Source organism: Pauljensenia sp. 20925_1_25 (assembly GCF_041433955.1).
Classification (GTDB): domain Bacteria; phylum Actinomycetota; class Actinomycetes; order Actinomycetales; family Actinomycetaceae; genus Pauljensenia.
The window spans coordinates 1-115,343 of record NZ_JAPWCL010000003.1; the positions used below are offsets into that span (position 1 = coordinate 1).

Below are 115,343 nucleotides of genomic sequence, written 5' to 3' on the forward strand. Positions count from 1 at the left end.
TGCCGCCGGAGGGGCAGCACATGGGGTTCGCGAAGGTCGTCATGGCTCTAGTCTGTCGGACGGATTCCTTCCGAGCAACATCAAGTCCACACCGTGAGATTGTGTAACAACGATGTCTGCGCGTGGATGCACACGTTCCTCCATGGCGGTGTCGCCGACGTACAGCACGTGGGATCAGCGGATACGGACGTGGGCGGGACCATTCGGTCCCGCCCACGTCCTAGTGCCTCGAGGACTTTTCAGGCCTCCAGGCCGCGCTGGGCACGCACTTGTCGAGTAGCGGAGACAAGGTTGTCCAGCGACGCCTTCGTTTCCTCGTAGCCGCGGGTCTTCAGTCCGCAGTCGGGGTTCACCCACAGTCGCGAGACCGGCACGGCGTCAGCGGCCAGGCCGATGAGCTCGACGAGTTCCTCGGTGCTGGGAACGCGGGGGGCATGGATGTCCCACACGCCGGGACCAATGCCGTGGTCAAAGCCAGCCTCGGCCAGTTCGGGGACGACCTCCATCTTGGAGCGCGCTGCCTCGATGGACGTCACATCGGCGTCCAGGCCCTTGATGGCGTCGATGATCTGGCCGAACTCGGAATAGCACAGGTGCGTGTGGATCTGAGTGTCCGGGCGCACCGAGGAGGTGGCCAGGCGGAAGGATCCCACGGACCAGTTCAGGTAGTCAGCGTGGCGGTCGGCGTCCAGGGGCAGAAGCTCGCGCAGGGCGGGTTCGTCGACCTGGATGGCGGCGATGCCGGCAGCCTCGAGGTCGGACACCTCGTCGCGCAGGGCCAGACCGATCTGGTCGGCAATCTCGCTCAGGGCCAGGTCGTTGCGCGGGAAGGACCACGCGATGATCGTGACGGGGCCGGTCAGCATGCCCTTGACGGGCTTGTCGGTCAGCGACTGGGCGTAGGTGGTCCATCCCACGGTCATGGGCGCGGGGCGCGAGACGTCGCCCCACAGGATCGACGGGCGCGTGCAGCGCGAGCCGTAGGACTGTACCCAGCCGTTGCGCGTGGCTGCGAAGCCGTCGAGCAGCTCGGCGAAGTACTGGACCATGTCGTTACGCTCGGCTTCGCCGTGGACGAGGACGTCCAGGCCAAGCTCCTCCTGCAGGGTGATGACGGATGCGATCTCCTCACGCATGCGCGCCTGGTAGTCCGCGTCGGAGAGTTCACCGCGCGCGTTAGCGGCGCGGGCCTTGCGGATCTCGGTGGTCTGCGGGAACGAACCGATGGTCGTCGTGGGCAGCGGGGGCAGGTGCAGGCGCTCGGTCTGAGCAGCCTCGCGCTCCAGGTAAGGCTCGCGGGTGCGGTCTGCATCTGTCAGGGCGGCCGTGCGGGCGCGGACCTCGGGGCGCACGACGCCGGGGGCGGCGGCGCGCTGCTCGAGGACGCGGGTCGCTTCAGCGACCTCGGCGTCGATGGCATCCCAGCCCTCGTCCAGGCCTCGGGCCAGGGTGACGACCTCGAGAACCTTCTGGTCGGCGAAGGCAAGCCAGGCGTGCAGGTTCTCGTTGAGGGTCGCGTCGTCCCAGGTCTCCAGGGCAGTGTCGTGGGGCACGTGCTGGAGCGAGTTGGAGGTGGCGACGGTGACGCGTGCAGCGCCCAGGGCCTGTGCGGCCTTCAGGGTCTCGCGCAGCTGGGCCAGGTCGGCGCGCCAGATGTAGCGGCCGTCGACGCCGCCGACGACGAGGGTGACGCCGGACAGGTCCGCGCCCTCGGGGAGGGAACCGCGCAGCGTGTCGACGTGGAGAGCCTCAACGCCCGTCTTGGCCAGGGCAGCCACAGCGTGGGAGGCGTCGCCGTAGGGGGTGGTGAGCAGGATCTGGGGACGCTCGGTGGCAGAAGCCAGGCGCTCGTAGACGCGGGCTGCCAGCTCGCCCAGCTCGGCGCGGGTTCGCGAGAGGTTGTCGGAGGTAAGGGCAGGCTCGTCAAGCTGGACCCACGGAGCACCCGCGGCATGCAGAGCAGCCAGCGCATCCGCGTACGCGGCCACGGCCTCGTCGATGCGGGTGAGCGGATCGAAATCGGGGGTGGCCGGATCGGCCTTGGCCAGGGCCAGGTAGGTGACTGGACCGACCAGGACGGGACGGGTCACGTAGCCCCACTCGCGGGCGTCGGCGAAGCGACGCACGACCGTGTCGTCGGCGAAGTGCAACGGCGTGTCGGGGCCGATCTCGGGGACGAGGTAGTGGTAGTTCGTGTCGAACCACTTCGTCATCTCTTCGGGGCCGACCTTGTCGTCGCCGCGGGCCAGCGCGAAGTAGAGGTCGAGGCCCTGCCGGCCGACGAAGCGCGGCGGGATAGCACCCAAGAGAATCGTGGCGTCCAGGACGTGGTCGTAGAGCGAGGGCGCGTCGGCCAGAGAGGCGTCCGAGGGATTCAGACCGAGCTCAACGAGGCGCGCCAGGTTCTCCTTACGCAGGTCGTCAGCAGCGTTCAGTAGCTCGGCCTCGGTGATGCGGCCAGCCCAACGGGCTTCGAGGGCGCGCTTGAGCTCGCGGCCGCGGCCGATACGCGGATAGGCCAGAATCGTGGCGGTAGGGAACTGCGCGGGGGCAGCGGACATAGTGATCTCCTTGGGTGTGCTACTCGTGCGGCGCACGCGGGCGAGGCCCGCACCCGGCCGCGGGGTGGATTGACGGGATGCGCTCAGTGATGCGTGAAGGGGTGCGAGGCCGGGGACCACTGCGGGTCCGGCGTCACTCCCATGAGCGCGAGAATGTCGAGGACGGGCTTGGCCTTGTTGAAGGTGTAGAGGTGGACGCCCGGAGCACCCGCGTCCAAGACAGAGTGAATGAGGCGGGATCCGAAGGCCGCGCCGAACTCGTCGCGGCGCTCCTGCTCCTCGAAACCGGCCAGTGTCGTCAGAAGCTGTTCGGGGACCTCGATACCGGTGAGGTCCTGGACGCGGCGCAGGCGCGCCGGATCCGTGGCCGGCAGCAGGCCGGGAACAATCGGGATAGTGACGCCGGCGCGACGGGCGCGCTCGACGAAGGACGCGTAGACCTCGGCGTCCCAGAACAGCTGTGTAATCGCGAAGGACGCGCCCGCCGCCTGCTTGACGAGGAGGCGCTCGACCTCCTGCTGGGGCGTCGTGCCCGCCGCCGGGTTACCCGCTGGGAACGCGGCGACCGCGATGGTCAGGGGCTTGAAGGCGGAGCGCAGGGCCTCGCCCGGGTGAGCGTTGCAGCGGCGTCTTTCGACCGTGCGGATGAGATGAATGAGTTCCGTCGCGCTCGCGACACCGCCCGGGCCGGGTTCCCAGTCCTCTTGCCCGACCGGCGGGTCTCCGCGCAGGGCCAGGAAGGTTCGCACGCCCGACTCCAGGTAGTCGTGCACGGTGGAGACGACCTCAGCCGTGGAATTGCCGACGCAGGTCAGGTGCGCGATCGGCTGGATCGGGGTGTCTCGTACGAGGCGCTGGACCGTCGAGCGGGCATTGTTACGATCCTTACCTCCGGCACCGTAGGTCACGGACATGAAGTCCGGGCGAACCTGGAGGAGGCGATCAACCGTGTCCCAGAAGGGGGCTTCCAACGAGGGCTTGCGCGGGGGCATCACCTCGAAGGAGAGGAGCGTGGGCTCATGGTCGTGGGTACAGGGACAGGCGTAGTCGTCGTCGGAGAAGGGCACGGTGAAACTCTCGGGTAGCGGCATCGTCCCGCCTGAGTGCACGTGCGTGCAGCTGGTGTTGTGGCGGCGGGTCGTGGCCTAGGGAATGGCGGACGTCGGCGTCAGCTGCACATTCGGGCACGAATCGACCCGTACATGCGACGGGTGACAATCGTTCGTGCGTTCATGCCACCCAGTATGGTCGCCACCGAGAGGTGCCCGCAGAAGGGGTCCGCGGAACGGGAGTTTGTGACAGCACTGTCTCACGCGACGCGACATGAGGGTGGGCGGTGCGACGATGGTGGTGCCTCCACGGCATCGCCCCCGGGCCAGCAGCACTCCTGCCGGGAGTTGATACCGATGAGAGGAGGTGACTGGGTTGGCACAAGGCCGACGTTCGCGTCAACGGAGGCGGACTGGTCTGGATGGGAAGCAGAAAGCCCAGATCGCTGTAGCAGTGGTAACGACACTGCCACAGCTGATCTGGGCGATTGCATTCCTGCTGAGCACCCTCATGGGTAGCTAAGACCATCCCGGAAACCGGGGAGTCGGACAGCAGCAACTGTTCGACTCCCCTTATTATGACACACTGGTCGCGCAGCGCAGAGCACGAACCCCTGCGCCCCGTAGGATGAACCTCCGTCGGCCCATGGACTGCGCGACAGAGTCGCTCGGGACGCAGATGAGCATGCCCGCGTCGATACTCCCATCATGGGCGACACCGATGTCTCCACACCCGAGACGATCCACACTCCCCCGCCCGCGCCTGGTTCGCGAGTATCATGTGGAGGTGGCGACGTAGCAGTCCACGCCGCTGCGCGAGCGCCGCACGTGCCCCAAGGCGGGGGCCACGGCCTCGTTCAACTGAGCTGTCGTCTCACCTCTTAGAACTGTTCCGGCATGGACGCCGGTCACCCGATGAGGAGCATTCATATGTCCGACATCCGCACGGCACCATCCGTGGCACCGCAAGACTGCTTGAATTTTGCTGACGCCGCCCTGTATCTCGCGGGGCACACGGTCTCAGATCCTTATCTGCGCGAGCTTCACGCCAAGGCAGCGAGCGGCGAGATCACCGTCGAGGAAGCGGGGCATCTCGGTGAGGAGTACCTCTACGCGAAGTTTGGTGTGAACCATGAGTGATCCATCATGGGATGCCTATTTCATCCCAGGGACCCACGCGATGCGTAACAAGTTCACTCGCGGTGGGCGTTTCCCCGACGGTATACCGTCGATGGTGGCGGTCGGTGCGTTGGAGGAGCACTGGGCGCGGCTGCGCCTCATTGAGCTCGTACGTTCCCCTCTCCTGGGCCGCTTCGACTACGACCACATGAAGGCAATTCATCGTCACATCTTCCAGGACACTTTTGCGTGGGCAGGCCAGGAGCGCAGTGCACCAATGGGCGGACCAATGATCAAGTTCGGCCCCGACGTGTCAGCGTTCCCCGACTTTGACCCGCGCGACTATTCGGTCCCGCACGAATATGCGCCGGCAGGGCGGCAGCTGACCGAGGCCGCGACGCACGAGTACGCGCTCCTTCAGGAGGCCGATTATCTACGCGGACTGGCGCTGAGTGAGTTCGTCGACAACCTGGCACTGCGCTGGGTGTCTATCAACGTCGTGCATTCCTTCCGCGAGGGAAACACGCGCTCGCAGCTCGTGTTTTTCTCCGAACTCGCCCACCACGCGGGCTACCACCTGGATGCGAGAGCATTCCTGCCTCCGAGCCGCGAGGATCGACTGGCGGGCGTCACGAATCCTGTTCGTGAGCGTTTCGTCGCGGCGCGCTATTACTTTCAGGACTACCACGATCACACTCCGATGGCCGACACTCTCGCCGAGGTGATCGCTCCGTTGACTGAGGACCAGCGACGCGCCCGGCACATCGTTCCCATTGAGGAGCGTTGAGGGCACATAGAGCCGGGGATCCGGACGACGACGGCTGATCGGCTCCCCGCTCGGCGTCGGCGCGTCTCACGCGGGAGTGAGCACAGTAACGCTCGTCCGGTGCGGATCGGTGGCGCCTCCGACAGGACTCGAACCTGCAACCTCGGGATTAGAAGGCCCTCGCTCTATCCATTGAGCTACGGAGGCATGGCGCATGTGCGCCGCCTGTAAGACTAGCGGAGGTTAGCCGCGCTTTCCAACGGCGCGGCCCAGCAGGAAGGCCAGAAGCGGGAAGAGCAGGACCGATAGGGCACCGGCGACGACCAGCAGGGAGGCCAGCCAGGTTGGGATGATGCCCGTTGAGGATGCCAGGCCGGTAACGGCGACGATAATCGGCAAGCCGGTCGCGCCGTACAGGCCGATGCGCGTCGCGTCCGACCAGCCGACCCGCTCGATGGTCCCATGGAAGCGCTCGAGAGCGACGATGGGCACGCCACGCACGAGGAGGATCGCGCCGACCAAGCTCACGAGCAGGAACGGGTGAGCGGCGACGGCGCTCAGCGAGATGGCCATTCCGGACGTGACGAAGAACAGGGGGATCAGGAAAGAGAAGCCGAGCGTGCGCAGTTCCCCTTCGATCATGGTGAAGTTACCGGGTGCGAGGGCGCGCACGATGATGCCGGCGGCGAAAGCGCCGAGCACCATGTCCAGGTCCAGGACCGCTGACAGGGCCATGAGGCCCGTCAGGATGACCATGACGACACGCATGAGGGTCTTTTGCGAGGTCTGGGCACCGTGCAGGATCGTCCGCCCGATCTCGGGGTGGCGCAGCACGAATCGCGTGGGGATTGCGACGGCGACGATGGTGGCGAGTACGAAGAACATGAGGACGCCGAAGGAGAGCCAGGGGCTGCGTGCGGAGAGCAGCAGCGACATGGCGACGATGGGCGCGAGTTCGCCGATGGCACCGTGCACCAGAACGGCTTTGCCGATGGTGGTGCCCATGACACCGGCCTCCATGAGGATAGGCAGAAGGGTGCCCAGCGCGGTCGAGGTCAGCGCGATAGCGAGCGCGATGTAGGTCGAGTACCCCACGCCGGTGGTCCCGGAGGCAGCGACGGCCACCCATGACACCGCCAGGCCGATCCCGAAGCAGGCCAGCCACGTGGCCAGGGAGCGCTTACCGGCGCTCCCGTGCACTTCTTGCACGTCAATTTCGGTGCCCGCGATGAGGAAGAGCATGCCCATGCCGACCTCACGGAACACGGAGATTGGTTCGGTCAGCGAGGCGAAGCCCAGCGCGTTCGGCCCGACGGCGACGCCCAGGATCAGCAGCCACACGACGTCGGGCACGCGCTTGTGCGTCAGAGAAGCGAGGAGAGGTGCGACGGTGGCTGCGGCTGCGATGATGAAGAGGGAGACGATAGATCCCTCAGTGTCGGTCGCTGTGGAGGAGGCGACGAGGCCGTGGCTCGTTGCATCGGTCGCGGCGAGGATGGTGATCGGCATGTTCATGTGCGCTCCTGACGGGGCAAAAGGATCGATGGTGCGGTGCCGCGTAACACGCGGGCGCGTCGCGTCGAATTGCGGGCATGACAAAGGCCCGGGACGACTAGTCCCGGGCCCGTGCGTGGATGCGAGGTCAGCCCTCGACGTCCAGGAGGCCGTTCTTGTATGCCTTGGCCAGGCGGCGGGGCACACGGATCTCACGGCCGGCGACCTTGACGGTGTTCAGCTCGGTAAGATCAGCCTTCCAGGTAGACCGGCGGGTGCGGGTGTTCGCACGGGACATCTTACGCTTGGGAACTGCCATGTCTTACCGCTCCTCTTCTTTCTCGACGACTATTCTGGTTCGGTGCGCCACGCGGGCGCACGGCGACAACCCGACTAGACTACCACGGACCTTGCGCGTGTGGCATATCGCGCGGGCGGGTGCGCCTGCGATTCTGGTTACAGACTGGGAGCTGGGAACTCTCCCCTAGACTGGCCTCATGTCCGTTCTTCGCACGCTCGCCTCTGGCACGCTTCTCACCCACGAGATTGAGATCAAGCGTTCCCGCTTTATTACGACGCTCGCCAGGACGGACACTCCGCAGGAAGCTCGTGCACTCATCGACGCGGTCAAGTCCGAGCACCCGCAGGCGCGTCACAACTGCTCCGCATACCTGATCGATCCGCCGGATGCCGCTCCCTTGCAGCATTCCTCGGACGACGGGGAGCCGTCGGGCACGGCGGGTACTCCGATGCTGGAGGCCCTGCGCGCCTCTGACACGTGGAACGCGACGGCTGTCGTGACGCGTTACTTCGGGGGGATCCTACTTGGCGGAGGCGGCCTCGTGCGCGCGTATTCGACGTCGGTGTCCGAGGCTGTCGCCCGCGCTCCCATCGCCTACCTGGTCGGACGCGACATCCTTGAAACGCAGCTCAGCCCCGGGGATGCGGGGCGTATCGAGGCGGAGCTACGAGGCCGCGGAGCCACGGTCGTGGACACGATCTGGGGCACGAACGTGACGTTGCGCATCGCGATCAATCCGAGCGACCGGGAGCCGATTGACGCATGTCTGGCCCAGGCCTCGTCCGGTGTTGCAAAGTTTCGCTACGTGGAAACCCGTCGGGTTGAACTAGACGAGGCTCCGACAGCTGGTTGAGAATTCTGGGGTACACCGCTTATGGAAGGACCCCTCATGGCTCGCATCGCCTCCACTGTCGCCGATCTGATCGGCGGCACTCCCCTCGTTCGCATCAACCATGTCGCCGGCGACGGCGTGGACGTCGTCGCAAAGGTTGAATCCTTCAACCCCGCCTCCTCCGTCAAGGACCGTATCGCCCGCTCGATCATCGACGCGGCTGAGGCCTCGGGCGCGCTGGCCCCCGGCGGCACGATTGTCGAGGCCACCTCGGGTAACACGGGTATCGCCCTGTCAATGGTGGGCGCGGCTCGCGGCTACAAAGTCGTCATCGTCATGCCCGCCTCGATGTCCGTTGAGCGACGTGCGATTGTGCGCGCCTTCGGTGCCGAACTGGTTCTCACTGACCCCAAGGGCGGCGTCTCCGCCGCAGTCGCCGAGGCCGAGCGCATCGCCTCCGAGCGTCCGGACGCGATTATCGCCTCCCAGTTTACGAACCCCGCCAACCCCGCCGCGCACATCGCCCACACGGGCGAGGAGATCTGGGCGGACACCGAGGGTCAGGTCGACGTGTTCGTCGCCGGCGTGGGCACGGGCGGCACCATCTCAGGCGTCGCGCGGGTCTTGAAGGATAAGAACCCGAACGTGCGCATCGTCGCCGTCCAGCCCGCCGAGTCACCGCTGCTCACCGGCGGTGCCCCCGGCCCGCACGGCATCCAGGGCCTCATGCCCAACTTCGTGCCCGACACCTTCGACGCCGATCTCATCGACGAGGTTGTGTCCGTGGAGACCGCTACCGCACTCGAGTTTGCTCGCCGCGCGGCCGCCGAGGAGGGCCTGCTCGTGGGTATCTCGTCGGGCGCAGCCCTGGCCGGAACTGCGGTCGTGGCAGCCCGCCCCGAGCTGGCCGGCAAAAAGTTTGTCACACTCCTGCCCGACACGGGTGAGCGTTACCTCTCGACTGCTCTTTTCGCCGGTCTTGAGGACTGAACAACCTGCTATGACGCGCTAGAGTGGCCCCGGAGAGAATGTCCGGGGCCACCTGTGCATTCACCCATCCATCCACCGTAGGAGGACTCCCGTGAAGCTCACCGTTCGCACCCTGTCGCGCACCCTGTCTCGGGCACTGCCAACCAAGGCGCTCGGTCTGTTTCGCGAAGATCTGGTGACGGCGCAGCGCCGCGACCCAGCGGCCACCTCCGCTCTGGAGATCGCCCTGACGTACCCGGGCGTGCACGCCCTGTGGACCCACCGCGTCTCCCATGCCCTGTGGACCCACGGTGCCCGCACTCCCGCGCGCGTCCTGTCGTCAGCGGCCCGCGCCCTCACCGGCGTCGACATCCACCCTGAGGCACGTATCGGACGCCGCGTCTTCATCGACCACGCGACCGGCGTTGTCATCGGCCAGACCGCCGAGGTCGGCAACGACGTCGTCATCTTCCACGGAGTTACCCTGGGCGGCGTCGCCATGACACCAGGCAAGCGCCACCCCACGGTCGGCGATCACGTGATGATCGGCGCGGGTGCGAAGGTGCTGGGCCCCATCACCGTGGGCACGGGTGTCAAGATCGGCGCGAACGCTGTCGTCGTCAAGGACGTGCCCTGCGGAAACGTCGCGATTGGCGTGCCCGCGCGTCTGTTGCCCAAGCCCGAAAAGGATACGCGCGACCGCGATTTGATCGTCGATCCCGCGTACTTCTTCCAGGAGCCGGCGCTCTACATCTGAGTCCCCAACGCCGCTGGTCGGGCCGCAATGGAGCAATTTGATTGCGGCCCGCGACAAAGTGAGCACCCTCACCTATAGTTGGTTTATGGAAGCTCGAACTCTACATGCCCCACTGGACGCGTTGTCAGCGGCGAATCGCCCCCAGGGTATTGAGATCGCCACGCTCACAACATTCGACATTCCCGCTCTTGCGGTGCTCACCCTCGAGGCGTACGACGATGCTGTCACGCCCGAGGCGCTCCTTGAAACATCCGAGGAACTCCGTCTTACCTTTGAAGGTGCCTTCGGTGATACCACCGAGGATTCCTTCGTGGGAGCCTGGGACGGCGGCACCCTCGTCGGCGCGATCCTCGTGGTACGTGAATCCCCCTGGGATGACGCGCCGAATGGTCCCTTCGTCGTGGACCTCATCGTCGCGCCGGACTACCGCAGGCGAGGCATCGCAACCGCCCTCGTCTCGGAGGTGGCCTCCAGGTGCACCCACTGGGGTTTCGACTCCCTCGCCCTGCGCCTGGATGCGCGCCACGGCGGTGCTCGCGAGCTGTACTCGATGCTCGGCTTCGAGGAGATCGCCTGACAAGTGGCGAGGAGTGCGGACCTCTCGGCCCGCACTCCCCTGACGATTTTTCACACGCTCAGCGCTGGCAGGATGGACACCAGAACAGGCGCCGGTTCTGCATGAGCGCCTCGCGGATCGGCGTCCCGCAGCGCAGGCACGGACGGCCCGTGCGGTGGTACGCGTACCACCGCGAGGCTTCCTCGTCACCCTCAATCGGCGGGTTCGGGGCCTCGTCCGGATCCATCGTATCCAGGCGACCGGCAGCCAGACCGCGGTTCATGAGGTCGCAGATGAGGACCCACAGCTCGCGCAGGCGCTTGAGCGAAATGTTCGCGCCCTTGCGGTGCGGCGAGATGCCCGCGAGGAAGAGGGCGTCGGCGCGGTAGATGTTGCCCACGCCCGCGATGATCGACTGGTCCATGACGATCTCGCCGATGGCCCGCTTCTTCGAGTGGGCGACCTGGGCGAAACGCTCCATGGCCTCGGCGTCGGAGCGTGCCCCGGCATCCAGGGGATCCGGCCCCAGCTTCGACTCCGCTGTGATGCGCTCCTCATCGGTAATGAGGTCGCAGCGGTTGGGTCCGATCAGGTCAGCGACCGCATGGTCGTTATACACGCGCAGGCGCACGGCGCCGACCGGTTCCGGAGGCTCCCATTCCCCCGCCTTGGCCTCGCCGAAGCCCTCGCCCCAGCGGGTCTCGGTGTGGCCGTTCCACTCCCCCTTCTGGACGTTCGGGATGCGGTGAGCAACACCGTGCCCCTCGTCGACGACGGTCTCATCGCCGTTGAATCGCCACCAGCCGTACAGCCCCAGGTGGATGTGCACCCAGCGGTCTGGCCAGGGGGCGTCCTCACCGAGGATCGGCTCCCCACTGCCGGCCGCAGCCCCCTCGAGGAGGGCCACCCCGGCCTCGTACGTCTCGCCCGGGGCGGGCGGCACGAAACCGATGAACATGTGTTTACCGTGCACGCGCACCCGCTGCATGACCCACCCGTCCAGGAGGGCTGCTGAGGACGCGAAACGTCCCTGCGGGGACGACGCCGAGACGATACCCCCGACGAAAAGCTCGTCGAGGGTACCGGCTAGGCGACGGACTGCATCGCCTTCAGGCATGCGACCTCACTTCTTGACGACGACGTTGACCAGCTTCGGCGCGCGGGCGATGACCTTGAGCGGCTCGGAGCCACCGAGGGCCTTGACGATCGGGGCCTCGGCCAGGGCAGCCGCGATCAGGTCCTCCTCGGAAATCGAGGGGGCAACCTCGATGCGGGCCTTCACCTTTCCGTTGACCTGGACGACGGCCGTGACCGTGTCCTCGACCAGCAGCGAAGCATCCTCGACGACCGGGAAGGGCTCACGAGCCAGGGAATCCTCGTGGCCCAGACGACTCCACAGCTCCTCACACAGGTGCGGAGCAACCGGGGCGAGCATGAGAACCAGCGGCTCGATAGCGTCGCGCGGGGCGGTATCCAGGCTGGTCAGATGGTTGTTGAGAACGATGAGCTTCGAGATCGCGGTGTTGATGCGCAGGTTCTCGTACTCTTCGGTGACCTCGGCGATCGTGCGGGCCACGAGGCGGCGCGTCTTCTCATCCGCAGGCTCGTCAGTGACCGTGAGCTCGCCGGTCTCCTCGTCGATAGCGTTACGCCACAGGCGCTGCAAGAAGCGCTGGGAGCCGATGACCGCGCGGGTCTCCCACGGGCGCGACAGGTCGAGGGGACCCATGCTCATCTCGTACACGCGGAAGACGTCGGCACCGTAAGCGTCGTACATCTCGTCGGGCGTGACAATGTTCTTCAGGGACTTGCCCATCTTGCCGTACTCGCGGCCCACGGGCTGGCCCTGGTAGGTGAAGCCCTCCGTCTCGTCGCCCTCAACCTCGTCGGCGGGCACGTACTGGCCGCGCGCGTCAGTGTAGGCGTAGGCCTGCACGTAGCCCTGGTTGAAGAGCGTGTGGTAGGGCTCGGAGTCCGGCACGTGGCCCAGGTCGAAAAGAACCTTCTGCCAGAAGCGCGCGTAGAGCAGGTGCAGGACCGCGTGCTCAACGCCGCCGACGTACATGTCGGTGCCGCCGCTGACCTTACCCTCGCGCGGACCCATCCAGTAGTCGAGGTTTTCCGGGTCTGCGAAGCGCTCCGAGTTCGTCGGGTCGGTGTAGCGCATCTCGTACCAGCACGATCCCGCCCACTGGGGCATGGTGTTGGTCTCGCGGCGGTAGCGCTTGGGACCGTCACCCAGGTCGAGGGTAACGTTCACCCAGTCCTCGGCGCGGCCCAGCGGAGCCTCGGGCGAGGAGTCGGCGTCGTCCGGATCGAAGGTGCGCGGGCTGTAGTCGCTGACCTCGGGCAGCTCGACGGGGAGCATCTCCTCGGGCAGGGCGTGTGCGACGCCGTCCTCGTCCCAGACAATCGGGAAGGGTTCGCCCCAGTAGCGCTGGCGGCTGAAGAGCCAGTCGCGCAGGCGATAGGTGACGGTGCGCTTGCCCAGGCCCTTCTCGGTGAGCCAGGCGGTCATCGCGGCCTTGGCTTCATCCTTGCCGAGGCCGTTGAGGTCGATCTCGTCGTTCGCGGAGTCGACGGCGACACCATCACCCGTGTACGCGCCGACCTCGAGGTCGGGGCCGTAGGGATCGTCGGCGGGTCCGATGGTGCGCACGACGTCAAGATCGTAGGCGCGGGCGAAGGCCCAGTCGCGGTCGTCGTGGGCGGGCACGGCCATGATGGCACCCGTGCCGTAACCCCACAGGACGTAGTCGGCGACGAAGATCGGGACCTCGCGACCGTTGACGGGGTCGATGCCGAACAGGCCGGTAAATACGCCGGTCTTGGTGCGCTCTTCGTCGGCGCGCTCGGCTTCGGACTTGGCCGAGGCCTGGGCGCGGTATGCGCTCACGGCCGCCGCGGGGTTGGCGGCACCGCCCGTCCACGCGTCCTTCGTGCCCTCAGGCCAGGAGGCCGGCAGGGTGAGGGCGGCTTCGTCGCCCGCGTCGCCGCCGACGGTGCCACCGAGGATCGGGTGCTCGGGGGCCACGACCATGAAGGTCGCGCCGAAGAGCGTGTCGGGGCGTGTCGTGTAGACGTCCAGGGAGTCGAGGCAGGCCCCCGCCTCGCGCGCGCCGGGCACGCCGAAGCGGACGGTGGCACCCTCCGAGCGACCGATCCAGTTGCGCTGCATGGTGCGCACCTTCTCGGGCCAGTTGATGGTGTCGAGGTCGTCGGCCAGGCGCTTGCCGTAGGCGGTAATGCGCATCATCCACTGACGCAGGTTGCGCTTGAAGACCGGGTAGTTGCCGCGCTCGGAGCGTCCGTCCGCGGTGACTTCCTCGTTGGCCAGGACCGTGCCGAGGCCGGGGCACCAGTTGACGGGTGCCTCGGAGACGTACGCGAGGCGGTAGGAGTCGACGACCTTCGCCTGGGCGGCGCGGTCGAGCGAGTTGTAATCGGAGCCGTCCTCGGGGAGGACCTCACCGGACTTGAGCTTGGCGATCAGCTCGCTGATCGGGCGGGCGGCACCCTTCGAGCCGTCGGGTGCCGTGGCCTGCGGGTCAAACCACGAGTTGAAGACCTGCAGGAAGATCCACTGTGTCCAGTGCACGTACTCGATGTCGGTGGTCGCAAACGAGCGGCGCGAGTCGTGAGACAGGCCCATGCGGCGCAGCTGGCGGCGCATGTTCGCGATGTTCTGGTTCGTGGTGATGGCCGGGTGCTGGCCGGTCTGGACGGCGTACTGCTCGGCGGGCAGGCCGAAAGCGTCGTAGCCCATCGTGTACAGGACGTTGTCGCCCTTCATGCGGCGGTAGCGCGCCAGTGTATCGGTCGCGATGTAGCCGAGCGGGTGCCCCACGTGCAGGCCCTTACCCGAGGGGTAGGGGAACATGTCGAGGATGAAGTAGGGGGTGCGTGACGCCAGCGGGCCAGCCAGGGCACCGGTCGGGTTGTCCGCGTAGAACGTGCCCAGCTCCTCCCAACGGTCCTGCCACTTCGTCTCGATCTGACCGGCCAGCTGCGCGGTGTAGCGCTGGGCCGGGGCACTCTGCGGATTTTCGCTCATCTGTGCGTTCCTCGCTTAACGATGGGTCGCGTAACAATACTCCTCACCAGGGTAGTTCACGCCCGCCCACGTCGCCGGATGCGCCCGCCCACCGAAGCGAGCACAAATAGGTGACAATAGTCGCATGAGCACTGTTTTTGAAAACATCATCTCGGGCGTCTGGCCCGGACGCTTCGTGTGGGCCGACGACCTGTGCGTCGCGTTCGCCACGATTGAACCCACCTCACCCGGGCATGTCCTGGTCGTCCCGCGCTGCCCCTATGAGGCGTGGACCGATGCCCCCTCGGATGTCGCAGCGCACCTCATGAAGGTGGCGCGCGCGATTGGTCTCGCCCAGAAGGCGGCATTCGGCGTTCCGCGCGCGGGCCTGGCCATCGCTGGCTTCGAGGTGCCCCACACCCACCTGCACGTCATCCCCCTGCGCGACGAGACCGACATTCTCCTGTCGAAGGCTACCCCGGCCTCAGACAAGGATCTCGACGCCACCATGGCCGCACTGCGCGAAGCGCTCCTCGCCGCGGGCCACAAGGCCCACGTGCCCGCGACCATGAGTTCCCCGGCACTCGCCTGACGCTTACCCATCACCCTCTCACTCAGCTAGGCCGTGGCCTCGCCCCACTCCCGCCCACGCAGCGCGGATCAGCGGGCGCGGCCACGGCCTCGTCACTGGCAACGTTGAGCGAGAGGCGAACGCGCACTCAGCCGCGCACAATGATGCCCGAGGCCTGGGTGTCCTCGATGCGCACCATCTGCCCGTCCTCGAGGGAGACCACAATCCCACCAGCCTCACTGGCACGGACGACGACGTGGGCACCGGGTACGAGTCCCGCTTCCTCCCACGCGCGCAGCGCCTGCGGGTCACGGTCGGGCAGACGCTCGACCTCTCCCCCATTCCCAACCAGGAGGGTGTCCAGAGGCGCTCCTGGGATCTCGTCGCTCGAACCATCCGCACGCGGGATCGGGTCGCCGTGCGGATCGCGCGTGGGATAACCGAGCACCTTGTCGAGGCGGTTGAGGAGCCGCTCGGAGACGGCATGCTCAAGAATCTCCGCCTCCTCGTGCACTTCATCCCAGGAAAAGCCGAGGGCCTCATGCAGGTAGGTCTCCAGGAGCCGATGGCGGCGCACCATCCCCAGGGCGACCGCGCGCCCCTGCTCCGTCAGGCGCACGCGCCCGTACGGTTCGTGCGTGACCAGTCCCTGTCGTACGAGGCGCTGCACGTTCTCCGTCGTCGTCGAGGGAACCACTCCCATGTGCTCGCCGATATCCTTCGGTTTCACGCCGTCACGGCCAGCTTCCTCGGCGCTCCACACGAGCTTCAGGATGTCCTCAACGACCGTTGAGTAGTCGCTCGACGCCTCCGACATGCTCTCCTCCCCTTTCATCCGGGCTCCCATTGTAGGCAAGAACGCCCTCCCCAACCGCCCAGGATGCGACATAGGACACTGATGGGCGCATTAACTTGTACGCAGCCACCAATCTGTGTATATTTATCTCTCGGTTGCAAAACCCCCGCGTCATTAGCTCAATTGGCAGAGCAGCTGACTCTTAATCAGCGGGTTGAGGGTTCAAGTCCCCCATGACGCACAGCTTTCCCGGCTACCGCCGGTGAAAGTTCCCGCGTCATTAGCTCAATTGGCAGAGCAGCTGACTCTTAATCAGCGGGTTGAGGGTTCAAGTCCCCCATGACGCACAGCTTTCCCGGCTCCGGCCGGTGAGAGTTCCCGCGTCATTAGCTCAATTGGCAGAGCAGCTGACTCTTAATCAGCGGGTTGAGGGTTCAAGTCCCCCATGACGCACAGAAGACCGGTGATCCTCGGATCACCGGTCTTTCGTATCTGGGTGCCCACTCCCCTTCAGCCCCCGGTCCATGCGGACCGCCGGCAGGCACCTCAAGGCCCCCAGACACTCGCACGCAATTCGACTACCCGAACGTGGGTTAAAGGACAAAACGTGTTGGTTTTGTCGCGACTTTTCGGCTTGTTGGTGCGGGAAAGTCGGTGTTGTAGGTGGTGGGAGTCAACTTGAAGGGTGGACATATCGTGTTGCTGGGGCGGTGACTTTGCGGCCGTGTTGCGCGGGAAAGTCACGGTTGTGGGTGGTCGCGTTTGCCTCGTTCCTGTCACTATTGCATCGAACCCCGCGTATGGCTGCCCAATAATCCGCCACGGTCAGACGTCTACAGGTCGTTCGCGTTGGCGGTGTCAACCCCCGCTATATCACGACGCTGAACGGCATCAACTCCGCGGCGAGGCATTGTGATGAGTTCGTGGAGTGGCTGCCCAGCCGTCGTCGTCGGGGGGATGTATGCCTGGTGGGACTCGGCTCAGGCGTCGGTGGCCAGGTTGGGGCGAGGGGAGGATGGGAAACGAACAGGCGGTTAGAGCACCGGATGAAGCCCACGACGTGAGCTAGCTGGAACTGCTGGCAGGATCCTGCGCAGACCCGTGGGTGGAGGGTGCCGAAGGGGGCGTCGCGTTCCCGGATTCGCCCAAATCGCAGACCACCTCACCCATAACAGCCCATTTTTGCCATTTTTCGGCGAGGTGGTCTGCACTTTGGGCGGAGCGGCCTCGTCAGCCGCGGAATCTGCGCACAGCGACTGCGCTGACACCGAGGAGGGCGAGGAAGGCAACCACGCTCGTCAGTCCCGACGCATCGGCACCCGTGTGCGCCAGTCGCGGGGTAGGTGAGGACGCCGCGGGAGTCGGAGTCATGGGCGTCGAAGGAGCAGGAGTCGTGGACTCAGCGGGGGTCGGAGTCTCAGGCGCCCTGGGAGTTGGGGCAGGAGTCTCCCCCGGTACGGGTGCCACGGGGTTCGACGGTGACGGTTCCGGCGTTGGGTCAGCAGCCACCTTGCGCACCTGAATGTCCGTGTTCACGCCGACAGCGCGCGCGTGAGCAGGATTGTTGGGATCGACTGTCCCGGCGGCCGCATCGTAGCCAAAGACGGCCTGGCCGGGGACAATCTCATATCCCTCGGGAAGTGCGGGCAGGGGCGTCGCAGCAGCGCGCGAGGGATTGTACGGATCATTGCCGTAGCGCTGCGCCGCCAGCAAGGTTCCATCGGCGTCCACGAGGCGCACGCTCCCCAGGGCGGAATAGAAGACTTCGCACACGAAATGGACATCGGGTTGGTCGGGATCGAAGTTGAGCGCCGGTGCGCTGATTTCCAGTGTGTACTGGCCGGGAACGACCGGGCTGGGATGCACGGGAATCTCACCGGCCCCGTCATTTGGCACATATTGACGTCGCGGCTCGAGGATGTTGTCATTCTCATCCGCGAGGTAGCACGTGGCTGGTCCCGCAACATCCGCCGCGAGCGCGGGCCGCGCCAGGAGACTGGGAGCGAGTGCAGCGCAGAGCGTGGCGGCGACAGCCACGGCGCGCTTGAACAATGGGGCACGCATAGAGGTTTCCTTGTGTTGATAGGTTACGTTACAGACATGAGATTACTCTGTATCCATTTACTTGTCTGCTGATTTACGTACCGATATCGGCATTTCTGAATCCCTCACTCTCGCTCGTATTCGCTGCACGCACGCTGACCTGCGCCGACACACGAAGCGACACTCTCCCACCGTGACGACCATCTTCCACATACGGGTCACTCCTGACACGACGAGGCCGGGGAACCCCGTGGGGGACCCCGGCCTCGTGACCACGAAGAAGGAGATCAGTGTCCCGGCCAGCTGCGAATCGTGGTGAGCGCGGCCACCGCGTAGCGGTCCCAGACGCGCCCACCAACGCGCACGGCACCCTCCAGGATGAGGACGGACCACGGCAGAGCAACCGCGTAGGCAACCCACGTCGGAATAAGGCCGAAGGACGCCAAGGCGATGAGCACATAGGAGGGCAGCTGCAGAACCGCGACCCCCGCGAAGCCGATGAGCTGCAGGAGCATCGTCATCAGGAACGACCCGGTGCCCTTCGTCGCCATCGGTGAGACGCCCGGAGGCTGAACCGGATACACCCAGCGCGCATTCACGACGAGGGTCGTGGCGGCCGCGCCCGAAAAGAGGACGACACCCATCACCTGATGGAACACAAAGTCCGCGGCACTCACTCCTGCGACGACATCATGAATGAGGTATCCGATGACCTGGGGAACAAGGACGATGAGGGAACCCACGAGACGACCGCGGCGCTCCTCACGCCCGCTCATGCCGGATGAGACGACGATCCACGCACCCGTCGAATCGTATTGCATGAGTGCGCCGACGGCCATGCCCGACGTGATGGGCACCAGGTAGAGAAAAATGCCTGTGTACAGGAGCTGACTCATGTGATCCTCAGTACCCATGCGCCCCATGAGGACTCCGATGATCGGGAAGATCACGGCAAACACCAGGTTCATGTTGAGGCGGGGATCTACGACCCAGTAGCGCAGCGTACGCGCAGCCAGCGAAGCGCTGCGCACCCCGAGGCCCAGCCGCGTGAACGTATCGACGCTGCGCAGGCCAGCCGCTCGGGATTGGGCGGTGCGCTGTCCTCGCGCGTCCTCCTCGACGGACTCATCGATGAGGTGGCGCCCCTCGTCGATGGCGCGCTGCGCGTCGGCACTAACCTCACCGGCATAGCCGCTCATGACGGGGCGCAGGACGGCCAGCCAGGCGCGCCAGCCGACGACGGCCGTGGCCACCGTGATAAGCGCGCGGATCGCGGCGGCCACCCACGCGCCCTCGAGCAGCGAGGCGACGACGCCGAAGGGCGCGCCGACGGGCGTCCACAGAGCGACGTTCATCCCGGCGTAGAAGACCTCGGCTGAGAAATTCTCCGACAGGAGTTTCATCCAGTAGCCCAGAGGGGTCAGCACGACGAAGAAGGTCACGAAGCCGACCATGGTCACTGTGTCTTTCTTGCCCGAGCTATCCAGGCGCACCGCGAACCAGGTTCCGACCGCGCGCGCCCACAGCACTGCAAGAGGAAGGGTGACGATGCCTGCGAGGAGCCACCCGAGGGCCGCCACCCACTGGGCACGCCACAGGGCAAACCAGACGGGCACAAAGAGAGCCATGGCGGATAGGAGGCCGCCTGGACCCACGGCCGTCGATGCCGCCAGCGCCGCACCGAGGCGTTTGCTCGGCCCGACGTAGGGCGACAGGCGCACGGGATCCAGCGAATTATCCATCGCTGAGAACAGGATCGGCAGGATCAACCATAGGAGGAAGACGATGGGACCCACGATGGGCAGCACCGCCGCAAGGGTCGCTGCTCCCTCGGATTGAGAAAGGAAGGCGGTTCCCACCAGCGCGCCCACATACATGGTCCCGAACTGCAGGGTGCCGAGGATCGCGAGCACCAGCACGGCAGTCTGGCGACGAACCGTATTCCAGATGATGCGGAGCTTGAGGCGAATCAGTTGCCCAACCACGACAGGCCTTCCTCGGAGTGGACGCCGCCGACCAGGGAGGTGAAGCGCTCCCCCAGGTCGCCGCCCTGGGCGACCTCGTCGGTGGTGCCGGCGACCAGGACGCGCCCCTTGTCGATGATGGCAACGTGCGTGCACAGCTGCTGGACGGTCGCCATCACATGCGAGGACAGGATGACGGTGCCGCCTCGGCGCGTGTAGTCGGTGAGGATCTGGCGGATATTGGCCGCGGAGACGGGGTCGACGGCCTCGAAGGGTTCGTCGAGGACGAGCACACGCGGGGAGTGGATGAGGGCGGCGGACAGCGCGATCTTCTTCGTCATGCCGGCCGAGTAGTCGCTGATCAGCTTCTTGCCCGCCTCGGCCAGATCGAGGGCGGCCAGCAGTTCCTGGGCGCGCTCGCGGGCGGTAGAGGCATCCAATCCGTGCAGCATGCCGACGTGGACGAGGAAGTCGGGGCCGGAGAGTCGGTCGAGGAGGCGCATGCCGTCGGGCATGACGCCGAGCAGGCCGCGCGCACGCTGGGTGTCACCCCACACATCGACGCCGTGCACGTAGGCGGTGCCACGGTCGGGGGTCAGCAGGCCGGTGGCCATGGTCAGCGTCGTGGTCTTACCAGCACCGTTGGGGCCGACGATCCCGTAGAACGATCCGGTGGGGATGTCGAGGGAGAGCTCGGCGACGGCGACGAGGTTTCCGTATATCTTGACGAGGCCTCGGATCGCCAAGGCAATATCGTCGCCGACGGGGGCGGCGGGCAGTGTATCGGACACAACAGGCTCCTTCACGCGTGAAATGCCTGTTGATTTTACGGCGGTGCCGTGACTCATCCGACGCAATATCTCAGATCGTGATCCCTGAGATGACTCCTGATGGTGTTCCTATCGGGTGCTTAGGACGACGCTGAGTCCATCCTCGGGGTGATACGTCCAGGTCACGCGGTAGACGTTCCATTCCTCGTGCTGGGCACCGTCGACCGCGCGAGTGATCAGCATGCGCTCACGCACCGACGACGGAGTGTCGAGCTCATTCAGGATGCAGCGGAAGTCCGTCTGCGACAGACCGTTGGCCCCGTCCCCGTAGGCCACGAGAGTCAGGGAGGCTTTGTCGGAGGCCAGGCGCGCGTAGCGACTGCTGACCGAGCACGCATCGAGCGAGTGCGCCAGGTTGTTGGCCGCCACAGTACGCAGGTAGGACATCCCCACGTAGGCGCCGACAGACAGGAGGATCGCCAGCAGGAAACCGACGATAAACATGGCGAGGCCGTACTTGGCACGCGTGCGCCGCTTGGGGCGCTCGCGGCGCAGGGGCGGGCGCTCGTCCAGTTCCTCGTAGCGATAGGCACGCGCGTCCCGGCGGCGTTCCTTGTCGGCTTCGGTGAAGCGGGCGACAACCTGCTCACCCGGCACGCTCCGCGGAACGCGAGACGCTCGCCTATTCAGTGCGACATCGGCACGCGTGGGCAGGTCGTGCTCGGCGCTCCAGTCATCGTCACTGTCCCCGTAGAAGGCTGCCGAGGCCTCGTCACAGTGGGCGTATTCCCGCTCGGTGGGGGTCTCCTCGCGTGGCGCAAAGCTCTGCTGCTGGGGCGAGTAGCGGCTCAGCGGCAGCGTGGGCGGGGCGACCTGCGGCGCGGGGGTCGTGCTCGGCTGCGTGTAGGAGGCGGAGGGGGTCACGACCGCCGAGGTGTATTCGTCCTTCGGTGCGGGTGTGACGACCGGCGTGGGCTTGGTGGTCGGCGATGACTGCGCGATTAAGGGGTACCCGTCCCGGGGTGGGACGCACGCGATGACCGTGCGTTCGACGTCGGACGAGAGGGGAGCAATTCGCGGCTGGCCATTCTTCGTCGGCGCTTCGGGTGCGGGGGTGAAGGCTTGTTTCGCGGGTTCCGCGGTGGGGGCCGAGGCCTCGGCGGGCAGGGCGGGACGGTGAGCCAGACGCGTGGGCACGCCTCCCGGATAGTCGGGCGTGACCGATCCTGAGCCGACCCGGTATGCGTCCGGCATTGCAGCCCCCATGAGTCCTCCATCAACACTCAACTAACACTTGTTGAACAAGCGTAGTAGGTGATTACTCAGGAAGCAAGGGGTTAGTCGATCCCGAGCGCCTTGCGCAGACGAGCCACGTGACCGGTGGCCTTCACGTTGTACTGAGCCAGGGCCACGGTGCCATCCGGGGCAACAACGACGGTGGAGCGGATGATACCGACGTACGTGCGACCGTAGTTCTTCTTCTCCCCCCACGCACCGTAGGCCTCGAGGACCTCGTGATCGGGGTCGGAAGCCAGCGGGAAGGTCAAAGATTGCTTCTCCGCAAAGCGTTCAAGAGCAGCCATCGAGTCGGCAGACACGCCGATAACGGAGTAGCCAGCACCGGTCAGGGAGGCCAGGGAATCACGGAAGTCGCAGGCTTCCTTCGTGCAACCGGGCGTGGATGCCTTCGGGTAGAAATAGACAACGACACCCCGCGGGGAAGCGGCGAGGAGATCCGACAGGGACAGCGTCCCCTGGGTGGTGTCGACGGTAAAATCGGGGGCCTGCTGGCCGATGTCCAAAGTGCTCATGCCCCTCAGTCTATGAGGGTCGCTCCCCCACTGCGAGGGGGGCGATGCCGGTGCGCGAGATGGGACTCGAACCCACACGTCAAAGACACTGGAACCTAAATCCAGCGCGTCTGCCAATTCCGCCACTCGCGCGCGCACCCAAGTCTAACCGATGGGAGCCGCCACGTCCGAACACAATATGACGAGGCATCCTACCGCCACAGGGTGGTGTCCCTCATACGCGTGGCGGGTAGGGCGTGTACGCCTGGGTGGACGACCTGTCAAGAAGGAACAGCACGGTCCGGGAAGCGCCTGCGCGCAGCACGACTCAGCGCGCGGTGGCGTTGATCGTGCCTTCGCCGAGGACGCGCGTCCTCCTGTAGACGACCATCGACTGGCCCCGCGCCACGCCGCGCGCGCTTGCTTCGAGGACAACGCTGATGGTTCCGGCCTGCTCATCCCGTATCAACGACGCGACGGGAACGGGCGTGCCGTGCGCGCGCAGCTGCACAAAGAGGTCGGTGGCATCGGAGCCGTCGTCGTCGGAGGCGAGCCAGACGGCGTCCGTCGCTTCAATACGGGAGATGGACAGAAGCTCGGAGGCACCGACGACGACTTGGTTAGTCTCGGGCCTGGTCTCGAGGACGTAGCGGGGGCGACCGTCGGGTGCGGGCGCGCCGATGCCCAGGCCTTTGCGCTGTCCGACCGTGTAGTTCCAATAGCCTTCGTGGCGACCCAGGACCTCGCCGTCGGGGGTAACGATGTCGCCCTCGGCAGCGCCCAGGTGGGAGCGCAGAAAGCCCTGCGTGTCGCCGTCGGGGATGAAGCAGATGTCGTAGGAGTCCGGCTTGTTGGACACGCCCAGGCCCAGGCGTTCGGCCTCGGAGCGCACCCACGCCTTGTTGGGGGCGTCCCCCAGCGGCAGGACGACGCGGGTCAGTTCCTCGGCCCCCATGACGGCTAGCACGTAGGACTGGTCTTTGAGGGTGTCAGCTCCGCGGTGCAGTTCGGGTCCTGCCTCCCCGTCCACGATGGCGGCGTAGTGGCCGGTGCACACTGCGTCGAAGCCGAGTGCTCGGGCGCGGCTGGCCAGCTCGCGGAACTTCACGAACTCGTTACAGCGCACGCAGGGGTTGGGGGTGCGCCCAACCCGGTACTGCTCGACGAAGTCAGTGATGACGGTCTGCTCGAATTCCTGGGCGAGGTCCCACACATAGAAGGGGATGCCAATGATCTCAGCGGCGCGCGCGGCGTCTCCCGCGTCCTCGATGGAGCAGCAGCCGCGCGAGCCGATGCGGCACTCCTGCGGCTGGGAGGACAGGGCCATGTGGACGCCGACGACGTCGTGCCCAGCCTCGACGGCCTTCGCTGCGGCGACGGCGGAGTCCACGCCGCCCGACAGTGCTGCCAGAACTCGCATTTAGCGTTCCTCGTTTCGTTCGTTGCGCACGTGGGAGACGCCGTCCAGGGCGGCTCCCGCGCGGATCGCGGCGGGCAGGGCGGCCAGGAAGGCGTCGATGTCGGCGACGGTCGTCTCGTGTCCCAGAGAGATGCGCAGGACGCCGAGGGCTTCCTCCTCGCTGCGTCCCATCGCCATGACGATGTCGGAGGGGCGCGTCACTCCCGCGTGGCATGCGGACCCGGCGGACACGGCGATGCCGGCCATGTCGAAGGCCATGAGGACGGCCTCGGGGCGGGCGGTTGGCAGGGACAGGTGGATGATCGCGCTCGACGAGGCCGACTCCCCCACCGTCGGATACGTGCCGTCCGGCAGGTGGCTCAGCAGGTGGGCGCGAAGGGATGCCGCGCGCTCGGCGAAAGCGGTGCGTTCGGAAACGGCCTCGGTGAGGGCGGCGGCGAGCGCGCAGGCACCCGCGACGTCGGGCGTGCCCGAGCGGATCGAACGCTCATGACCGCCGCCGGGACGGTCGGTCGCCATGGGGATGCCACGCCGGGCGAGAAGGACGCCAATGCCGGCGGGCGCGCCGACCTTGTGCCCGCCCACGCTCATGAGGTCAAGGCCAAGCTCTGCGAAAGAAACATCCAGAGTCGGGATCGCCTGAGCAGCATCAGAATGCGCGAGGCCTCCGCTGGCGTGGACGAGGGCAGCGAAGTCGGCGACCGGCTGGATCGTACCGATCTCGGAGGACACGAGGGTCATGGATCCGAGCGCGAGGCGTCCGTCCCAGGACGCGGGCGCACTGGCGCCCTCAGTCGCTGGCAGCACCGACAGGCCACCCGCGTCGACGGGCAAAACCCCCCACTCGAAGCCCTCGCGCGACGCGACCTCTCGCTGGTGGGCGACCGCGTCATGCTCGAGGCCGGAGACGACGATGAGGTCGCGAGCACTCTCGCGGCGACGCACACCTCGGGCGGCGGCCATCACGCCGAGAGCGTCGGATTCAGTGGCACCGGAGGTGAAGATGACCTCGTGGATGTCGGCACCGAGTGCAGCTGCGACCTGCTCGCGCGCGTCGCCCAGCATGCGACGGGCCCGCCGCCCTCCAAAGTGGAGGGCGGCGGGGTTGCCGGGGGTGGCGGCCAGGTCACGCTGGGCGCGGGTCCACGCCTCGAGGGCGCACTCGCGCAGCGGCGTCGTGGCCGCGTGGTCGAGGTAGACGCTCACGCCTGGGCGCGCGCCTCCTCGATGATTGCCAAGGCAGCCGGGACCACCTCGGTCACGTCGCCGACCACGCCGAAGTCCGCGATCTCGAAGATCGGGGCATCCGGGTCATCGCACACGGCGACGATGTGGGCGGCCGACTGCATACCGACCGTGTGGTGAATGGCACCGGAGACACCCAGGCCGATGTAGAGATTCGGCGTGACGGTCAGGCCCGTCTGCCCGATCTGCTCAGCTCGCGGAGCCCAGCCCTCGTCACAGGCAACACGGGTCGCGCCCACGGCACCACCCAGGGCGTCGGCGAGGGAATGAACCAGCTCGAAGTCGCCGTCCACGCCGCGGCCACCGCACACGACGGTGGAGGCATCGGCCAGGGACACGCCTTCCTCCTCGTCGGCCACGCTGGAGACAACCTCAATCACGGACGCCTCGGCGCTCAGCTCAACAGCGAGGGGCTCGGGGGTCAGGGATGCGGGCGAGGCCACCGGTGCCTCGTCGATAATGCCCGAGGAGATACCCACGATGGGGGTCTGTCCCTCGAGGACGATGCCCATCGACCAGGAACCACCCAGGGCGGTCTTGCCGACCTGGAGGACGCCACCGTCGAAAGACACGGAGGAGGCACCGGAGACGACGCCAGCCTCGGTGAGGGCGGCGACGCGGCCAGCGATCTCGCGACCGCGGTAGTCCGAGGACACCAGCACCAGGCCGTAGGAGTCGGTGCCCAGAGCGGCGATGACCGCGTCGGAGGCGACAACAGAGGAGTGACCCGCAGCACCCAGATCGGCGTGCAGGACGCGGGTGGCACCCAGCTCTGCCAGGGCAGCCGTATCGGGGACGGAGGCGACGGACAGCGCGACCACGTCGCCGGAGGTCAGCGACGCCGCGAGCGTCACCGCCTGGCGCGCCAGGGACGTCAGGCGGGACCCGGCCTGGTCGGCCAGGACGAGGATCGGGGAATGCATCTGCTGCGTCATGTCACTTCACCACCGAAAGAATGTAGTCAGCCAGCGCGCGACCGCCCTCGCCGGCGTCCTGAATGATCGTGCCGGAGCCGTCGCGCACGTTCTCCTCGCTGAAGGTCACGGAGGTGAGCGCGCGGCGCAGGACCAGGTCCTGCCCGCCGGGAACCTCGACGAGGTCGTCAATACCCCACTGGTCCAGGGGCTTCTTGCGGGCCGCCTTCATCGCGGCGAAGGCCGGGTAGCGCGGCTCGTTGATCTGGTCGGTCACGGAGACCACGGCTGGCAGGGCCGCGCGCAGCGTCTCGGTGAAACCGTCGACGGAGCGCTCAATCGTCACGGTGCCGTCTTCGACGCTCATCGAGCGGGCCAGGCCCAGCAGCGGCATGTGGGCTTTGGCGGCCAGGGCACCGGGCAGCATGGAGGTCATTGCGTCCAGCGAGGCCATGCCGGTGATGACCAGGTCGACGGGGCCGCACTCGTCAGCGATCTTCGCGATGGCGACGGAGAGCACGGACGCCGTCGTGATGACGTCGGAACCCTCGAGGAACTCGTCGGAAACGATGTAGGCGCGGTCAGCACCCATCTGCAGGGCGCGCATGAGCGCATCTTCGGCGTCCTCAGGCCCCATGGTCAGGGCAACGACCTCGGCCTCGCGGCCCGTATCCTCTTCTGCTTCCTTCAGCTGCACGGCGGCCTCGATGGCGTTTTCGTCCAGCTCGTTGAGCACATCGTCCTCACCGCGCACCAGGCGGCCGCCCTCAAAACGGCGTTCGGACTGCATGTCCGGGACATGCTTCACACACACGACAATTCTCATGCCTTCTAGCGTGCCACATTCCGCGCCCCCCGCCCATATGAAGGTCACCTCACCGGCGCATGCCACAGTCCGAGCCCCTCACCCGGAGTAGATGGACCTCAGTCGCGCGTGCGCCTCGTCATAGGCCTTTCTTCCCATCAATCCGACCGGCATGTGAGTGGTCCCGTATGATAGGAGGAGGCTATATCCACGACGTAACGGCTTGACCAGCCGTTCACCAGGAAGAGGCACAATTGTATGTCCGAGCGATCCGGCTCGTCCCACGCTCCCACAAGGCGCGTCACTGAACCTAACCCGCTGCCCACGCGCTTGGGCGTTCACCCATCGGGTGACGGCCTCGACGTCGCGGTGATCGCACGCGGTGCTTCCTCCGTGGATATGTGCATCTTTGACGAGGCTGGGGCTGAGACACGCTTCGCCCTCCTGGGTCCGAAGACGGGCGTCTGGCACGGCCACATCCCCGGATACGGCGCGGGCACGCGCTATGGCTTCCGTGCACACGGTACGTGGGACCCGGACAGCGGAAAATTCTTCAACTCCCACAAGCTCCTGCTGGACCCCTACGGTCGAGGCGTGGACGGCGTCGTGGACCTGAAGCCGGCGGTGTACGCGCACTGCGTAGACGACGACCTGTACCCGTCGGAGTACCCGATGCGCCGCTCTCCCCTCGACTCCGCACCGCACATGCCGCGCTCGGTCGTGGTCGAATCCTCGTTCCCGATCATTCCTCAGCCCCGCATGCCCTGGGAAACCACGGTGATCTACGAGATCCACGTCAAGGGCTTCACGAAGAACATGCCGGGAGTGCCCGAGCCGCTGCGCGGGACCTACGCTGGCCTCGCCCACCCCGCCTCCGTGTCCTACCTGAAGGACCTGGGCATCACCGCCGTTGAGCTGCTGCCGATCCACGCCAAGTGCGACGAACCCTTCCTCACCGAACGAGGCCTCACGAACTACTGGGGATACTCGACGCTCTCCTTCTTCGCCCCCGAGCCCTCCTACGCGACCGCCGAATCGCGTGCCCGCGGAGCCCAGGCAGTCGTCGACGAGTTCCGCGGCATGGTCTCCCTGCTGCATCAGGCGGGCATCGAGGTCATCCTCGACGTCGTCTACAACCACACGTGCGAGGGCGGAGACGCCGGCCCGTCGCTGTCGTGGCGCGGCCTGGACTCCGACATGTACTACCGCCATACGACCTCGCGCCCCATCCAGACCATCGACGTGACCGGCACCGGCAACACGATGAACATGGACCACCCCAAGACCATCCAGATGGTCCTGGACTCCCTGCGCTACTGGGTGCGCGACATGGGCGTGGATGGATTCCGTTTCGACCTGGCCGCCACGCTGGGCCGGTTCTCCACCGGCTTTAGCCCGATGCACCCGCTCCTCATCGCGATGGCAACGGACGACATCCTCACCCACACGAAGCTCATCGCCGAACCGTGGGATGTGGGTCCCGGCGGCTGGCAGACCGGCAACTTCCCGGTGCCCTTCTCCGAGTGGAACGACCACTACCGCGGTGCCCTGCGTAACTTCTGGCTCGCGGACGTGCGCGCCCAGGCCTCGGGCCACATCGTCTCGGGCCCCAACGACCTGGCGACCCGCCTGTCCGGCTCCCAGGACGTCTTCGAGCACGGCCTCGGTCGGCTGCGCGGACCTCGCGCGTCGATCAACTTCGTGACCGCTCACGACGGCTTCACGCTCGCCGACCTGACGGCCTACGACCGCAAGCACAACAAGGACAATCTCGAGAACAACCGCGACGGCTCCGATGACAACCGCTCGTGGAACCACGGCCTCGAAGGAACGCTCGCGTCGGGCGCGACCCACCCGGACGCCGCCACCCCCTACGCGATCCTCGCCAACATGCCGATCGCGCGCCTGCGCGCCCGCTCGCAGCGCAACATCCTGGCGACCATGTTCGTCTCCTCAGGCACGCCGATGCTCACGGGCGGCGACGAGTTCGGGCGCACCCAGAACGGCAACAACAACGCCTACTGCCAAGACAGCCCGATCTCGTGGGTCGACTGGGATCTGGCCGAAGGACAACAAGCGCAGATCGACGCCGTCTCCTGGCTGATCGCCCTGCGTAAGGCGCACCCGGTGCTGCGCCCCGACAGCTTCGCGACCGGCCACCCCTACGGCGGCGACTCGCTCCCCGACCTGTCGTGGTACACCGCCCAGGGCACCCGCATGCCGGATTACGGCTGGACGGATTCGCGCCACCGCACGTTCCAGATGCTGCGCTCGGGCGTCAAATGGGGCGACCGCGACGCTCTCATCATCATCAACGCGAACCTCGACGACGCGCAAGTGACACTGCCCGAGGGCCACGACCTGGACTGGCTCATCGCCTACTCCACCGTGTGGGAAACCCCCGCGGACGGCGGCGTCAGCTCCTCGCTCGACCCGAATGAACTCTCCATTGAAGTCGAGCACGTCATGCCTCGTACCACGCTGACGATTGAGGCTTTGTCCGTGACGATCCTGCTCTCCGACATCGCGTTTCAGCCCGAACACTGACGCGCCCCGACTTTTCTTTCCCCCCTTCCACTCGTTAGGATCAACGCATGACTCGCAGTGAAGATGCCCTGGAAACCGCAACCTCTGATGCCTCGCTGGCCCGCTCGAAGGCCCGCAGCGCCGAGATCGATCTGGCGATCGACCAGGATCCGTCGCGTTTCCGCATCCTCACGGGTGACCGTCCGACCGGCCACCTGCACCTGGGCCACTACTTCGGCACCCTGCGCAACCGCGTGTTGCTGCAGAACCGCGGGGTTGAGACCTGGGTTCTGGTCGCCGACTACCAGGTGATCACCGACCGCGACGGCGTGGGACCGATCCGTGAGCGCGTCCTCGGCCTCGTCGCTGACTACCTGGCCGCGGGTATCGATCCGGAGCACTCCACGATCTTCAACCACTCGGCAGTCCCGGCCCTCAATCAGCTGATGCTGCCCTTCCTCTCGCTCGTCACCGAGTCGGAGTTGCACCGCAACCCGACCGTGAAGGCCGAGCTGGAGGCCACCGAGGGCCGCGCGATGACGGGCCTCATGCTCACCTACCCGGTCCACCAGGCCGCCGACATCCTGTTCTGCAAGGCCAACATTGTGCCCGTGGGCCAGGACCAGCTCCCCCACCTGGAGCAGGCTCGCCTCATCGCCCAGCGCTTCGACAAGCGTTACGGCCGCGCCACTCCCGAGCGTCCCGTGTTCCCACGCCCGGAGGCCCTCCTGTCCGAGGTCCCGCTGCTGCTGGGCACGGACGGCCAGAAGATGTCGAAGTCGCGCGGCAACACCATCGAGCTGCGCATGACCGCCGACGAGACCGCGAAGATCCTGAAGAAGGCAAAGACGGACGCCGAGCGCCGTATCACCTTCGATCCCGCTGGCCGCCCCGAGGTCTCCAATCTCCTCATGCTGGCATCCCTGGCTACGGGCGATGCGCCCGAAGTGATCGCGGACCGTATCGGCGACGCGGGCGCGGGCACCCTGAAGGCCCTCGTCACCGAGTCCCTCAACGAGATGCTTGCTCCCCTGCGCGAGCGCCGCGCCGAGCTCATCGCAAACGAGGACTACCTGCTGTCCATCCTGCACGCCGGCAACGAGCGCGCCAACGAACAGGCTGATCAAACCCTGTCTGAGGTCCGCACCGCGATGCAGATGAACTATTAATCCCACGCACAACTCTCCTTAGGAGGCACCATGGCATACAACCAGTTCCCTGAGCACCCCGACGATTCCATCGGCGGCTGGATGCTCACCCTCTTCCTGATGGGTCTTCCTCTGGTCGGCTTCGTCTACCTGCTGGTGCTTGCGCTCGGCTCCGGCGGCTCCCCCGCCAAGCGGAACTTCGCGCGCGCCGCACTCATCTGGCAGATTATCTGCGGACTCGTGGCGGTTCTTTTCTTCGTTCTCTTCGGCGCAGCGATCATGGCGTCGCTCCCGGACTCGAGCATGTAACGTCGAGGCGCACGGCAAGCGTCCTTGTGGGGGCGGCATCCGAATCACTCGGGTGCCGCCCTGATTTATTGGCGACTCGCACGACACTCTGAGCACGCACAACACACCTAGGAGATCGGTCACATCCCGGGGTGTGATCTTCGCCTATGCGCAGGTCGGTCCATAGGTTAGGGTTGGACATGTGAGCGAGAAACTGTTGCCCCGTATCCCGATCATCGAAGTGTTCCCCGTCATCGAGGACGGAACGCTTCCCGCTAAGGCGACCGAAGGCGAACCTTTCCCCATTCGTGCAACCGTGTTCCGCGAAGGACACGACGCATTCGCCGCCGAGGCCGTCCTTCTGCGCCCGGACGGAGGTGAATACTCCCGTACCCGCATGGTCGATATTGCCCCCGGCCTGGACCGTTACGAGGCCTGGGTGGCCCCCGACGCTCCCGGCGCGTGGTCGTTCCGCGTGGATTCCTGGTCGGACCCCTACTCCACCTGGCGTCACGACGCAGCCGTCAAGGTCGGCGCCGGTGTCGACGTCGAGCTGATGCTGGAGGAGGGCGCGCGCCTCATGGAACGCGCTGCCGCCGGCAACGCCTTCCATAACCCGAGTCAGCGTCCCCCGTCGGACGCTGACATCGAGGCCCTGCATGACGCCGCGCGTCGCCTGCGCGACAGCTCGCATTCCCCCCAGCAGCGTCTGTCCGCCGGTATCTCTTCACGCATCCGCCTGGTCTTCCGCGACCACCCGCTGCGGGATCTGCTTGATTCCTCCCGCGTCTACCCGCTCGACGTGGCCCGTACCAAGGCCCTCGCCGGCGCGTGGTACGAGATTTTCCCACGCTCGGCGGGTGCCTACCAGAACCCCGACGGCTCCTGGGTGTCCGGCACGCTTGCGAATGCCGCCGAGGACCTGCCACGCATCGCCGACATGGGCTTCGACGTTGTCTACCTGACGCCGATCCACCCGATTGGCACGACGTTCCGTAAGGGCAAGAACAACTCCCTGATCGCAGCCCCCGGTGACCCAGGTTCCCCCTATGGGATCGGCGCGCCCGAGGGAGGGCACGACGCCATCCACCCGGATCTGGGTACCTTCGATGACTTCGACCGTTTCGTCGAACGCGCCCGAGGCCTGGGCATGGAGGTGGCGCTCGACCTAGCCCTCCAGTGCTCCCCCGACCACCCGTGGGTCACCGAGCACCCCGAGTGGTTCACGACGCGCGCCGATGGCACGATCGCGTACGCGGAGAACCCCCCGAAGAAGTATCAGGACATCTATCCGTTGAACTTCGACAACGACCCGGAGGGCATCTACCAGGCGGTGCGTGACGTCATCGAACTGTGGATCAACCACGGCGTGACGATCTTCCGCGTCGACAACCCGCACACGAAGCCAATCCCCTTCTGGGAGCGCCTGCTCGCCGACATCAAGGCGCAGTACCCGGGCACGCTCTTCCTGGCCGAGGCCTTCACGCGCCCTGCCATGATGCGCACCCTTGGCGCAATCGGCTTCGACCAGTCCTACACCTACTTCGCGTGGAGGACGTACAAGCAGGAGATCGAGGAGTACTTGGTGCAGATCTCCCAGGAGACCGCGCACCTCATGCGCCCTGCTTTCTGGCCGACCACGCACGATATCCTCACCCCGCAGATGTGGGACGGCGGCACTGCGATCTTCGCAATCCGCGCCATGCTCGCCGCGCTGGGTGCGCCCACGTGGGGCATTTACTCGGGTTACGAGTTCGTCGAAAACGTACCGCGTGGTGCCTTCCAGGAACCCAACGACAACGAGAAGTACGAGTACCGTCCGCGTCACTGGGAGGACGCCGAGCCGATCGGCATCTCTCGCTTGTTTACGCTGCTCAACGCCGCGCGCGCCAAGCACCCGGCACTGCGTCAGCTACACCAGATCCGCATCCACCCGACCTCCTCGGATCGTCTCATCGCGTTCTCGCGTCAGGTGCCCGGCAAGTTCACTGAAGACGGCAACCCGGATACCGTCATCTGCGTGATCTCGCTGGATCCGCACGAGGGCGTCGACGGTGCGGTCTACCTGGACCTGGAGGAGATGGGCCTGGCCACGCCGGGCGGCCACATCACCGTCGTCGACGAACTCGATGGGCACTCCTACGTGTGGGGTTCGTCTAACTGGGTGGAGCTGTCCCCCGTGACGCGCCTTGGCCACGTCTTCAAGGTCGAACCCGCCCATTCCTCGCCCTGGTCGCAGGCCTAACGTCGCTGCTCCCGCTCGGTGTGGCCACCCACCTACACCGAGCGGGCGCACTCCGTCAAAATCGACCACCTGATTGAGACCCGGCTCCCATTTTTGCTGGGCAAACGATAGACTATAAACACGACAGTGAACTAAGCAGTTCACACCATCTGGAGTAAGGACAATCCATGAGCTGCGAACTAACGCCGATTCAGGTCAATGACGACATTCTCGACGCCGTTGCCTCAGGCTCTTACTATTCGCCGCACTCTGTGCTCGGCGCTCATCTGGGTGAGGCTGGTGTCACCGTCCGCACCATGGCTCGCCTGGCCGACGCGGTCGACATCATCACACCGACCGGTGCTTACGCTGCCACCCATGAGCGTGGCGGCATTTGGGTCGCGGTTCTGCCCGGCAAGGAGATCCCCCCTTACCGCGTGTCCGTCACCTACGGCGACGACACCACCGTTCGCGACGACCCCTACCGTTACCTGCCGACCCTGGGCGAGATGGACACCTACCTCATCTCTGAGGGCCGCCATGAGAATCTGTGGCACGTCCTCGGTGCCCATGTGAAGACCTACACTGACGAGCTGGGCGAAACCACCGGTACTGCCTTCGCCGTGTGGGCCCCCAACGCGCGCGCCGTGCGCGTCGTCGGCGAGTTCAACTTCTGGGACGGCGTGGCTACCTCCATGCGGTCGCTGGGTTCCTCCGGCATCTGGGAGATTTTCGTCCCCGGCGTCGGCGTCGGCATGCGCTACAAGTTCGAGATCCAGGGTCCCGGCGGCAACTGGTTCCAGAAGGCCGACCCGCTGGCTCGCGCCACGGAGATTCCCCCGGCCACGGCCTCGGTCGTCACCGACTACTTCCACGAGTGGACCGACGACGAGTGGATGTCTACCCGCAAGGACCGCAACCCTCACTCCGGCCCCATGTCCATCTACGAGGTCCACGCGGGTTCGTGGCGTCAGGGCCTGGGCTACCGCGAGCTGGCCGACGAGCTGGTCCCCTACGTCAAGCAGATGGGCTTCACGCACGTGGAGTTCATGCCGCTGGCTGAGCACCCCTTCGGTGGTTCCTGGGGCTACCAGGTGACCTCCTACTACGCTCCCACCTCACGCTACGGCACGCCGGATGACTTCCGTTACCTGGTGGATGCCTTCCACCGCGCGGGCATCGGCGTCATCCTGGACTGGGTGCCCGCCCACTTCCCGAAGGATGACTTCGCCCTGGCGCGCTTCGATGGCACCCCACTGTATGAGGATCCGGACCCGCTGCGCGGCGAGCACCCCGACTGGGGCACCTACGTCTTCAACTTCGGCCGCCGCGAGGTGCGCAACTTCCTGGTTGCCAACGCCCTGTACTGGCTTGAGGACTTCCACGTCGACGGTCTGCGCGTTGACGCTGTGGCCTCGATGCTGTACCTGGATTACTCGCGCAAGGACGGCCAGTGGCGTCCTAACCAGTACGGTGGCCGCGAGAACCTGGAGGCCATCGACTTCATTCAGGAAGCGAACGCGACCGCGTACCGTCGTCACCCCGGCATCGTCATGATCGCCGAGGAGTCCACGGCGTGGCCCGGCGTGACTGCCCCGACGTCCGGCGGTGGCCTCGGCTACGGCATGAAGTGGAATATGGGCTGGATGAACGACACTCTGCGCTACCTCAGTGAGGATCCAGTCAACCGCCGCTGGCACCACGGCGAGCTTACCTTCTCTCTGGTGTACGCCTTCTCCGAGAACTACGTGCTCCCGCTGTCGCACGACGAGGTCGTGCACGGTAAGGGTTCGCTGATTTCGAAGATGCCCGGCGACAAGTGGCAGCGTCTGGCTGGTCTGCGTTCCCTGTACGCCTACCAGTGGAGTCACCCCGGCAAGCAGCTCCTCTTCATGGGCCAGGAGATCGGCCAGGAGCAGGAGTGGAACGAGTCCTACTCCCTCGACTGGTGGCTGCTGGATCAGGAGGGCCACGCCGGTGTCGCTGCGCTGGTGGAGCGCCTCAACAAGATTTACGCGAACTCCCCCGCAATGTGGGACGACGACTACACGGGCTTCGAGTGGATCGATGCCTCAGACGGCGATCACAACCTGATCTCCTACCTGCGTAAGGGTACTGACGCCGACGGCAACCGTGAGGTCGTCGTGTGCGTCTCGAACTTCGCTGGTAACCCGCACGAGGGCTACCGCGTGGGCCTGCCGTTCGGCGGCGAGTGGGTCGAGATCCTGAACACGGACGCCGAGGAGTTCGGCGGATCCGGCGTGGTCAACGTCGGCACGATCATCGCGGAGGACACCCCGTGGAACGGGCGCCCGGTCTCCGCTCAGCTGCGCGTGCCGCCGCTGGGTGCCTTGTGGCTGGTGCCCGCCTCCCAGGCGCGCTGATCGAGCATTCCTCGAGACACGGACGAGGCCGGGGCAGGGATTCCTGCTCCGGCCTCGTTCGTTGCGTGCTTGGTGCGCGTATCTCAAGGCGCGCGTCGGTATCACATGAGGAGCATCGCCAGGCGCGTACGCGCGGACGGGGTTTAGAAGCCTGCCCTCCCCCGGTCTATCTGCCCCTGTAGCTTGATGAGTTCGCTTCTGATCTCCGGGTCGGACTCTCGGTCGATCTTCTTTGTCAGTTCGTTGTGCGTGGAATGCCATCCGTACCACACGACAACTACAACGAAGACGGTAGCGATAATGAACCACTTCACCGAAGTTACCCCCTCGAGCCATAGCCCAACCAAGCCAGGCATTGCGCAATCTGGTAATCCTCATGAGGATGATTCCAGTTGTTCTGGCATGTCCACTGATTGGGGTACCAGTCGACGCAGTGTCCACTCTCCGAGTAGTAGACGCAGTACTTCAGAATGCTACGAGGCGAAGCAGTATGCACCGAAGCACTCGCCGACACGACAACACCCATCATGCCCACGACAAGACAAACACCGACGAAGGGACGCATTTTCATATCAACTATCCCCCTTCGAACCTCGTTGTCACTTTTACTTTAACAAGATATTCTATAAGGTGTCAAGAAGCTTTCATGACATATCCTCGAAACTTGACACCTTTCTCTCTCACATCACCTAATTTCTATACAAGACATCATCCAAACCCACTTGCCAGTCACTTGACCCTACTTCACATTCATGCATATCCCAGAGTCACACACCACTCACTGCGATAGCCTGCCAGACCCTATGTCAAGAGAACGTTCATAGTCTTGTTCATATTTTCACGTCCTTTCGCTGAGTCAGGTATCGCTCATGCGACGATTCCCCCTCTCACTACAGCCGCGCGTGCCGCCGCTGGGTGCCTTGTGGCTGGTGCCTACCTCCCAGGCGCGCTGATTAAGCGTTCCTCGAGACACGGACGAGGCCGGGGCAGGGATTCCTGCTCCGGCCTCGTCCGTTGCGTGCTTGGCGCGCGTATCTCAGGCGCGCGTCGGTATCACATGAGGAGCATCGCCAGGCGCGTACGTGCCTTGGAAACCTCGGGGGACGAGCCTGCGACACGGAAGAGGTCGAGGAGCCGCAGGCGCAACGCGTCACGTTCCTCAGCGTCCGTGGTGGCGGCAAGGAGTTCGAGGAGCACATCGAAAGCTCCGGCTGCGTCACCTGCCGCGAAGAGTGCATCAGCGCGAGAGGCCGGGTCGTCAGCGTTCTGCTCGCCATAGGCACGCGCAGCGAAACGCACGCGGGACAGGTGAGACTTCGCATCCTCGTCGCGCGGGTTCAGCTCGACGACGCGCTCCCACAGGGTGATCGCCTCATCGAGGTTGCCGGCCTCCTCCGCGGCCAGCGGTGCCTCATGCTCGGGGGGAATGGGCGCGGCGGTATCCTCAGCTGCAACCGCGATGCGCGCGGTGATGCCCATCTGCGCCGAAGCCTCGAGCAACTGAGAGACGACCGGGAGGACCTGCTCCTTGGACGCGCCACCCTGGAAGAGCGGCACCGGGCGACCGCCGACGAGAGCAACGACCGTGGGAACGGTCTGGATCTGGAAGGCCTGAGCAATGGCAGGAGCCTTGTCAATATCCACCTCAACGAGCTGGAAGGCACCCGCATGCTCGCGCGTGATCTCCTCAAGCATGGCCAGCGCGGGCTTCGATTCAAGCGAGCGCGGCGACCACATGACCATGATGACCGGCACGGCCTGGGAGGTGGACATGACGTCCTGGAAGTTCTCCTCATCCGTCGTGGTAATCAGCGGGATGTGCAGCCCCTCCCCCGAGGGCGCGGCCGCGTCCTCGGCTGCGGGTGCGCTCGCGCGTGCCGACAGGTCAACGGCCCCGTGTGAATCGGCGGGAATCACGGTCGCTTCAGGGGCACCGATGCGGGGGTCAGGCGTGTTCATAGTGGTCCTCTCGAGAACGCGTAGCTATCCTCAAACGATGATAAGCGCCGTCCCCACGCCAATCGGCGTGGGGACGACGTGTGCGCTATGGGTGAAACTCAGCCCGGACTGTTGGACGGATCCAGCGCGACCTTGGTGATCGCTCGCTCGCCACCGACGATCTGCACGTTTCCGCCCGCCTTCTGCGAGGGGATACGCATAATGATCGTCGCGATGCAGTCGGCGGTCGCGGTACCTTCCACCTTCGTCCCGCTGGGACTGAGTGCGGCGGTATTTCCGGCGAGGTTCATCGTCGAACCGGCAACCGTACGCTGATAGGTCAGCGTGTACTTGACGTTCGCTGCGACCAGAGCCGAGCCATCCTGCAGGACCAAGCCCGAGATCGGGTAGCTCGTCGCGCTGGCCGCCATGGTCACGGATCCGGCGCTGCTCACCGACGAATTGAGGTCGCTCACCTGCTGCAGCGTCTGCTTGGTGAAGTCGTCGGCCACGAACTGCGTCGTATCCTGGGTGCCGGAGTTCAGCATCGTGATGTACTGCGCAAGAGCGGTGTCGGGGGTAACCGTGAAGCCCTGCGAGTCTCCGGTGACGTATGCCGATCCAGTACCGACAGACGGCAGGGTCAGATGCGTGCCGCCGAGCAGGCGCGCATAGTTCGTGAGCTTGTAGTCCGAACGCGCAGAGTCCTGCACATAGACCTCAAGGACGGGCAGCGCCGTCGAGGACGTATCAGAGATATTAAAAATCGCGCGCGGCCACGAATCCGAGTTCGTGATGGCCAGCGACGTCGGTTCGAAGTCCAAAGGCGGCAACGCCTGGCCGTTCGCGTTCGCCAGCGCGTACTGCGCGGTACGCATCTCCAGTGCACCCTTGGTCACCTGATCGCCGAGGTCGGCAGCGTTCAGCGAAGCGTCAGCCGTCGCCATCACGCCGCCAACCGTCTCGAGCACGGACGAAATGCGCTCGTGGTCCAGGTTCGCGGCGCTCTGCGCGGAGCTACTGCCCGACTGGGCGACAAGCTCACTCGAGCAGGCACTCATGCCGAGCGCAGAAGTCATGAGCAGGGCGGCGGTAGCAGCCGCGAGGGTCCGTCTTTTCATCACTGTCCTTCCTGACGGTCCTTGAGCCAGCCGGACATAATCGAGGTCCAGCCTCCGGTCGCCGACGCGTCATCGTCAGGAGCGGACGTGGGTGCAGGCGGGGGGGCCTGCACCTCGGTGGTACGCGGGCGCGTGACCGGAATCAGACCGGTGTTGAATTCCTGGCCGTCCACGACGACGACCTCTTCACCGTTGTTGCGCGCCTCACGCAGAGCGCGCCGCGAGGGCAGGTTACGGCCTCCGCGGATGCCCGACAGGTCGATGACACCGGTATCCGTCGTCGCGCGCTCCGGGGGATCCACGTCGAAGGGGCCGGCGTCGAGACCGTGTCGGCCGCGGCGCTCGAAGGTGTCCATCATCGGATCCGGTACATAGTCGGGTGCGGACAGGGCGCTGATATCCGGGGCGGGGACACCAACAATGGACGCGCGGACGATGGACTTATCCCTCGTCGAGCGTAGCGGAAGAGGTTCACGGACTGCGTTGTCCCGAGCGGGCAGTTCGTCGCGTGTCCTCTCCGAGGCAGGGGCTCGGCCGGTTGAAGACGCGAAGGCGGCAGCGCCCCACGCTGGAGCAGCCTGTTGCTGGGTACTATCCTCGATCTCCTCGTACTGAGCATCCTCGGATGTGTATGCCACGGCCTCGTCATCGTCAGCGACGACGGGTTCGTCTGCGGCGGTCTCATCGACGGCGGGTTCCGCAGCGGGGGGCGGCGCGAGCGGGGGCTCCGAGACAGCGGGGGCGTGGGCAGCGCGGGAACCAGACTCGCGGGCGGCGGCAACCATCTCAGCCACCTCAGCCGCGTCGATCGTGGAGGTGTCCAGGGTGTCGGCCTTGCGGCGCTCCTCAATGCGCTGTGCGCGGATCTTACGCAGGCGCAGCAGCTGCCAGCGCGTCAGGAAGAGAGCAAAGGCCAGGAGGGCGAAGAACGCAGCAGTCAGGAATGCGATGATCGCCAGCAGGTTCACCTGCTCGACCTGCCACGTCAGCGTGAACGTCAGATCACCGGGGCCACCCGCGGAGGCAGCGACAGCCGACCGCCCGCTGGGAACGTTTTCGAGATCGAGGGAGACACTACCCGTGCCGCTCTCCTGCTTGAACCACATGGGCGACTTCGCCAGCTGATCGGCCAGCTGCGCTGAGGTCGGGTCATCAAGGGGCTGTGCACCGGACTGCACAGCATTCTGAGCGTTCGGGTTCACCATGCCGGTTCCGTTCGCGGCATGCGATTCCGCCTTCAGCTTGGTGCGATCAGCCTCGACGCCGATGACCTCGGTGTAGGCTGCATTGCCGATCCAGCCCTTCGCGTCCTGCGAGGTGCCGATCACGAGCGTGACGGGGGCACCCGACTTCGACGTGGCGGTCACCGTGACGTCATCCTTGACGATCGACAACACATTGTCACGCGTCATGATCAGGTCCGTCGCGGATTCCACCGTTGAGACCTGCTGCGCCGGCGGCCGTAGCACGGTCACGCCGAGCAGCCCAATAAGGATGCATACGAGTGCGACAGCGCCCATCGACGATGCCGCCACGTATCGCTTTAAGAGTTCCACGGTAGCTCCTCAGATCCAACGCCCACACTGCGGGCATTCTTCAGCCCCCACTTTACGTGCAAACCCAGTGAACAGGCGCATTCGCAGGCGAGGCAGTGATACATCACATTTCATTTCACAGGGGTCGAAGCCCACGCCGCCAGCATTCGGAGTGCCAATGCCGACGGCCCTCAACACCCTGCGGCAAACCGAAGGGGGCTTCCTCGGGCCACGCCACAACATGCGGCGTTCCCCTCGGGATGGGACGCAGGCACGCGGGGCAGGTGTATTCCTTGACCGCACTGGGCAGACGACGAACCTGGTAGTCGCCTCCGTCCGGGCCTCGCTCCGTGCGCGGCACGGAGGCGAGGCGGTCCATCTGGAGTGGACGCGCCTCGCCCCACGGCCGTTTCTTGCTTCGTTTACCTCTCACGCAACCACAGTGCCACGGCGGAACACGCGGCGCACGTTCAGCTCCTTGTCGACCTCGACAATGTCAGCCTTCTTTCCGGGCGAGAGCATGCCCACGGTGTCGTCGCCTAGGATGGCTGCCCCCTGCGCCGACGCCATGTAGACCGCGTCCACGAGCGGGATACCGCCCTTCGTCACGGCCACGCGGACGCAGTCCAGGAGGTGAGCGGTGCCTCCTGCAATCGCATTGCCCTGCGCCAGGCGGGCAACCCCGTCCTTGACGACGACATCCTGCGGACCCAGCGTGTACGCGCCATCAGCCATACCAGCCGCCGCCATCGCGTCGGTAATAAAGACGACGTGATCGCGACCCACCATTTCGTAGACGTCTCGCACGAGCGTTGGATCGACGTGGATCGAGTCGCAAATCAGCTCGGCGACAGCACCTCCCCGCGCCGCATCCGAGAGGAACTCGGCGATGGGGCCAGTGTCGCGGTGGTGCAGCGGGCGCATGCCGTTAAAGAGGTGCGTGATCGTCGCGCGAGGTCCGCGCTTGGTCTGCACCTGAGCGAAGCGCTCGCGCGAGTAGGCCAGTGCCTCACGTGCCTTCGTCGAATTGGAGTCGGTGTGTCCCCACGAGGGCAGCGCTCCTCCATCAATGAGCGCTTCGGCAACGGAGCCGGCCCCATAGGCGTTCGGTTTCTCGGGGGCAAGGGTCATCGACAGGGCGTACCCCTGGCAGTCCTCCAGAAGAGTGCGGGTCAGATCAGCGTCAGGATCGATGATGTACGTCGGATCCTGAGCACCGCAGCGCTCATGGGAGACGAAGGGACCCTCGAAGTGGATGCCGGCGATCTCGCCAGCGGCGGCGAGCTGAGCGAGCGTCTTGGCACGGGCGCGCAACACCTCGGCAGACGCAGTCACGCACGAGGCAACGAGGGTCGTTGTGCCGTGGCGGCGGTGTTCCTTGACGGCGACGAGCGCTGCCTCGGCTGTCTCGGCGTTCGGGAAGGACTCGCCGCCCCCGCCGTGGCAATGCACATCGACGAGGCCGGGCAGGAATGTCGAATCGGTGGCCTCGGGAAGCTCACCGTCATAGTCGGATACGGGGCAGACACGGGTAATAGTCGAGCCGTCAATCTCGATAATTCCGTCATCAACAATCGAGTTTTCGAGAACCAGGCGGCCACGCAGCACAGAATCAGTCATGACCTTCATTGTGGCACACCTGACACTCAAGCGCTGTCACTTCGACATCCAATTCTCCCAGTCCTTCATGAGCGCACGAGCCTCCTGCGCATGCGCCTCTCCCCCGTCTGCGAACGAAAGAACTCCACCCGGCGCGCGCACCGCGACAACACGCCCACCCGACACCACGATAGGCCGAAACATACCGTTCTTCGCCGGACAAATGAGCCTCTCCCCGGCCTCGTCCGTCAGACAGGTTCGATCCCTGTACCCCACATGCAACTCATCGAAGGCTGGCAGCGCGAAAGTTCCCCCGGCCTCGTCCCTGCCTGACGCCACCAGGTCCTCCAGGTCAGCGCGAGCAACTGCATCGCCGCGCCTCGACAGCCTCATCCCAGCCGTTTCTGCTACCTCGAGGGCACCCCCTAACGCACGCCGTGCCTCGGTGAGTGTCAGCCCAGTCCACCTGGCCAGGTCAGCCGCATCGATGGGGCCGTGCCCCCACGCGTAACGCGCCGCAAGCAGGGCCAGCGCCTCCTCGTGCCCAGCCTCCCCCTTCGCAACACCTGGGGCCTGCGGGAGCGAGCGCGCGTCGATCAACAGATGCTCCCCCGCCCGCACTGGACCCGAGGTGAGAAAACCATCGAGGTGCAGGCGCATCATGAGATGACGGCGTCGCAGGCCAGCCTCGGAGGAGGCTGAAGAGATTACCTCGATCCCAGCGCCCTGCCACGCCTCGATCAGCTCCGCGCGACTCACACCCTGCGGCGCGGTCTCCAGCACGGCATACGAGGCGGCCGCCGCCCGTTCAACGACCGCGTCGACGAGGCCCAGCTCGATCGCCCTACGCTCCCACGACGCACGACGATGGCGCAGCACACGTCGCAGCCAGTGGTGGTCTCGAGCACTCGTGACGTGCACCGTGCCGCGCATCGGCCAGGAACGAACCAACTCGCCGCGCGCAAACGCCTCCTCAACCTGGGCGCGAGTCAAACCCGGGCAGCGAACCCCAATCGCCCAGGGAATAGCACTCACCAATTGGCCTTGAAGCGCGAGCAAAGACTCGACCGCCTCCACCGGGCTGTGCGCACAGGTCGCGCTCACCAACCCCTGAGAAACGATGCGCGACAAGCTCGCATGCAGGTCAGCGGGCATCAGAACAGACGCGACTCGGGGTCGTCAAAGCCGCGCATCGCATCGTAGTCCAGGACCACGCAGCGAATACCGCGGTCCTCGGCGAGCGTGCGAGCCTGCTTCGTAATCTCCTGTGCCGCAAAAATCCCCGTGACGTCGCCGAGGAGGGCATCTCGGCCGAGAAGAGACAGGTAACGGGTCAACTGCTCGACGCCATCGATGCCACCGCGGCGCTTCACTTCAATCGCCACGTACGCTCCATCCGCGTCACGCACCATCAGGTCAACGGGACCCACCGGTGTGGGGTACTCCCGGCGCACCAGCTCCCACCCCTCACCCAGAATCTGAGGAACCTGCTCGGCGAGGAGCTCCTGCAGGTGAGCCTCCACGCCGTCCTTCACGAGGCCGGGGTCCACTCCCAGATCCTCCGTGACGTCGGCAATGACGTCGTGGATGCGGATGACCAGCTTGTCATCCGTCTTGTCGGCCTGAACCGTCCACACCTGCTCCACGCCTTCCTCACCCTCCCCCGGCTCACCGAAGGAGACTGTGCACGGAGCCGTCATCCAGTTGAGAGGCTTGTACGAACCTCCCTCGGAGTGAATGAGCACAGAGCCGTCACCCTTGAGCATGATGACGCGCTTAGCAGGGTCCAGGTGGGCGCTCAGTCGACCGGAATAATCAACGGTGCAGGTAGCAATAACAATACGCACCCCGTGAGCTTACCAATCCCGGTCACGGGCGGCGCGGAGGACCGGACTCAACCCAGGAGACCAATCCGTTATACGTCAAGCGTTCCACGGCGACCTCGTAACGATGCTCACCATAGGCCAGGCGCACCTCGACCATGGCACCATCGTCCGAGTGGGAGATCGGAGCGGACACTTCCATGCCGCGACGAGGAATCGAATACACCGGCTTCAGGGACATAGCCACCAGGCGATACCACTGCAGTTCTTCGACGCCATAGACGCCGATCCCGGCCGTCCACCCCGCATGGTGGTCCGGGCGCGACCAACAGCGAAACGCGCCCAGACGCGCAGCGATCCTGCGGGCGCGCACATTCATGTACGCCCACAGGATCACCGCCGCGCACGCGAGGAGAACCACTACCGCGATCAAAACATGTATCAGGCTCATCAGGTTCTCCTCGCGTTGCGTCAACCTACTGTGATGCCACTGTAGCGCGGTCAGCCACGACCGTAATGAAATCGGAGTCAACTGAGGCGAATCCCCCACTGACCTCGACGGACACGATCTCATTGGCACACGTCACCGTGACAATTCCATCGCCCAGCTGGGCGAGCAACGGCTGACGGCCGGGCAGAATGCCCAGGCTGCCATCAACCGTCGGAATCTGGACGGCGCTCGCAGCGCCATGCCACAGGCGTCCCTCGTGAGAGACAACCTCGACCTGCAAGGACTTGCCCGATGCCATCAGGCTTCCTTGGCCAGCTCGTGAGCGTTACGCTCCAGGTCGTCGATGCCGCCGCAGTTGTAGAACGCCTGCTCCGGAACATCGTCGTAGTGGCCCTCGGCGATGCGCTTGAAGGCCTCGATGGTCTCCGACAGCGGGACGGTCGAACCGGGCACGCCCGTGAACTTCTCCGCCATGTACATGTTCTGGGACAGGAACTGCTCGATGCGGCGTGCGCGTGCGACGGTGACCTTGTCGTCCTCGCTCAGCTCGTCGACGCCGAGGATCGCGATAATGTCCTGCAGCTCCTTGTTCTTCTGCAGAATGGCCTTGACGTGCGTGGCGACGTCGTAGTGCTCGCGGCCCACGAGGGCCGGGTCGAGGATACGCGAGGTCGAGGCCAGCGGGTCCACAGCCGGGTAAATACCCTTGGCCGCGATCTCACGGGAAAGCTCGGTCGTCGCATCCAGGTGAGCGAAGGTCGTCGCCGGAGCCGGGTCGGTGTAGTCGTCGGCGGGAACGTAGATCGCCTGCAGCGACGTGATCGAGTGGCCACCGGCCGAGGTGATGCGCTCCTGGAGCAGACCCATTTCGTCAGCCAGGTTGGGCTGGTAGCCAACGGCCGAGGGCATGCGGCCCAGCAGCGTGGAGACCTCGGAACCCGCCTGAGTGAAGCGGAAGATGTTGTCGATGAACAGGAGAACGTCCTGGTGCTGGACATCGCGGAAGTACTCCGCCATGGTCAGCCCGGTCAGCGCGATGCGCAGACGCGTGCCCGGCGGCTCGTCCATCTGACCGAAGACGAGGGCGGTCTTGTCGAAGACGCCCGCCTCTTCCATTTCACCGATGAGGTCGTTGCCCTCACGGGTGCGCTCGCCGACGCCGGCGAACACGGAGACACCGCCGTGGTCCTGGGCAACGCGCTGGATCATCTCCTGAATGAGGACTGTCTTACCGACGCCCGCGCCACCGAAAAGGCCGATCTTGCCGCCCTGCACGTAGGGGGTCAGCAGGTCGATGACCTTGATGCCGGTCTCGAACATCTTGGTGCGCGCCTCGAGCTGGTCGAAGGCCGGTGGCTGGCGGTGGATCGGCCAGCGCTCCTTGATGTCGAGGGTCTCGCCCTCTTCGAGGTTGAGGACGTCGCCGGTCACGTTAAAGACGTGGCCCTTGGTGACGTCACCAACGGGCACAGAGATCGGGGCACCGGTGTCAGTGACGGGGGTACCACGCACGAGGCCGTCGGTGGGCTTCAGCGCGATGGTACGCACGAGGTTGTCGCCGAGGTGCTGGGCAACCTCGAGTGTCATCGTGAAGGTCGACTCGCCCTCGCCCTGACCGGCGAGATTCACTTCGACGGTGAGTGCGTTGTAGAGCGGCGGGATGCGATCCGGGGGAAACTCCACATCGACGACAGGGCCGACGACGCGGGCGACGCGCCCCTCGGCGATTGCAGGTGTATCAGTCATTGTTTTACTCCGTGTCTCGAAGGGGTCAGCTCGCGCTCAGAGCGTCGGCCCCGCCCACGATTTCGGTGATTTCCTGGGTAATTTCCGCCTGGCGGGCCGAGTTGGCCAGACGCGTGTACTTCGTGATGAGTTCCTCAGCGTTGTCCGTCGCCGTGTGCATCGCACGCTGACGCGATGCGAGTTCGGACGCCGCCGACTGGAGAAGGACGTTGTGGATGCGCGCCTCAACATAGAGAGGTAGCAGCGTATCCAGGACCGCTTCGGGCGACGGGATGAACTCATACTCGGGCAGCGCCGAAGCAGGATCATCCGCGTAACCGCGCTCGGCCTCGCGTTCCTCGTCTGATTCAGGGGTGTCCACGACCGTGAGGGGCAGCATCTGACGCACCTCGGGCACCTGGCTCATAACCGTCTTGAAGCGGGTGTACACGAGGTGCAGGGAACCGACGCCGGTCGTCGGGTCCGGGTCCAAGAAGCGCTCGAGCAGCACGGATGCGATGTCACGCGCGGTCTCAGGCGAGGGCGAATCGGACTCGCCCTCCCACTCGCGTTCGATAGTAACGCCGCGGAAACGGAAGTAGGCAGCCGCCCTGCGCCCGAAGGTGTAGAGCAACGGCTCGAAGCCGTCAGCCGTCAGGTCGGAGATGAGCTTCTCCGACTCACGCAGGATAGTCGCCGAATAGGCTCCGGCCATGCCACGATCCGACGCCACAACCAGGATCGCAACACGCTTGGTGTCCTCGCGTTCCAGGGTCAGTGGGTGGTCGAGGTCTGTATGAACCGCAACCGCCGCGACTGCCTGAGTCAGAGCCTTCTCGTATGGTCCGGCCTCGGTGGCAGCGCGCCTCGCCGCGCCAATGCGAGACGCAGCGATCATCTCCATGGCGCGGAAGACCTTCGCGAGCGTCGTCGTCGAAGCGATGCGCTGCTTGTAGATCCTCTGCTGTCCGCCCATCGTTTAGGCCTTCTCGTTCGTGCGACCGCGCGAGATTTCCTCGCGGGTGCGCTCAGCCACGACCTCGCCGTCCTCCGCGGAGGCAGCACCGCGCCCGGCGCTGATCCACTGGCGGTGGAACTCTTCGACGGCTTTCTTCAGGGCTTCCTCGGTCTCCTTAGACAGGTCGCCGGTCTCGGCAATCGTGTCAAGGACGGTGGAGTTCGCGTGAAGGTGGTCGAGGAGACCGCGCTCGAAGCGCAGCACGTCCTCGACCTCGATGTCATCGAGGTAGCCGTTCGTGCCCATCCAAATCGAGGCGACCTGGTCTTCCATGGCGTAGGGCGTGGACTGGGGCTGCTTGAGCAGCTCCATGAGGCGCTCGCCGCGGGTCAGCTGACGACGGGTCGCCGCATCCAGGTCGGAGGCGAACATCGCGAAGGCGGCCATCGAGCGGTACTGTGCGAGTGTGAGCTTGAGCGTACCGGCGACCTTCTTCATTGCCTTGGGCTGGGCTGCACCACCGACACGGGACACGGAAATACCCACGTCGACGGCGGGACGCTGATTCGCGTTGAACAGGTCGGACTGGAGGAAGATCTGGCCGTCGGTGATCGAAATGACGTTCGTCGGAATGTACGCCGACACGTCGTTTGCCTTGGTCTCGATGATCGGCAGGCCGGTCATCGAACCGCCGCCGAGGGCGTCCGACAGCTTCGCGCAGCGCTCCAGCAGGCGGGAGTGCAGGTAGAAGACGTCGCCGGGGTATGCTTCGCGACCCGGCGGGCGGCGCAGCAGCAGCGACACCGCACGGTAGGCCTCGGCCTGCTTGGACAGATCGTCGAAGACGATGAGGACGTGCTTGCCCTGGTACATCCAGTGCTGGCCGATGGCGGAGCCGGTGTAGGGAGCCATGTACTTGTAGCCGGCGGGGTCCGAGGCCGGGGAGGCGACGATGGTCGTGTACTCCATAGCTCCCGCGTCCTCGAGCGTGGAACGCACGGAGGCGATGGTCGAACCCTTCTGGCCGATAGCCACGTAGATGCAGCGCACCTGCTTGTTCGGGTCGCCGCTCTTCCAGTTATCACGCTGGTTGAGGATCGTGTCGAGCGCGATCGCAGTCTTACCGGTCTTACGGTCACCGATGATGAGCTGACGCTGGCCGCGGCCAACCGGAATCATCGAGTCGATGGCCTTCAGGCCGGTGGCGAGGGGCTCGTGGACGCTCTTACGCATCATGACGCCGGGAGCCTGCAGCTCAAGCGCACGGCGCCCATCCAGGTCCGTGATATCACCGAGGCCATCGATCGGGCGGCCAAGGGGATCAACCGTGCGGCCGAGGTAGCCGTCACCAACGGGAACGGAGAGGACCTCGCCCGTGCGATGGACGAGCTGTCCTTCTTCAATGCCACCGAAGTCACCGAGGACGACGGCACCGATCTCACGCCGGTCGAGGTTCATGGCCAGGCCCAGCGTCCCGTCCTCGAAACGCAGCAGCTCGTTTGCCATGGTGCCAGGCAGGCCCTCGACGTGGGCAATACCATCGGCCGTTTCGATGACGTGACCCACCTCTTCGGTGGCCACGTCCGCCGGACGGTAGGACTCCATGAAGGAGTCCAGTGCTCCGCGGATTTCCTCCGGGGAGATGCTGAGGTCAGCCATGAGGATTCCTAACTAAGAAAAAGTGAAGTAAATGATGGACGAGGGGCGCTAGCTAGCGATGGCGTCCCGAGCGGCGCTGATCCTGGTGGCCAGCGACGCGTCAATGGCGGTCAGACCGGCGCGCAGGCGGAAGCCTCCGATAAGTGTAGGATCCACCGAGATTGCCAGGTCAACGGTGACGCCGTAGCGCTTTTCGAGAATGGCTCGCAGACGGTCAACCTGAGCCTCGGTCATCGGCGAGGCCGTGGCGACCGTGACGAAGAGGCGATCCTGCATGGTGGCTGCCCACTGGGCGTACCTGCGGATGTTGTGCAGGAGTCGTCCGTGGTTGGAGCGGCCAACGGCGCGACGCACCAGGCGCATCGTCCACACGCTGACTCGCGAGCCAAACAGGCTCGTGGCCAGGTCTCCTCGCTCGTGCGAGTCGCCTGTGGAGATGTCGGAGAGGCGCACGCGCACCTCTCGGTTATGGTCCAGGAAGTAACGGACCTGGAACAGTTCCTCACGGACCTGGTCGAGTGCCCCCTTCGCACCTGCGGCATTCAAGACGCTGAGGATGCCCAGTACTTCGAGTGCGTCATCGACGTCAGTGGGGCGACGCCAGTGGTCGGCGACGACAAGGTTGACGACGGTCATCGTCGCAGTTGTCACGTGGGAGGCGAATGCTTCCTTCGCGAGGGACTGCTTGTCCGCCAATGACCGGGCCGGATCGGTCAGCGCACGCGCGAGACGAGTATTCTCCTTAAACAGGTCGGCCAAGCCGAAGAAGTCCTCGGCGACCCGCATCGCGTCGGTGCCCGGGGTGGCGAGGGCCGCCGCCAGGTCGGTCGCGAACGGGACTGACTCGATCGTGCGCATCTGTGTCATCGTTTCTCCTCGACCAGCGCGTTGTCGGCCTCGAGTTCGTCAAGGAAACGATCAACGACGCGAGAGGTCAGGGCCGTGTCGGTGAGCTGCTCACCGATGATCTTTTCGGCCAGCTCGGAGGCGAGCAGACCCACCTCGGAGCGCAGGGAGATTTCCGCGGCCTGCTTTTCAGCGAGGATCTGGCGCTGCGCACCCTCGAGGATACGGCCCGCTTCGTTGGTTGCCTCGTTACGGGCTGCGGCCACGATGGCCTTGGCCTCATCGTTGGCGCGCTCACGAATCGTGTGCGCCTCGGCGTGTGCCTGGCGGATGATCTCTTCACGCTCGCGCGCAGCGGCAGCCTGGTCGGCCTTCGCTTGCTCGGCAGCACCGAGACCTTCCTCGATTGCGGCAGCTCGCTCGTCCATCGTCTTGTAGATGCGAGGCAGCGCGTAGCGTCCGACGAGGAGCAGGACGATAAGCAGAACGACAGCCGACCAGAAAATCTCATACAGCGGCGGCAGGATGACGGCGAGGCCGCCGACCTCCTGGTCCGCAGCGGCGACAATCTGGTGCATAGCGATCACTTAACGATGAGCGGCATAACGAAGCCGATGAGGCCGAGGGCCTCAACCATGCCGGCGCCGATAATCATGTTGGTGAAGAGACGGCCAGCAACCTCGGGCTGACGGGCGGTCGCTTCCTGGTTCTTGCCGACCATGAGGCCGATACCGAGGCCGGGGCCCAGGGTGGCGAGGCCGTAGCCGATGTAGGCGAATGCTGCGGTTCCCATAGTGGTTTCCTTCTGTTAGTAACGCCGGGTGGCGTTGGGGGTCAGTGATGTTCGACGGAAAGCTTGATGTACACGGTCGACAGGATCGTGAAGATGTATGCCTGCAGGAAGGCCACGAAGACCTCGAAGCCGGTCATCACGAACATGGCGGCACCGGTCAGCGCGGAGGCGGCAGACAGGACGGAGAGTTCGTGGAGCAGAATTGCCGTCCCGAAGTAGGTCATGCCGAGCAGCAGATGTCCGGAGATCATGTTGCACAGGAGTCGCAGCGTCAGCGTGACGGGGCGAACAATGAAGTTCGACAGGAACTCGATCGGCGTGATCAGGAGGTACATCGGAACGGGCAGCCCAGGCGGGAAGAGCTGGGATGCGAAGAAGCCGCCCACTCCCTGCTTGCCGATGCCCGCACCGATGAAGGTGACGTACGTGATGAGAGCGAAGAACATCGGAACGGCGACCACCGACGAGGCGGCGATGTTGATGCCCGGGATGATGCCCGCGATGTTCATGGACAGGACACCGAAGAAGAGGAAAGCGATGAAGCCGGAGAACTTGCGGCCCGTCTTCGGACCCAGCATGTCGAGGGCGACGTTGTCGCGGATGTAGCCGGCGATGGCCTCGACGGCCATCTGTCCGCGGGTGGGAACGAGCTTCGGCTTACGCGCAACGGCCACCAGCACGAGGCACACGAGCACGCCCATGATGACACGGGCCAAAGTCAGGCGGTTGAACTCGTAAAAGGTTCCCTCACCGAAGATCACCGAGGGGAAGAAGTCCTCCAGGGCGGGCTGGTGAGGATGCTGGGTGAACGCCGGGTAGGCGGTCGCGCCAATGATGAGGAGCAGGATCGCGAGGCTCACCCAGTACCAGCGCGGCTTGGACGCGGAAGCGCGGCGAGCGGGCGCGTTATTGGACACGGAACGTGCCTCCTTCATCGGAACTCCATTGGTTGTGTTGCCTCACGAGCAACTCCTTCCATTCTATACAGATCAGCGCGCCCGCGGCGCGCGCAATAGTTAGTCGTTGTGAGGGTGCGGATCCACGTTCATCGTACGCCTACGGGCCATGACGATCATCTCAACGCTCGAGGACACAATGATGGCGATAATCGTTGCAATGGCGGCAATGCGCACGTCCATACCGAGCATGCGCGGAACATACAGGCCCAGGGCAAGCAGTGCGATTTTCGCGACATATCCGCCGCTCACCCACGCGAGGAAGCGGGCGGGTGAGGCCAGAGCACGTGAGGTGAAGAACCACTGGGCACCACAAATGACGGCGACCATGACGAGGGCCAGGAGATAGGTCATGCTACGTCCGTCCCGATCTCGTCCTTCGGAAATTCGCGAGTCGTGACTGTGACACCCACGGCGGCCGCAATGACCGCCCCTAAAGCGACCTTCCACCACGCGAAGCCAAGTAGCCCGGCGGAAGGGAGACACACGATGGCGGTCCACATCCACAGGATTGCCACGACGCCGCGGTGGGAGTGCCCGGCGACGAGGAGGCGGTCATGGAAATGTGAGCGGTCAGCGATGAATGGACTCTTTCCACGGCTCATCCGTCGCACGGAGGTGACGACGAGGTCGGCGACAGGCATGAAGATAACGGCCATCGGCAGGATGAGCGGCAGGGCTGAGACGATTACCTGCTGACGTCCGAGCAGTGACGGGTCGATTTTGCCGGTGACGATGATGCCGACGGCAGCCAGAACGAGGCCCATGGTCTCCGCTCCCCCACCCATCATGATCGAGGACGGGTGGAAGTTGAACCAGAGAAAGCCCGCGCATACTCCGACGAGAGCAATAACGATGAGGCTCGCGGTTGTCGCGTAGGAGGCAGCCCCCATGAGGCGCGTGATGACGTACGAGTAGATGAAGAAGGATCCGGCACCGATTGCGATCATGCCGGAGGCCAGGCCGTCGAGTCCATCGATGAAGTTGACGGCGTTCATGATGCCGACGATGAACAGGACGGAGATGAAAAGCCAGAGCCTTGAGGAACCCAGCGTGATACCGAAAATCGGGAAGGACGCGAGCTGGACGCCGCCGAAAGCCATGCCGCCCGCGATGAGGACTTGCCCGCCGAGCTTAGCCATCCAGTCGAGCTCGATGATGTCGTCGATGACGCCGAGGACGCACATGGCACCGGCACCAGCCATGACGGCCCACGGGACAGTGGTCGTAAACAGCGGTGCCATGTAGGGGATGCGCGAGGCGACGAGCATTGTGACGATAAGCGCGATGGTCATGGCGACGCCGCCGAGGCGCGGGATCGGGGTCTTTTGGATGTCGCGCCCGCGCACGGGCGGCAGGATATGAAAGCGCAGGCAGGCCCAGCGCACAGCTGGGGTCAGCAGGATCGTCAAGGCCATTGCCATGGCGGCGAGCAGCAGGTAAACCTTCACGGGTGGCGTCCCTCCGTTTCCCGAATGGGCATGTCGGCGACCGCGCTCAGGTCGGCGAGGCTGATGGTCCCCAGGCGGATAACGCGAGGGTCGCCGTGGGCACAGTCGACGATGGACGAGGCCGTGGTCCCCCGGGTGGGTCCGCCGTCGAGATAGGCCGCGACGGAGGTGCCGAAGTAACCGATGGCCTGCTGGACTGACGTGGCCGGCGGGTGGCCGGTCAGGTTCGCGGAGGTCACCGCCATGGGGCCGAAGTCACGCAGAAGGGTCAGGAGCGCGTCCTGGTTCGGCATGCGCACGCCGATGGTGCCGCCGGTTTCCCCCAGGTCCCACCCGAGGTCGGGGCGGGCACGCAGGATGAGCGTGAGTCCGCCGGGCCAGAAGGCGCGCGCGAGGGCTCGCGCATAGTCGGGAACATCGACGCACAGGGAATCGATGGCGTCGACCGACGCGACGAGGACAGGCGGTGGCATCTGACGACCGCGCCCCTTGGCGGCCAGCACCGTGCTCACGGCATCGGGGTTGGAGGCGTCGCATCCGATTCCGTAGACGGTGTCCGTGGGAACGATGAGGACGCGGCCGTCGTTCAGTTCGCGGATTGCGTGCGCTAGCGCGTCGGCCTCAAGGTTCGGTGTTGCGCTCAGGATCGTCTCAGTACTCATCGGTGCTATTGTGTCACGGATCGCGGGCGAGGTATCAGCGGGGCGTGCGGGCGCGCAGGAAGCGCATACGACCGGTCAAGTCGGCCTCGGTCGCGGCGTCAACCATTCCGACAGAGGTCGCGTAAGCGCGCAGCGCCTCGTCCTGGCTGGGCGAGTGCTCCATCAGGAGCAGGCCGCCAGGCCGTAGCAGCGTGAGGGCACGGCGGATGATCCGCGCGGGAATATCCAGTCCGTCCTCGCTTCCCCCGTAGAGGGCCGAATGCGGATCGGCGCTGGCCTCGGGCTGGGTGGGCATCTCGTCGGCTGGAACATAGGGCGGGTTGGTGACGACCACGTCGACCAGACCGTTCAGGAAGTGGAGGGTCGCTAGGTTCGTTGCGTCGCCGCGTTCCAGGTGCACGCCGCGCGCGCCGATACGGTCACGGTTATGGCAGGCCAAGGCGAAAGGATCCGGTTCCTTTTCGACGGCCCACACTTCGGTGCGCGCGGCCTCGGTGGCAACGGCCAGCGCGATCGCCCCGGAGCCGGTGCACAGGTCGACGACGCGCGCCTCGCCGCGGGTACCCACGACGGAGCGCGCCTCGTCAATGGCCAGGCCCGCCAGGACCTCTGTCTCCGGGCGCACGATGAACACGCCGGGCATTGCGGTCAGGACCAGCGAGCGGAAAAACATGCGTCCCGTGACGTGCTGGAGGGGAATACGCAGGGCTCTCTCTGCTACGCCGCCGCGCAGCTTCTCCGCCTGTTCGGGATCGAGGACGGTGGGTAGATCCCACTGCGTGGTGACGTCGCACGCCCACTCGAGGAGCTCGCGCACGTCGGCGTCGACCGAGTCAACCCCGGCCTCGTCCAGGCGTGCGCGCGCCCACGCCCGCGCCTCGTGCAGTCCCCACTGACCCTCCACCTGCGCGCTCATGCGTTCGCGGCAGCGGCCAGGCGTTCGGCCTCATCAGCCTCCTGCAGGGAGGAAATGACGGCATCGAGCGCGCCCGACAGGACGGCGTCGAGGTTGTGGGCCTTGAAGCCCGTACGGTGATCCGCGATGCGATTCTCCGGGAAGTTGTAGGTGCGGATGCGCTCGGAGCGATCCACGGTGCGCACCTGGGACAGGCGCTGGGCCGAGGCCTCGGCCTCCTTCTTCGCACGGGCCTCCGCAGCGAGGCGAGAGGCGAGGACACGCAGGGCCGCTTCCTTGTTTTGCAGCTGAGACTTCTCATTCTGCATCGACACGACGATGCCCGAGGGAAGGTGGGTGATACGCACGGCAGAGTCGGTCGTGTTGACGGACTGGCCGCCGGGGCCGCTCGAACGGTAGACGTCGATACGCAGGTCGTTAGGGTCGATGACGATCTCGTCGTCGTCCTCGATCTCCGGCATGACGAAGACACCGACGGCGCTCGTGTGGATACGTCCCTGGGATTCGGTGACGGGCACGCGCTGCACGCGGTGGACGCCGCCCTCGTATTTGAGGTGGGCCCACACACCCTCGTCGGGGGCGGGCGTGCCCTTCGCGCGGATCGCAAGCGTGATGTCCTTGAAACCGCCGAGCTCCGTATGGGTCGCGCTCAACTCGGTAACGCTCCAGCCGTGTGCCTCGGCGTAGCGGCCGTACATGCGCGCCAGGTCGGAGGCAAACAGCGCAGATTCTTCGCCGCCTTCACCGGCTTTGATTTCGAGGATGACGTCCATCGCATCCTCGGGATCGCGAGGAGCCAGGATTTTGACGAGGGCCTCGTGAGCCGCTGCTTCCTCTTCTTCGAGAGCTGGAATCTCGTCAGCAAAGGATCGGTCTTCCGCAGCCAGTTCGCGGGCAGCCTCAAGGTCCCCCGCCGCCGTGCTCAGCCGATCAGCGGCGGCCTTGACGCGGCCAAGCTCGGCGTACCGGCGGCCGACGCGGCGCATCAGCTGGGGGTTCGTCAGCGTCTGTGGATCAGCCATCTGGGCCTCCACCTGCGCGTACTCCTCCAACAGCGGGCCCAGTGCGCCCAGCTCATCCGTCGCGGCCACGATTCACCACATCCTTACGAGTCAAACGTTTGAAAAAGCGGCGGCGCCGCCAGCCTTCAGGCCGACGACACCGCCGTCGAGCTATCCGCTCACCCTCATCACTTCGAGGGGCGCACGCGCTTGCCGTAGCGAGCCTCGAACTTGGCGACGCGGCCGCCGGTGTCGAGGATCTTCTGCTTGCCCGTGTAGAACGGGTGGCAGGCCGAGCACACGTCCACGCGCATCTCGCCGGAGGTGAGCGTGGAACGGGTGTGGAACGAGTTGCCGCACGTGCAGGTCACGACGGTGTCCACGTATTCGGGGTGGATGCCCTTACGCATGGGATTCTCCTGGATCGTTTGGTGCCCCGGGTCCGGACATGCAGCGTTCCTCGCATCTGACGGGGATTCGCCCTCCAGCGCGCGCAAGCGCCTGGGGCATGCCGGTGAACCGGTAAGCCGACATGTCATTATGGCACAGCAGCCCAACGCCTTCAAAGATGGACGCCATCAGGTGAGCGTGAGATCGGCTATGGAGGTCGGCCTCTCCTCTGCTCAGAACGACGAGGATGAGCCTGAGCCGTGGAAGCCACCCGAACTCGACGTGCCGTGCGAATGGGAGGACGAGAGGCTCACACGACTACGGTTGCGATAATCATTCGCGGTACCAAGGTTTGCCGGCGACGTCAGGTAGGTCTCGTATGAAAAGCTATATCTCGCGATTCCGTCATAGACGATGTAGCGGTTGAAGTACGCGGGCGGCACGTAGACCGGCGCATTGTAGGCCATAAAACGCCCCGATGGGATGGCTGCGCTTCCACTCAGGTCGATGCCCGCACAGTGCGCTGTCAGACGAATCGTGACAGCGGGATTGTAGGAGTGCGCCCGACCGTCGACGGAGTACGTGCCGATGTAACGCAGATCGTAGTCCTTAAGTTTTTCTCCCTTGCCCGCCTGCCAGCGCGAGTAGCGCCTGCGTCCCATCCACGACGTGTCGGCCGCCAGCGCGTTCTCGACGAACACCGCGAGGCGGCCCCTGGCCTCGTTCGCAATCCAGTCAAGGCACTCCAAGGCCGTGGCAGGTGTCACCTCTGTACGCTCAATGCTGCCTTGCAGGTTTTTCACGGCCACGCGCTGCTCGTTCGTCCACGCGCTGAGGGCGGCATACAAGGTGATGACGTGCTGATAGTTCGTTCGGTCCGCAGCCGTGCGCGCGACCAGGTCCACCACGTCCAGATCCTCGAAGACCAGCCCCACCTCATTGGCCCACACGCTGCGCCAGTTCGGGGAAAGCGCGAAGAACTCACACGCCGCCTCCATTGCTGCATCCGCGTCCGACAGGTCCTGAAAGGCTTGGGTGAGCGTCCGCATCGTCGCGTGTTTCCCCCGAGCCGAGGCGATGCGTGCACGCACCTTCTCACGCTCCGCCCGCGCAGCCTGGTAGCGCGCGGTCAGACCACGCTCATAACCCCCTTCGGCGAGGAGCGCAGCAAAGGAACTCTCGACCCCGATGTGACGCTTTTCCATAGCGTTCCACTGTTCGGAGAGCGGCCTCGCGACCTCGTTTGGCCGACGGCGGGCTGTCCCTCCGATCAACCAGACAACGATTCCGGCGGCCGTCGTCGTCCACGCGTAAAGGGGAGGCCACGGAACGATATTCCCCCGACGCTGAGTGTTCTCGCCCGGGATCAGCGCCGCTGCCTTGTTCACCGCGGCGACGATGCCTTCGCTCCAACGCCCATTGCGGAAGTCATCCTTTGCCGCATCCTGGACGTCCTTCTGAGCAGCCGGGGGAAGAACGACATCATCGCCCACGTAGGTGCCCACCATATGATCAGCGGGCGACACGACCAGGATTACATACCCATTCGCCCAGGTCGATCCACCCGCGCTCAGCCACTCCGGATGATTGGCGCGCGCGTAGGTGACCACCGCCTGATCCATGTCGTCGCCGCTGAGACTATCGGTCGACAGGACCACGAGGTGAACGGCGCGCGTGAAACTAACGTCCTCGAGGACGGCATTCAGGGGCCGACCGCCGATGTCACGAAAACTCCCCGTCTCGTCGTGGACCTCCACGACGGGCGTAACCGGGTCACTGGGCTTCGGTGCCGCATGAACATTGACGTAGTAGGCAGCGCCCAACCACACGGGCGCGACGAGGAACAGGAGGAGACCGGCCACGAAGCGCAGGGCGCGCAAGGATGCGGGCGGACGCTCCGCTTCCCTGTCAGCCCCATCGAGTGTCATAGATGTCATGGCTCTACTTTGGCATGAATGACAGTCGGTTGCTCGGTATCTCGCGTTCCTTCTGTCAAGCAGTCTGACGGGCGCCGTACACGACCGCTATGACCCTCAAAATGACGAGGACGAGCCCGAGCCTGAGAAGCCACCCGAAGAGGAACCATAGTCCGCGAAGCTGGTCGCGGAGCTGGATGGTTCGTCGTCGACGTAGCGGTCGAGATACGTCGGATACGCCCAGACGGACACGTTGTTCGCCTGGAAACGACCAGACCATTCCGCAGCCTTTCCTGTGAGGCGCACGCCCGCAGAATTTGCGGTCAGACGGATCGTCGAGGCGGGATCGTACTCGTGGCTGCGCCCGACACTGAGATACCTGCCCTTGTAGAGCACATCATGGGCGCTCACAGTGCCACCTTTGTTGCGTTTCCACCGCTCGTAACGCTCGCGCCCAACCGAGGAGGTGTCAGCATCAAGCGCCTGTTCAATGAGCCGTGTCAGGCGCGCCCGGGCCTCGTTCGCGATTCGATCCAGCTCATAGAGCGCCTCGCCCGGACTCACCTCAGCGCGCTCCAGGCTGGTCCTGAGTCCAACGATGATGTCGCGCTGGTCATTCGTCCAACGGTTTAGCTCCTCCACCTTACGTGTGACCTCTCGCTTTTTCACTCGTTTTCGCACCTTGATCGAGACGACGTCCGCCGCCAACAGATCTTCGAAGACCGGACCCACCTCGTTGTCCCACAGGGTATGCCATCCCGGAGCAAGCGCGAAAAAGTCACGCGCGGCGATGATCGCGTCGTAAGCGCTCGATAGACGTTCGATGTCTGCGGCCAGCTCCTCTCTCTCGCGTGCTGACTCGGCGCTGAAGGAACCGAAGAACCCCGGGGACTTCAGAACAGCAACGCGCTCGCGCACTCTTTTGCGCTCTTGGTTGGCGCACCCGTAGCGAACGGTCAGCCCCTTGTTGTAAGAGCCCGCATCGATGATCGAGTGGAAGGTACGATCCACCTCTGAGCGGCGCTTCTCCATATCGCTCCACGCCTCGGCAATGCGTTTTGAGCTATCTTGCACCTTCTGATGCAGGCTCCACCCACGCACGAGAACACCGATACCCGCAAGCGAGATGAGCCACCACGTCCAATGAGGCCAGACGACTCTGTTCTCAATACTCCGGCCTGCTTCGCTCGGAATGTACTCAGCTGCCGTCGTCGCCGCCGCGACTATTCCTTGACTCCAGCGACCCGCCCGGAAATCAGCCTTCGCAGCGTCCTGAATCTCCCTTTGGACGGACAACACTGGGGCAATGTCCTCGCCGAAGTAAGTCCCCACCTTACGGTGGGTCGGCGACACCGACAGGATCAGGTAGCCGTCGGCCCACTTATACCCACTGGGCGACATCCACTCCTGATGCCCCGCCCGCGCGTACGTGAGGGTCGCCTCGTCGAGGTTGCCGCCCACCAGGTCGTCCGTCGACAAGATGACGAGGTGAATGGGACGCGCGAACCTGACGCCACCGAGAGTGTCTGTCAGCGTACGACCGTCGATCAGCTCGAAGCTTCCCGTCTCATCATGCACGTCGACGGATGGAGCAACCAGCTCGTTTGTCAGCACCGTGTGCTGACTGTAGTCAACGACGGCGAATACCAGCCACGCGGGAACAAAGATCACCATAACGACACCCAGCAGAATCCGGCCTATCCCTCGCGCCGAGCGCCGGAAGCCTCGCAGTGACATGTGCCCGCGTTCCTCGGGTGCCGAATCAGTCGTCGCAGAAGTCATGTGTTCACTGTGCCATGGTCGCCACGCAATCGCTCGGTATGCTCATGCTTGCACCAACAAGGATGACATGTCGCCTCAGTCCGCTCAGGCCGACGAGGAAGCGTCGCCGCTGCCGTCCACATTCTTAGTCAGGTATCGATCAAGATACATCGGCAGCAGATAGACGAACGAGCGACCAGCCGTCAGGACACCGGTCGCTGGGGCTGGCAGCCCTTCCAGGTTAACGCCTGCGGAGTTTGCAATCAGTCGGATCGTGGCTGCCGGGTTGTATTCGATGTCAGCGTCCGCTTCCTCGCTCCAGTACTCTTCGTCGTACTCGGCGTTAGCCGCGGTGAGGCTGATGCCCGCGCCCTTCCACCTCGCGTAACGTTCACGTCCCTGAGACGAGGCATCGGTTGCGAGCGTCGCCTCGATGAGCTCGGCAACGCGCGTGCGCGCATCGTTGGCGATCCGGTCGAGTTCTTCCAGCGCCTGGGCGGGAGCGATCTGCCCGCCCTCGAGGCGCTTCCCGAGGTCGTGCACAGTGTCTTTATGATCACCCACACGCTCTCTGAAAGCCTCTACATCCGCCGTGATGCGCGGATCCGTGCCCATTCCTTCGAGGGTATCCGCGACGTCGTCGAGAACGTCCAAGTCTTCAAAGACCGGCCCGACCTCGTTGCTCCACACGTCGCGCCAGCCGGGCGCACACGCGAAGAAGTCGCGCGCAGCCATGATTGCGGCATCCGCATCCGCCAAGCGAGCAATGCCCGCAAGAATCTCATCACTGTCGCTTCTTGACGTCTCGCTAAGCGAAGCGAAGAAACCCGGTGGCTGGTAATCGGCGATTCGAGCGCCGACCCTGGCGTGTTCGGCTTGGGCGCGCTCGTAGCGCGCTGACAGACCGGCCTCGTAGTGCCCGGCACTGACGAGCGAGGAGAACACGCGCTCGACCTGCCCGCGCTGTCCCTCCAGGGCCGCCCATTTTTCCGCGATCAACGTCATTTTCTGACGTCCCAAGCGCCGAAGATCCCAGCCGTGCCACAGCACGCCTATTCCGCACAACACCATGACCCAGCCGGTCCAATTCGGCCATTCCACCGCGTCCCCCGTCCCGTGATGGGCCTGGGCATAGATGGCGATTCCCAGCTGAAGAGGAGCCACGAGGACAAGAAAAAGTCCCAGCACGAGACGCAAACAACCACGCACGCCACTCCACAACCGGCGCGAGGTTTCCCGCGTAGCCTGTTCATCGTTCTCGTTCGGTGTCGTGTCCGCCATACCCCAACTCTGGCACACGCCACAGTCAATTGCCCGGTATTGACGCGCGCGCCCGACAAGAAAACGGGGCGAGCGGCTCTCGCCACTCGCCCCGCGTCAACCCGCCGATCACTCGGAGGGCGTCGTCTTCTGGATGAGCATGAGGAACTCAGCGTTCGACTGGGTTTCCTTGAGCTTGTCGAGGACCAGCTCGAGGCCCTGCTGCTGGTCGAGGGTGCCCAGGACGCGGCGCAGCTTCCACATGATGCGCAGCTCCTCGGGCGCAAACAGCAGCTCCTCGCGGCGGGTACCCGACGCGTTAAGATCGATCGCCGGGAAGATGCGGCGCTCGGCGAGCTGACGCGAGAGGCGCAGTTCCATGTTGCCGGTGCCCTTGAACTCCTCGAAGATAACCTCGTCCATCTTCGACCCGGTCTCCACCAGCGCGGAGGCGATGATGGTCAGCGAGCCGCCCTCGGAGAGGTTGCGGGCCGCGCCGAAGAACTTCTTGGGCGGGTAGAGCGCGGACGCGTCGACACCACCGGAGAGGATACGACCCGAGGCGGGCGCAGCCAGGTTGTAGGCGCGCGACAGTCGCGTCAGCGAGTCGAGGAGAACGACGACATCCTGACCCAGCTCCACGAGGCGCTTGGCGCGCTCAATCGCGAGTTCAGCAACGGTCGTGTGGTCCGATGCGGGACGGTCGAAGGTGGAGGCGATGACCTCGCCCTTAACGATCGAGCGCATGTCGGTGACCTCTTCGGGGCGCTCGTCCACCAGGACGACCATGAGGTGCACCTCGGGGTTGTTCAGCTCAATAGCCTTGGCCATCTGCTGGATGACCATGGTCTTACCGGCCTTGGGCGGCGAGACGATGAGGCCGCGCTGCCCCTTGCCCACCGGGGCAACCAGATCGATGACGCGCGGCGTGTAGGCCTTCGGCGAGGTCTCCATGCGCAGCTGCTCGGAGGGGTAGACCGGCGTCAGCTTGCCGAATTCTCGACGCGCCTGCGCCTGCTCAATCGTCATGCCGTTCACGGAGTCGACGCGCACGAGGGCGTTGTACTTCTGGCGCTGACGCTCGCCCTCGCGGGGTAGGCGGACGGCACCGGCGACCGCATCACCGGCGCGCAGGCCCCAGCGGCGCACGTTGCCGAGCGTCACGTAGACGTCGTTCGGGCCGGGCAGGTAGCCGGAGGTACGCACGAAGGCGTGGTTCTCCTGGATGTCGAGGATGCCGGCAATCGGGGCGAGGTTGTCCTCGCCGCCGCGCGCAGGGCGCGCTTCGCGATTCTCACGGCCCTCACGATTCTCACGGTTGTCGCGGTTCTCGCGCTCGCGACGGGAGCGACGTCCGCGTTCGCGGCGTCCACGCCGTCCCTCGGTGTCGTCGCCGTCGGGCAGCTCGATGTTCAGGACGGTCTCGACGACGGTCGTGTCGGGTTCCGGCGTGGACTCACTGCGCTCGGAAGCGGGCAGCGGCAGGTCGAGAGTGACATGCGCGGGTTCCACGGCTCCCTGACTCACCGCGCGGCGGCGGCGTGAACGACGTGGGGCCTCGGCTGCGGGCATCTCAACGGCAGGCATGTCGGCCACGGGAGCCTCGGGCTGCGCGGGAACGTCCGGGATTTCAGACGACGAGGCAGGGGTCTCCTCGCCCGGAGCGGCTTCCTGCGTGGTCGGAGCGCTGGCGTCGTTGCTCAGGAGCTCGATCAGCTGGGGTTTGCGAAGCTGGGAAATGCCCTTGAGACCGCGGGACGCGGCCAGGGCCTTCAGCTCAGGCAGCTTCATCGCCGACAGTGACACGGTCGTCATCTCGGCGGGGGTTTCGTTGCTCACGAAGTGGTCCTTACTGGAATGCGCCCAAGTCGGGCGAGGTGAATTGCTCAAGCACACGAGAAAGCTTGATGGAGGAAGATGCGCAATGAGGGCGCACCGCAATGATCGGAGTCGAGCATTCGACTCGGACCTGAAAAAAATATAGCAAGACCGCCAGCCAGCTGTCGATTAGACAGCGAAACTGACGGTGCTTGCGCAGAAACTCACAGATGAGAGGCTAGTTAGAACTCCACCTTCGCTAAAGATCCACGAGTGATCTGCACGCCGGAAGCGGCCACCGTGAGGGGAAGGACACGCCACCCCGAGTCCGCGGCTTCGCGGCGAATCTGCGCGCCAACGGGTTCCAGCGAGATGACAGTGGGTCCGGCACCCGAGACCACGGCGGCGTATCCCGCACCGCGCAGCCAGTCGACGAGGGCCAGCGAGGGCTCCATGGCACCGCGGCGCTGCTCCTGGTGGAGGCGGTCGCGCGTCGCTTCCATGAGCACCGCGTGCAGATCCGCTCCCCCGCTGGCCTGCGCATGACCGGACAGGATCGCAGCGAGCGCGCTCGCGCGGGCGACGTTGAAGCGCGCATCCACGTGAGACACGTTCTCGGGCAGCGCAGCGCGGGCGGTAGCAGTACGCAGTTCGAAGTCGGGAATGAAAACGACGGGAGACACGCACGCCGGCGGGTTCAGCCGAAGCGCACCCACCTCCTTCGTGTCCTCGTTCATCCAGGCAACGGTGGCCCCTCCATAGACGGCGGGTGCAACGTTGTCGGGGTGTCCCTCCAGCTCCGAGCCGATCTCGAGGATCTCCTGGCGCCCCAGCACGTCCGGGTCGCCGATGAGCGCACGGGCCAGCGTCAGGCCGGCGACGATTGCGCTCGCGGAGGAACCCAGGCCTCGCGAATGCGGAATGCGGTTCATGCAGCGCATGCGCACCCCCACCTGGGGAGCGCCCGCATGGTCCAGGGCCAGACGCAGAGCGCGAACGACCAAGTTATCCTCGCCGAGGTCGACGTTGCCGGCCCCCTCGCCTTCGACGACGACCGAGGTCGACCCCGTCGTCGCGTGGATTGACACTTCGTCCCACAGGTCGAGCGCGAGGCCCATGCAGTCGAAGCCGGGACCCAGGTTGGCGCTCGTCGCGGGAACCTTCACCGCGACAAAGTCATCATGCACGCGCACCTCACTCACCCTCAACGCGGATCGTGGAGGTCACCTCGCGCACGGCGTCGGACACGGCGAGCGCACGAGCGACGGCGCGCAGGTCTGCCTCGCGGGCCTGATGGCTGGTCACGACGATGACGCACGCACCGGGAACCTCGTCGTTGCGCTGGTGCACCGACTGGATCGAGACGCCGTGGCGGGCGAAAATACCGGCGACGTCGGAGAGCACGCCGAGACGGTCCTCGACCTGCAGGCGGATCTGGTAGCGCGTGTGGGTCGATCCGGGATCGAGGATCGGCAGGTGGGCGTAGACGGATTCGCGAGGGGCGTGGCCTCCGAAGGCGCGGTGATGCGCAGCGGCCACGAGGTCGGACAGGACGGCCGAGGCCGTGGGAGCCCCGCCGGCACCCTGGCCGTAGAACATGAGGCGTCCGGCGTTCTCGCCCTCGACCAGAATCGCGTTGAAGGCACCGTCGACGGAAGCCAGCGGATGGTCGGATGGCACCTGGGCGGGGTGGACGCGCATGGCGACGCCCTCGCGGCCATCCTCACCGATGCGGCGCTCGGCAATGGCCAGGAGCTTGATGGTGTGGCCGACACGAGCGGCCTCTTCCATGTCCTCCTTGGTGATATTGGAGATACCTTCGACCGCGACGTCGTCGATGCCGACGCGCGTGTGGAAGGCCAGCGAGGCCAGGATGGAGCACTTCGCTGCGGCATCCAGGCCCTCGACGTCTGCGGTCGGGTCGGCCTCGGCGAAGCCCAGGTCCTGCGCCTGCTTGAGGGCATCCTCGTAGCTCAGGCCCTTGGAACTCATGGCGTCCAGGATGAAGTTCGTCGTGCCGTTGACAATGCCCATCACGGTGGTGACGCGGTCACCGGCCAGCGACTCGCGCAGACCGTATACGACGGGGACCGCGCCGGCCACGGCGGCCTCGTAATAAAGGTCTGCGTCGTTGGAGGCGGCGGCCTCGTACAGTTCGGGGCCGTGGGCGGCCAGCAGCGCCTTGTTACCCGTCACGACCGAAATACCCTGTGTGAGGGCGCGCAGCACGAACGTGCGCGCAGGCTCGATGCCGCCGATCAACTCGACCACGAGGTCCATCCCGTCAATCGCCTCAGCAGGGTCCGTCGTCAGCAGCTCGCGATCAATCGGCGAGTCACGCGGAGCATCCACATTGCGGACGAGAACGCGGCGGACCTCCATCTCAGCACCGGAACGTGCCGCGAAATCCTCACGGCTCGACTGCAGGATGCGAATGACCTGGCTACCAACGGTTCCAGCTCCAAGAACGCCAACTCCGAGGACCGGACGGGGTGCAGACATAGGAATTTTCTCCTTCGTGAAACGGGCACTGACACCAGTGTATGTGGTCAAAGCCCCCACTTTCTTTACGGGGACCTTCGTCCTACAATTGAAGTGTGGGAGACTTAAGACCCACACCCCTGAGACACAGAACATAGGTCGATAGGCAAAAGCGGTTGTCCCGCCCCATCGGTCGTAGGACAATAGACCCAAGCGCCGGAATCCGGCGCACTGACGGAGCCTTGCTCCCTACAACCGTCCCCACAGGGATACGGAAGAATCCGAGAAGAGGAAGAATGACGACAGCAGACCAGAAAGCCTGGGAAGGTTTTGTCAAGGGTAACTGGTGCGATGAAATCGACGTGCGCGACTTCATCCAGCTGAACTACACGCCGTACGAGGGCGATGCCTCGTTCCTGGCGGGTCCCACCGAAAAGACCATGCGGGTCTGGAACACCCTTGAGGAAAAGTACCTTTCCGAAGAACGCAAGGTGCGCATCCTCGACGTTGACACCGACACCCCGGCTGACATCGACGCTTTCAAGCCCGGTTACATTTGCGAGGACGACAACGTGATCGTCGGCCTGCAGACCGACGCCCCGCTCAAGCGCGCAATGATGCCGAACGGCGGCTGGCGTATGGTCGAGACCGCCATCCACGAGGCCGGCAAGGAATACAACCCCGAGGTGAAGAAGATCTTCACCCAGTACCGCAAGACCCACAACGACGCAGTCTTCGATATCTACACCCCGCGTATTCGCGCCGCTCGCTCCTCCCACATCATCACCGGCCTGCCGGATGCCTACGGCCGCGGTCGCATCATCGGCGACTACCGCCGCGTGGCCCTGTACGGCGTGGACCACCTGATCGCCGAGAAGCAGAAGGATAAGGATCGCTACGCCGACCAGCCCTTCTCCGAGCACTGGGCACGCTACCGCGAGGAGCACTCCGAGCAGATCAAGGCCCTCAAGAAGCTGAAGAACCTGGCCGCCTCCTACGGCTACGACATCTCCGGCCCCGCCACCAACGCACACGAGGCCGTGCAGTGGACCTACTTCGGCTACCTGGCTTCCGTGAAGTCCCAGGACGGTGCCGCTATGTCGATCGGTCGTCTCTCCGGCTTCTTCGACTGCTACTTCGAGCGTGATCTGAAGAACGGTACGCTGGATGAGTCCGGCGCGCAGGAGATCATCGACGCCCTCGTCATCAAGCTGCGTATCACCCGCTTCCTGCGCACCATCGCCTACGACCAGATCTTCTCCGGTGACCCCTACTGGGCCACCTGGTCGGACGCTGGCTTCGGCGACGACGGTCGTACGCTGGTCACCAAGACCTCCTTCCGTCTGCTCCAGACCCTGGTGAACCTGGGTCCCGCGCCCGAGCCGAACATCACCATCTTCTGGGACGAGAACCTGCCCCGCGGTTACAAGGAGTTCTGCGCTCGCATTTCGATCGAGACCTCGTCGATCCAGTACGAGTCCGATCCGCAGATCCGCGCCCACTGGGGCGACGACGCCGCCATCGCATGCTGCGTCTCCCCCATGCGCGTCGGCAAGCAGATGCAGTTCTTCGGCGCTCGCGTCAACGCCGCCAAGGCTCTCCTCTACGCCATCAACGGTGGCCGCGACGAGATGACCGGCAAGCAGGTCATGGAAGGCTACGAGCCCGTCCAGGGTGACGGCCCGCTCGACTTCGACGACGTGTGGAAGCGCTACGAGGAAATGCTGGACTGGGTCGTCGGCACCTATGTCGAGGCCCTCAACATCATCCACTACTGCCACGACCGCTACGCCTACGAGGCCATCGAGATGGCACTGCACGACGCTGAGATCGTGCGCACCATGGGCTGCGGTATCGCCGGTCTGTCCATCGTCGCCGACTCCCTGGCCGCGATCAAGTACGCGAAGGTCTACCCGATCCGCGACGAGACCGGTCTGGTCGTCGACTACCGCACCGAGGGCGACTTCCCGACCTACGGCAACGACGATGACCGCGCCGACGACATCGCCGCGACCGTCGTCCACACCGTCATGGACAAGATTCGCGCGATCCCCATGTACCGCGACGCGATCCCGACCCAGTCGGTCCTGACGATCACCTCGAACGTCGTCTACGGCAAGGCCACCGGTTCCTTCCCGTCGGGCCACGAGAAGGGCACCCCCTTCGCCCCCGGCGCGAACCCGGAGAACGGCATCGACACGCACGGCATGGTCGCCTCCATGCTGTCGGTCGGCAAGCTGGACTACAACGACGCGCTCGACGGCATCTCGCTGACGAACACGATCACCCCGCAGGGCCTGGGTCGTTCCAAGGAAGAGCAGATCCAGAACCTGGTCGGCATCCTCGACGCGGGCTTCGTTCCGGACGATTCCTGCGCCTACGACGGCACCAAGGGCTACTGATCCACCATTGGCGGGGGTCGATGTGCAACCTACGTTGATCCCCGCCACCCACCATCGTGGGCGCACCGCAACCCGGTTCGCCCAGCCGGCATCGCCGGCGTCTCACAAGTAAGGAGAAATGTTATGGCAACCAAGACCTACGAAGAGCGTCTCGCTGACATGAAGGCCGCTCGCGAGGAGCGCGGCGACAAGGACGGCCTGTACCACGCGAACATCAACGTGCTCGAGGAGTCCACCCTGAAGGACGCCATGGAGCACCCCGAGAAGTACCCGAACCTGACCGTTCGCGTCTCCGGCTACGCCGTGAACTTCGTCAAGCTCACCCGTGAGCAGCAGCTGGACGTTCTGTCCCGCACCTTCCACCACTCGGCCTGATCGGTCGAATGTAGTGGGGCGTCGGGCGTACGCACGACGCCCCACTACTCTGTATGCCGCTGTCGGCCAATCCCACCGACCTACCCCGGCCTCGTTCCTGCGTGAACACCGCGCCCCATCCCCTCGAAGAAGGAAACATGACGCAGCTCCTCGCTATTCCGACTTTTCGCGAGCAGGACTTCCAAGCCCCCCAGTCCCGCACCGTCGGTGCGGGTGTTGAGGGCCTTGAGGAGATCACGGACCTGGAGCGTTCCGAACGCCTGCGACGCATGCGCGAGGGCACGCTCGGTTCGATCCATTCATGGGAACTTGTCACAGCCGTTGACGGTCCCGGAACGCGCATGACCGTGTTCCTGAACGGCTGCCCGCTGCGCTGTCTGTACTGTCACAACCCCGATACGTTCCTCATGAAGGACGGCGCACCCGTGTCCGATACGGAACTGCTGTCCCGTATTGCGCGCTACCGCCGCATTTTCCGCACAACGAAGGGCGGAATCACGCTTTCGGGCGGTGAAGTTCTCATGCAGCCCCATTTCGCCAAACGCATCCTCCTGGGTGCTAAGGAGATGGGTGTGCACACATGCATTGACACCTCCGGTTACCTGGGCGCAAACTGCGATGACGAGATGCTTGATGCCATCGACCTCGTGCTCTTGGACGTGAAGAGCGGCGACCCAGAGACGTACAAGAAGACAACGGGCCGCGATCTGGCTCCCACGATCACCTTCGGCGACCGCATCGCGGCACGCGGCGGTGACACCCGTATCTGGATCCGTTTTGTCTTGGTTCCGGGTCTGACGGACGATCCTGACAACATCCGCAAGGTTGGCGAAATCGTCAGCCGCTGGAAGAACGTCATCGACCGTATTGAGGTTCTGCCTTTCCATCAGCTCGGCAAAGACAAATGGCATTCGCTCGGCCTGGAGTACCAGCTCGAGGACGCGAAGGCCCCGACACCCGCAGCGACGGAGGACGTGCGCAACTACTTCCGTTCGCTGGGCTTCGAGGTCCACTGACCTCCGCGTACATACAAGGACCCTGGGAGGGGTGGGCTAGGCTCGCTCCCCCGGGGTCCACGTGCATCCGGGGATGCCCCAGCCTCGTTCGGCCACGTGTGCGCGCGAGGACTCACGGTAGGGCGTATCGAGGCGGTCGACGTAGAGGGTTCCGCGCAGGTGGTCGTACTCGTGTTGGAAGATGCGAGCGAGCCATCCGCGGGCGGCGACCCGGACAACGTTCCCGTCGGCGTCGTAGCCGCGTAGGATCGCTCCGAGCGCGCGGCGTAGCGGGTACTGGACACCGGGGACGGAGAGGCATCCTTCGGACTCATTCGTCATGTCGGGCTGCGTGGGTAGAATCGCGCCGACGCCATCGTTATCCCAGACGAGTTCGAGCGTCGGGTTGACGACGACGCCGCTCATTGCGGAGTTGTAGCCGCGGGCTGCTCCGTCGTCGAGTCCCAGGATGTCCTTGTAGCGCCGATCAAAGGCACCGCCGCCGCGATAAGACCAGACGAAAAGCTGGAGTCCGACGCCCACCTGTGGGGCGGCCAGCCCCACGCCGGGGGCTGCGTGCATCGTCTCGATCATGTCGGTCACCAGGTCGCGCAGGGTGGAGTCGAAGGATTCGACGGGGTCCGCGACCCGGTGGAGGACCGGATCGCCCGTGATGTAGATTGGCAGCACGCTCATGCCCGCTCCCCCGTTTCCCCGCGGCTTATGACGCCAACGCTGGCGGCTTCGATGGCGCGCGGCACGCTCGGGTCGAGTGCCTTGATGACGCAGGCGGGGTTTCCGACGGCGACGGAGTTCGGGGGAATCGAGCGCGTGACGACCGCGCCCGCGCCGATAATCGAGTTTTCGCCGATGGTCACGCCGGGGCAGACGACGACGGAGCCGCCCAGCCACACGTTGTCCTCGAGGGTAATGGGCGCGGAGGATTCCCACTTGGCGCGACGAGGCCCGGGCTCGGTCGGGTGGATCGCCGTGTAGAGGGAGCAGTTCGGTCCGATGAGAACGTCAGCACCGATCACGATAGGAGCAACATCAAGGGCGGTGAGCCCAAAGTTGACCCAGGAGCCGTCCCCCATGGTGATATTGTAGCCGTAATCGACGCGCAGGGGCGGGCGAATATCAACATTCTCCCCCACCTGTCCGAGGACCTGGGAGAGCAGGTAGCGAGCGATGTCTGGGTCGCTCGGGTGAGCCTGCTCGTAGAGGCCAAGAAGACGAACGGCCCGCCTCGTGAGCGCCGAGAGTTCATCGTCCGCAACGTAGTAGTCGCCGTCGCGCATGCGTCGGGCGGGTGTGCGCCCATCGTCGTGGAATCGGGGGTCGTCGAAATTGGTTCCCGGGGAGATGGTCATGCGACCAGGGTAGTCGAGGCCCTCTCCAGTCGCGGCGCACGGCGCGCGTCCAAGTGGCCCAGAAGTGCGTGCAGCTGGGAAATGTCGGCTGCGGGGTCCTCGGGGTGCCACTGCACGCCGATAATGGGGGCATCGATCGACTCGATGGCCTCGATCGTTCCGTCGGGAGCGTAAGCGCTGACTTGAAGGCCTTCGGCGAGGCGTGCGACGCGCTGGTGGTGCGCCGACGAAATGATCAGCTCCGAGTTGGTCAGGACGGGAGTCAGGGCACGCTCAAGGTTGCTGTCGGTCTCGACGCGCACGCTGTGGCGAATGAAGCGGTGGTCGGAGAGGATGGTGGGGTTCGTGTGGGTGCCGTCCGCACCGTCGATATGCTGTTCGAGGGTGCCGCCGAACGCGGTGTTGATGATCTGCATACCGCGGCAGATGCCCAGCAGCGGCGTGCCGGTACGGGCGGCGTAGTCGACGAGAGCGAGCTGTCCCTGGTCGGCGCGGTACCAGTGGCGACCCTCACGCTTGTAGCCCTGCGAGCCGCCGTAGTTGAGCGGATGGACGTCCTCGCCGCCCATGATGATGATCGCGTCGGCGGCCTGTGCACGCAGCGCTGCCCCCTCGGCTCCGTCCTCCTGCGCGTACTCGCGAATGACGTTCCAGGTCGGCAGAGCTGCCTGGAGAAGACGATCCCACAGGCGCATGCAGATGTTGTTGTATGCCTCGTCCCCCGGTCGTGCCGGCAGGACGTTGGAAATCAACAACGTCGGCTTCGTGTGGTTCGTCATGGTCTCTATCATGGCAGGAGACGGGTCCGCGCGCGCGGTGCGTTCACAAAATGGCGTTTTGTGACAGCGCGCGTCCACGTCGTACGGCACTGCGAAAAGTGCGCGTTTCTCGCGTGAAATCAACGGACGAGGCCGGGGCAGGACACGCGATCACGTGTCCATACCCCGGCCTCGTTCCACGAAACGAACGCTCAGGCGAGCGCGCCCATCGGATCCCACGCGGGCAGGTGCAGGGGTTCCTCCGTGATGACGGCGCGCAGATCGGCGGGCAGGTCGTCCACGTGCACGGCCACCTCAAAGACGTTGGCGTCGAACCAGGCGGCGTCCATCGTGAAGAAGCCCTTGTCGCCGTGGTCCTCTCCCCAGGAGTTCTCCACGCGGAAGCGGCGGCCCTCCCCGGCCTCGTCAATGTCGACGCCGGTGAAGAGCATCGCGTGGTTCATCGCGGACTCGCCGGTGTTGACACGCTGTTCCTTGGAGGTGGAGAAGTCCACGCCGAACAGGTTGTCGAAGTCGTAGAGACCCTCGACGAACAGGCCGGAGGCACGATCAGACTGCTGGCTGCAGTCGGCGCCGAACCAGACGGCGCGGCCCGAGGCGAGGATGGAAGCCGTGATCTGACGGATCTGCTCGACGGGGGTGTTCACGTACAGGATCGGGCGACCGCCGACGACATTGCCCATGTGGTCGACAGTCAGGGTGTGGCCCTTGGGGTGCTCAGCGCGCGGGTCGTCGACGAGGCACACGTACTGGGTGAGGTCCACGTCCACGTAGCGGGAGTAGAACTCACGCGGGGTAAGGACGCCGTCACGGTGGAACTCGCCCGAATCGTCACGCCACTCCCACTCGAAGGAGGCCGGGGGTTCGCCCAGGCAGATAACGAGGATGCGCCACACGTCGGCCAGCGCGGCTTCCTTGACCTCGTTGATCTCTTCCTCGGAGGCTCCGTCTGCGACGAGGGCACGAAGCTCCAGGGCGGTGCGGCGCAGGACGACCTTCAGGCGGTTGTTCATCGGGGCGGTGTGGCCCGAGGATTCGGTCTCGGGCATCGCGGTCTTGGGGACGAGGCCGTGCTTGAGGTACAGGGACACTGCCATGTCCCACTGGCCGCCGTCGGAGAGAACGTCGCCGAGGAGGAACTGCAGGAGTCGGCCGTCGAGTTCTTCAGTCTTGGCGGTGGCGATGATGTCGGTCAGGAAGAAGTTGGCGCGCTCGAACTTGTCCCAGAAGAGGACGTAGTTCTGTGAGAACTCGAAGTCCTTGAGGCCCAGATGCGTGCGGGTTGTCGAGCGCAGGAGGTTCAGGGAGGAGAAGAGCCAGCAGCGGCCGGACTTCTTTTGGGAGGTGACCTTCCAGTCGTCCACCTTGTGGGAGACGACGGTGGGGGTGGCGACGACCTTCGCGCGGTCGAAGGCGACGGATTCGACGCCGGCGTGGGAAACGGCGTTGCGCGCCACCGTGCGAGCGCTGTCCGAGTATGCCTGAAGGCGGTCAATCAGCTCGTCGGTGATCTCGTGAGCCATAAGTCTGGGCATCCTTTCTATCGAGAGTCATTCTCTATAAGGATACGCCTGGCACGTGATGCGAACGACTCGACTCCGTTTAGAATGAGTGTGTTTCATGTTCAGTGAACGCACAGGAGCATTCATGGTTACGGTAGGCGCATCGGGGCGCGAAGTGGTTCTGAGGGCCGGGGACTATCGGGCGCGGATCGTCACGGTCGGCGCGGGCCTGGCCGGCTTGACGTATCGGGGCCACGAGCTGATCATTCCCCACAGCGTGGACGAGTGTCCCCCCGCTTACCTGGGCAAGGTGCTCATGCCCTGGCCGAATCGCGTCGCCGGAGGCACCTATTCGTGGGAGGGAGTCTCCTACGACCTGCCCGTCGACGAGCACGCTTTCGGCACATCCCTGCACGGTTTTGTGGCCTTCCAAGAGTGGGAAATCGCCGAGGCCGACGCCTCCTCGGTGCTCCTACGCACTCTCATCCCAGCGCGCTACTCCTACCCGTGGACGCTCGTTGCGTCCGCGCGCTACAGCCTGGATCCGGAGCTCGGCCTCGCCGTCGAACTGTCGGCGACGAACATCGGCGAGGGCATCGCCCCCTACGGCGTCGGATTCCATCCCTACCTGGCTGTCGACGGTGTGCAGGTGGACGATCTGGAGCTTGAGAATCCCGCGTCGATTATCTACGAGGCCGACGCCTCCATGATCCCGGTCGCCCCCCACGACGTCGCGTCCTTCGGCCTGGACTTCCGTTCCCCCGCCCTCATCGGCACTTCCCTACTGGACCACGCGTTCGGGGGTCTGCCGGAGGGCACCTGGACCGTCACGCTGCGCGACCCCGCCTCCGGCGTGGGCGTATCGCTGTCCTCGGATGCTCCCTGGCTGCAAGTCTACTCGGCGGACAACATCGACCGCGTGGGCGTTGCCGTCGAGCCGATGAGCTGCCCGCCCAACGCCTTCAACTCGGGCACGGACATCATCGCCCTGGCGCGTGGCGACAGCTACACGCTGCGCGCACGCATCGCGGGCACCGTCACCGCCTAGTAGGCTCCGGCGGCGGCGCGAATCAGCGTCAGGGCAACTGCGCCGGCCGTGGAGGAACGCAGGACATTGGCCCCCAGGCCGACTGTTCGAGCTCCGGCGTCCACCAGCTGAGCGGTCTCCTCCGGACCGATTCCTCCCTCGGGGCCGACAATCAGGGCGACGCGCGCGGGCAGGGACCCATCCGTAGCATCTCCCTGCACCCGTGCAAGGGCAGCTCCCAGGGACTGCGTGGCCTCCTCGTGACAGACGAAGGCCACCCCGGCCTCGTCCGTGAGGGCACGCACCCAGGAGGCCAGCTCCCGGCTGTCTGCCACCGCGTCAACGACGGGCACGTACGCGCGGCGAGACTGCTTAGCGGCCGCCCGCGCGACGCCCTCCCATTTGGCACGGCCCTTCTCGGCTTTCGGTCCCTTCCACTGGACGATTGCGCGCTGCGAGGCCCACGGGATGACCCGATCAATACCGATCTCGGTGCAGATTTCCACGGCGGCCTCGTCCCGCCCGCCCTTGGCAAGGGCTTGGACGAGGATGATCTCTGGGAGCGGGGCATCTTCCTGAACAATCTCACGCACCACGAGAGACAACGAAGACTTGTCGGCACTCGCGACCTCACAGATCAGTCGCAGCCCGCGCCCGTCGACGACGTCCACCCACTCCCCTGCACCGATGCGGCGCACGGAAGCGGCGTGACGACCCTCGCTACCTCCGAGCGTCGCGCGCTCCCCCACCGCCAGCGACGAGGGAACGCAGGAGAGGTCCTCAGCGAGAAAAACGGGCCGTGTCATCGCGCATCAGCCCATAAAAGTGTCGCGCAGCTTGTCGAAGAACGTCGGCTGCTGGCGGTAGGGTTCCACGCGGACCTCACCGCGCACCTTCGCAAGTTTTTCCAGCAGTTCGCGCGACTGATCGTCAAGCTTCTTGGGGATTTCGATGTCCACATGCACGTGCATGGCACCACGGCCCGAGCGCTGCAGGTGGCCGACTCCCAGACCCTCCAAGACGATATCGTCGTTGGGCTGCGTCCCCGGGTCGATCGTAACGTTCTTCTTCCCATCCAGGGTGTCGAGCTCGAACTCGGTACCCAGGGCGGCAGTCGTCATCGGGATCGTGATCCACGTGTGCAGGTCGTCTCCGCGGCGATCAAACACGGGGTGCTTCTTTTCGCGGATGGACAGGTACAGGTCTCCGTTGGGGCCGCCGCCCGTACCGACCTCGGCCTCGCCGCTCACGCGGATCTGGGTACCCTCGCTGGCACCGGCCGGAATGTTGATGCTCAGAGTGCGGCGCGTCGGAACACGACCCGCGCCGTTGCACTCGGTGCAGGGACTGGGGATCGTCGTGCCGAAACCCTGACACGTGGGACAGGGGGCCTGGGTCTGCATGCGGCCAAACAGGGAGTTCTGGATCTGCGTGACGAAGCCGGATCCCTGGCACATCGTGCAGGTCTCGGGAGAAGTACCCGGCTGGCACATCGAGCCGTGGCAGGTGTCGCACAGAACGTGCGTCTTGAAGGACACTTCCTTTGCTGCACCGAACGCGGCGTCCTCGAGGGTGATGTCCACACTCACCTGCTGGTCCTTGCCTCGGCGCACGCGCGAGGCCGGGCCGCGTGAGGAGGCACCGAATCCGCTGGCGAACACAGCCTCGAAGATGTCGGAGAAACCGGTGAAGGGCGCACCCGCGCCAGCTCCACCACCGCGCAGGGCGTCGGGGCCGCCGATGTCGTACATCTGGCGCTTCTCAGGGTCCGAGAGCGTTTCGTAGGCGACCGACAGCTCCTTGAAGGCTTCCTCCGAGTCCGCACCCGCGTAGTCCGGGTGGAGCTTACGCGCGAGCTTGCGGTACGCCTTCTTGATCTCGTCCTGGCTGGCGTCTCGGGAGACGCCGAGGACCTCGTAATAGTCTCTCACGCTTCCTGTTCCTTCCCGCGGGGGCGTTTATTCATCGTCTGATCGGTCATGGATTGCATGGTCAGTTGGTGTTCTCCTGGGCCAGGTACCTGGACAGGTAGGCGGCGACGGCTCGCACGGAACTCATGGTGCGCGCGTAGTCCATCCGCATGGGACCGACGATTCCCAGGTGCGCGCTTCCTCCGTTCTCGTCCGCCCCGGCACGGTAGGTTCCCGTGACCACGGCGGCCTCAGCCAGGGCATCATGGGGGTTTTCCGCGCCGATGCTCACGTGCAGGTCTTCGCCGGGGTCGGCCTCGGAAAAGAGACGCATGAGGACAACCTGCTCTTCGAGGGCGTCCAGGACGGGGGCAATATCGCGGAAATCCAGTGCTCCGCGCGCTAGGTTAGCGGCACCAGCAACGACGATCTTCGCCTCACTGGCTCCGGAGAGCACGTCGGTGAGTGCCACGCCAACCGCATCAACCGCGCCGCGCAGCTCAGGCCGACACGAGGCCGTGGCCGCCTCCGCGCACGAGCGCACAGTTTGTGAGGTGGCGGCTTCACAGTGAACCCGCAGGTGGTCACGCACCTGGACAACTTGGGCATCGTCAAGGGGGGTATCGAGAGTGAGGGTCCGCTCCCCCACCTCTCCATCGGTCGTGATCACGACAGTGAGGACGCGACCCGGCGCGATGCCGAGAACCTCGAGGTGCTTCAGGATGCGCACGCGCGAACCCGGGTATTGCACGAGGGCCACCTGATGAGTGACCTGCGCGAGCAGTCGAACGGAGCGTTCCACGACGTCGTCGATGTCGACGGACTCGGAGAGAAACGTTTCCAGGGCCTGGCGTTCCGGGGCACTCATGGGCTTGAGCTGGGCGAGGCGGTCAACGAAAACGCGGTAGCCGCGGTCGGTCGGGACTCGGCCCGCGGACGTGTGCGGCTGATAGATGAGTCCGGCTTCCTCCAGGACCGCCATGTCGTTGCGGATCGTCGCGGATGAGACACCCAGGCCTCCCGCAGCGATGGCCTTTGAGCCGACAGGTTCGCGAGTGGCCACGTACTGGGTGACGATGGCTCGCAGGACGTCAAGCCTGCGATTTTGCGCGCTATTGCGTGCCATCTCACTCCCTTCGCCCTGGCACTCTCTTTTTCTGAGTGCCAATGCTACTCCCCGCGCCCAAGCCGAGGCGACCCGTGCGCTGCCGGATATGTGCGCTCATTGCGAACCTCACGGCCACGGCCCGCCTCACTGCGCCCAGGGCACCGTCACGAAGTCGATGAGTTCTTCGACGCGCCCCAGCAGCGCGGGTTCTAGGTCGCGATACGTGCGCACGGTGGAGAGGATTCTCTTCCAGCCCATGGCGATGTCACGCTGGTCGGCGTGCGGCCAACCGAGGGCGTCAAGGGTCCCATGCTTGATATCGATACCACGTGGAACGTCAGGCCAGCGCTCAAGGCCGACGCGAGCGGGTTTCACGGCCTGCCAGATGTCAACGAAGGGGTGTCCGAGGACGAGAACCGCGCCCGGCCACCTGCGCGAGACGGCCTCGGCGATACGCGATTCCTTCGAGCCTGGAACCATGTGGTCAACGAGGATGCCCGCGCGCGCTGTGTCCGTGGGGCCGAAGACCTCCAGGACTGCCTCGAGGTTGTCGACGCCCTCGAGGAGCTGGACCGCAATGCCTGCCTCTGCCAGGTCCTCTCCCCACACATGCTGCACGAGTTCGGCATCATGGCGTCCCTCCACCCAGATACGCGAACGCTTGGCAACCTTGGGGCCGCTCGATGTAGGGGCGAACGAACCGGAGTTCGTGATACGCCGCCCCGTCGCACTGACCTGCACAGTCGACGAGGCCTTGGCGGCCTTGGGTCGTGGAGGCAGCGCCTCGATGGGACGCCCCTCCAGCCAAAAGCCGGGACCCAGCGGGAAGGACCGACGCACTCCGCGCCGATCCTCGAGTTCGACGAGGTGAACACCGCCGGACTTTTCAACGCGCGTGACAGCTCCCACCCAGCCGGAGGACACGTCCTCAAGGACCATGCCGATCTCGACGTGTACGGCCACCGAACGCGGGCGACGGGCACCGGGACCGTCTCGATGCGGGTCGTGGGCGAAGATATCACGCCCGTAGGGATCTGCTGTGCTCACCCGGGATACTCTAAGCGGCCTCAGCCGAACGCCTGGAGCGCCACGCGGACGAACAGTGCTACCAGCGCAGCCAGAATCCAAGAGGAGATCGAGCCAATCAGGAACTCCTCAGCCTTTTCACCCGTGGAATCCTGCGAGATCTCAGGGAATCGAATGACGCCCTTAGCCGCGACGACCGCGCCGATAGCGACGTCCGCACCGGCACCCACCAGGACGATGACGAGCAGGCGTTCAAGGGGGCCAATCCAGCGTCCTCCGCGCAAGGCAGGCCCCTCTTCTTCAGCTATTGCCACGTCAGCATCACCATCCGACGGGGAACTGGAGGTCGACGAGGCTTCCTCATCCCCAGCTTGAGGATCGTCACCCTGCGGATCTGCCGCCTTGCTTTCCCCGTCAGATTGCTCTGCGTCGGCGGGCAAGGGAGGAAGGACGGGAGCGTTAATCCACCCTGGGACAGGGTCCGTCGATCGCCCTCGGGCGCACATGAGGATCGCGGTGATGAGATGGTTAGCAGGCCCCATCGCCATAAAAGTAATGGCAATGATGAGGTCAAGTGGCCGCACATCGAGCAAGGACAACGCAGGGTATTCCCCAGGTTCTACGGTTAGGAGAGCCACGAAGCCGATGGTGGCCAGTGCCCACCGCGTGAGCACGCCGCGAGCGGACCCGTCCACCAGGTCCCATCCGAACCAGACGAAGGCGAGCACAGTACCCGTCACGTTCGCAACCGTACTCACCCCAAGAACGAGCCATGAATAGAGCACGACCCCGATGATGAGCGTTACAAACAGCACGAGGCGACGCGACCACCGCCTCGGATCGGACGTCAGTAGAACTGTCAGCTCCGCGGCAGCGATGCCAAGAAGAAGAGTTTCATGCACGAGTGGCCTCCGCAATGAGGAGAGAGGACTGGATGAGCCCCGCCCCCGTGCCCCGCGCGAAGTCTGAAATGGCCTGTTGCGAGAGCTTTTCGACGCGCGCAATCTCCACCTGCGTCTTACCGAGCAGGAGCGAGGCGGTGATACGACGGTGGCGAGCAGAGAGTTTGAGGATCGCATGGTCACGCAGGCTCAGCAGCGCATTGACCACGGTCTGGCAGCTTGACGACACGTAGGTTTCCACGGAGGCATGAGCTACAAACCACGTGCGGATAAAGGGGTTGGAGGAATCCTGGACATCGTGCGCGCGATTGATAGCCGCACGCGCAGCCCACCACGCCGACCCGTCCTGGAGGGATGTTCCTTCACCCGCACGGGGACGCGCCGGTGCCTGACGATGGACTCCGGAAGAGAACTCTTCGATACGACCCGCACCAATGCCAAAACGTAACTGAAGCTGAGGAGGCAGCAGAAGCTGAGCACGCAACGTTAAGAGCAAGGCGTCTTCAAGGGAGTAGGCGACAGCCTGAAATTCGTCGCCCACCGTCGGGTAAGGGGCTTCCAGGAGACCAAGCCCCTCAGCAGCCCTCTCAAGAGCAGCTTCAAAGATTCTCTGAGCCTCTGCACGATTGGTCAACGTACGAGAGCCCACGATGTCAGCAATGACAGCGTATCGCAGAGTCACAGTCCCACACTTTTCCTTGTATACTGCTCTCTACAAGTCCCATTACGGAGACGTCTTGTAGACAGCTCGGTTTCACATGACAACTCTAGGGGACCATACTTCAACCACGATGTCAACATTATTGCGACGTAATCGGAGCTTGTCACACCCTATACAAGCACAAACTGACAAATGGTGGGTATTGGTTGACACATTTCATCTTGTATCGCACTAGGTACAAGTCAGTTAATTATTTGTCTGAACAATATTGAATGTTTACCATAAACATTAAAATCCGCATCATTGCAGCTCATCAGGATCAATATCCCATCAATTCGCGCGTCACATAGTCAGCCAACAACCGTCCACGTAGCGTCAAAACCGCACGCCCACCCAGCGCCGCGACACCGTCGATCAGCCCATCCGCGATGAGCGCGGCGACGCGACCACTCGCACACTCGTCGACGACGCTCCCAGACACGGCCTCGTCACCCCGACCAACCCCCGCAAGTCCCTCAAGCGCCACGCCTTCGGACGTACGCAACCCCAGCATGACACGTTCAAGTTCGCGCTCCTGCGCACCCAGGACCTCCCCCGCTGCCGCGGGCGAGCCACCCGCGCGCAGGCGTCCGGCATACGCTCCCGGGTTCTTGACGTTCCACCAGCGCGCACGCCCCACGTGAGAATGGGCACCCGGCCCAAAACCCCACCAGTCCCAGTCACGCCAGTACGCCAGGTTGTGCGCGGAAGCGTGTTCAAAGTGGGTCGACGGGTATCCCGATAATCGGTCAGCCTCGGTCGCGCGCGCGAAGTTGGAGATCTCGTACCAGGCGTATCCGGCCTCGGAAAGAAGCGCGTCCGCCAGCTCGTACTTGGCGGCCTCATCGTCAGGGTCTGGCGTGGGCAGCTCGCCGCGCGCGACCTGCGCGCCCATCTTCGTCCCCTCCTCGACGACGAGGGCGTAGGCGCTAATGTGATCGGATTCGTAGGACAGGGCGGCACGCAAGGACGTTTCCCAGTCCGCAAGGCTCTCACCGGGCGTCCCATAGATGAGATCGACAGACGTCGACAGGCCCGCGTCCTTCGCCCACTGAACAACGAGGGGCACACGCTCGGGCATGTGAGTACGGTCCAAGGTCGCCAGGATCGCCGGCACGGCGGACTGCATGCCAAAGGACACCCGCGTGAAACCGGCGTCAGCCAATGCGTGCAGATCCTCGCGCGTCACGGTGTCTGGGTTAGCTTCGAGCGTCACCTCAGCGCCGGGTGCAATCACGATGCGCTCACGCAGGCCCGCCAGAATGTCGATCAGCTCGGTCGCATCCAGCATCGTCGGTGTACCACCGCCGAAAAACACCGTCTGCGCGCGGCGCGCAGGCAGGCCAGCCTCCTCCATGACACGCACCGCCAGATCCGCCTCAGCCAGGACAGACGGCGCATAGTCGCCTATCTGCGCGCCCGGCCCGAAACCCACCGTGTACGTATTGAAATCACAGTACCCGCAGCGCACGCGACAAAAAGGCACGTGCACGTACAGGGACAACGGGCGACCACAATCAGCCTCGACGAGGCCGGGGTCAAGCGCTCCGTCAGCTGGCCACCGCGTTCCGTCGGGCTGGGCGGGACTCATGAATGTCCGTCAACCACGAGGGCGGCGAACGCCGACGATGTCATGAGCGTGGCGGCCCGCATCGATGCCTCGCGTCTCAAAGTGCGTGACGACGCGACCTTCGAAACGCGGCGCAAATCCGCCACGCTCCGGCTGCGGATCCTCCGGGTCCGGACGCTCGCCCACATGCGGGTTCTCAAATAGTTCGCAGGCCTCAATGACGTCGCGCATCTGCCAGGCATAGTCATCCCAGTCGGTGGCCAGACGCCACACTCCGCCATCGCGCAGGAGACGTCCGATCTCGAGCGCGAAGTTGTCGGAGACCAGGCGACGCTTGCGGTGCCGGGCCTTGCGCCACGGGTCCGGGAAGAAGGTCCAGACCTCGTCGAGGGATGCGTCCCCAAGCATGATCGGGAGCGCCTGGGCGGCATCGGCCTCGATGACGCGGATGTTGTCCACGTCGGCCTCGACAGCCTTAGAGATCAGTTTCGCGATGCCGGGAACCCACACCTCGAGGGCCAGGAAGTTGCGCTCAGGGTGGGCGGCGGCCGCCGCGACGATCTGCTCGCCCGTGCCTGAGCCAATCTCAAGCGTCACGGGAGCGCTGCGTCCAAACAGCTCGGCCAGATCGAGCGTAAAATCCTGCGCGACCGTCGTGTATCCGACGCCGCGACGCGGCTCGACCACGTAGCGGTGCGCATGCGCCTCCCACGTGCGCGCCAGGTTCGACGGCAGCTCGCGAGTACGCCGCGTGAAAGACTTCGTGCGGCTCATGAACACCGTGCCCTCTGGAGCCTCGCCCGGACGTCGGCCCGCGGCCTGCTCACCTCGAGCGCAGGCCTCCACGGCCTCGTTCACCTGATTCGCGCTCACTTCTTACCCGTCGGGACGTCGGAGGTCAGGGCAGCAATGAAGGCCTCCTGCGGCACGTCGACGCGGCCGATGGACTTCATGCGCTTCTTACCTTCCTTCTGCTTCTCGAGCAGCTTGCGCTTACGGCTAATGTCGCCGCCGTAGCACTTGGCCAGCATGTCCTTACGCAGGGCCTTGATGGTCTCGCGGGCGATGACGCGCGCGCCGACCGCGGCCTGGACCGGAATCTCAAACTGCTGGCGGGGAATGAGTTCCTTCAGGCGCTTCGTCATACGCTGGCCGTAGTTGTAGGCACCGTCGCGGTGCACGATCGCGCTGAACGCGTCCACGCGGTCACCGTTAAGCAGGATGTCGACCTTGACGAGGTCAGCACTCTGCTCGCCGCTCTCCTGATAATCCAAGGAGGCGTAACCGCGCGTGCGAGACTTGAGCTGGTCGAAGAAGTCAAAGACGATCTCGGCCAGGGGCAGCTGGTAGTGCAGCTCGACACGATCCTCGCTCAGGTAATCCATCCCCCGCATCGAGCCACGCCGATCCTGGCACAGCTCCATGATCGTGCCCGTGAACTCCGTGGGAGTCAGGATCGTCGCGTTGACGACAGGCTCGCGCACCTCGGCGATCTTGCCCTCGGGGAACTCGCTCGGGTTGTCGACGCGCACTTCGGTGCCGTCTTCGGTGATGACGCGGTAGACGACGTTCGGGGCGGTCGCGATGAGGTCCAGGTTGAACTCGCGCTCAAGTCGCTCTCGGATGATCTCCAGGTGCAGCAACCCCAGGAAGCCGCAGCGGAATCCAAAGCCCAGAGCCGCCGAGGACTCCGGCTCGAAAGTAAGCGCCGCGTCGTTGAGCTGAAGGCGTTCCAGCGCGTCACGCAGATCCGGGAAGTCCGAGCCATCGACCGGGTAGATGCCGGAAAAGACCATCGGGTTCGGGTCGCGGTATCCGGCGAGGGCCTCGGTCGCGCCACGCACCTGGCTGGTAACGGTGTCGCCAACGCGGGACTGACGCACATCCTTCACGCCCGTGATCAGATAGCCCACCTCACCGGCACCAATACCCTCTTCAGGCTTCGGTTCGGGTGAGATGACGCCCAGTTCAAGAAGCTCGTGGGTGGCACCCGTCGACATCATGCGCACGCGCTGACGGGTCGAAAGCACGCCATCGACGACACGCACGTAGGTGACGACCCCACGGTACGTGTCATACACGGAGTCGAAGATCATCGCGCGCGTCGGGGCATCGGGATCACCCTCGGGAGCGGGGATTACCTCGACAATACGGTCGAGAAGTGCTTCGACGCCTTCACCGGTCTTGCCGGACACCTTGAGTACCTCATCCTCATCGCAGCCGATGAGCTGAGCAACCTCGTGCGCATACTTCTCGGGCTGGGCACCCGGCAAGTCGATCTTGTTCAGGACCGGGATAATCGCCAGGTCATTCTCGAGAGCCAGGTACAGGTTCGCGAGCGTCTGAGCCTCGATGCCCTGCGCGGCGTCGATGAGCAAGACCGCGCCCTCGCATGCCGCCAGGGAACGGGACACCTCGTAGGTGAAGTCTACGTGCCCGGGCGTGTCAATCATGTTGAGCGCGTATGGGGTGTCCTTGTACGCCCACGGCATGCGCACGGCCTGACTCTTGATCGTGATGCCACGCTCGCGCTCGATGTCCATGCGATCCAGGTACTGGTCGCGCATCTCGCGAGCCTCAACGACGCCGGTCAGCTGGAGCATGCGGTCCGCGAGCGTCGACTTCCCATGATCGATGTGGGCGATGATGCAGAAGTTACGGATCTGCGCCTGCGGGGTGTGGGACGGGCGGATCTGCGCCTGCTGCGCGGGCGTGGGGATGGGCACGTGTACCTCCGTGAAGTCGTTAACCTCTTTATCGTCCCATTGTCGCAGGCCTTTGTGCCAGTTCAGGGGCGGGAAGTCGCGCACACTCGCCCAGGCTCACACCCACGTCCGCGCGCTACTGGAAGTCCTGCGGGCTGATGCCGGCCTCGGCGAGCAGCTCCACGGCCTCAGTCATGTCGCACTCATCCCAGTCGTCGGGGTGATCAGCCTTGAGCTTGCGGGCAATCGACATCGCGGTGTCGTCGTCTCCGCGCAAGATCGCCAGGGTAAGGAGGATCGTGCGAATGCGCGCCGTGAACTCGTCTCGGTCCCCGAGGTAGCGTCGACAGTCCTCAGCCAGGACAGTCCATAGGCCTTCTCCCGCGACGCGGTCCCCGCCCATCCAGGTGTTGCGCGCAATTTCGTTGCGCAGACGCAGAACTCGCCAGTCGCCTCGGTCGGCGACATGCAGGAGGGCCTGAAGGTTGCGCTCGTACAGACGGATCGCCTCCTCGTACTGACGGTCAGCAGATAGCACTTCGGCGAGGTTGTCGCGCACCGTCAGCACCGTCATGTCCTCCTCGTCGCACAGGGGCTCCATGTCTGTCAGCAGCTCCCGGTAGACGCGCGCGGCACGAGACCACTTACCCGTATTCTTCCAAGGCATGGCCGAGTTATTACGGATCGCGAAGGCGAGCTGGGGATCCAGGGACGGGTTGTTTCTGACATCGGCCACCAGGGCAGAGAACTTGCGGGCCGACATGTCCGCGTCTCCGAGGATGGCGAGCCAGTAGGCCTCTGAGTTGCGCAGCATGAGGATGAGCGGGTGATCGCGCTCCAAGTAGCTGGTTCCCAGGTGGGCCGCGCCTGCTGCGATCACGCGGCACTTCCCGTAGTCGCCGAGGGCCGCGTGCCAGTCAATGCAGAGCTTCGCAGCCTCAAGCCTCAGCTCGATCGATGTTTCCTCGTTATCGTAGGCGTCACGCGCGTACTCGAGCGCCTGGTCGAGTCTGCCGGACGTGGCACTACGAAGAGCCGCACTCAGGGATGCTCGGGCCTCCATGTCGGGGGTGGAAGCACAGGACGAGCTCGGGCATCCAAAGGAATTGAGGGGGACAGACATTCCGTGAATCGTTGCGGTCGACATCGTTGTCACCTGTCTTTCAATGAGGGGGCTATTCCACGAACACATCCAGAGTGACACCCACCTACGCTTACTGTCACGTCCGACAATAAACCCTGTGCATAACTCGCATCCCTCGGATGCTCTGTGGATAACCACTGTTCGACCCCTCTCCCGTATGCTGGTGCCATGAATTCATTCCTCACCGGCATCGTGCGCGCACTCCTCGGCTTCCTCACCAACACGGGTTCGTCGAACACCGAGTCCACGAGTCAGGACGCAGCACCCGCTCATCCGGAGCCGCGCCACAACAACCGCCAGGAGAAGCGTTCAACGTCGCACGCTCCCACACCCACTCCCCGGCCCCAGCAGCCCCAGCCACGCGGGAACGCCCACCGCTATGAGGACCCGGCTACCTCGAACCGCCCCCACACCTCAATCCGCGAGGCCAGCATCGCCGACGCACTGGCCCACGCCTCGTACCAGCCGATCATGGACGGCGACGCCGACCCGGGCGAGGTCGTGTGGACGTGGGTGCCCTACCAGGAGGACGCTTCCGTGGGCAAAGACCGCCCCGCTGTCGTCATCGGCGCACAGGGTGAGGGCGTCTACCTCCTCCAGCTGACAAGCAAGGACCACACGCACGAAGCCGCGCAGGAGGCCGCCGCGGGGCGCTACTGGTTCGACATCGGAACGGGTGCGTGGGATTCGAAGGGACGCCCCTCCGAGGTTCGCCTCGACCGCGCGCTGTGGGTCAAGGCCACCGACGTACGTCGCGAAGGTTCGATTCTTCCCGAGGTGATGTGGCGTCGCATCGTCGACGCTCTCGAGGAGCATTACCGCACGCACGGCGAGTGACACACCACCCGGACAGCAAGCCGACCCCGCCGAAGAATGCGCGACCACTCGCCGGAACACTCACGACCTTGACGTGACCGACCTTACGAGGCCTCGGCCCATCTCGGGGCGCGACGACAAGCAACACTGCTGGTATGCTTGGTCGTTGGACTCCCGGCCTGGTCGGGCAGGGGGTCTGGTTAGGACCGTTTGCGGGTGTCCCCACGCCTAAGTCCCGGTCTTGACACAGCCCTCACCGACCCTGCAAGACATACATCAAGGAGAAATCCGACTGTGGCAAACATTAAGTCCCAGAAGAAGCGCATCCTGACCAACGAGAAGCGCCGCGTTCGCAACCAGTCCGTGAAGTCCGAGCTGAAGACCCTGGTGCGTCACACCCGCGAGGCCGTTGAGGCCGGCGACAAGGAGAAGGCTCTCGCCGCGCTGCGCGTTGCTTCGCGCAAGCTGGACGTCGCCGTCTCCAAGGGCGTCATCCACAAGAACCAGGCCGCGAACCGCAAGTCCAAGCTTGCTCGTCGCGTCGCCTCGATCGCTGACTGATCGCGAACAATAGTTCGACGTGAAGCGGGTCGCCCTTCGGGGCGGCCCGCTTTCGTATACCCACTCCCCCATAACCAGGGCGCGGGTACGCACGACAAAGCCCCAGCCTCGTGAATGTGAACGAGGCCGGGGCCGGGTGCGCGAAGCGACGACCGTTAGTCGAGTTCGAAGGCTCCCGTGTAAAGCTGGTAGTACACACCCTTCTGAGCGATCAGATCGTCGTGGCTGCCGCGCTCGATGATGCGGCCGTGGTCCAGAACCATGATCGCGTCCGAGTTGCGCACCGTCGAGAGGCGGTGGGCGATGACGAAGACCGTGCGCCCCTCCATGAGGTTGTCCATGCCCTGCTGCACGTGGGCTTCGGTACGCGTATCAATTGAGGAGGTCGCCTCATCCAAGATCATCGCGGGTGGGTCGGCCACGGCCGCGCGGGCAATCGACAGGAGCTGAGCCTGTCCCTGAGACAGATTCGATCCGTTACCGGTCAGCATCGTGTCGTAGCCGTCGGGCAGACGGCGAATGAAAGAATCAGCGTTAGCCAGCTTCGCGGCCTCGATGCATTCCTCGTCCGTGGCGTCCAGGCGGCCGTAGCGGATGTTCTCCATGACCGTGCCCGTGAAGAGCTTGACGTCTTGCAGGACGACGCCCAGAGAGCGACGCAGGTCCGACTTGCGGATCTTGTTGATGTTGATGCCGTCGTAGCGGATCTTGCCGTCGGCAATATCGTAGAAGCGGTTGATCAGGTTCGTGATCGTTGTCTTGCCCGCTCCCGTGGCACCCACGAAGGCGATCTTCTGGCCAGGTTTTGCCCACAGGGAGATGTCGTGCAGGACGTCCTTCTTACCGTCGTAGGAGAAGTCCACGCCCTCCATGACGAGTTCGCCGCGCAGGCGCGTGTAGGTGACTGAGCCGTCCGCCTTGTGGGGGTGACGCCACGCCCAGATGCCCGTGCGTTCCTCGGTGGGTTCGACCGAGCCGTCGGGCAGTTCTCGGGCGCGCACGAGGGTCACGTAGCCGTGATCCTCCTCAGGTGCCTGGTCGATGAGCGCGAACACGCGGCCTGCGCCCGCCATGCCGAGGGCGATCATGGGAACCTGCATCGACATCTGGCCGATGGTCTGAGAGAAGTTGCGGACCATACCCAGGAAGGACACGACGATGCCGACCGTAATGACGTTGATGCCGAACAGGTGCACGTTCGGGGTCTGTTCCAGGATCATGACACCGCCGACGATAGCGACCACGACGTACATGATGTTGCCGATGTTGCCCAGGGCAGGCATCAGGACGTTGCCGTAGATGTTCGCCTTCTGCGAGGAGTCGAAGAGTTTCTGGTTGTACTCGACGAACTCGTCCTTGGCGTCCTGCTCGTGGTTGAAGACCTGGACGACCTTCTGGCCGTCCATCATCTCTTCAATGAAGCCTTCTTCGTCCGCCAGTGCAGCCTGCTGGGCCTTCATGAAGCGGCCCGAGAGTCCGCCGAGCTTGCCAGTCAGGAACGCCATGAGGCCGCCCACGACGAGGACGACGAGGAAGAGCCACACGGAGTAGTAGAGCATCGTGCCGATCAGCACGATGATCGTCAGGCCCGACTGGATGAGAGTCGGGATCGACTGGCCGATCAGCTGACGGATCGCATCCGTGTCGTTCGTGTAGGTCGACATGATCGCGCCGTGCGGGTGCGTATCGAAGAAACGCAGGGGCAGACGCTCCATCGAGTCGAACATGTCATCTCGCATGTGCTTGAGCGTCCCCTGCGTCACAATCGCCATGGCGCGGGTGTAGATGTAGTTGCCGATGACGCCTGCGCCGAAAATGATAGCCATCGTGACGACGAGGCGTACCAGTGTTCCTCGCACGGCGTCGAAGCCGCTCGCGAGGCCCGGGGTCACGACGTTGTCAACGATCTGCTGCATGAAGATCGATCCGACGGCCGAGGCCACGGCGGCCAGGATGATGCACACGACCGTCAGGGTGATGCGCACTGGGTAGTGGTGGAACACGTAGCGCATCAGGCGACCGAAGGGACGCTCGATGCCCTCGAGCTTCTCCGAGTCCTCCACGCGGGAGTTAACCGAACGTGCCATGTCAGGCCACCTCGCTTTCGCTCGCGGCGTTCTGGGAGTCGTAGATTTCGCGGTATTCTCCGCCCGCTGCCATCAGTTCCTCGTGGGTGCCGCGCTCCTTGATGCGACCGTCGTCCAGGACGATGATCTGGTCCGCATGCTCGACGGAGGATAGGCGCTGAGCGATGATGATCGTCGTCGTGCCCGGGATCTCGGTCTCGAAAGCGCCTCGGATCAGTGTGTCGGTCCTGGTGTCCACCGCGGAGGTCGAGTCGTCCAGGATGAGAATTTTAGGGTTCTTTAGGAGCGCGCGGGCGATGCACAAGCGCTGCTTCTGGCCGCCTGACACGTTGGTGCCGCCGCGGGAGATCACATAGTCGTAGCCGCCGGGCAGCTGCTGGATGAACTCGTCTGCCTGGGCAAGTTTGCACGCGTGCTCAATCTGTTCGTCGGTGGCCTCGGGGTTACCCCAGCGCATGTTGTCCTTGATGGTGCCGGAGAAGAGGACGTTCTTCTGCAGGACGACGGAGACGGCGTCGCGCAGCGAGGTCAGGTCATAATCGCGCACGTCGCGCCCGCCGACTGTCACGGAGCCTTCGGAGACGTCGTAGAGGCGGCAGATCAGCTGGATGAGCGAGGTCTTGGCTGAGCCGGTGCCGCCCACGATGCCGAGTGTCGAGCCGGATTCGATGCGCAGGTTGATATCGGACAGCGCATTTTCTTCGGCGGTGGCGGAGTACTTGAAGGACACGTTCTCGAAGATGACGGAACCATCCGCAACGTCGGTCGCACCGTTCTCGGGTGAGGTCAACGACGGCTCGTGGTTAAGGACCTCGGCGATACGATGCGCGGACTCAGCCGCCATGGTCGTCATGACGAAGATGAAGGCGAGCATGAGCATCTGCGACAGGATCTGGATGCCGTAGGTGATGAGGGCGGTCAGGCCACCCTTTGTCAGCTCGGTTGCCCCCGAATTGATAATGATCGAAGCACCCACGTAGTCGACGGCCACAATCGCGGCGAAGATGAAGAACATCATGACGGGGCTGTTGAGCGCGATGAGTTTCTCAGCGTTGGTGAAGTCCTTGCGCACGTCGGCCGAAGCTGATCGGAACTTCGTGGTCTCGTGTTCCTCGGTGACGAAGGACTTGACCACGCGGATCGCGGCGACGTTTTCCTGCACGGAGTTGTTCAAGGCGTCGTACTTCTTGAAGATACGGCGGAAAATCGGGAAGGCGATGAGCACGATAGCCGCCAGGATGATGGCAAGCACCGGCACCATTCCCAGAAAGATGAGCGCCATCTGGACGTTGATACGCCACGCCATGACGATGGAGAAGATGATCATGAGCGGCACGCGTACAGCGATACGGATCATCATGCCGAATGCATTTTGCACGTTCGTGACGTCGGTCGTCATGCGTGTGACCAGCGAGGAGGTGGAGAAGCGGTCGATGTCCGCGAACGAGAAATCCTGCACTTTAAAGAACAGATCCTGACGCAGATTCTTCGCCAGTCCCACCGAGGCGGTCGCTGCGAAGCGCGCGGAGAGAATGCCACAGGCCAGCGAGGCGAAGGCCAGTCCGGTAAGGATCAGTCCCAGGCGCATGACGGGACTCAGAGACACGCCGTCGAGCGCATCAACCAGCGAGACCATGGTCAGCGGGATCAGACATTCGAGAATCACCTCCCCGATGATGAACAGCGGGGTCAGGATCGCGGGAGCCTTAAACTCCCGCAGTCGCCCCATCAACGTTCGAATAGTTTTCATGAATCTCCTCAGTTCCGTCGTTCTTCTTCTCGGTGACGAGGCCGTGGCGCTTTCTCAGCGTCCGTGCAGCCTGCAGATAGTGATGATTGCTTTTTCGATGGCACGCTGCGGGTCGCGCGACGCGCCCTTCGTTTCGGCATCGGCGGTGGCGATGGCGCCGAAGGCCCCAGCCAGCGAGGCGTCGGACCAGCCGCGCAGCTCACGCCGGGCACGGTCGACCTGCCAGGGGGCCATTTTGAGGGCGGACGCAGAGCCACCGATAGATACCTTCGCCATGGCGCGGAACTTCATGGCCAGCGCGGCGACGAGCACCTGCGGGGCAATGCCTGTGGCAAAGGCGTGGCGCGTAAGGGTGAGGGCCTTGGCTGAGTTTCCGGCGACAGCCGCGTCGGCGACGTCGTAGCCGGTGGCCTCGACGCGTCCGGCCTGGTAGCGGCGCACGTCCTCGAGGGTAATGCGTCCGCTCACGTCGGAGAGCAGCTGGGCGAGGGCACCGGCCATGGCACGCGGGTCATTACCGAGCGCGTCCACAAGGGCTTGCTGTGCTTCGGTGTCCATCTGTCGGTGCGCGGCTCGCACGTCGGAAGCGATGAGCGCCAGCTTATCGCGATCGTTTTTGAGTGGATCGGCCGGGATCACGGGCCATTTCGCCTTGGCGATCACGTCGATGACCTTCTTGCCGCGAGCATTACCGCCGGGGTGGGCCAGGAACATCCACACGTCGGGGGCGGGGGCCGCCGCGTAGGTGATCAGGTCGTTCGCGAGGGCGTCACTCATCGTTTCCAGGTCGCGGATGATGACCATGCGGGACTCGCCGAACAGGGAGGGCGAGGCGATGACGTCGATCTGTCCTGCCTGGTAGGTGGCGGCGTTGATGTCGGTGCGCTCCAGGTTCGGGTCGGCCTCGTATGCCAGGGCGCGCAGCCGGTCGAGGGCACGGTCGACGAGAAGGCCCTCGGGTCCCTTGATCAACACGATGGGGGCCAGCGTAATGGGGGCGGGTGCCGCCGAGCGTGATCCGCGTGCTGCCACGTCTTCCTGCCTTTCGACGCGATGGTAACTCCCTAAGTCTGCCACCGCGGGCGCTCATCTGCGTCCGCCTTTGCCCTGGGCGGACATGAGTCGTGGCAGGTGTCACCGCCTGTGGCCAAGGTTTGCACAGAGGGGTTCTCCGGGAAACTGACACCGATGAAGGAACGTGCACTCTCGTGGCATCGGTATTCCGCGCAATCGTCACGGGTCCGCGCGAGGATCCCAGGCCTCGTCCGAGAGGGAACTGACCCAGCGCCGCCACACGCACCACAGTGCGAACCCGCATCCCGCGCACGCGTATAGGGAGAGGATGGTCCGCGCTCCCCCGGGCACCTGTGTGCCCGATCCTGGCATCCCCTCGAAGAAGCGTGCGGAGGCTGCGATCCACCCGGTCGCCCAGGAGGCCACTCGCGCGCAGAATTCGGCGACCCCGGGGCTGATGGGCGCGAGGATGGCTCCCGCCAGGCCCGCGAGCGTGGCCACGGGCACCGCAGGCTCGGCGGCGACGTTAGCGGCGATCCCCCACACGGGCACGGATCCCGACAGGGACACGACGAGTGGCGCGGTGGCGAACTCGGCCAGGGCGGGCACGCACACCATTTCGGTCAGCCGACGCAGGACCCGACCGATGCGCGTGTCTCCCCGGATACGTCGTTTCGTGCTCCTGGCGATGGCAGCCGCGGGTCCGACGACAGCCAGGGCCGCCAGCGCGGAGAGCGCGAACCCGTAGGATCGGGAAGCCCACGGGTCGATGAGGAGGGTCCCGATGACGACGGCACCGAGGGCCGCGACGGCCTGCCCTTCGCGTCCGAGGATCAAGCCAAGAGCCGCGACCGACGCGACGCACACGGAGCGCACGACGGAGGCCTCCGGTCCGACGAGCACAACGATGGTCCCCAGCACCACGAGTGTCGCGCCGACGCGCAGGGGCACGCGCGCAGGCAGGATCAGGGTCAGGGCCGCCAGGATGATAACGATGTGGGAGCCGGACACAGCCGTCAGGTGCGTGAGAGAGGTGGCTTTCATGGCGTCGGACAGGTCGGAGGGCACCAGGCGATCGTCACCGATCGCCATGCCGGGAACGAGGCCTCGCGCGTCTCTGGCCAGATGTTCGCACGCACGCGCGAAGGCCCGGTGTGTGTCCCGTCTCCAGACGTCCAGGCCGCCGGGACGCTCTGCGAGAATCGAGGTCCGGGCTCGGATCGAGCCGACGGACGGAGCGGCGGCCGCGAAGGAGGCATCGAGACTACCAGAGATCTCGTAGACGTCGCCGCGCGCCGCGTCCTCCCACCCCGGGGCACTCACCAGGGCGGTAGCATCTGAGGCCAGCCACCGCTCCCCCACTCTCACCGCGAGGATCCTCACGCGCGCTCGACGCTTCGCCGAAAAACCGGACGAGGCCGGGGCCGGGTCACGCTCGAGCCGGACCCGCGCGTGGATCGGCCCGGAGTCCATTCGCGCGGGGTCATCACGGTAGGCGCGTCCCGCAGCGGAGGCGACCGCGAGCGCGCATGCGGTGGCTGCGAGGATGAGGACGGCTGCGAGGCGGAGGGATCTCGGTGGGGTGAGGGCGTGGCGTGGCGGGCGTGTGTGCCTGTGGGACCAGGCGTAGGAGGTGGCGGTGATGGCGGCCGCGAGCGCGCATGCGGCGATGAGGGGGTGGGGTGCGGGGTGGGTGGTGGTCCACCAGGTTGTGGCCCAGGTGGCGGTGGCTGGGGTGAGGAGGCGCAGGTCGATCATGCGTGGGGCGCTTTGGTGCGTGGTGTGGGGTGCGCGCGGAGTGGTGTCGGGTGGTGGGGTCGTGGATGTTGCTGTGTGTGGCCCCTGCGGGGTGGGGGTGCGCGTGTTTCCTCCGGTGTTTGTTGTCTCGTTTTGTCCGTTCATGGGCAGACGCCTGATCGTATTTTTTCGATGAGGGAGGGGCCTATGCCGGGGACGTCGTCGAGGGCGTCGACGGAGGTGATGTGGGGGTGGGTTGCACGGTAGTCGATGATGCGTTCGGCGAGGGCTGGGCCGATGCCGGGCAGGGTTTGTAGGTCGGTGGCGGTGGCGGTGTCGAGGCGGACGCAGGCGGGGTGGGTGGCGTCGCCGTTTGCCGTGGGGGCCGGTGGTGTTTCTCCGATTCGGGAGATGCGTATGTGTTCGCCGTCTGTGAGGGGGCGGGCCAGGTTGATGGTGTCGAGGTCGGCGTCTTCTAGGGCGCCTCCTGCGGCGGTGATGGCGTCGGTGACTCGGGAGGAGGCGGGCAGGGTGAGGACGCCGGGGGTGGCGACGGCTCCGGAGACGTAGACGATGACTTGGCCTGCGGGCCCGGGAGGACCGGGCGAGGCGTGGGAGGCGGGGCGGCTGGGCGCGTTTCCTTCCGGTGCCGTCTCTGGGTCCTGGCGTGTGGTTTCTTCGGCCTGGCGTTCTGCTGATTGCTCGGCGGCTTGTTCACTCGCGTGTGCTTCGTCTGCGGCCCGGGCGTTTCTCCACACGCCGATGCCTGCGAGGGCGACGAGGACGATGAGGAGTGCGGCGACGGTCGTCCCGCCGGGTAGCAGGCGCGCGTAGGTGGGTTCGGGCGGGTCATCGTCGTCGCTGACCGCTGAGTCGTACACGGCTTTCGTCAGGGCTGCCATCCTGCGGTGTGCGATCCATCGTGGAGGGTTCATGTGTCGACGCTAAGTCCAGCGCCTTGCCTGTGTCGCGCCGCCTGCTTTCGCCTGTGGATGGGCGCGACACGAAACAACCCCCTGTGGATATGCGCGACACGAGCAGCCTGCCTGTGGACGGAGCCACACGCGCTCTCCCCTGTTATCGCGCGCATGGGATTGTCATCCCAAGGGATACTGTGTCGGTAACGTCGACAGACAGTGGCGCACCGCGCCCACAGCCGAAAGACCACACCATGAGCGAGAACATCGAAGATCTCAAGGCGCGCCTCGCCGAAGCTGAAGCCGCCGCGAAGGCGGCTGAGGCCGAGGCAGCCCGCGCGAAGGCAGAGGCGCTGCGTCTCCAGCTCGAGGCAGCCGGTGCCGCCGCGGATGCCCCTGCCGCCGCGGGTGCTGAAACAGCTGAGGCCGAGGTGGCCCGCGCGGCGGCCGACGCGTTGCGTTCCCAGGTCGAAGCAGCCGAAACCACCACCGAAGTGTCAGTGCCCGCGAGTGAGGCGGCCCAGGCCTCGTCCGAGGTATCCGACGGCCTCTCCGCGTTCGCCTCAGGGATCAAGGCTGCCTACTCCTGGGACGTCCCTGCGGTCACCATCGGCACCCTGATCGAGGAAGGAGCACGCGTGCCCGGCGTGAGCGCTGCGATGCCGATTCCCATGTTCAACCGTCACCTGCTGGTTGCCGGCGCGACGGGCACGGGCAAAACCCGCACGCTTCAGCTCCTCGCCGAGGGCCTGTCGGCGGCGGGTTCTTCCGTGCTCCTGTGTGACGTCAAGGGTGACCTGACGGGCCTGGCCGAGGCCGGTGCCAGCTCGGAGAAGCTCCTGTCCCGCACCGCGGCTAACGGCCAGGCGTGGGCACCCTCGTCCTTCCCGATTGAGCTGCTGAGCCTGGGCGGGGCGGATTCGCAGTTCCCGGGCGTGCCCGTGCGCGCCGAGGTCTCTGACTTCGGCCCGATCCTGCTGGCTCGCGCTCTGTCCCTGAACACGACGCAGGAGCAGGCCCTGCAGCTGATCTTCGCGTGGGCGGACGGCCAAGGACTCGAACTCGTGGACCTGCCGGACCTGCGCGCTGTCATCTCCTTCCTGACCTCGGACGAGGGCAAGGAGGAGCTGGCGACGATCGGCGGCGTCTCCAAGGCCACCGCCGGTGTCATCCTGCGCGCCCTGACCGCGCTCGAGTCCCAGGGCGGCGGCCAGTTCTTCGGTGCCCCCGGCTTCGACACGGCCGACCTGATGCGCATGGATTCGACCGGACGCGGCATCATCTCCCTGCTGGGCGTGGGCGACATTTCCTCGCGCCCCGCCCTGGTCAGCGCCGTCATCATGTACCTGCTGGCCAACCTGTTCGCGACTCTGCCTGAGGTCGGCGACGCGCCGCGCCCCAAGCTGGTGTTCTTCTTCGACGAGGCCCACCTGCTGTTCGCGGACGCCACCAAGGAGTTCGAGCGTCAGGTCGTCCAAACCGTGCGCCTGATCCGCTCCAAGGGCGTGGGCGTCGTCTTCGTGACCCAGACGCCCAAGGACATCCCCTCCGACGTGCTCGCCCAGCTCGGTTCGCGCGTCCAGCACGGCCTGCGCGCCTCGACGCCCGATGACTTCAAGAAGCTCAAGGCGACCGTGCAGACCTTCCCGAAGACGTCCCTGGAACTTGACGAGGTCCTGACCACCTTGGGCACCGGCGAGGCCGTCGTGACCGTCCTGGACCCGAAGGGTAACCCCACCCCGGTCACGCCCGTCGGCATCTGGGCACCCGCCTCCGTCATGGGTCCCGCCTCCGCCGACACGCTCGCGCGCATCAACCAGTCGAGCGTCATCATGGGCCGCTACCAAGACGCCGTGAACCCGGATTCGGCCGAGGAGAAGCTCGAGCGCCGCGCCGCCGAGGCCCAGGCCGCCCGCGAGGAAGCGGCCGCCCAGGAGGCCGCCGTCAAGGAAGAAGAAAAGGCCCGCAAGGAGGCTGAGAAGGCAGCGGAAAAGGCGGCCAAGGAAGCCGAAAAGGCTGCCGAGAAGGCCGCCAAGGAAGCGGAGAAGGCCGCCGCCAAGGAAGAGGCCGCCCGAGAAAAGGAAATGGAACGCCTGCGCCGGCAGGTTGAAAAGCAGCAGGAGAAGGAGGAAGCCGCCCGCCAGCGAGCCGCCGAGCGTCGCGCCCGCCAGGTCGAAAACGTCCTCGGGTCCGTCCTGCGCACCGCCGGCCGCGAGATCACGCGCTCGATCTTCGGCACGCGCAAGCGCTGACGCGCGATTTTCCACCGTTTTCTCCCCCACGAGGCCGGGGCTGGGTTGCTCGACAACGCAAACCAGCCCCGGCCTCGTCTCACAGTTCGACCATCACGCCAAGAGCAGGCAAAATGCGGGTAGGCTGCGTGGCAAGTGACCAACACTCGCAGGGAGAGTCTCATGCGCATCGGATTTATCGGAACGGGAGCCATGGCCCAGGCCATCGCTCGCGGTGCCGTCGCGTCCGGTGTCGATCCTGCGACGCTGGTCTTCTCTAACCGCACGGCTGCTAAGGCCTGCGACCTGGCCGACGAGCTGGGCGCGACCGCCGCATCGTCGAACACGTCCCTGGCACGCCAGGTTGACATCATCATCCTGGCTGTCAAGCCCAAGGACCAGCGCACGGTTATCAAGGAGATCGACTCCATCGTGGTCGGACGCCCCGACGCGTGCGTCGTGTCCCTGGCCGCCGGGCGCACCCTCGACCAGATCACGCAGGATTTCGGCTCGGGCATCCCCCTCATTCGCGTCATGCCGAACGTGGCGGCCACCGTCGGACAGTCCATGACTGCCCTCACCGCCTGCCGGACCAGCGACGCGCAGGTGGACGCCGTGCGCGACCTCATGAACTCGGTCGGTCGAACCATCCTCATTGACGAGGACTATTTCCCTGTGTTCCAGGCCCTGGCCTCGTGCTCTCCGGCCTGGTATTTCCAGATTATTGATACGTTCGCCCGCGCGGGCCTCAAGTACGGTCTGTCTAAGGACAGCGCCGTCGAGATCGCAGCGCAGGCGATGGCGGGAGCCGCCACGCTGCTCCTCGCTGAGCGCGAGGCGGGCACAATCCCCGCGCAACTCATTGACCGGGTGACGAGCCCCGGCGGCACCACAATCGCAGGATTGCTGGCCGCCGAGGAAGGTGGTTTGTCGAACGCACTGGTAGGTGCTGTCGACGCCTCCATCCACGCCGATTCCCATCTCGGCTGACACCACCACCTGCCGCGACGCGGCTTACTTTCTCCACCTCACGTGGCGCTTTCGCGCACCCTCAACACAGGAACACTCATGTTGCTTTTCAACGCAGTCGTGCTTTCCGTGATCGTCATGCTGGTCCTCAGCGTCGCACGCGTGCACGTCGTTATCTCGCTTTTCGTCGCCTCGCTGGTGGGCGGCCTGGTGGCTGGAATGGGTATTTCCGGCACGATGGTCGCCTTCCAGGACGGCCTGGCCGGCGGAGCCAAGATCGCCCTGTCCTACGCCCTGCTCGGCGCGTTCGCGATGTCGGTGGCCCACTCGGGCCTGCCACGCCTGCTCGCGAACTGGATCATCGCTAAGCTGCGCAACGCTGACGACTCTAACTCCGCGCGCGTGGCTCGCTCCGCGAAATGGGGCATCCTCGGCGGCGTCCTCGTCATGGGCGTCATGAGCCAGAACCTCATCCCGATTCACATCGCATTCATTCCGCTGCTGGTACCCCCGCTCATCGGAGTCATGAACGAGCTGAAGATGGACCGCCGCCTGGTCGCCTGTGCAATCACCTTCGGCATCGTCACCACCTACATGTTCGTGCCAATCGGCTTCGGTCGTATCTTCCTGCACGACATTCTCTACAAGAACATTGAAGACGCGGGCCTGCCCGTCGAAGGCATCGTCAACCCGATGGCTGCCATGGCGATCCCCGCCGCCTCGATGGCCGTGGGCTGCGCTATCGCCCTGCTGGTCTCCTACCGCAAGCCGCGCGAGTACGAGCAGCGCGAGACCGAGTTCAGCTCCCAAGATGACAAGCCAATCGACATGAAGAAGGTCTGGGCGGCCGTCATCGCCCTCGTCGCCTGCTTCGTCATCCAGGCCGTCCTGACCAAGATGGACTCCGAGGCCGACCCGCTCCTCGTGGGCGCTCTCGTGGGCCTGTGCCTCATGCTCGCCATGCGCGTCGTGCCGTGGCAGCAGGCGGACGACGTCTTCTCTGGCGGCATGCGCATGATGAGCCTCATCGGCCTCATCATGATCACCGCTCAGGGCTACGCGGCTGTCCTGAAGGCTTCGGGCCAGATCGAACCCCTCGTCGAGCAGACCTCCGCGATGTTCAACGGTTCCAAGGCGCTGGCCGCCGTCATCATGCTGCTCGTGGGTCTGATCATCACGATGGGCATCGGCTCTTCGTTCTCGACGCTGCCGATTATTTCCGCGATCTACGTGCCCCTGTGCGTGACGTTGGGCTTCTCCGCCACCGCCACGGTCGCAATCATCGGCACGGCGGGCGCGTTGGGCGATGCCGGTTCCCCTGCCTCCGACTCGACGCTGGGTCCGACAGCCGGTCTGAACGTGGATGGTCAGCACGACCACATGCGAGACACGGTCATCCCCGAGTTCATCCACTACAACATTCCGCTGCTCATCGGCGGCTGGATCGCCGCGATGGTTCTCTGATCGTTTCACGTCGTTTCACGAGGCCGGGGCCGGGTTCACTGTTCAGGTGACCTGGCCTCGGCCTCGTTGCGTGCCCAGGCCAGACGTGTCAGCGCGTCACGAGTATGCACGCCCTGGCCCGCGCGGTTTCCTCCCACTGGGCGGATTCCCAGAGTTGTTCCAGCGTGAGTGCCTCCGCCCAGGTTTCCACCCATGTCTCGCCGAGGTGCTCATCGTTCCACGGGTCGTGGACCAGCGCGCAGTCGCCGACGATCCCCCACACGTACACCCAGTGTGGGGTCGGCTCCCCGTTCAGGTTCTCCAAGTCGACCAGCATGATCGCGCGTTTGCCGCTCGCCAACGCCCCGCGCAGGTCCTCGAGGCTGGCGGGTCCGATGCGGTCACGCACCCCGAGGCCGCGTGCTTCGCCCACATGCTGGTCGTGGATCGCCCGACGCACAGCAGGCGACGCAGCATGTGCACGCGTCAGCCCAACGACGGGACCGTCGTGCGTCACGAGGACTTCGACCGCCAGACCGCGCCTGGCCAGGGAGGACGCCAGCCCGTAGGGTCCCACGCCGAGCGAATACGTGGCCTCGCGCCACAGATCCATCTCTTCGACGAGGCCGTGGCTGACCTGGGCGGGAACGGCACCGCGGGCGTGCGCGAGGGCCATGAGGGCGCTCGCAGGTCCGCATGTGAACTCGGTTTTCTGGCGAACATAGGCGGGAATAGGCACGCCCGGGCCGTTCCATCGCAGCCAGGCTCGTACGAGCGCGTGACCGTGATCAGAGTGTTCCTCGATGGACAGCGGAGAGCCGACGAGGCCAGCGGGTGCGAAGCCCCGCGAGCGCAGCGCGGCCTCCCAGCGGGAGTCCGTCTCGCGTGACACGGCCTTGATCAGCGGGGCGTTCGGCGCTGAGTCGATGACCGCCTGGATGAGAGTCTCCCAGCGCGGTGTATGCGTATCGTTCTCGGTTGTCGTTGCTGCCTCGTGCAGGAGGCATGTTGCGCTGATTGTTCGGTGTGCGGACGTGGCCCGGTGGGTTTCGAGTAGCGCGTGGCCCCTGTAGGTCCACAGTGTGGCCGACACCGCGGGGCCCATCATGGCCCCGAGCTGTGCGTCGTGGTCGGGCACGCCGAGGGCGAGTAGTTGGTCGCGCGCGCCGTCCCCGGGTGTGATCGGCGTTGCTTCGATACTGTGGCGAGCGCTCATGCCGACTGCGCCTGACGGCCGGGCACGGCGGCGAGCAGGTCGGCCGTGTATTCCTTCGTGGGATGGCGCAGGATCTCTTCTGTGCGTCCTTGTTCGACGACCACCCCGTCTTTCATGACGACGAGGCGGTCGCACATGGCTCGGGCGACCGCCAGGTCGTGCGTGATGAAGAGCAGGGCGAAGCCTTGCTCGGCTTGCAGGCGCGTGAGTAGCTTGAGGACGGAAGCCTGCACGGAGACGTCGAGGGCAGAGACGGCCTCGTCGGCGATGAGGACGCGCGGGCGCGTGGCGAGAGCGCGCGCGATTGCCACACGCTGGCGTTCCCCGCCCGACAGGCGGGCAGGGCGGCGCTTCGCGTACTCGGCGGGTAGGTCGACGGCGGCGAGCAGGTCGGGAACATCGCTGGCCGGTCGACCGGCGACGGCGGCTGCCTCGGCGAGTGTCTGGCCGATGGTGCGCGCAGGGTTGAGGGCCGAGTAGGGGTTTTGGAAGACGATGCCGACTGCGGGGCCTCGTTCGGCCTGGGCGTTCACGCGCACGGTGCCCGAATCGGCGTGTTCCAGCCCCACGATGATGCGCGCGAGCGTCGTCTTGCCCGAGCCGGATTCTCCGACGATGCCGATAGATTCTCTCTGCGCGACGTTGAGGGAGACGTCCCTGAGGGCGACGCGGGTGTCCTTGCGTGAGCGGAACACCTTGGTCAGGTCTCGCACCTCGACAACCACGTCTGCGCCCACGTGAGGCTCGTGCCCCGCGCGCGGGCTGGGTCCATCGATCCGCGGCTCCGCGTCAGCCAGTCGTTTCGTGTACTCGTGGCGCGACGACACCAGCACCTCGTTGATTGGTCCCTCTTCGACGATCTGGCCGTCTTTCATGACGATGACGTCGTCGCCGAACTGCCGCGCGAGCGCCAGGTCGTGGGTGACCAGCACGAGCGTCATGCCGAGGTCGTCGCGCAGGCGCGTCAGCAGCGTCAGGATGTCGCGCTGCGTCGTGACGTCCAGGGCGGTCGTCGGCTCGTCGGCGATGAGCACCCCCGGCTCGGAGTCGAGGGCGGCCGCGATGGCGACGCGTTGACGCATGCCGCCCGACAGCTCGTGCGGGTAGGAGCGGGCGACGCGCGCGTCGAGGCCAACCTCTGCGAGTAGCGCACGTGAACGCTGGGCGCGCTCGGAGCGCCTGCCCGTGCGGGCAGCCGTCACCTGCTTGGCGCAGCGTATGGTCGGAGCGAGCGAGGTGAAGGGGTCTTGCGGGAGCCAGACGATGCCGCCCCCACGCTGCTTCTTCAAGCGTCCCTGATCGGTCGCCAGATCGTAGTCTTCTCCACCCAACGATACCGTTCCGCTGGCGGATAGCGCGGATGGCGTCAGTGCACACAGCGTGCGCGCGAGCATCGATTTGCCCGCGCCTGATTCGCCCACAATGACGAGGGTGCGCCCGGGGCGCGCGTGCACGCTCACGTCGTCGACGATCACGCGTCCAGCGCGGTCGGTCACGCTCACGTGGGAGGCGACGAGGCCGTGGCTGGGAGAATCGGACAGAGGCTGGCTCATCGCTCACCCTCCTGTCGTTCGGCGACCCAATCGCCTGCGATGTTGATCGCCGTGGCTGTGATGATGATGGCGAGGCCGGAAGCCACCGCGGCGGCTGGGTTCTGGGCGAGGATTGCGCGCCCGTCGGCCAGCTGTCGCCCCCAGTCGGCGTCTTGCGCCCCGACGCCCAGGCCAAGGTAGGACAGGCCGGACAGGGACACGAGCGCGAAGGCGACGTTGACGAAGAGGTTCGCCCACACAATCGGCGTGATATTGGGCAGGACGTGGACGCCGAGAATACGGGGACCGGACAGGCCCAGTACCCGCGTCGCTTCAATGTAGGGCTGCGGCTTCTGCGCGAGTGTCGCCGCGCGAATCATGCGGATGTCCGAGGGCGCGAAAAGCACGATGAGGACGCCGACCGTCACCCAGTAGCTGCCGCCAATCACGCCCGCGACGACGATCGCGAGGAGCGTGACGGGAAGCGAGAGCAGCACCTCGCAGGAGCGAGACACGCATGCATCCCAGGCCCCACCCCACCACGCGGCGCTCATTCCGAAAACCAGACCGGCCGCCATAGACCCCGCCGCGATGACGAGAGGACCGAAGACCGCCGAGCGCGCGCCCGCAACCGTCAGGGCGAGGACGTCGCGCCCCACCTTGTCTGTGCCCAGCAGGTGGCCGGGCGTTCCCGCCGGGGTGACGCCCAGCGCGACGTGTTGGTCCAACGCGCCGGGCACCAACACCGAAGAGAAGAGGACGCACATGGCCACCAAGCCAAGAAACGCCACGGAGAGGACCACGGAACCGGGGACGCGGCGCGCAACCGAGCCCAGACCTCGTCCCAGGGCGCGAGGAGACAACGACACCACCATCACGCTCCCCTCCCCTCGCCCACCGCCTGACGCGGATCGACGGCGAACGCGGCAACGTCAACGATCAGCGTCACGGCAATGATGACGACCGCGACGAGCAGCGCAATCGCCTGCACGACGGGCACATCCTTGTAGGTGATGGAGTCGGCGAGCAGTTGGCCGAGGCCGGGCAGGGAGAACGCCTCCTCGACCAGGACCGTCGAGCCGAACAGCGTCCCGAGGATCAGGCCGCCGGAGGTCAGGATCGGCAGGGCTGCTCCCCGCACGTACATGGCCGTGATCCGGCGGCTCGGCACACCCCGCGAGCGCGCGAAGGTCACGTAGTCTTGGCTCAGTTCTGCGCCGACGGCTGCGCGTGTGATGCGCACGAGCATGGCACCGATGCCGGTGGCCAGGGCGATGGCGGGCAGGGTGAGATGCCAGAGGGTGTCGGCCAGGCCGGTGCCTTCGCCGAAAACGGGGAACCAGCCGAGCATGAGTCCGAAAACATAGAGGAGGACGAGTCCGAGGGCGAAGCCGGGTGCGGACACGCCGACGACGGACCAGCCGACGATAGTGCGGTCGACCCACGTTCCTTTGCGTCGCGCGGCGAGGATTCCCAAGGGGATACCGACGGCGACCGCCAGGAGGAACGCTCCGATGGTGAGCCACGCGGTGAGGGAGACGCGGGAGGCGAGGACATCCGTGACGGGGGTCGCTGATCGCACCGAGTCCCCGAAGTCGCCGGTGAGCGCGCGAGTCAGCCAATGCCAGTAGCGCAGGAGAAGAGGTTCGTCGAGGCCGTAGCGCGCGGTCACGGCCTGGCGGACTTCGGGGGTGAGGCGGCGCGTGCCCACCAGGATCTTCACGGGATCTCCGGGTACCAGGTACAGGAGGGAAAAGACCAGGAAGGACAGGGCAAGCATCACCACCACCGCCCCGGCGAGACGGCGCAGGATGTAACGCAGCATTAACGCGTCAGCTCCAGAGAGGCCGCCCACGGGGTGTTGAAGAAGTAGGGCGTGTACTGCGTTGGGGTGACGCGCGAGGAGAAGGCGGTCGAAGTCTTTCCCCACCAGATCGGCGAGTAGATCGTGTTGTCCTGTGCGATGCGTTCGGCTTCGACGATGTCGGTGACGCGCGCGCTCGGGTCGGTCTGGGTGGCCTGTGAGGCGATGAGGGCCTGGACCTGCGCGTTCTCGTAGCGCGCCGGGTTGTCGGGCCCCAGCAGCCAGCCGGCCACCTCGCCCGGGTCACCCGTCGTGGAGGTGTAGCTCATGAAGGACAGGCCGTAGGTGCCGCTGCCGACCTCGGAGATCCATTCTTCGATGGGCTTGGAGGTAACGGTCAGGTTGACGCCGATCTGCTTGAGGTTGTCGGCAATCGCCAGCGCCGTGGAGCCCAGGTCCGGGATGGAGGACGGGTAGGTGAGTTCGGCGCTGAAACCGCCGGGGACCGTGGACTGGGCGAGTTCGGCGCGCGCCGCGTCGAGGTCGAAGGAGTCAATGGGCAGGCCCGCCTGCGCGTCCGCGGCCGCCTGTTCGCCGATCTCGCTGCCCAGCTGGTCCGGCGGCTCGATACCCGTGGCGACGCTCGCCTGCCCCTTGAGGATCGAGGAGACGATGGTGTCGCGGTCGACGGCGTGGGCGATGGCCTTGCGTACGTGGATGTCGTCGAAGGGAGCGATGTTCTGGTCGAAGGTGAGGCCCACGTAGGAGCGGTCGGATTCGGTCAGGACGTTCACGCCGTCTATGCCCTGGAATTGCGAGACCTGGTCGGTGGGCACCTGAGTAGCGATGTCGATCTGCCCGCTCTTATGTGCGAGCAGGCGCGCGTTCTCATCCGAGAAGAAGTCGAACTCGATGGTCTGGGCGGGGGTGTCTCCGCCCCACCAAGTGCCGCTCTTTGTGAACACAGCCTTGGAGTCTGGCTGGAAGGAGACGGCCTTGTAGGGGCCTGTCCCCATGATGAGGTCGGCCGAGGACCCGTAGGAGGCGGCCGCCTCGTAGAAGGATTTCTCGGTGATCCATAGGCCGCCGTTCGCGGTGACCGTCCACCCGAAGTTAACGGCGGGAGCGGGCAGGGTGATCGTGATCTGGTTGTCACCGCTCCCGGCGGCCTGCACGCCCGCGGGCCAGTAGCTGGCCGACGACGGGGACTTGTCGGGGTCCTTGGCGATGTCGATGGAGAAGAGAACGTCGTCGATAGTGACGGGGTTGCCGTCCTGGAAGAGAGCGTCGGGGCGTATGTCGAAGACCCACGTCTGAGCGTCGTCCGTGTGGTACGAGGAGGCGATCGCGGGGACCAGCTGGCCGTTCTTATCCACGGCGAGCAGCCCTTCGGAGACGACCTGCGCGACGTAGTAGTTGATGATGCCGGTTTCGTGCGCGGTGTCCAGGGTGGACAGGGATCCGGGCAGGCCGACTGCGATGGTTCCCTCGCGGGAAGCCGAGTGGGCCGCTCCTCCCGACGGCGCGCAGGCCGCAAGGGTCGCACACATCATGGCAGCGACGGAGGCGAGGGCAGCTGCTGTTCGTGGGATGCGTGCGATGTGCATCGGTGTCTCCTTGTGTCTAGTAGCGGCGGGAGTGCCGACACCTACCGTATGCACCGGAGAAGTCTTTGGAGAAAGATCCTCGTCAGGCGACCATTTGTAACAGTGGTTGATTACTTGTCATCTATGTGTCAGGTACTGCGTGACGATGTCGTGCAGCACCTCGGCGGTCGCGCGCACGTCCGCGAGCGCAATGTGTTCGTCGTGGGCATGGAGCTGGGCGTAGACGTGCCCCAGGCTGGCCCCGCTGTCGTAGGCACCGAAGCCGTATCCGATGCCGCCGTGCCTGCGGGCCACGCGCAGGTCGGTCCCACCGGGCATGAGGACGGGGACGACGCGCGCACCCGGGTATCGACGCCTCAGCACTGCCTTGATCGCCCGGTACAGGTCGGTGTCGGTCGACGAGGCCGTGGCGGGTTCACTGAGGAGGCGCTCGATATGCACGTGGTCCGCGAGGTCGCCGAGGGCCGCCACGATAGCGGCGTCCACGTCGTCATCGTCGACGCCTGGCAGTGTACGGATATCCAGCTCGAGGGTGGCGTGGGAGGGCATGACGTTGATGGGTCCGCCCGAGTGGGCGACCGTCTGGGCAACAGTCACGTGGGAAACGGCGTGCGCGAAGGCCGCCAGGTCCCCGAACTCGGCGTAGTCGCCCTCGTAGGTGCCGTTGATGAGACTTGTTTCGGTCGCTTCCTCGAACTCGAAGGCGCGCACAAACCCAGCCCAGACCTCGTCCGTGGCGGTGGGCCAGCGGGCGGCGGACAGCGCCGCGCTCACCTGGGCGAGCCGCTCAACGGCGCTCGTGCGGCCCAGCGGCACCGAGCCGTGGCCCGCGTCGCCGCGGATGTGCAGGCGGCGCTGGGCGGCACCCTTTTCGCCGAGGACCACGACGACGCTGTCGCCTCCCCTACGCCCGCGAATGTGGGCACCGCCCATCTCGGAGAGGGCCGCGTCCCACGGGAAGGCGTCCGGCCGGTTTTCACCGATCCACGGGACGCCCAGTCCTCCTCGCGCTTCCTCGTCGGCGGCAGCCACGAACGCCAGGGAACGGGCTGGAGGCTCACCTTTCTGAGCGCGGCGCGCGACCTCGCGGGTCACGACGGCCATCGCGGCGGTCAGGTGGAGCATGTCGACCGTGCCGCGCCCCCACATGACGCCGTCCTCAATCTGCGCGCCGAAAGGATCGCGCGTCCACTTGGCCTCGTCGACGGGCACGACGTCCGTGTGCCCCACGAGGGTGAGCGGCGTGCCATCACTGCTGGGTTCCGATCCTTCGACCGTCACCACGAGGGTCGTGCGCCCCGGATGCGGGGTGATCCGCTCGATAGACACGGGCAGGCCCGCGAAGAACTCCTCCAGCAGATCGGCGGCGCGCTCCTCCCCGCCCGAATCGGCGGTCAGGTCATTGACGCAGCCCAGGCGCACCAGGCGCGCCAACAGGTCCACGGTCTGCTCGCCCAGCGATTGCGTGCTCACGGTGATCCCCTTTCCCGAGGAGGCCTCGTCCCGGCTCCCCTGTGTGACACCCACGGTATCCCCGCGCGCTCGCGCTCTCCCGGGGAGGACGCACAGGGGACTTTTGTAACGGAGCGTGTGAGCAACCCGCGCCCGACGCGTCGGCGCTGCGTTGGACCCGCGCACCTGCACAAAAGTACCCTAGTGGGGCAAACAGTCCACGACTCGGATGGAGACAACTCAATTATGGCCATGAACACCCGTGCGCAGGCACCCCGCGTGCCCGACCGCGCCGCCCCCGAAGGCCTCGAAGCGAAGTGGGGTGAGGCCTGGGAGGACCAGGGCACCTACGCTTTTGACCGCACTGCGACGCGCGAGCAGGTGTACTCGATCGACACTCCCCCGCCGACGGTGTCCGGCTCCCTGCACATCGGCCATGTTTTCTCCTACACGCACACCGACGTCGTGGCCCGCTACCAGCGCATGATGGGCAAGTCCGTGTTCTACCCGATGGGGTGGGACGACAACGGCCTGCCCACCGAGCGCCGCGTGCAGAACTACTTCGGCGTGCGCGTGGACGCCACCCTGCCCTACGACCCCGATTTTGAGCCCCCGCACGTGGGCGGCGACGGCAAGTCGATCAAGGCTCGCGACCAAAAGCCGATTTCGCGTAAGAACTTCGTGGAGCTGTGCGAGCGCCTCACCGTCGAAGACGAGGCTCAGTTCGAGGCGCTGTGGCGCTACCTGGGCCTGAGCGTGGACTGGAAGCAGAACTACCAGACGATCGGCGCGCGCGCCCGTAAGGTCGCCCAGGCTGCGTTCCTGCGCAACCTGGCGCGCGGCGAGGCCTACCAGGCCGAGGCACCGGGCCTGTGGGACGTCACCTTCCAGACGGCGGTCGCCCAGGCTGAGCTGGAGAGCCGCGAGTACCCGGGCTTCTACCACCGCCTGGCCTTCCACATCACCGACGCCGAGGCCGCCGCGAAGGCTGCCGCCGCCGGCGCGCCCGTCGAGGACGGCGTGGACGTGTGCATCGAGACGACGCGTCCCGAGCTGCTGGCCGCCTGCGTGGCCCTGATCGCCCACCCGGACGACGAGCGCTACAAGCCGCTGTTCGGCACGACGGTCGCCTCCCCCGTGTACGGCGTCGAGGTGCCGATCCTGCCCCACCCCGAGGCCGAGATGGACAAGGGTGCGGGCATCGCCATGTGTTGTGCCTTCGGCGACACGACCGACATCGACTGGTGGCGTGACCTGGAGCTGCCGCTGCGCGCGATCCTGCGCAAGGACGGCCGCATCATCACCGAGACCCCCGAGTGGATCACGACCGATGCGGGCCGCGCGGCTTTCGAGGAGATCACCGGTAAGACGACGTTCTCCGCGCGCGAGGCCGTGGTGGCCGCCCTGCGCGAGTCGGGCGAGCTGAAGGGCGAGCCGACCAAGACGATGCGTCAGACCAACTTCTTCGAGAAGGGCGACAAGCCCCTCGAGATCGTCACCTCGCGCCAGTGGTACATCCGTAACGGTGGCCGCGCGTGGACGAACCCGGCCTCGGGCAAGGACCTGAACGAGGAACTGATCGGTCGCGGCCGCGAGCTGGAGTTCCACCCCGACTTCATGCGCGTGCGCTACGAGAACTGGGTGAAGGGCCTGAAGGGCGACTGGCTGGTCTCCCGTCAGCGCTTCTTCGGCGTGCCGTTCCCGCTGTGGTACCGCGTGGACGCGGACGGCCAGGTCAACTACGACGACATCATCACCCCCTCTGAGGCCGCTCTGCCGGTCGATCCGTCGACGGACGTGCCGGAGGGTTACACGGAGGATCAGCGCGGCGTGGCCGGCGGCTTCGTGGGCGAGCTGGACATCATGGACACGTGGGCGACGTCGTCGCTGTCCCCGCAGCTGGCCTGTGGCTGGCTGGATGACGAGGACCTGTTCGCTCGCACGTACCCTATGGATCTGCGCCCGCAGGGCCAGGACATCATTCGTACGTGGCTGTTCTCGACCGTGGTGCGCGCGGACCTGGAGTTCGGCGCGCTGCCGTGGAAGCACGCGGGCCTGTCGGGCTGGATCCTGGATTCGGACCACAAGAAGATGTCCAAGTCCAAGGGCAACGTCGTGACCCCCATGGGCATCCTGGAGAAGTACGGGTCGGATGCCGTGCGTTACTGGGCGGCGTCGGCTCGCCTGGGCCTGGATGCGGCGTTCGACGAGCAGCAGATGAAGATTGGTCGCCGCCTGGCGATCAAGGTGCTGAACGCGTCGAAGTTTGCGCTCACGATGGGCGGCGAGGGCGCGGCGATCGATCTGGATCCGGCGCTGGTGACGGTGCCGCTGGATCGTTCGGTGCTGGCGGCACTGGCCTCCGTCATCGACGAGGCCTCGGCTGCTCTGGCGTCCTACGAGCACTCTCGCGCGCTGGAGGTCACGGAGTCGTTCTTCTGGACGTTCTGCGACGACTACCTGGAGCTGGTCAAGGAGCGCGCCTACAACCGTGATGGCGCGTGGGACGAGGCTTCGGCCGCGTCTGCCCGTGCGGCTCTGGCGATCGTTATTGATAACGTTGTGCGTCTGCTGGCCCCCTACCTGCCGTACGTGACGGAAGAGGTGTGGAGCTGGTACCGCGAGGGCAGCGTGCACGTCGCGCCGTGGCCGGTCGCGTCCGACCTGGCTGGCGTCGAGGGCGATCCCTCGGTGCTCGAGGCCGCGTCCTCTGCGCTGATCGCGCTGCGTCGCGTGAAGTCTGAGGCGAAGGTGTCGCCGCGTACGCCGTTCCTGGCGGTGACGGTGCGCGCCCCGCAGGCTCAGGTGGAGGCTCTGGAGTCCGTGAAGGGCGACCTGGAGGCCGCGTCGAAGGCCGTGGGCGCCCTGACCGTGGCTGCCTCCAACGACGCTGAGGCCACCGAGGCTGTTGTCGAGTCCTTCGAGCTGGGCGAGGCTCCGGCCAAGCGCAAGAAGGCCTGACGCTTAAGCTGGCTGTGGGGGCCGCCCGTGGAACACCACGGGCGGCCCCCAAGCAACACGGCCAAAACACCGCGGAGACAATTAATTTGAGTCGTCCCCGAGAGAATCAGCATCGACGTTATCATCAAGCGCTTTGATAACACTCTCGCAATCGAAATCTGGAACGCCGACGCGACCGAAATATTGACTATGTTGAACAACGAGCGCCTCCGCGAAAGGACTTGCAAGTGAAGCAATACGAACAAACTTTTTGGATTGGTCAAAATCTTCCGGCGCGACCTGATTCTGAATAAAGTCATCACGATCAGAAGGGGCGATATCCCTGTAATCAACGAGCGAGCTCCATTGAACGACGCGTGTATCTGCAAGATCCACAACCAAGTGCGGAATCAGGCGAAAACTTGGGAAATAGCGGTAACGTCCCTCCGTTCGAGTCAAAAACTTCGCGAGCGTTTTCCTTTTAGCGTTTGTTTTCGAGCTACACCAACTCAAATACTCTCCGAATTCATCGAGCGGCTTGGCAGAAGCACAAAGCAAGAGATCGACTTTGGGCTGCAATTCAGAGCGGGATGAGTCTTTAGAAGCTCTAAGAACCAGGTCACATGCAGGGTTAAGCACAACCCACCAGTGCCGTGTTTCATATTCATACAAAATATCGCCTGGGCCTAAATTTGCCGAAACTGAAGGAAAAATATAACGATGGCCCGGATGTTTTGAATACAAAACATCCATTCGCTTTGAGTCAATGAATCGAGAAAGCCTACTAAGAAGAAGTGCTGCAACGAAACTAACCCCGGAATCGCCATCGTATCCGCAACGATACTCCGACCAATTCGGAACAATTTCATCCCACATATGTTTAGCAATTTCAATTCGCAGACTATCCTCCAAGCTACGAAGATCCTCCACAATACGACTCGTCAGAATCTCATCAATCTTCGAAGGAACGTCTGAGCTATCGGATTTCTCTACAACTGCAACAAATGGTTCATTCTCGAGATCTTCGACTTTATGAGTATAACCGGTCCAAAATACGACGGGAACAAAGCGAGCGCAAGTTATCTGACGATAAACAGCAATACCAGTTTCAAGTTCACTACCGCCGATATCCACACCATCTTGATGGACATCAAGAACCACGATGTCACATTCCCCACGACCAACCCGAGCGGAACCTTCAAAAAAGTCATTAACGCCCTCAACAATAACATTAAAGCCATGGGAATAACGATAACTCGAAATTCTTCTGCTAATATTATTCAACTGCTCATCTTCATCTTCAATAATAAGCACGCGCACATCGCTATTCACTGGACACGCCTCCTAAACGTAGCCTCAAACAACGCACCTTGTCCTTCAGGGTTGTCAAGCAGCGTAAGCTCACCACCGTAAATGTCCTCGACAATATTTCCGACGATGGACAGGCCAAGCCCAACACCATCAGGCTTCTCTGAGTAGTAAGGTTCAAAAATTCGATCCTGACAACCACGTTCTACACCGGGGCCAGTATCTTTGACACAAACAGTAAGTGTTTCATCCTGATTAATACGACCAGAAATTGTAACCACTTTGGGCTCATCATCCGATTGCCTCGCAGTCCAATAAATTGCATTGTCCACAAGATTCAGAAGGACAAGCTGCAAATCAGCCTCGTCTATACTAACGTCGATATCAACATTCTCCCTTTCGAGAGCGACTTTCTTGGATCTGGCTTCGGAGTCAAACAAATCACAAACCCTTTCAAAGATGGCATCTAATCTCATGCGCTTTGGTCGGCCACGCTTACGACCGCCAAAAGGCTCAATTTGCTTAAACAATGCCCGGAGGACCTCGGATGCGACACCTATCTTATCAAAATAACGAAGCGAGATATCAGATAACTGATAACAATCAGAATTATCTACCGCGCCAATATCCTCTCTTCCAAATTCAACAGCATCGACGATACGTGCTAAAGCATTTCTCCCATCGTGAAGTATTCGATCAACCAACCCACCGAGCACCGCAAGCCTGGAGTATCGCTTGAGAATAGTCTTCACTTCCCGCGCAGATGCTTCGACTTGCCGACTTTTATTGTCAACGAAAGTTAAGAGCTTCTGATCCTGCGAATAACTAGCACGTACAACTTCCTTGAGATCCGTCATGTCGAAGTTAGCAAAGATGCCGCCTTCTTTGAATTCCGCTGAGGATTGACGATCCCTGCGGCGCGCGTCGTACCTATTCTTTTCAAGACGGCCCAAAGCGGCTAACACAAGTTTGATTAGATCAGCATAAGCGGGACTCGCTAAAAACCCTTCTCTATTCGACTGATCCTGAAGATCGGGGTTACCATCAGCCGTCACGAAGACACTACCTATAATCTGATTATTCGATACACGCATCGTTGGATTTTGCACACGGCGAAGATCAAGACCGAGCCAATCATTTCCATGTTCACCGAACGGAAATACTCGAAAGCCATCGCGATAGATACTCACTCCAGCGACGTCGTCCAGCGTTTCTCGGAATACCTTCAGCTGGCTAGAAGAAGCCTTTGTACCGTTGATTAGAGCCAACGAATCTTGAAGAGCCTGACGATCTCTGTCCCAAACACTGAGTTCAAAAGAAAACGCCCCACATCGAGGTTGCGAGTCATAATGCCACATTACACAATCGGATTCGACACTACTGTATGGAGGGTTGAGCTGCTCGTAAATAACAGAACCGGTACCATCCGCTTCAACACACCCAGAAACTTTGTAGTGCGGAAGCGCAAGATCTTCTGGAGCGGAGATTTCTCCTGCATATTCCGCAAATTCCCGAGCTTTTTCATCAAACGTTAAGTAGATACGAAACTCCGCGGCCGGCGGCACAGTTTTACCATGCCTATCAAATGGCAACTGCGCCGGCTTTGGCCGAATTAGTCGCGTCAAAGCAGTTCGAAGTTCGAGAATAGATTCCCGATCCCACGTCTTTGTGAGACCACTCATGCAAATGGATGTTCCTCGACCACGATTCCATCCATCCTGGAAACAAAACTCAAATATTTTCGCAGCTGGACCTCGCTCTGAATAAGCTATTGGAGTTCCACTATTCCAACCGATTTGAACTTCATCGAGATACATTTCATCGTTATCAAACTCAGACCAATCAATATCCAAGGTAAGTTCTATATCTGATAACGCTGTTCTTGTAACAAGTTCAAGACGCTGACCTAGACGCGACGCAGCAAGACGTCCAATTCCTTTTTCTCCAAGAACGCGCCTACCCTTTACACTTCGCGTTCTTTGTTTTTTAATATTCGTACCTATATCGAGCCAGGCAGATTCTAGCGTGGCCTCATCCATAGCATGTCCGTCGTCCCAAACCGTAATGGCACCTTGCCCAACGACTAGTGGGCCTTTGAATTCAACACATACAACACTCGCATCGGCGTCATACGCATTCTTTACAAGTTCAACCAATGCTACTTTGTCACTACTAATCAGTTCGGCGCCCAGTGTACGCAATATCCGTGCTTTAGGGCGCAGGCTGCCTTGCTTCATTTGCGAGCGTCACCCCATCTCTCCGATTCTCTTGTTTTCGATGTACACATCATAGCTTCATCAATAATCATCCGCGCTTGCTCCCCGCTCATGACACGAATAGCCCCCATACGCAAACTTGTGAGGTGATCATTTGCCACCAATTGTGAAAGTGCCACCTTAATGTCCGTTAACAATCCCGTTTGATGATCGGGTAAACCTTTCAGGATAGATACATTTCGACGCACATACTGATTCAAGATAAGCACATCTTCACCCATTAGCAGTCTGTAAACGCGTATCTGAGCATCACTGAGTAGTGAGAGCACTTGTTCACGGTCAAGAAAATAATTATCATCACGAAACACATCCAACGCTTTTTGCAAACGAGCGCTTCGCGCCGCGGTCAAGAACGACAGAGAATCTAGTGTTTGATTAAGATTTACCAAATTATCGACACCTTTTAATGGCATCATTAGCTGTACTGCACAATCGTCGTCCATTCGATGAACATCGAGAAGCGCAGCGATGAAAGCCGCGGCTCGTGTCATTTTCGGTCCACAATATAACCACCATCTATTTGAGCGATCACTGATAGCCCACCGAGCGAGTGCTGTTCGAAGCATGTCATTCGACAGAACTACTGATGGACAACCGGACGACGAGTTCAATGGATTCAGACAGGTTGCAACAGTACGCGCTAGTAAAGGCGGAACCGCGTTGCCAATCTGACGGAATGCATCACTTCTTGTACCTGAGAACCGAAAGCGATCAGGAAACGTTTGAATCCTCGCCGCTTCTCTCACAGTCAATGTTCTATTTTCCTCTGGATGAATATACCAGTAGCCATCTTTAGCAATGTGTGCAGTAATTGTTCTACTTAGATCATCCCATGCAAGCCGTTTATATTTATCAACAAATGTATCTGAACGGTAGCGCCTCAGGTGCTGCGGTAGGTCTGAATACAGAGTTTTCGATGTCATGAGAGAAAAAGCCTCACGATCGTCAGCTCTCACTGGCCTAGTCATATGATCATAAATGAATTGACAGGGTCGCTCTTCGCTAAGCATTTTAGCAAACTCGCTTTGAGTATCAGGCCGATAAGGCATTCGACGTGCACCCGTTCCTTCACCAAGCCTTGGAAGATCGCCAATCGCTTCATATACCGTTACTATACGGCGTACAGGTTTTGGCCAGTTCAGCGCAACACCATCTCTGCGCGCTTGCAGAATAAAACGTTTCCGATGCTGCGGTACTCCATAGCGCCATGCGTCCAAAAGTCGATAGTCAACCGAATAGCCACTCTGTTCTAGCATTTGGGCAATTTGGCGAATTACAGCGAGATCATCCACGATTGCCATGTCTGGCACATTTTCCATAAGGACAGCTCTCGGGCGCACTGCAAGAACCACACGCACAAAAGAACGCCATAGCTCTTTTCTCTGGTCATTTCGATCTCGAATACCCTGATCCACAAGGCTACGTATTTTGGCCCTTCCAGCACGGCTGAAAGGCTGGCATGGCGGTCCTCCCGCAACCAGGTCAATATCAATATTTTGAACCATTTTAATGAGGGCTGTAACCTCATCTGGATTTGACATGTCAACGTTCAACGCTAAGCCACGAAAGTTCGCGCGGTGCGTATTGACCGCCATTTGATTATTATCTACAGCGACGACTACAGTCCACCCCGCAGCTTCAAGGCCTACACCAAGCCCTCCTGCACCTGCAAACAAATCAACTGCAAGAAGTTTGCCTGCTTTCTTTTCGGCTTTGCACCACTCAATTAAGTCTTCCGAGGATGGCGCTTGTGGATGCCTGCCAAGTTCAAGCGAATCGGAGCGCTCGAGCTTTACTCCGTAAGTTGCCAAACTAGACGTTTCCTTTCGCCACTACATCCCGCCCTTGAGGCACGATCCTGCTCCGAACACCAGCATCATGTCAACAGTAATCCTACCCCTGGGAACGCATATAGGGCTCGACCTCGTACGTTCCGCGTGTTGCTGCGTTGCCTGCCACTTCTCAGGTGCATGCCTCTCAATCTTCCCAATTTGGTAAGGCGGCTCTTCCGAGTTGAGTGTGGGTGACCGGGTGTTGGTCGGGGGTTGCGGGTAGAGGTCGAGGTCCTTGATGATGAGCGGACTTCTACCCCCGCTGTCGTCAAGGACCTCGACAATGTCTCACCCTACCTGCTGCTGCTGCTGCTCTGCCTCGCTTGATCGTTGTGATCGGTGTGATCTGCTCGTCGGTTTGGAGGGCTTCCATCTGATGAGCGTGGCTCGCACCCCAGATGCTCTGGTACTTGATGTTGAGTCGTGCAACCAGCTGGTTGGCTGCCCGGGTTGTGGGGTGATCGCTCAAGGCCACGGGCGTGTGGTGGTGGAGGTGATCGACGCGCCCTGGGCCGGGGTCCCGGCGCGGATCCGGTGGTTTAAGCGACGGTGGATATGCCGCGAAACCACCTGCCAGACGGTGACATTCCTGGAGCACAGTGAGAAGGTGTGCGCACCCCGGGCGCGTTTGGGTGTGCGGGCGATCCGCTGGGCGATCCGACAGTTGCGCTTCGAAGGAGCCACCACCTGTGGCTTGGCCCGACAACTGGCAACCACGTGGAATACCGTGTGGTCCCACATCAAGCCGTGCCTGCAAGCCGCATCTGATGACCCCGCCCGTTTCGCAGGCGTGCGGGTGCTGGGGGTTGATGAGCATGTGTGGCATCACCAGGACCGACGCCGACGAGGGCCCCGTGAGTTCACCGGCATCGTGGACCTGACACGCGGGGAGGATCATCCCACGGCAAGGTTGTTGGACCTGGTCCCAGGCAGGTCTGGCACCGTGTACAAGAACTGGTTGGCCGAGCGCGGAGAAGACTTCCGTGCAGGGGTGCAAATCGCGACGCTGGATCCCTTCCAGGGACAGCAAGAACGCCATTGATGACCAGCTTCAAGACGCCACCAGCGCCTGAGGTGCCTTTCACATCGTCAAGCTCGCCGGTGACGCCCTTGATGAAGTACGCCGTCGCGTCCAGCAAGACACCCTGGGTCACCGCGGACGCACAGGCGATCCCCTCTACCAAATCCGGCTTCTTTTGCACGCCTCGCGCCACAAGCTCACCCCACGTCAACAAGAACGCCTCCGTGAGGCCTTCACGGCAGATGAGGCGCATATCAGTGTCGAAGTCGCTTACCTTCACCGGGCAAGTGCGCGAGGTCTTCCATCAAGCCACACCCGCCCAAGGCCGACGCCTGGCCGCACACCTCATCGAGCGCCTACCAACATGTCCCATCCCCGAAATCACCCGCCTGGGCCGGACCCTACGCAAATGAAAGGACGCACTCGACGCCTACTTCGACACCGCCGGAGCCAGCAACGCACCGCACCGAAGCCATCAACGGAATCATCGAATTGGGCAGACGCACCGCCAGAGGCTACCGCAACCCCACCAACTACCAACTCCGAATGCTCCTCATCACCGCAGGCTTAGACGCCTCTACCCACACCCAACTATAAAGAGCCGGTAAGGCTCACTGGACATGTTTCTATTGAGCGTTCTCACCACTGACAACCGTGAGAGGATGGTAGAGGTGCTGGACTGCGTCGCTCAGCACTACCCGGAGCTGGAGCTGTGGATCGCCTGGAACCAGCCAATGTTCACCCACCACGGGACGTACATCATCGGGTTCTCGGCCGCCTCTAAGCACATGGCGATGGCCCCCGAGCGCGCCACCATGATCCGTTTCGAGCAAGTCATGCGCGAGTACGGCACGGACTTCGGCACAATGCTCGCCCGCCAACCCTGGACCAAGCCCTTCGACTACGAACTCCTCGACGCATTCGTTCAGG

At 64.4% G+C, this 115,343-nt stretch carries 98 protein-coding genes and 5 tRNA genes (1 of these 103 running past the window's edge); 28 read left to right on the plus strand and 75 right to left on the minus strand.

Translation table 11 applies throughout. The annotated features are described in order from the left end of the window. Positions 1–239 precede the first annotated feature (239 nt). Both metE and O3932_RS02230 read right to left on the minus strand, forming a co-directional pair. Positions 240–2,561, minus strand: a complete 2,322-nt coding sequence (gene metE, locus O3932_RS02225) for a 5-methyltetrahydropteroyltriglutamate--homocysteine S-methyltransferase (protein WP_371535909.1) — start codon at positions 2,559–2,561, stop codon at positions 240–242. A gap of 83 nt (positions 2,562–2,644) precedes the next feature. Beyond that, complete coding sequence (locus O3932_RS02230) at positions 2,645–3,628, minus strand: methylenetetrahydrofolate reductase (protein WP_314569126.1); 984 nt, start codon at positions 3,626–3,628, stop codon at positions 2,645–2,647. A 912-nt stretch (positions 3,629–4,540) separates the two neighbouring features. Here O3932_RS02230 and O3932_RS02235 point away from each other — a divergent pair. Further along, complete coding sequence (locus O3932_RS02235) at positions 4,541–4,750, plus strand: hypothetical protein (protein ID WP_371535912.1); 210 nt, start codon at positions 4,541–4,543, stop codon at positions 4,748–4,750. After that, entirely contained in the window at positions 4,743–5,516 is a 774-nt protein-coding gene (locus O3932_RS02240) for a Fic/DOC family protein (RefSeq protein WP_371535914.1), read from the plus strand. The genes O3932_RS02235 and O3932_RS02240 overlap by 8 nt, the downstream gene beginning before the upstream one ends. Before the next feature lie 110 nt (positions 5,517–5,626). On the opposite strand, the gene O3932_RS02245 is transcribed toward O3932_RS02240, so the two are convergent. The 3 genes from O3932_RS02245 to rpmF all read right to left on the minus strand — a co-directional run bounded on the left by O3932_RS02245 (position 5,627) and on the right by rpmF (position 7,308). After that, a tRNA-Arg gene (locus O3932_RS02245) sits at positions 5,627–5,702 on the minus strand. 36 nt (positions 5,703–5,738) lie between these two features. Further along, positions 5,739–7,010 carry a cation:proton antiporter gene (locus tag O3932_RS02250; protein ID WP_296504543.1) on the minus strand — a complete coding sequence of 424 codons (1,272 nt, stop codon included), beginning with the start codon at positions 7,008–7,010 and terminating at the stop codon, positions 5,739–5,741. Positions 7,011–7,137: 127 nt separating this feature from the next. After that, positions 7,138–7,308, minus strand: coding sequence for a 50S ribosomal protein L32 (rpmF, locus tag O3932_RS02255; protein ID WP_003792889.1), 171 nt, complete (start codon positions 7,306–7,308; stop codon positions 7,138–7,140). A 178-nt stretch (positions 7,309–7,486) separates the two neighbouring features. Here rpmF and O3932_RS02260 point away from each other — a divergent pair, with 178 nt between their 5' ends. The 4 genes from O3932_RS02260 to O3932_RS02275 all read left to right on the plus strand — a co-directional run bounded on the left by O3932_RS02260 (position 7,487) and on the right by O3932_RS02275 (position 10,425). Further along, positions 7,487–8,143: a YigZ family protein gene (locus O3932_RS02260; protein ID WP_371535916.1), complete on the plus strand. Its 657-nt coding sequence runs from the start codon at positions 7,487–7,489 to the stop codon at positions 8,141–8,143. A 36-nt stretch (positions 8,144–8,179) separates the two neighbouring features. Next, a complete protein-coding gene (gene cysK / locus O3932_RS02265; protein ID WP_371535919.1) occupies positions 8,180–9,112 on the plus strand; it encodes a cysteine synthase A in 933 nt (310 codons plus the stop codon). A gap of 91 nt (positions 9,113–9,203) precedes the next feature. Continuing rightward, positions 9,204–9,848, plus strand: a complete 645-nt coding sequence (gene cysE, locus O3932_RS02270; protein ID WP_371535922.1) for a serine O-acetyltransferase — start codon at positions 9,204–9,206, stop codon at positions 9,846–9,848. 85 nt (positions 9,849–9,933) lie between these two features. After that, the gene (locus tag O3932_RS02275; protein ID WP_009648805.1) at positions 9,934–10,425 is read left to right on the plus strand and encodes a GNAT family N-acetyltransferase; all 492 of its coding nucleotides are present in this window, start codon (positions 9,934–9,936) and stop codon (positions 10,423–10,425) included. A gap of 58 nt (positions 10,426–10,483) precedes the next feature. On the opposite strand, the gene O3932_RS02280 is transcribed toward O3932_RS02275, so the two are convergent. Both O3932_RS02280 and O3932_RS02285 read right to left on the minus strand, forming a co-directional pair. After that, on the minus strand, positions 10,484–11,521 hold the full coding sequence (locus tag O3932_RS02280) for an Fpg/Nei family DNA glycosylase (protein WP_299239276.1): 1,038 nt from the start codon (positions 11,519–11,521) through the stop codon (positions 10,484–10,486). A gap of 6 nt (positions 11,522–11,527) precedes the next feature. Beyond that, on the minus strand, positions 11,528–14,458 hold the full coding sequence (locus O3932_RS02285; RefSeq protein ID WP_371535924.1) for a leucine--tRNA ligase: 2,931 nt from the start codon (positions 14,456–14,458) through the stop codon (positions 11,528–11,530). A gap of 124 nt (positions 14,459–14,582) precedes the next feature. Between O3932_RS02285 and O3932_RS02290 the strand changes: the two genes are divergently transcribed. Next, a complete protein-coding gene (locus O3932_RS02290) occupies positions 14,583–15,029 on the plus strand; it encodes an HIT family protein (RefSeq protein WP_296504555.1) in 447 nt (148 codons plus the stop codon). Between the two features lie 127 nt (positions 15,030–15,156). Here O3932_RS02290 and O3932_RS02295 read toward each other — a convergent pair whose 3' ends face one another. Next, complete coding sequence (locus O3932_RS02295; protein ID WP_371535926.1) at positions 15,157–15,825, minus strand: metal-dependent transcriptional regulator; 669 nt, start codon at positions 15,823–15,825, stop codon at positions 15,157–15,159. Between the two features lie 147 nt (positions 15,826–15,972). On the opposite strand from O3932_RS02295, the gene O3932_RS02300 reads away from it, so the two are divergent. The 3 genes from O3932_RS02300 (at position 15,973) to O3932_RS02310 (ending at position 16,257) form a co-directional block, all read left to right on the plus strand. Then, positions 15,973–16,045, plus strand: a tRNA-Lys gene (locus O3932_RS02300). Positions 16,046–16,078: 33 nt separating this feature from the next. Continuing rightward, a tRNA-Lys gene (locus tag O3932_RS02305) sits at positions 16,079–16,151 on the plus strand. A gap of 33 nt (positions 16,152–16,184) precedes the next feature. Continuing rightward, a tRNA-Lys gene (locus O3932_RS02310) sits at positions 16,185–16,257 on the plus strand. 777 nt (positions 16,258–17,034) lie between these two features. Here O3932_RS02310 and O3932_RS02315 read toward each other — a convergent pair. The 10 genes from O3932_RS02315 to O3932_RS02360 all read right to left on the minus strand — a co-directional run bounded on the left by O3932_RS02315 (position 17,035) and on the right by O3932_RS02360 (position 26,776). Next, positions 17,035–17,868 carry a hypothetical protein gene (locus O3932_RS02315; RefSeq protein WP_371535929.1) on the minus strand — a complete coding sequence of 278 codons (834 nt, stop codon included), beginning with the start codon at positions 17,866–17,868 and terminating at the stop codon, positions 17,035–17,037. A gap of 266 nt (positions 17,869–18,134) precedes the next feature. Next, positions 18,135–19,832, minus strand: a complete 1,698-nt coding sequence (locus O3932_RS02320) for a hypothetical protein (RefSeq protein WP_371535931.1) — start codon at positions 19,830–19,832, stop codon at positions 18,135–18,137. Beyond that, on the minus strand, positions 19,817–20,602 hold the full coding sequence (locus tag O3932_RS02325) for an ABC transporter ATP-binding protein (RefSeq protein WP_371535933.1): 786 nt from the start codon (positions 20,600–20,602) through the stop codon (positions 19,817–19,819). The genes O3932_RS02320 and O3932_RS02325 overlap by 16 nt, the downstream gene beginning before the upstream one ends. Positions 20,603–20,710: 108 nt before the next feature. After that, positions 20,711–21,847, minus strand: a complete 1,137-nt coding sequence (locus O3932_RS02330) for a hypothetical protein (RefSeq protein ID WP_371535936.1) — start codon at positions 21,845–21,847, stop codon at positions 20,711–20,713. Between the two features lie 71 nt (positions 21,848–21,918). After that, on the minus strand, positions 21,919–22,392 hold the full coding sequence (locus O3932_RS02335; RefSeq protein ID WP_034505413.1) for a peroxiredoxin: 474 nt from the start codon (positions 22,390–22,392) through the stop codon (positions 21,919–21,921). 51 nt (positions 22,393–22,443) lie between these two features. Beyond that, positions 22,444–22,524, minus strand: a tRNA-Leu gene (locus tag O3932_RS02340). A gap of 175 nt (positions 22,525–22,699) precedes the next feature. Then, positions 22,700–23,791: a tRNA 2-thiouridine(34) synthase MnmA gene (mnmA, locus tag O3932_RS02345; protein WP_314736646.1), complete on the minus strand. Its 1,092-nt coding sequence runs from the start codon at positions 23,789–23,791 to the stop codon at positions 22,700–22,702. Then, positions 23,792–24,997, minus strand: coding sequence for a cysteine desulfurase family protein (locus O3932_RS02350; RefSeq protein ID WP_371535940.1), 1,206 nt, complete (start codon positions 24,995–24,997; stop codon positions 23,792–23,794). After that, positions 24,994–25,971 (minus strand): electron transfer flavoprotein subunit alpha/FixB family protein, encoded by a 978-nt coding sequence (locus O3932_RS02355; RefSeq protein ID WP_299238811.1) that lies wholly within the window; start codon positions 25,969–25,971, stop codon positions 24,994–24,996. Before O3932_RS02355 ends, O3932_RS02350 begins: the two co-directional genes overlap by 4 nt. Position 25,972: 1 nt before the next feature. Then, positions 25,973–26,776, minus strand: a complete 804-nt coding sequence (locus tag O3932_RS02360; RefSeq protein ID WP_371535943.1) for an electron transfer flavoprotein beta subunit/FixA family protein — start codon at positions 26,774–26,776, stop codon at positions 25,973–25,975. Between the two features lie 237 nt (positions 26,777–27,013). Here O3932_RS02360 and glgX point away from each other — a divergent pair, with 237 nt between their 5' ends. From glgX to glgB, 5 genes are all read left to right on the plus strand, one after another. After that, the gene (gene glgX, locus O3932_RS02365) at positions 27,014–29,302 is read left to right on the plus strand and encodes a glycogen debranching protein GlgX (RefSeq protein ID WP_371535945.1); all 2,289 of its coding nucleotides are present in this window, start codon (positions 27,014–27,016) and stop codon (positions 29,300–29,302) included. Between the two features lie 47 nt (positions 29,303–29,349). After that, positions 29,350–30,450: a tryptophan--tRNA ligase gene (trpS, locus tag O3932_RS02370; protein ID WP_296504574.1), complete on the plus strand. Its 1,101-nt coding sequence runs from the start codon at positions 29,350–29,352 to the stop codon at positions 30,448–30,450. Positions 30,451–30,480: 30 nt separating this feature from the next. Beyond that, complete coding sequence (locus O3932_RS02375; RefSeq protein ID WP_296504576.1) at positions 30,481–30,738, plus strand: hypothetical protein; 258 nt, start codon at positions 30,481–30,483, stop codon at positions 30,736–30,738. Positions 30,739–30,919: 181 nt separating this feature from the next. Next, a complete protein-coding gene (locus O3932_RS02380) occupies positions 30,920–32,962 on the plus strand; it encodes a maltotransferase domain-containing protein (protein ID WP_009648807.1) in 2,043 nt (680 codons plus the stop codon). Positions 32,963–33,129: 167 nt separating this feature from the next. Continuing rightward, the gene (gene glgB / locus O3932_RS02385) at positions 33,130–35,325 is read left to right on the plus strand and encodes a 1,4-alpha-glucan branching protein GlgB (RefSeq protein WP_371535948.1); all 2,196 of its coding nucleotides are present in this window, start codon (positions 33,130–33,132) and stop codon (positions 35,323–35,325) included. A gap of 143 nt (positions 35,326–35,468) precedes the next feature. Here glgB and O3932_RS02390 read toward each other — a convergent pair whose 3' ends face one another. From O3932_RS02390 to O3932_RS02530, 29 genes are all read right to left on the minus strand, one after another. Then, on the minus strand, positions 35,469–35,681 hold the full coding sequence (locus O3932_RS02390; protein WP_366101629.1) for a cation transporter: 213 nt from the start codon (positions 35,679–35,681) through the stop codon (positions 35,469–35,471). Between the two features lie 697 nt (positions 35,682–36,378). Next, positions 36,379–37,284 carry a tetratricopeptide repeat protein gene (locus tag O3932_RS02395; protein ID WP_371535951.1) on the minus strand — a complete coding sequence of 302 codons (906 nt, stop codon included), beginning with the start codon at positions 37,282–37,284 and terminating at the stop codon, positions 36,379–36,381. 98 nt (positions 37,285–37,382) lie between these two features. Next, positions 37,383–38,384 carry a hypothetical protein gene (locus O3932_RS02400; RefSeq protein WP_009648784.1) on the minus strand — a complete coding sequence of 334 codons (1,002 nt, stop codon included), beginning with the start codon at positions 38,382–38,384 and terminating at the stop codon, positions 37,383–37,385. Further along, on the minus strand, positions 38,384–39,904 hold the full coding sequence (locus O3932_RS02405) for a hypothetical protein (RefSeq protein ID WP_371536071.1): 1,521 nt from the start codon (positions 39,902–39,904) through the stop codon (positions 38,384–38,386). The genes O3932_RS02400 and O3932_RS02405 overlap by 1 nt, the downstream gene beginning before the upstream one ends. Before the next feature lie 151 nt (positions 39,905–40,055). After that, complete coding sequence (locus O3932_RS02410; RefSeq protein WP_009648821.1) at positions 40,056–40,298, minus strand: hypothetical protein; 243 nt, start codon at positions 40,296–40,298, stop codon at positions 40,056–40,058. Between the two features lie 50 nt (positions 40,299–40,348). Beyond that, a complete protein-coding gene (locus O3932_RS02415) occupies positions 40,349–41,539 on the minus strand; it encodes an N-acetylglucosamine-6-phosphate deacetylase (RefSeq protein WP_371535954.1) in 1,191 nt (396 codons plus the stop codon). 36 nt (positions 41,540–41,575) lie between these two features. Next, positions 41,576–42,673 (minus strand): DNA glycosylase AlkZ-like family protein, encoded by a 1,098-nt coding sequence (locus O3932_RS02420; protein WP_371535956.1) that lies wholly within the window; start codon positions 42,671–42,673, stop codon positions 41,576–41,578. Further along, positions 42,673–43,365, minus strand: a complete 693-nt coding sequence (gene nucS, locus O3932_RS02425; RefSeq protein ID WP_009648791.1) for an endonuclease NucS — start codon at positions 43,363–43,365, stop codon at positions 42,673–42,675. Before nucS ends, O3932_RS02420 begins: the two co-directional genes overlap by 1 nt. A gap of 22 nt (positions 43,366–43,387) precedes the next feature. Further along, positions 43,388–43,792, minus strand: coding sequence for a DUF2550 family protein (locus tag O3932_RS02430; RefSeq protein ID WP_009648814.1), 405 nt, complete (start codon positions 43,790–43,792; stop codon positions 43,388–43,390). Positions 43,793–43,817: 25 nt separating this feature from the next. Continuing rightward, a complete protein-coding gene (locus tag O3932_RS02435) occupies positions 43,818–44,090 on the minus strand; it encodes a F0F1 ATP synthase subunit epsilon (protein ID WP_296504596.1) in 273 nt (90 codons plus the stop codon). After that, a complete protein-coding gene (atpD, locus tag O3932_RS02440; protein WP_371535959.1) occupies positions 44,090–45,538 on the minus strand; it encodes a F0F1 ATP synthase subunit beta in 1,449 nt (482 codons plus the stop codon). Before atpD ends, O3932_RS02435 begins: the two co-directional genes overlap by 1 nt. 25 nt (positions 45,539–45,563) lie before the next feature. Next, positions 45,564–46,493 carry a F0F1 ATP synthase subunit gamma gene (locus O3932_RS02445; protein WP_009648838.1) on the minus strand — a complete coding sequence of 310 codons (930 nt, stop codon included), beginning with the start codon at positions 46,491–46,493 and terminating at the stop codon, positions 45,564–45,566. Between the two features lie 3 nt (positions 46,494–46,496). After that, positions 46,497–48,134 (minus strand): F0F1 ATP synthase subunit alpha, encoded by a 1,638-nt coding sequence (atpA, locus tag O3932_RS02450; RefSeq protein WP_009648804.1) that lies wholly within the window; start codon positions 48,132–48,134, stop codon positions 46,497–46,499. Between the two features lie 48 nt (positions 48,135–48,182). Continuing rightward, entirely contained in the window at positions 48,183–49,001 is an 819-nt protein-coding gene (locus O3932_RS02455) for a F0F1 ATP synthase subunit delta (RefSeq protein ID WP_009648801.1), read from the minus strand. Beyond that, positions 48,998–49,558, minus strand: a complete 561-nt coding sequence (gene atpF / locus O3932_RS02460; protein ID WP_009648809.1) for a F0F1 ATP synthase subunit B — start codon at positions 49,556–49,558, stop codon at positions 48,998–49,000. The genes O3932_RS02455 and atpF overlap by 4 nt, the downstream gene beginning before the upstream one ends. Positions 49,559–49,563: 5 nt before the next feature. Next, complete coding sequence (atpE, locus tag O3932_RS02465; protein WP_009648812.1) at positions 49,564–49,773, minus strand: ATP synthase F0 subunit C; 210 nt, start codon at positions 49,771–49,773, stop codon at positions 49,564–49,566. Between the two features lie 41 nt (positions 49,774–49,814). Continuing rightward, complete coding sequence (atpB, locus tag O3932_RS02470; RefSeq protein ID WP_009648788.1) at positions 49,815–50,708, minus strand: F0F1 ATP synthase subunit A; 894 nt, start codon at positions 50,706–50,708, stop codon at positions 49,815–49,817. An 81-nt stretch (positions 50,709–50,789) separates the two neighbouring features. Then, positions 50,790–51,083: a hypothetical protein gene (locus O3932_RS02475; protein ID WP_009648829.1), complete on the minus strand. Its 294-nt coding sequence runs from the start codon at positions 51,081–51,083 to the stop codon at positions 50,790–50,792. Continuing rightward, on the minus strand, positions 51,080–52,180 hold the full coding sequence (locus O3932_RS02480) for an MraY family glycosyltransferase (protein ID WP_009648822.1): 1,101 nt from the start codon (positions 52,178–52,180) through the stop codon (positions 51,080–51,082). Before O3932_RS02480 ends, O3932_RS02475 begins: the two co-directional genes overlap by 4 nt. Continuing rightward, complete coding sequence (locus O3932_RS02485) at positions 52,177–52,842, minus strand: L-threonylcarbamoyladenylate synthase (RefSeq protein ID WP_009648830.1); 666 nt, start codon at positions 52,840–52,842, stop codon at positions 52,177–52,179. The genes O3932_RS02480 and O3932_RS02485 overlap by 4 nt, the downstream gene beginning before the upstream one ends. Positions 52,843–52,876: 34 nt before the next feature. Continuing rightward, positions 52,877–53,758, minus strand: coding sequence for a HemK/PrmC family methyltransferase (locus O3932_RS02490; RefSeq protein WP_034505404.1), 882 nt, complete (start codon positions 53,756–53,758; stop codon positions 52,877–52,879). After that, on the minus strand, positions 53,755–54,849 hold the full coding sequence (gene prfA / locus O3932_RS02495) for a peptide chain release factor 1 (RefSeq protein ID WP_009648837.1): 1,095 nt from the start codon (positions 54,847–54,849) through the stop codon (positions 53,755–53,757). Before prfA ends, O3932_RS02490 begins: the two co-directional genes overlap by 4 nt. 98 nt (positions 54,850–54,947) lie before the next feature. Further along, positions 54,948–55,169: a 50S ribosomal protein L31 gene (gene rpmE, locus O3932_RS02500; RefSeq protein ID WP_009648831.1), complete on the minus strand. Its 222-nt coding sequence runs from the start codon at positions 55,167–55,169 to the stop codon at positions 54,948–54,950. Between the two features lie 213 nt (positions 55,170–55,382). After that, positions 55,383–57,086, minus strand: coding sequence for a DUF5129 domain-containing protein (locus tag O3932_RS02505; RefSeq protein WP_371535964.1), 1,704 nt, complete (start codon positions 57,084–57,086; stop codon positions 55,383–55,385). Between the two features lie 96 nt (positions 57,087–57,182). Beyond that, positions 57,183–58,847 (minus strand): DUF5129 domain-containing protein, encoded by a 1,665-nt coding sequence (locus tag O3932_RS02510; protein ID WP_371535966.1) that lies wholly within the window; start codon positions 58,845–58,847, stop codon positions 57,183–57,185. A gap of 84 nt (positions 58,848–58,931) precedes the next feature. After that, positions 58,932–59,831: a DUF5129 domain-containing protein gene (locus O3932_RS02515; RefSeq protein ID WP_371535968.1), complete on the minus strand. Its 900-nt coding sequence runs from the start codon at positions 59,829–59,831 to the stop codon at positions 58,932–58,934. 384 nt (positions 59,832–60,215) lie between these two features. Beyond that, a complete protein-coding gene (gene rho, locus O3932_RS02520; RefSeq protein ID WP_314567439.1) occupies positions 60,216–61,925 on the minus strand; it encodes a transcription termination factor Rho in 1,710 nt (569 codons plus the stop codon). Positions 61,926–62,146: 221 nt separating this feature from the next. Continuing rightward, a complete protein-coding gene (thrB, locus tag O3932_RS02525; protein WP_034504807.1) occupies positions 62,147–63,097 on the minus strand; it encodes a homoserine kinase in 951 nt (316 codons plus the stop codon). Position 63,098: 1 nt separating this feature from the next. Beyond that, positions 63,099–64,406 (minus strand): homoserine dehydrogenase, encoded by a 1,308-nt coding sequence (locus tag O3932_RS02530; protein ID WP_009648018.1) that lies wholly within the window; start codon positions 64,404–64,406, stop codon positions 63,099–63,101. 275 nt (positions 64,407–64,681) lie between these two features. On the opposite strand from O3932_RS02530, the gene pflB reads away from it, so the two are divergent. The 3 genes from pflB (at position 64,682) to pflA (ending at position 68,178) form a co-directional block, all read left to right on the plus strand. Beyond that, complete coding sequence (pflB, locus tag O3932_RS02535) at positions 64,682–66,787, plus strand: formate C-acetyltransferase (protein WP_009648039.1); 2,106 nt, start codon at positions 64,682–64,684, stop codon at positions 66,785–66,787. Between the two features lie 90 nt (positions 66,788–66,877). Continuing rightward, complete coding sequence (grcA2, locus tag O3932_RS02540; protein ID WP_371536073.1) at positions 66,878–67,162, plus strand: autonomous glycyl radical cofactor GrcA2; 285 nt, start codon at positions 66,878–66,880, stop codon at positions 67,160–67,162. Between the two features lie 137 nt (positions 67,163–67,299). Continuing rightward, complete coding sequence (pflA, locus tag O3932_RS02545; protein ID WP_314736339.1) at positions 67,300–68,178, plus strand: pyruvate formate-lyase-activating protein; 879 nt, start codon at positions 67,300–67,302, stop codon at positions 68,176–68,178. A gap of 36 nt (positions 68,179–68,214) precedes the next feature. On the opposite strand, the gene O3932_RS02550 is transcribed toward pflA, so the two are convergent. The 4 genes from O3932_RS02550 to O3932_RS02565 all read right to left on the minus strand — a co-directional run bounded on the left by O3932_RS02550 (position 68,215) and on the right by O3932_RS02565 (position 71,829). Next, a complete protein-coding gene (locus O3932_RS02550) occupies positions 68,215–68,853 on the minus strand; it encodes a peptide deformylase (protein ID WP_371535970.1) in 639 nt (212 codons plus the stop codon). Continuing rightward, positions 68,850–69,527, minus strand: coding sequence for a sugar O-acetyltransferase (locus O3932_RS02555; RefSeq protein ID WP_371535972.1), 678 nt, complete (start codon positions 69,525–69,527; stop codon positions 68,850–68,852). The genes O3932_RS02550 and O3932_RS02555 overlap by 4 nt, the downstream gene beginning before the upstream one ends. After that, positions 69,524–70,306, minus strand: a complete 783-nt coding sequence (locus tag O3932_RS02560) for a gamma-glutamyl-gamma-aminobutyrate hydrolase family protein (RefSeq protein WP_371535975.1) — start codon at positions 70,304–70,306, stop codon at positions 69,524–69,526. The genes O3932_RS02555 and O3932_RS02560 overlap by 4 nt, the downstream gene beginning before the upstream one ends. 191 nt (positions 70,307–70,497) lie before the next feature. Beyond that, positions 70,498–71,829, minus strand: a complete 1,332-nt coding sequence (locus O3932_RS02565) for an aminopeptidase C (RefSeq protein WP_371535977.1) — start codon at positions 71,827–71,829, stop codon at positions 70,498–70,500. Positions 71,830–71,953: 124 nt separating this feature from the next. On the opposite strand from O3932_RS02565, the gene O3932_RS02570 reads away from it, so the two are divergent. Then, positions 71,954–72,856 carry an aldose-1-epimerase gene (locus O3932_RS02570; RefSeq protein WP_371535979.1) on the plus strand — a complete coding sequence of 301 codons (903 nt, stop codon included), beginning with the start codon at positions 71,954–71,956 and terminating at the stop codon, positions 72,854–72,856. On the opposite strand, the gene O3932_RS02575 is transcribed toward O3932_RS02570, so the two are convergent. From O3932_RS02575 to O3932_RS02620, 10 genes are all read right to left on the minus strand, one after another. Continuing rightward, positions 72,853–73,641 carry a 16S rRNA (uracil(1498)-N(3))-methyltransferase gene (locus O3932_RS02575; protein WP_009648030.1) on the minus strand — a complete coding sequence of 263 codons (789 nt, stop codon included), beginning with the start codon at positions 73,639–73,641 and terminating at the stop codon, positions 72,853–72,855. The two genes, O3932_RS02570 and O3932_RS02575, sit on opposite strands and share 4 nt — an antisense overlap. A 6-nt stretch (positions 73,642–73,647) precedes the next feature. Next, on the minus strand, positions 73,648–74,766 hold the full coding sequence (gene dnaJ / locus O3932_RS02580) for a molecular chaperone DnaJ (protein WP_009648021.1): 1,119 nt from the start codon (positions 74,764–74,766) through the stop codon (positions 73,648–73,650). A 61-nt stretch (positions 74,767–74,827) separates the two neighbouring features. After that, positions 74,828–75,871 carry a heat-inducible transcriptional repressor HrcA gene (gene hrcA / locus O3932_RS02585; RefSeq protein ID WP_371535981.1) on the minus strand — a complete coding sequence of 348 codons (1,044 nt, stop codon included), beginning with the start codon at positions 75,869–75,871 and terminating at the stop codon, positions 74,828–74,830. Positions 75,872–75,997: 126 nt separating this feature from the next. After that, positions 75,998–76,900, minus strand: coding sequence for a DUF3097 family protein (locus O3932_RS02590; RefSeq protein ID WP_009648026.1), 903 nt, complete (start codon positions 76,898–76,900; stop codon positions 75,998–76,000). Between the two features lie 20 nt (positions 76,901–76,920). Beyond that, a complete protein-coding gene (locus O3932_RS02595; RefSeq protein WP_009648038.1) occupies positions 76,921–77,781 on the minus strand; it encodes a hypothetical protein in 861 nt (286 codons plus the stop codon). Then, complete coding sequence (locus tag O3932_RS02600) at positions 77,774–78,463, minus strand: SatD family protein (protein WP_009648045.1); 690 nt, start codon at positions 78,461–78,463, stop codon at positions 77,774–77,776. Before O3932_RS02600 ends, O3932_RS02595 begins: the two co-directional genes overlap by 8 nt. A gap of 298 nt (positions 78,464–78,761) precedes the next feature. After that, entirely contained in the window at positions 78,762–80,072 is a 1,311-nt protein-coding gene (gene hemW, locus O3932_RS02605; protein WP_371535984.1) for a radical SAM family heme chaperone HemW, read from the minus strand. A 9-nt stretch (positions 80,073–80,081) separates the two neighbouring features. Continuing rightward, positions 80,082–80,924: a tRNA (guanosine(46)-N7)-methyltransferase TrmB gene (gene trmB, locus O3932_RS02610; RefSeq protein ID WP_299240613.1), complete on the minus strand. Its 843-nt coding sequence runs from the start codon at positions 80,922–80,924 to the stop codon at positions 80,082–80,084. Beyond that, positions 80,921–82,777, minus strand: a complete 1,857-nt coding sequence (gene lepA, locus O3932_RS02615; RefSeq protein WP_034504809.1) for a translation elongation factor 4 — start codon at positions 82,775–82,777, stop codon at positions 80,921–80,923. Before lepA ends, trmB begins: the two co-directional genes overlap by 4 nt. A gap of 115 nt (positions 82,778–82,892) precedes the next feature. After that, positions 82,893–83,912 carry a hypothetical protein gene (locus tag O3932_RS02620; RefSeq protein ID WP_371535987.1) on the minus strand — a complete coding sequence of 340 codons (1,020 nt, stop codon included), beginning with the start codon at positions 83,910–83,912 and terminating at the stop codon, positions 82,893–82,895. A 156-nt stretch (positions 83,913–84,068) separates the two neighbouring features. On the opposite strand from O3932_RS02620, the gene O3932_RS02625 reads away from it, so the two are divergent. After that, the gene (locus O3932_RS02625; protein ID WP_371535989.1) at positions 84,069–84,737 is read left to right on the plus strand and encodes a type II toxin-antitoxin system PemK/MazF family toxin; all 669 of its coding nucleotides are present in this window, start codon (positions 84,069–84,071) and stop codon (positions 84,735–84,737) included. Between the two features lie 273 nt (positions 84,738–85,010). Beyond that, entirely contained in the window at positions 85,011–85,277 is a 267-nt protein-coding gene (gene rpsT / locus O3932_RS02630; protein WP_009648032.1) for a 30S ribosomal protein S20, read from the plus strand. 155 nt (positions 85,278–85,432) lie between these two features. Here the strand turns inward: rpsT and O3932_RS02635 are convergent, their stop codons facing one another. The 5 genes from O3932_RS02635 to O3932_RS02655 form a co-directional block, all read right to left on the minus strand. Continuing rightward, positions 85,433–87,364, minus strand: a complete 1,932-nt coding sequence (locus O3932_RS02635) for an ABC transporter ATP-binding protein (protein ID WP_371535990.1) — start codon at positions 87,362–87,364, stop codon at positions 85,433–85,435. A gap of 1 nt (position 87,365) precedes the next feature. Further along, positions 87,366–89,114, minus strand: a complete 1,749-nt coding sequence (locus O3932_RS02640) for an ABC transporter ATP-binding protein (RefSeq protein ID WP_371535992.1) — start codon at positions 89,112–89,114, stop codon at positions 87,366–87,368. Positions 89,115–89,168: 54 nt separating this feature from the next. Continuing rightward, the gene (holA, locus tag O3932_RS02645) at positions 89,169–90,146 is read right to left on the minus strand and encodes a DNA polymerase III subunit delta (protein ID WP_371535994.1); all 978 of its coding nucleotides are present in this window, start codon (positions 90,144–90,146) and stop codon (positions 89,169–89,171) included. Positions 90,147–90,347: 201 nt separating this feature from the next. Beyond that, positions 90,348–91,886 (minus strand): ComEC/Rec2 family competence protein, encoded by a 1,539-nt coding sequence (locus O3932_RS02650; RefSeq protein WP_371535996.1) that lies wholly within the window; start codon positions 91,884–91,886, stop codon positions 90,348–90,350. A gap of 140 nt (positions 91,887–92,026) precedes the next feature. Beyond that, positions 92,027–92,800, minus strand: coding sequence for an SLBB domain-containing protein (locus O3932_RS02655; RefSeq protein ID WP_371535999.1), 774 nt, complete (start codon positions 92,798–92,800; stop codon positions 92,027–92,029). A 236-nt stretch (positions 92,801–93,036) separates the two neighbouring features. Here O3932_RS02655 and O3932_RS02660 point away from each other — a divergent pair, with 236 nt between their 5' ends. The 3 genes from O3932_RS02660 to O3932_RS02670 all read left to right on the plus strand — a co-directional run bounded on the left by O3932_RS02660 (position 93,037) and on the right by O3932_RS02670 (position 97,446). Continuing rightward, positions 93,037–95,034: a helicase HerA-like domain-containing protein gene (locus O3932_RS02660; protein WP_371536002.1), complete on the plus strand. Its 1,998-nt coding sequence runs from the start codon at positions 93,037–93,039 to the stop codon at positions 95,032–95,034. Positions 95,035–95,196: 162 nt separating this feature from the next. Beyond that, positions 95,197–96,003, plus strand: a complete 807-nt coding sequence (gene proC / locus O3932_RS02665) for a pyrroline-5-carboxylate reductase (protein ID WP_009648027.1) — start codon at positions 95,197–95,199, stop codon at positions 96,001–96,003. A 78-nt stretch (positions 96,004–96,081) separates the two neighbouring features. After that, positions 96,082–97,446, plus strand: a complete 1,365-nt coding sequence (locus O3932_RS02670; protein ID WP_296504655.1) for a Na+/H+ antiporter family protein — start codon at positions 96,082–96,084, stop codon at positions 97,444–97,446. An 88-nt stretch (positions 97,447–97,534) separates the two neighbouring features. Here O3932_RS02670 and O3932_RS02675 read toward each other — a convergent pair whose 3' ends face one another. The 6 genes from O3932_RS02675 to O3932_RS02700 form a co-directional block, all read right to left on the minus strand. Then, positions 97,535–98,641: a peptidase C39 family protein gene (locus tag O3932_RS02675; RefSeq protein WP_371536005.1), complete on the minus strand. Its 1,107-nt coding sequence runs from the start codon at positions 98,639–98,641 to the stop codon at positions 97,535–97,537. Then, the gene (locus O3932_RS02680; RefSeq protein WP_371536007.1) at positions 98,638–100,194 is read right to left on the minus strand and encodes an ABC transporter ATP-binding protein; all 1,557 of its coding nucleotides are present in this window, start codon (positions 100,192–100,194) and stop codon (positions 98,638–98,640) included. The genes O3932_RS02675 and O3932_RS02680 overlap by 4 nt, the downstream gene beginning before the upstream one ends. Further along, on the minus strand, positions 100,191–101,048 hold the full coding sequence (locus tag O3932_RS02685) for an ABC transporter permease (RefSeq protein WP_371536010.1): 858 nt from the start codon (positions 101,046–101,048) through the stop codon (positions 100,191–100,193). Before O3932_RS02685 ends, O3932_RS02680 begins: the two co-directional genes overlap by 4 nt. After that, positions 101,048–101,998, minus strand: coding sequence for an ABC transporter permease (locus O3932_RS02690; protein WP_371536013.1), 951 nt, complete (start codon positions 101,996–101,998; stop codon positions 101,048–101,050). Before O3932_RS02690 ends, O3932_RS02685 begins: the two co-directional genes overlap by 1 nt. Beyond that, positions 101,998–103,584, minus strand: a complete 1,587-nt coding sequence (locus O3932_RS02695) for an ABC transporter substrate-binding protein (protein WP_371536016.1) — start codon at positions 103,582–103,584, stop codon at positions 101,998–102,000. The genes O3932_RS02690 and O3932_RS02695 overlap by 1 nt, the downstream gene beginning before the upstream one ends. A 117-nt stretch (positions 103,585–103,701) precedes the next feature. Further along, positions 103,702–105,057 (minus strand): M20/M25/M40 family metallo-hydrolase, encoded by a 1,356-nt coding sequence (locus O3932_RS02700; RefSeq protein ID WP_371536018.1) that lies wholly within the window; start codon positions 105,055–105,057, stop codon positions 103,702–103,704. Between the two features lie 225 nt (positions 105,058–105,282). On the opposite strand from O3932_RS02700, the gene valS reads away from it, so the two are divergent. Further along, on the plus strand, positions 105,283–107,997 hold the full coding sequence (gene valS / locus O3932_RS02705; RefSeq protein WP_371536020.1) for a valine--tRNA ligase: 2,715 nt from the start codon (positions 105,283–105,285) through the stop codon (positions 107,995–107,997). Positions 107,998–108,078: 81 nt separating this feature from the next. On the opposite strand, the gene O3932_RS02710 is transcribed toward valS, so the two are convergent. Genes O3932_RS02710 through O3932_RS02720 form a run of 3 tightly spaced genes read right to left on the minus strand, consistent with a single transcriptional unit; the run spans position 108,079 to position 113,371 of the window. After that, positions 108,079–109,308, minus strand: a complete 1,230-nt coding sequence (locus tag O3932_RS02710) for a hypothetical protein (RefSeq protein WP_371536023.1) — start codon at positions 109,306–109,308, stop codon at positions 108,079–108,081. After that, positions 109,305–111,521: an ATP-binding protein gene (locus tag O3932_RS02715; RefSeq protein ID WP_371536026.1), complete on the minus strand. Its 2,217-nt coding sequence runs from the start codon at positions 111,519–111,521 to the stop codon at positions 109,305–109,307. The genes O3932_RS02710 and O3932_RS02715 overlap by 4 nt, the downstream gene beginning before the upstream one ends. After that, positions 111,518–113,371 carry a DNA cytosine methyltransferase gene (locus O3932_RS02720; RefSeq protein WP_371536028.1) on the minus strand — a complete coding sequence of 618 codons (1,854 nt, stop codon included), beginning with the start codon at positions 113,369–113,371 and terminating at the stop codon, positions 111,518–111,520. Before O3932_RS02720 ends, O3932_RS02715 begins: the two co-directional genes overlap by 4 nt. A gap of 304 nt (positions 113,372–113,675) precedes the next feature. Between O3932_RS02720 and O3932_RS02725 the strand changes: the two genes are divergently transcribed. From O3932_RS02725 to O3932_RS02735, 3 genes are all read left to right on the plus strand, one after another. Further along, the gene (locus O3932_RS02725) at positions 113,676–114,434 is read left to right on the plus strand and encodes a transposase family protein (protein WP_371536030.1); all 759 of its coding nucleotides are present in this window, start codon (positions 113,676–113,678) and stop codon (positions 114,432–114,434) included. Between the two features lie 43 nt (positions 114,435–114,477). After that, a complete protein-coding gene (locus O3932_RS02730; RefSeq protein ID WP_371536075.1) occupies positions 114,478–114,984 on the plus strand; it encodes a transposase in 507 nt (168 codons plus the stop codon). 91 nt (positions 114,985–115,075) lie between these two features. Next, a protein-coding gene (locus O3932_RS02735; RefSeq protein ID WP_371536032.1) for an iron chaperone crosses the window boundary here: on the plus strand, positions 115,076–115,343 show its 5' portion. The gene runs 38 nt beyond the window's last position; 268 of the gene's 306 nt are visible here — the first part of the coding sequence; it begins with the start codon at positions 115,076–115,078; the stop codon falls past the right edge of the window.

What these genes read in the sequence shown, in the direction of transcription:
- metE (WP_371535909.1), bottom strand. Translation starts at nt 2,561, where the DNA reads ATGTCCGCTGCCCCCGCGCAGTTCCCTACCGCCACGATTCTGGCCTAT.
- O3932_RS02235 (WP_371535912.1), top strand. Translation starts at nt 4,541, where the DNA reads ATGTCCGACATCCGCACGGCACCATCCGTGGCACCGCAAGACTGCTTG.
- O3932_RS02240 (WP_371535914.1), top strand. Translation starts at nt 4,743, where the DNA reads ATGAGTGATCCATCATGGGATGCCTATTTCATCCCAGGGACCCACGCG.
- O3932_RS02250 (WP_296504543.1), bottom strand. Translation starts at nt 7,010, where the DNA reads ATGAACATGCCGATCACCATCCTCGCCGCGACCGATGCAACGAGCCAC.
- rpmF (WP_003792889.1), bottom strand. Translation starts at nt 7,308, where the DNA reads ATGGCAGTTCCCAAGCGTAAGATGTCCCGTGCGAACACCCGCACCCGC.
- O3932_RS02260 (WP_371535916.1), top strand. Translation starts at nt 7,487, where the DNA reads ATGTCCGTTCTTCGCACGCTCGCCTCTGGCACGCTTCTCACCCACGAG.
- cysK (WP_371535919.1), top strand. Translation starts at nt 8,180, where the DNA reads ATGGCTCGCATCGCCTCCACTGTCGCCGATCTGATCGGCGGCACTCCC.
- O3932_RS02275 (WP_009648805.1), top strand. Translation starts at nt 9,934, where the DNA reads ATGGAAGCTCGAACTCTACATGCCCCACTGGACGCGTTGTCAGCGGCG.
- O3932_RS02280 (WP_299239276.1), bottom strand. Translation starts at nt 11,521, where the DNA reads ATGCCTGAAGGCGATGCAGTCCGTCGCCTAGCCGGTACCCTCGACGAG.
- O3932_RS02285 (WP_371535924.1), bottom strand. Translation starts at nt 14,458, where the DNA reads ATGAGCGAAAATCCGCAGAGTGCCCCGGCCCAGCGCTACACCGCGCAG.
- O3932_RS02290 (WP_296504555.1), top strand. Translation starts at nt 14,583, where the DNA reads ATGAGCACTGTTTTTGAAAACATCATCTCGGGCGTCTGGCCCGGACGC.
- O3932_RS02295 (WP_371535926.1), bottom strand. Translation starts at nt 15,825, where the DNA reads ATGTCGGAGGCGTCGAGCGACTACTCAACGGTCGTTGAGGACATCCTG.
- O3932_RS02315 (WP_371535929.1), bottom strand. Translation starts at nt 17,868, where the DNA reads ATGCGTGCCCCATTGTTCAAGCGCGCCGTGGCTGTCGCCGCCACGCTC.
- O3932_RS02330 (WP_371535936.1), bottom strand. Translation starts at nt 21,847, where the DNA reads ATGGGGGCTGCAATGCCGGACGCATACCGGGTCGGCTCAGGATCGGTC.
- O3932_RS02335 (WP_034505413.1), bottom strand. Translation starts at nt 22,392, where the DNA reads ATGAGCACTTTGGACATCGGCCAGCAGGCCCCCGATTTTACCGTCGAC.
- mnmA (WP_314736646.1), bottom strand. Translation starts at nt 23,791, where the DNA reads ATGCGAGTTCTGGCAGCACTGTCGGGCGGCGTGGACTCCGCCGTCGCC.
- O3932_RS02355 (WP_299238811.1), bottom strand. Translation starts at nt 25,971, where the DNA reads ATGACGCAGCAGATGCATTCCCCGATCCTCGTCCTGGCCGACCAGGCC.
- O3932_RS02360 (WP_371535943.1), bottom strand. Translation starts at nt 26,776, where the DNA reads ATGAGAATTGTCGTGTGTGTGAAGCATGTCCCGGACATGCAGTCCGAA.
- glgX (WP_371535945.1), top strand. Translation starts at nt 27,014, where the DNA reads ATGTCCGAGCGATCCGGCTCGTCCCACGCTCCCACAAGGCGCGTCACT.
- trpS (WP_296504574.1), top strand. Translation starts at nt 29,350, where the DNA reads ATGACTCGCAGTGAAGATGCCCTGGAAACCGCAACCTCTGATGCCTCG.
- O3932_RS02375 (WP_296504576.1), top strand. Translation starts at nt 30,481, where the DNA reads ATGGCATACAACCAGTTCCCTGAGCACCCCGACGATTCCATCGGCGGC.
- glgB (WP_371535948.1), top strand. Translation starts at nt 33,130, where the DNA reads ATGAGCTGCGAACTAACGCCGATTCAGGTCAATGACGACATTCTCGAC.
- O3932_RS02390 (WP_366101629.1), bottom strand. Translation starts at nt 35,681, where the DNA reads ATGCCTGGCTTGGTTGGGCTATGGCTCGAGGGGGTAACTTCGGTGAAG.
- O3932_RS02395 (WP_371535951.1), bottom strand. Translation starts at nt 37,284, where the DNA reads ATGAACACGCCTGACCCCCGCATCGGTGCCCCTGAAGCGACCGTGATT.
- O3932_RS02400 (WP_009648784.1), bottom strand. Translation starts at nt 38,384, where the DNA reads ATGAAAAGACGGACCCTCGCGGCTGCTACCGCCGCCCTGCTCATGACT.
- O3932_RS02405 (WP_371536071.1), bottom strand. Translation starts at nt 39,904, where the DNA reads ATGGGCGCTGTCGCACTCGTATGCATCCTTATTGGGCTGCTCGGCGTG.
- O3932_RS02410 (WP_009648821.1), bottom strand. Translation starts at nt 40,298, where the DNA reads ATGGACCGCCTCGCCTCCGTGCCGCGCACGGAGCGAGGCCCGGACGGA.
- O3932_RS02415 (WP_371535954.1), bottom strand. Translation starts at nt 41,539, where the DNA reads ATGACTGATTCTGTGCTGCGTGGCCGCCTGGTTCTCGAAAACTCGATT.
- O3932_RS02420 (WP_371535956.1), bottom strand. Translation starts at nt 42,673, where the DNA reads ATGCCCGCTGACCTGCATGCGAGCTTGTCGCGCATCGTTTCTCAGGGG.
- O3932_RS02430 (WP_009648814.1), bottom strand. Translation starts at nt 43,792, where the DNA reads ATGAGCCTGATACATGTTTTGATCGCGGTAGTGGTTCTCCTCGCGTGC.
- O3932_RS02435 (WP_296504596.1), bottom strand. Translation starts at nt 44,090, where the DNA reads ATGGCATCGGGCAAGTCCTTGCAGGTCGAGGTTGTCTCTCACGAGGGA.
- atpD (WP_371535959.1), bottom strand. Translation starts at nt 45,538, where the DNA reads ATGACTGATACACCTGCAATCGCCGAGGGGCGCGTCGCCCGCGTCGTC.
- O3932_RS02445 (WP_009648838.1), bottom strand. Translation starts at nt 46,493, where the DNA reads ATGGGCGGACAGCAGAGGATCTACAAGCAGCGCATCGCTTCGACGACG.
- atpA (WP_009648804.1), bottom strand. Translation starts at nt 48,134, where the DNA reads ATGGCTGACCTCAGCATCTCCCCGGAGGAAATCCGCGGAGCACTGGAC.
- O3932_RS02455 (WP_009648801.1), bottom strand. Translation starts at nt 49,001, where the DNA reads ATGACACAGATGCGCACGATCGAGTCAGTCCCGTTCGCGACCGACCTG.
- atpF (WP_009648809.1), bottom strand. Translation starts at nt 49,558, where the DNA reads ATGCACCAGATTGTCGCCGCTGCGGACCAGGAGGTCGGCGGCCTCGCC.
- atpE (WP_009648812.1), bottom strand. Translation starts at nt 49,773, where the DNA reads ATGGGAACCGCAGCATTCGCCTACATCGGCTACGGCCTCGCCACCCTG.
- atpB (WP_009648788.1), bottom strand. Translation starts at nt 50,708, where the DNA reads ATGAAGGAGGCACGTTCCGTGTCCAATAACGCGCCCGCTCGCCGCGCT.
- O3932_RS02475 (WP_009648829.1), bottom strand. Translation starts at nt 51,083, where the DNA reads ATGACCTATCTCCTGGCCCTCGTCATGGTCGCCGTCATTTGTGGTGCC.
- O3932_RS02485 (WP_009648830.1), bottom strand. Translation starts at nt 52,842, where the DNA reads ATGAGTACTGAGACGATCCTGAGCGCAACACCGAACCTTGAGGCCGAC.
- O3932_RS02490 (WP_034505404.1), bottom strand. Translation starts at nt 53,758, where the DNA reads ATGAGCGCGCAGGTGGAGGGTCAGTGGGGACTGCACGAGGCGCGGGCG.
- rpmE (WP_009648831.1), bottom strand. Translation starts at nt 55,169, where the DNA reads ATGCGTAAGGGCATCCACCCCGAATACGTGGACACCGTCGTGACCTGC.
- O3932_RS02505 (WP_371535964.1), bottom strand. Translation starts at nt 57,086, where the DNA reads ATGACATCTATGACACTCGATGGGGCTGACAGGGAAGCGGAGCGTCCG.
- O3932_RS02510 (WP_371535966.1), bottom strand. Translation starts at nt 58,847, where the DNA reads ATGACTTCTGCGACGACTGATTCGGCACCCGAGGAACGCGGGCACATG.
- O3932_RS02515 (WP_371535968.1), bottom strand. Translation starts at nt 59,831, where the DNA reads ATGACGTTGATCGCGGAAAAATGGGCGGCCCTGGAGGGACAGCGCGGG.
- O3932_RS02530 (WP_009648018.1), bottom strand. Translation starts at nt 64,406, where the DNA reads ATGTCTGCACCCCGTCCGGTCCTCGGAGTTGGCGTTCTTGGAGCTGGA.
- pflB (WP_009648039.1), top strand. Translation starts at nt 64,682, where the DNA reads ATGACGACAGCAGACCAGAAAGCCTGGGAAGGTTTTGTCAAGGGTAAC.
- pflA (WP_314736339.1), top strand. Translation starts at nt 67,300, where the DNA reads ATGACGCAGCTCCTCGCTATTCCGACTTTTCGCGAGCAGGACTTCCAA.
- O3932_RS02550 (WP_371535970.1), bottom strand. Translation starts at nt 68,853, where the DNA reads ATGAGCGTGCTGCCAATCTACATCACGGGCGATCCGGTCCTCCACCGG.
- O3932_RS02555 (WP_371535972.1), bottom strand. Translation starts at nt 69,527, where the DNA reads ATGACCATCTCCCCGGGAACCAATTTCGACGACCCCCGATTCCACGAC.
- O3932_RS02560 (WP_371535975.1), bottom strand. Translation starts at nt 70,306, where the DNA reads ATGACGAACCACACGAAGCCGACGTTGTTGATTTCCAACGTCCTGCCG.
- O3932_RS02565 (WP_371535977.1), bottom strand. Translation starts at nt 71,829, where the DNA reads ATGGCTCACGAGATCACCGACGAGCTGATTGACCGCCTTCAGGCATAC.
- O3932_RS02570 (WP_371535979.1), top strand. Translation starts at nt 71,954, where the DNA reads ATGGTTACGGTAGGCGCATCGGGGCGCGAAGTGGTTCTGAGGGCCGGG.
- O3932_RS02575 (WP_009648030.1), bottom strand. Translation starts at nt 73,641, where the DNA reads ATGACACGGCCCGTTTTTCTCGCTGAGGACCTCTCCTGCGTTCCCTCG.
- hrcA (WP_371535981.1), bottom strand. Translation starts at nt 75,871, where the DNA reads ATGGCACGCAATAGCGCGCAAAATCGCAGGCTTGACGTCCTGCGAGCC.
- hemW (WP_371535984.1), bottom strand. Translation starts at nt 80,072, where the DNA reads ATGAGTCCCGCCCAGCCCGACGGAACGCGGTGGCCAGCTGACGGAGCG.
- O3932_RS02625 (WP_371535989.1), top strand. Translation starts at nt 84,069, where the DNA reads ATGAATTCATTCCTCACCGGCATCGTGCGCGCACTCCTCGGCTTCCTC.
- O3932_RS02635 (WP_371535990.1), bottom strand. Translation starts at nt 87,364, where the DNA reads ATGGCACGTTCGGTTAACTCCCGCGTGGAGGACTCGGAGAAGCTCGAG.
- O3932_RS02640 (WP_371535992.1), bottom strand. Translation starts at nt 89,114, where the DNA reads ATGAAAACTATTCGAACGTTGATGGGGCGACTGCGGGAGTTTAAGGCT.
- O3932_RS02650 (WP_371535996.1), bottom strand. Translation starts at nt 91,886, where the DNA reads ATGATCGACCTGCGCCTCCTCACCCCAGCCACCGCCACCTGGGCCACA.
- O3932_RS02655 (WP_371535999.1), bottom strand. Translation starts at nt 92,800, where the DNA reads ATGAACCCTCCACGATGGATCGCACACCGCAGGATGGCAGCCCTGACG.
- O3932_RS02660 (WP_371536002.1), top strand. Translation starts at nt 93,037, where the DNA reads ATGAGCGAGAACATCGAAGATCTCAAGGCGCGCCTCGCCGAAGCTGAA.
- proC (WP_009648027.1), top strand. Translation starts at nt 95,197, where the DNA reads ATGCGCATCGGATTTATCGGAACGGGAGCCATGGCCCAGGCCATCGCT.
- O3932_RS02670 (WP_296504655.1), top strand. Translation starts at nt 96,082, where the DNA reads ATGTTGCTTTTCAACGCAGTCGTGCTTTCCGTGATCGTCATGCTGGTC.
- O3932_RS02675 (WP_371536005.1), bottom strand. Translation starts at nt 98,641, where the DNA reads ATGAGCGCTCGCCACAGTATCGAAGCAACGCCGATCACACCCGGGGAC.
- O3932_RS02680 (WP_371536007.1), bottom strand. Translation starts at nt 100,194, where the DNA reads ATGAGCCAGCCTCTGTCCGATTCTCCCAGCCACGGCCTCGTCGCCTCC.
- O3932_RS02685 (WP_371536010.1), bottom strand. Translation starts at nt 101,048, where the DNA reads ATGGTGGTGTCGTTGTCTCCTCGCGCCCTGGGACGAGGTCTGGGCTCG.
- O3932_RS02690 (WP_371536013.1), bottom strand. Translation starts at nt 101,998, where the DNA reads ATGCTGCGTTACATCCTGCGCCGTCTCGCCGGGGCGGTGGTGGTGATG.
- O3932_RS02695 (WP_371536016.1), bottom strand. Translation starts at nt 103,584, where the DNA reads ATGCACATCGCACGCATCCCACGAACAGCAGCTGCCCTCGCCTCCGTC.
- valS (WP_371536020.1), top strand. Translation starts at nt 105,283, where the DNA reads ATGGCCATGAACACCCGTGCGCAGGCACCCCGCGTGCCCGACCGCGCC.
- O3932_RS02715 (WP_371536026.1), bottom strand. Translation starts at nt 111,521, where the DNA reads ATGAAGCAAGGCAGCCTGCGCCCTAAAGCACGGATATTGCGTACACTG.
- O3932_RS02725 (WP_371536030.1), top strand. Translation starts at nt 113,676, where the DNA reads ATGTCTCACCCTACCTGCTGCTGCTGCTGCTCTGCCTCGCTTGATCGT.